The 115,343-nt window shown below is 71.0% G+C and carries 93 protein-coding genes, 3 rRNA genes, 2 pseudogenes and 1 riboswitch (1 of these 99 cut by a window edge); of the genes and pseudogenes, 67 read left to right on the plus strand and 31 right to left on the minus strand.

Going from position 1 to position 115,343, the window contains the following annotated elements:
* The 3 genes from coaBC to OG885_RS36930 all read left to right on the plus strand — a co-directional run.
* Positions 1 to 37 carry the final stretch of a bifunctional phosphopantothenoylcysteine decarboxylase/phosphopantothenate--cysteine ligase CoaBC gene (gene coaBC, locus OG885_RS36920; protein ID WP_405743046.1) on the plus strand. The gene continues 1,166 nt to the left of window position 1, outside the view, so only the last 37 of its 1,203 coding nucleotides appear in the window; its start codon lies beyond the left edge, outside the window; it ends in the stop codon at positions 35 to 37.
* A gap of 240 nt (positions 38 to 277) precedes the next feature.
* Positions 278 to 1,486, plus strand: coding sequence for a methionine adenosyltransferase (gene metK / locus OG885_RS36925; protein WP_405739268.1), 1,209 nt, complete (start codon positions 278 to 280; stop codon positions 1,484 to 1,486).
* Positions 1,487 to 1,563: 77 nt separating this feature from the next.
* The gene (locus OG885_RS36930) at positions 1,564 to 3,759 is read left to right on the plus strand and encodes a primosomal protein N' (protein WP_405739270.1); all 2,196 of its coding nucleotides are present in this window, start codon (positions 1,564 to 1,566) and stop codon (positions 3,757 to 3,759) included.
* Between the two features lie 240 nt (positions 3,760 to 3,999).
* Here OG885_RS36930 and OG885_RS36935 read toward each other — a convergent pair whose 3' ends face one another.
* The gene (locus OG885_RS36935) at positions 4,000 to 4,542 is read right to left on the minus strand and encodes a hypothetical protein (protein ID WP_405739273.1); all 543 of its coding nucleotides are present in this window, start codon (positions 4,540 to 4,542) and stop codon (positions 4,000 to 4,002) included.
* A 257-nt stretch (positions 4,543 to 4,799) separates the two neighbouring features.
* Between OG885_RS36935 and fmt the strand changes: the two genes are divergently transcribed.
* Both fmt and OG885_RS36945 read left to right on the plus strand, forming a co-directional pair.
* On the plus strand, positions 4,800 to 5,732 hold the full coding sequence (gene fmt, locus OG885_RS36940; protein ID WP_405739276.1) for a methionyl-tRNA formyltransferase: 933 nt from the start codon (positions 4,800 to 4,802) through the stop codon (positions 5,730 to 5,732).
* 127 nt (positions 5,733 to 5,859) lie between these two features.
* Complete coding sequence (locus OG885_RS36945) at positions 5,860 to 7,281, plus strand: RsmB/NOP family class I SAM-dependent RNA methyltransferase (RefSeq protein WP_405739279.1); 1,422 nt, start codon at positions 5,860 to 5,862, stop codon at positions 7,279 to 7,281.
* Positions 7,282 to 7,447: 166 nt separating this feature from the next.
* On the opposite strand, the gene OG885_RS36950 is transcribed toward OG885_RS36945, so the two are convergent.
* Positions 7,448 to 9,589, minus strand: a complete 2,142-nt coding sequence (locus OG885_RS36950) for an MMPL family transporter (RefSeq protein ID WP_405739282.1) — start codon at positions 9,587 to 9,589, stop codon at positions 7,448 to 7,450.
* Positions 9,590 to 9,723: 134 nt separating this feature from the next.
* On the opposite strand from OG885_RS36950, the gene rpe reads away from it, so the two are divergent.
* The 8 genes from rpe to OG885_RS36990 all read left to right on the plus strand — a co-directional run bounded on the left by rpe (position 9,724) and on the right by OG885_RS36990 (position 16,604).
* Positions 9,724 to 10,410, plus strand: coding sequence for a ribulose-phosphate 3-epimerase (gene rpe / locus OG885_RS36955; RefSeq protein WP_329341386.1), 687 nt, complete (start codon positions 9,724 to 9,726; stop codon positions 10,408 to 10,410).
* A 78-nt stretch (positions 10,411 to 10,488) separates the two neighbouring features.
* Positions 10,489 to 11,532, plus strand: coding sequence for a sugar-binding transcriptional regulator (locus tag OG885_RS36960; protein WP_399958345.1), 1,044 nt, complete (start codon positions 10,489 to 10,491; stop codon positions 11,530 to 11,532).
* Between the two features lie 40 nt (positions 11,533 to 11,572).
* On the plus strand, positions 11,573 to 11,944 hold the full coding sequence (locus OG885_RS36965; protein ID WP_405739287.1) for a ribonuclease domain-containing protein: 372 nt from the start codon (positions 11,573 to 11,575) through the stop codon (positions 11,942 to 11,944).
* On the plus strand, positions 11,941 to 12,231 hold the full coding sequence (locus tag OG885_RS36970) for a barstar family protein (RefSeq protein WP_405739290.1): 291 nt from the start codon (positions 11,941 to 11,943) through the stop codon (positions 12,229 to 12,231). Before OG885_RS36965 ends, OG885_RS36970 begins: the two co-directional genes overlap by 4 nt.
* Before the next feature lie 131 nt (positions 12,232 to 12,362).
* A complete protein-coding gene (locus tag OG885_RS36975; RefSeq protein WP_405743048.1) occupies positions 12,363 to 13,805 on the plus strand; it encodes a GuaB1 family IMP dehydrogenase-related protein in 1,443 nt (480 codons plus the stop codon).
* 85 nt (positions 13,806 to 13,890) lie between these two features.
* The gene (locus OG885_RS36980; protein WP_405739293.1) at positions 13,891 to 14,412 is read left to right on the plus strand and encodes a GNAT family N-acetyltransferase; all 522 of its coding nucleotides are present in this window, start codon (positions 13,891 to 13,893) and stop codon (positions 14,410 to 14,412) included.
* Positions 14,413 to 14,656: 244 nt separating this feature from the next.
* A complete protein-coding gene (locus OG885_RS36985) occupies positions 14,657 to 16,141 on the plus strand; it encodes an amino acid permease (protein WP_405739296.1) in 1,485 nt (494 codons plus the stop codon).
* A 10-nt stretch (positions 16,142 to 16,151) separates the two neighbouring features.
* Positions 16,152 to 16,604 carry an Lrp/AsnC family transcriptional regulator gene (locus OG885_RS36990; RefSeq protein WP_329341394.1) on the plus strand — a complete coding sequence of 151 codons (453 nt, stop codon included), beginning with the start codon at positions 16,152 to 16,154 and terminating at the stop codon, positions 16,602 to 16,604.
* A gap of 168 nt (positions 16,605 to 16,772) precedes the next feature.
* Here the strand turns inward: OG885_RS36990 and OG885_RS36995 are convergent, their stop codons facing one another.
* Positions 16,773 to 17,513: a GntR family transcriptional regulator gene (locus OG885_RS36995; protein ID WP_405739300.1), complete on the minus strand. Its 741-nt coding sequence runs from the start codon at positions 17,511 to 17,513 to the stop codon at positions 16,773 to 16,775.
* A gap of 190 nt (positions 17,514 to 17,703) precedes the next feature.
* Between OG885_RS36995 and OG885_RS37000 the strand changes: the two genes are divergently transcribed.
* The 8 genes and pseudogenes from OG885_RS37000 to OG885_RS37035 all read left to right on the plus strand — a co-directional run bounded on the left by OG885_RS37000 (position 17,704) and on the right by OG885_RS37035 (position 26,281).
* The gene (locus OG885_RS37000) at positions 17,704 to 18,849 is read left to right on the plus strand and encodes an ABC transporter substrate-binding protein (RefSeq protein WP_405739303.1); all 1,146 of its coding nucleotides are present in this window, start codon (positions 17,704 to 17,706) and stop codon (positions 18,847 to 18,849) included.
* Positions 18,846 to 19,730: an ABC transporter permease gene (locus OG885_RS37005; protein WP_405739306.1), complete on the plus strand. Its 885-nt coding sequence runs from the start codon at positions 18,846 to 18,848 to the stop codon at positions 19,728 to 19,730. Before OG885_RS37000 ends, OG885_RS37005 begins: the two co-directional genes overlap by 4 nt.
* Complete coding sequence (locus OG885_RS37010; protein WP_405739309.1) at positions 19,718 to 20,530, plus strand: ABC transporter permease; 813 nt, start codon at positions 19,718 to 19,720, stop codon at positions 20,528 to 20,530. The genes OG885_RS37005 and OG885_RS37010 overlap by 13 nt, the downstream gene beginning before the upstream one ends.
* 3 nt (positions 20,531 to 20,533) lie before the next feature.
* The gene (locus tag OG885_RS37015) at positions 20,534 to 21,631 is read left to right on the plus strand and encodes an ABC transporter ATP-binding protein (protein WP_405739312.1); all 1,098 of its coding nucleotides are present in this window, start codon (positions 20,534 to 20,536) and stop codon (positions 21,629 to 21,631) included.
* An 11-nt stretch (positions 21,632 to 21,642) separates the two neighbouring features.
* Positions 21,643 to 22,278 (plus strand): annotated as a pseudogene (locus OG885_RS37020) (HAD family hydrolase); the annotation flags it as partial.
* A 151-nt stretch (positions 22,279 to 22,429) separates the two neighbouring features.
* Positions 22,430 to 23,641, plus strand: a complete 1,212-nt coding sequence (locus OG885_RS37025) for an MFS transporter (RefSeq protein WP_405739315.1) — start codon at positions 22,430 to 22,432, stop codon at positions 23,639 to 23,641.
* A 118-nt stretch (positions 23,642 to 23,759) separates the two neighbouring features.
* Entirely contained in the window at positions 23,760 to 24,539 is a 780-nt protein-coding gene (locus tag OG885_RS37030) for a carbon-nitrogen hydrolase family protein (RefSeq protein WP_405739318.1), read from the plus strand.
* A gap of 44 nt (positions 24,540 to 24,583) precedes the next feature.
* Positions 24,584 to 26,281 (plus strand): flavin monoamine oxidase family protein, encoded by a 1,698-nt coding sequence (locus OG885_RS37035; RefSeq protein ID WP_405739321.1) that lies wholly within the window; start codon positions 24,584 to 24,586, stop codon positions 26,279 to 26,281.
* Between the two features lie 16 nt (positions 26,282 to 26,297).
* Here OG885_RS37035 and OG885_RS37040 read toward each other — a convergent pair whose 3' ends face one another.
* Positions 26,298 to 26,984: a DUF5995 family protein gene (locus OG885_RS37040; RefSeq protein ID WP_405739323.1), complete on the minus strand. Its 687-nt coding sequence runs from the start codon at positions 26,982 to 26,984 to the stop codon at positions 26,298 to 26,300.
* Between the two features lie 171 nt (positions 26,985 to 27,155).
* Between OG885_RS37040 and OG885_RS37045 the strand changes: the two genes are divergently transcribed.
* Positions 27,156 to 28,283, plus strand: coding sequence for a glycoside hydrolase family 6 protein (locus OG885_RS37045; RefSeq protein ID WP_405743050.1), 1,128 nt, complete (start codon positions 27,156 to 27,158; stop codon positions 28,281 to 28,283).
* Here OG885_RS37045 and OG885_RS37050 read toward each other — a convergent pair.
* Complete coding sequence (locus OG885_RS37050; RefSeq protein ID WP_405739326.1) at positions 28,262 to 29,698, minus strand: uracil-xanthine permease family protein; 1,437 nt, start codon at positions 29,696 to 29,698, stop codon at positions 28,262 to 28,264. The genes OG885_RS37045 and OG885_RS37050 overlap by 22 nt on opposite strands.
* Positions 29,699 to 29,988: 290 nt before the next feature.
* Between OG885_RS37050 and OG885_RS37055 the strand changes: the two are divergent.
* A pseudogene (locus tag OG885_RS37055) lies at positions 29,989 to 30,546 on the plus strand (alginate lyase family protein); the annotation flags it as partial.
* 82 nt (positions 30,547 to 30,628) lie between these two features.
* On the plus strand, positions 30,629 to 31,087 hold the full coding sequence (locus tag OG885_RS37060; RefSeq protein WP_405739329.1) for an acyl-CoA thioesterase: 459 nt from the start codon (positions 30,629 to 30,631) through the stop codon (positions 31,085 to 31,087).
* 51 nt (positions 31,088 to 31,138) lie between these two features.
* Here the strand turns inward: OG885_RS37060 and OG885_RS37065 are convergent, their stop codons facing one another.
* Positions 31,139 to 32,350 carry an MFS transporter gene (locus OG885_RS37065; RefSeq protein ID WP_405739332.1) on the minus strand — a complete coding sequence of 404 codons (1,212 nt, stop codon included), beginning with the start codon at positions 32,348 to 32,350 and terminating at the stop codon, positions 31,139 to 31,141.
* Positions 32,351 to 32,459: 109 nt separating this feature from the next.
* On the opposite strand from OG885_RS37065, the gene OG885_RS37070 reads away from it, so the two are divergent.
* The gene (locus tag OG885_RS37070) at positions 32,460 to 33,638 is read left to right on the plus strand and encodes an ROK family transcriptional regulator (RefSeq protein WP_405739335.1); all 1,179 of its coding nucleotides are present in this window, start codon (positions 32,460 to 32,462) and stop codon (positions 33,636 to 33,638) included.
* A 66-nt stretch (positions 33,639 to 33,704) separates the two neighbouring features.
* Here OG885_RS37070 and OG885_RS37075 read toward each other — a convergent pair whose 3' ends face one another.
* Entirely contained in the window at positions 33,705 to 34,457 is a 753-nt protein-coding gene (locus OG885_RS37075) for an SDR family oxidoreductase (RefSeq protein WP_405739338.1), read from the minus strand.
* Between the two features lie 286 nt (positions 34,458 to 34,743).
* Positions 34,744 to 34,874: riboswitch (FMN riboswitch) on the plus strand.
* A 146-nt stretch (positions 34,875 to 35,020) separates the two neighbouring features.
* Between OG885_RS37075 and OG885_RS37080 the strand changes: the two genes are divergently transcribed.
* From OG885_RS37080 to OG885_RS37120, 9 genes are all read left to right on the plus strand, one after another.
* Positions 35,021 to 35,626 (plus strand): riboflavin synthase, encoded by a 606-nt coding sequence (locus OG885_RS37080; protein ID WP_405739340.1) that lies wholly within the window; start codon positions 35,021 to 35,023, stop codon positions 35,624 to 35,626.
* Positions 35,623 to 36,264 carry a nicotinamide riboside transporter PnuC gene (locus OG885_RS37085; protein WP_405739342.1) on the plus strand — a complete coding sequence of 214 codons (642 nt, stop codon included), beginning with the start codon at positions 35,623 to 35,625 and terminating at the stop codon, positions 36,262 to 36,264. Before OG885_RS37080 ends, OG885_RS37085 begins: the two co-directional genes overlap by 4 nt.
* Complete coding sequence (locus OG885_RS37090) at positions 36,261 to 37,559, plus strand: bifunctional 3,4-dihydroxy-2-butanone-4-phosphate synthase/GTP cyclohydrolase II (protein ID WP_405739346.1); 1,299 nt, start codon at positions 36,261 to 36,263, stop codon at positions 37,557 to 37,559. Before OG885_RS37085 ends, OG885_RS37090 begins: the two co-directional genes overlap by 4 nt.
* A gap of 26 nt (positions 37,560 to 37,585) precedes the next feature.
* A complete protein-coding gene (ribH, locus tag OG885_RS37095) occupies positions 37,586 to 38,071 on the plus strand; it encodes a 6,7-dimethyl-8-ribityllumazine synthase (RefSeq protein ID WP_329341420.1) in 486 nt (161 codons plus the stop codon).
* 34 nt (positions 38,072 to 38,105) lie between these two features.
* Positions 38,106 to 38,378: a phosphoribosyl-ATP diphosphatase gene (locus OG885_RS37100; RefSeq protein ID WP_020117406.1), complete on the plus strand. Its 273-nt coding sequence runs from the start codon at positions 38,106 to 38,108 to the stop codon at positions 38,376 to 38,378.
* Positions 38,379 to 38,425: 47 nt separating this feature from the next.
* Positions 38,426 to 39,283: an ATP phosphoribosyltransferase gene (gene hisG / locus OG885_RS37105; RefSeq protein ID WP_194082281.1), complete on the plus strand. Its 858-nt coding sequence runs from the start codon at positions 38,426 to 38,428 to the stop codon at positions 39,281 to 39,283.
* Positions 39,284 to 39,296: 13 nt separating this feature from the next.
* Positions 39,297 to 39,740: a PH domain-containing protein gene (locus tag OG885_RS37110; protein WP_405739351.1), complete on the plus strand. Its 444-nt coding sequence runs from the start codon at positions 39,297 to 39,299 to the stop codon at positions 39,738 to 39,740.
* A gap of 180 nt (positions 39,741 to 39,920) precedes the next feature.
* Positions 39,921 to 41,246, plus strand: a complete 1,326-nt coding sequence (locus OG885_RS37115) for a hemolysin family protein (RefSeq protein ID WP_405739354.1) — start codon at positions 39,921 to 39,923, stop codon at positions 41,244 to 41,246.
* A complete protein-coding gene (locus tag OG885_RS37120) occupies positions 41,243 to 42,328 on the plus strand; it encodes a hemolysin family protein (protein WP_405739357.1) in 1,086 nt (361 codons plus the stop codon). Before OG885_RS37115 ends, OG885_RS37120 begins: the two co-directional genes overlap by 4 nt.
* Positions 42,329 to 42,341: 13 nt before the next feature.
* Here the strand turns inward: OG885_RS37120 and OG885_RS37125 are convergent, their stop codons facing one another.
* Positions 42,342 to 44,198: an AAA family ATPase gene (locus OG885_RS37125; protein WP_405739360.1), complete on the minus strand. Its 1,857-nt coding sequence runs from the start codon at positions 44,196 to 44,198 to the stop codon at positions 42,342 to 42,344.
* A gap of 432 nt (positions 44,199 to 44,630) precedes the next feature.
* Complete coding sequence (locus OG885_RS37130; RefSeq protein ID WP_405739363.1) at positions 44,631 to 45,251, minus strand: uridine kinase; 621 nt, start codon at positions 45,249 to 45,251, stop codon at positions 44,631 to 44,633.
* 211 nt (positions 45,252 to 45,462) lie between these two features.
* On the opposite strand from OG885_RS37130, the gene OG885_RS37135 reads away from it, so the two are divergent.
* The 3 genes from OG885_RS37135 to OG885_RS37145 all read left to right on the plus strand — a co-directional run bounded on the left by OG885_RS37135 (position 45,463) and on the right by OG885_RS37145 (position 47,777).
* On the plus strand, positions 45,463 to 46,827 hold the full coding sequence (locus OG885_RS37135) for a peptidase C39 family protein (RefSeq protein WP_405739366.1): 1,365 nt from the start codon (positions 45,463 to 45,465) through the stop codon (positions 46,825 to 46,827).
* An 84-nt stretch (positions 46,828 to 46,911) separates the two neighbouring features.
* Positions 46,912 to 47,052, plus strand: coding sequence for an SCO1431 family membrane protein (locus tag OG885_RS37140; RefSeq protein WP_405739369.1), 141 nt, complete (start codon positions 46,912 to 46,914; stop codon positions 47,050 to 47,052).
* 65 nt (positions 47,053 to 47,117) lie between these two features.
* Positions 47,118 to 47,777, plus strand: a complete 660-nt coding sequence (locus OG885_RS37145; protein WP_399958428.1) for a TetR/AcrR family transcriptional regulator — start codon at positions 47,118 to 47,120, stop codon at positions 47,775 to 47,777.
* A 60-nt stretch (positions 47,778 to 47,837) separates the two neighbouring features.
* On the opposite strand, the gene OG885_RS37150 is transcribed toward OG885_RS37145, so the two are convergent.
* A complete protein-coding gene (locus OG885_RS37150; protein ID WP_405739372.1) occupies positions 47,838 to 49,076 on the minus strand; it encodes a glycoside hydrolase family 18 protein in 1,239 nt (412 codons plus the stop codon).
* A gap of 338 nt (positions 49,077 to 49,414) precedes the next feature.
* Between OG885_RS37150 and OG885_RS37155 the strand changes: the two genes are divergently transcribed.
* The 3 genes from OG885_RS37155 (at position 49,415) to OG885_RS37165 (ending at position 53,140) form a co-directional block, all read left to right on the plus strand.
* Positions 49,415 to 50,587 (plus strand): acyl-CoA dehydrogenase family protein, encoded by a 1,173-nt coding sequence (locus OG885_RS37155; protein ID WP_405739375.1) that lies wholly within the window; start codon positions 49,415 to 49,417, stop codon positions 50,585 to 50,587.
* A gap of 340 nt (positions 50,588 to 50,927) precedes the next feature.
* A complete protein-coding gene (locus OG885_RS37160; RefSeq protein WP_405739378.1) occupies positions 50,928 to 52,037 on the plus strand; it encodes a hypothetical protein in 1,110 nt (369 codons plus the stop codon).
* 2 nt (positions 52,038 to 52,039) lie between these two features.
* Positions 52,040 to 53,140, plus strand: coding sequence for a phosphotransferase family protein (locus OG885_RS37165; RefSeq protein WP_405739381.1), 1,101 nt, complete (start codon positions 52,040 to 52,042; stop codon positions 53,138 to 53,140).
* 28 nt (positions 53,141 to 53,168) lie between these two features.
* On the opposite strand, the gene OG885_RS37170 is transcribed toward OG885_RS37165, so the two are convergent.
* Complete coding sequence (locus OG885_RS37170) at positions 53,169 to 53,603, minus strand: hypothetical protein (protein ID WP_405739384.1); 435 nt, start codon at positions 53,601 to 53,603, stop codon at positions 53,169 to 53,171.
* Positions 53,604 to 53,870: 267 nt separating this feature from the next.
* Between OG885_RS37170 and OG885_RS37175 the strand changes: the two genes are divergently transcribed.
* From OG885_RS37175 to fxsA, 4 genes are all read left to right on the plus strand, one after another.
* Positions 53,871 to 54,311, plus strand: a complete 441-nt coding sequence (locus OG885_RS37175) for an Lrp/AsnC family transcriptional regulator (RefSeq protein ID WP_030677853.1) — start codon at positions 53,871 to 53,873, stop codon at positions 54,309 to 54,311.
* Between the two features lie 404 nt (positions 54,312 to 54,715).
* The gene (locus tag OG885_RS37180; protein WP_405739387.1) at positions 54,716 to 56,314 is read left to right on the plus strand and encodes an amidohydrolase; all 1,599 of its coding nucleotides are present in this window, start codon (positions 54,716 to 54,718) and stop codon (positions 56,312 to 56,314) included.
* 537 nt (positions 56,315 to 56,851) lie between these two features.
* A complete protein-coding gene (locus OG885_RS37185) occupies positions 56,852 to 57,706 on the plus strand; it encodes a polyprenol monophosphomannose synthase (RefSeq protein WP_405739390.1) in 855 nt (284 codons plus the stop codon).
* 103 nt (positions 57,707 to 57,809) lie between these two features.
* Positions 57,810 to 58,364 (plus strand): FxsA family membrane protein, encoded by a 555-nt coding sequence (gene fxsA / locus OG885_RS37190; protein WP_399958444.1) that lies wholly within the window; start codon positions 57,810 to 57,812, stop codon positions 58,362 to 58,364.
* Positions 58,365 to 58,503: 139 nt separating this feature from the next.
* Here fxsA and OG885_RS37195 read toward each other — a convergent pair whose 3' ends face one another.
* The 4 genes from OG885_RS37195 to OG885_RS37210 form a co-directional block, all read right to left on the minus strand.
* Entirely contained in the window at positions 58,504 to 58,878 is a 375-nt protein-coding gene (locus OG885_RS37195; RefSeq protein ID WP_003977404.1) for an RNA polymerase-binding protein RbpA, read from the minus strand.
* Between the two features lie 255 nt (positions 58,879 to 59,133).
* Positions 59,134 to 60,468: an MFS transporter gene (locus OG885_RS37200; protein ID WP_405739393.1), complete on the minus strand. Its 1,335-nt coding sequence runs from the start codon at positions 60,466 to 60,468 to the stop codon at positions 59,134 to 59,136.
* Positions 60,469 to 60,522: 54 nt separating this feature from the next.
* Positions 60,523 to 61,290: a glycerophosphodiester phosphodiesterase gene (locus OG885_RS37205; protein WP_405739396.1), complete on the minus strand. Its 768-nt coding sequence runs from the start codon at positions 61,288 to 61,290 to the stop codon at positions 60,523 to 60,525.
* Positions 61,287 to 61,940, minus strand: coding sequence for a YitT family protein (locus OG885_RS37210; protein WP_405739398.1), 654 nt, complete (start codon positions 61,938 to 61,940; stop codon positions 61,287 to 61,289). The genes OG885_RS37205 and OG885_RS37210 overlap by 4 nt, the downstream gene beginning before the upstream one ends.
* Before the next feature lie 99 nt (positions 61,941 to 62,039).
* Between OG885_RS37210 and OG885_RS37215 the strand changes: the two genes are divergently transcribed.
* On the plus strand, positions 62,040 to 63,539 hold the full coding sequence (locus OG885_RS37215) for a PLP-dependent aminotransferase family protein (RefSeq protein ID WP_405739401.1): 1,500 nt from the start codon (positions 62,040 to 62,042) through the stop codon (positions 63,537 to 63,539).
* 82 nt (positions 63,540 to 63,621) lie between these two features.
* On the opposite strand, the gene OG885_RS37220 is transcribed toward OG885_RS37215, so the two are convergent.
* Both OG885_RS37220 and OG885_RS37225 read right to left on the minus strand, forming a co-directional pair.
* Positions 63,622 to 65,190 carry an ABC transporter ATP-binding protein gene (locus OG885_RS37220; protein WP_405739404.1) on the minus strand — a complete coding sequence of 523 codons (1,569 nt, stop codon included), beginning with the start codon at positions 65,188 to 65,190 and terminating at the stop codon, positions 63,622 to 63,624.
* Positions 65,191 to 65,233: 43 nt separating this feature from the next.
* Complete coding sequence (locus OG885_RS37225; RefSeq protein WP_059196315.1) at positions 65,234 to 65,428, minus strand: hypothetical protein; 195 nt, start codon at positions 65,426 to 65,428, stop codon at positions 65,234 to 65,236.
* Between the two features lie 260 nt (positions 65,429 to 65,688).
* Here OG885_RS37225 and OG885_RS37230 point away from each other — a divergent pair, with 260 nt between their 5' ends.
* The 5 genes from OG885_RS37230 (at position 65,689) to OG885_RS37250 (ending at position 71,240) form a co-directional block, all read left to right on the plus strand.
* Entirely contained in the window at positions 65,689 to 66,081 is a 393-nt protein-coding gene (locus OG885_RS37230; RefSeq protein WP_405739408.1) for an ankyrin repeat domain-containing protein, read from the plus strand.
* A gap of 301 nt (positions 66,082 to 66,382) precedes the next feature.
* Entirely contained in the window at positions 66,383 to 67,804 is a 1,422-nt protein-coding gene (locus tag OG885_RS37235) for a HEAT repeat domain-containing protein (protein ID WP_405739411.1), read from the plus strand.
* A 159-nt stretch (positions 67,805 to 67,963) separates the two neighbouring features.
* Entirely contained in the window at positions 67,964 to 69,091 is a 1,128-nt protein-coding gene (locus OG885_RS37240; protein ID WP_405739414.1) for a glycosyltransferase family 4 protein, read from the plus strand.
* A complete protein-coding gene (locus tag OG885_RS37245) occupies positions 69,088 to 70,407 on the plus strand; it encodes a glycosyltransferase (RefSeq protein WP_405739417.1) in 1,320 nt (439 codons plus the stop codon). The genes OG885_RS37240 and OG885_RS37245 overlap by 4 nt, the downstream gene beginning before the upstream one ends.
* Complete coding sequence (locus tag OG885_RS37250; protein ID WP_405739420.1) at positions 70,404 to 71,240, plus strand: SGNH/GDSL hydrolase family protein; 837 nt, start codon at positions 70,404 to 70,406, stop codon at positions 71,238 to 71,240. Before OG885_RS37245 ends, OG885_RS37250 begins: the two co-directional genes overlap by 4 nt.
* Before the next feature lie 60 nt (positions 71,241 to 71,300).
* Here OG885_RS37250 and OG885_RS37255 read toward each other — a convergent pair whose 3' ends face one another.
* Genes OG885_RS37255 through OG885_RS37275 form a run of 5 tightly spaced genes read right to left on the minus strand, consistent with a single transcriptional unit; the run spans position 71,301 to position 75,699 of the window.
* A complete protein-coding gene (locus tag OG885_RS37255; RefSeq protein ID WP_405739423.1) occupies positions 71,301 to 72,170 on the minus strand; it encodes a biotin-dependent carboxyltransferase family protein in 870 nt (289 codons plus the stop codon).
* A complete protein-coding gene (gene pxpB, locus OG885_RS37260) occupies positions 72,167 to 72,790 on the minus strand; it encodes a 5-oxoprolinase subunit PxpB (RefSeq protein ID WP_405739426.1) in 624 nt (207 codons plus the stop codon). The genes OG885_RS37255 and pxpB overlap by 4 nt, the downstream gene beginning before the upstream one ends.
* A complete protein-coding gene (locus tag OG885_RS37265; protein ID WP_405739429.1) occupies positions 72,787 to 73,545 on the minus strand; it encodes a LamB/YcsF family protein in 759 nt (252 codons plus the stop codon). The genes pxpB and OG885_RS37265 overlap by 4 nt, the downstream gene beginning before the upstream one ends.
* 40 nt (positions 73,546 to 73,585) lie before the next feature.
* The gene (locus OG885_RS37270; RefSeq protein ID WP_405739432.1) at positions 73,586 to 74,407 is read right to left on the minus strand and encodes a putative hydro-lyase; all 822 of its coding nucleotides are present in this window, start codon (positions 74,405 to 74,407) and stop codon (positions 73,586 to 73,588) included.
* Complete coding sequence (locus OG885_RS37275; protein WP_405739435.1) at positions 74,404 to 75,699, minus strand: MFS transporter; 1,296 nt, start codon at positions 75,697 to 75,699, stop codon at positions 74,404 to 74,406. The genes OG885_RS37270 and OG885_RS37275 overlap by 4 nt, the downstream gene beginning before the upstream one ends.
* Before the next feature lie 140 nt (positions 75,700 to 75,839).
* Here OG885_RS37275 and OG885_RS37280 point away from each other — a divergent pair, with 140 nt between their 5' ends.
* From OG885_RS37280 to OG885_RS37295, 4 genes are all read left to right on the plus strand, one after another.
* The gene (locus OG885_RS37280; RefSeq protein WP_405739438.1) at positions 75,840 to 76,535 is read left to right on the plus strand and encodes a GntR family transcriptional regulator; all 696 of its coding nucleotides are present in this window, start codon (positions 75,840 to 75,842) and stop codon (positions 76,533 to 76,535) included.
* Between the two features lie 82 nt (positions 76,536 to 76,617).
* Positions 76,618 to 78,144, plus strand: coding sequence for a hypothetical protein (locus OG885_RS37285; protein ID WP_399958489.1), 1,527 nt, complete (start codon positions 76,618 to 76,620; stop codon positions 78,142 to 78,144).
* A gap of 67 nt (positions 78,145 to 78,211) precedes the next feature.
* On the plus strand, positions 78,212 to 79,102 hold the full coding sequence (locus tag OG885_RS37290; RefSeq protein ID WP_405739441.1) for a hypothetical protein: 891 nt from the start codon (positions 78,212 to 78,214) through the stop codon (positions 79,100 to 79,102).
* 37 nt (positions 79,103 to 79,139) lie between these two features.
* Positions 79,140 to 83,762: a hypothetical protein gene (locus OG885_RS37295; protein ID WP_405739444.1), complete on the plus strand. Its 4,623-nt coding sequence runs from the start codon at positions 79,140 to 79,142 to the stop codon at positions 83,760 to 83,762.
* Between the two features lie 86 nt (positions 83,763 to 83,848).
* Here the strand turns inward: OG885_RS37295 and OG885_RS37300 are convergent, their stop codons facing one another.
* Positions 83,849 to 84,391, minus strand: coding sequence for a hypothetical protein (locus tag OG885_RS37300; RefSeq protein WP_405739447.1), 543 nt, complete (start codon positions 84,389 to 84,391; stop codon positions 83,849 to 83,851).
* A gap of 418 nt (positions 84,392 to 84,809) precedes the next feature.
* Between OG885_RS37300 and OG885_RS37305 the strand changes: the two genes are divergently transcribed.
* The 5 genes from OG885_RS37305 to OG885_RS37325 all read left to right on the plus strand — a co-directional run bounded on the left by OG885_RS37305 (position 84,810) and on the right by OG885_RS37325 (position 93,134).
* The gene (locus OG885_RS37305) at positions 84,810 to 87,917 is read left to right on the plus strand and encodes a nitrate- and nitrite sensing domain-containing protein (protein ID WP_405739450.1); all 3,108 of its coding nucleotides are present in this window, start codon (positions 84,810 to 84,812) and stop codon (positions 87,915 to 87,917) included.
* Positions 87,914 to 88,351 (plus strand): roadblock/LC7 domain-containing protein, encoded by a 438-nt coding sequence (locus OG885_RS37310; protein WP_399958502.1) that lies wholly within the window; start codon positions 87,914 to 87,916, stop codon positions 88,349 to 88,351. Before OG885_RS37305 ends, OG885_RS37310 begins: the two co-directional genes overlap by 4 nt.
* Before the next feature lie 9 nt (positions 88,352 to 88,360).
* On the plus strand, positions 88,361 to 88,756 hold the full coding sequence (locus OG885_RS37315) for a DUF742 domain-containing protein (protein WP_399958505.1): 396 nt from the start codon (positions 88,361 to 88,363) through the stop codon (positions 88,754 to 88,756).
* Positions 88,757 to 88,894: 138 nt separating this feature from the next.
* Positions 88,895 to 92,545, plus strand: a complete 3,651-nt coding sequence (locus OG885_RS37320) for a hydantoinase B/oxoprolinase family protein (protein ID WP_405739454.1) — start codon at positions 88,895 to 88,897, stop codon at positions 92,543 to 92,545.
* Entirely contained in the window at positions 92,526 to 93,134 is a 609-nt protein-coding gene (locus OG885_RS37325; protein WP_399958510.1) for a GTP-binding protein, read from the plus strand. Before OG885_RS37320 ends, OG885_RS37325 begins: the two co-directional genes overlap by 20 nt.
* Before the next feature lie 137 nt (positions 93,135 to 93,271).
* Here the strand turns inward: OG885_RS37325 and glpK are convergent, their stop codons facing one another.
* The 5 genes from glpK to OG885_RS37350 all read right to left on the minus strand — a co-directional run bounded on the left by glpK (position 93,272) and on the right by OG885_RS37350 (position 99,497).
* Positions 93,272 to 94,783 carry a glycerol kinase GlpK gene (gene glpK / locus OG885_RS37330; protein ID WP_405739457.1) on the minus strand — a complete coding sequence of 504 codons (1,512 nt, stop codon included), beginning with the start codon at positions 94,781 to 94,783 and terminating at the stop codon, positions 93,272 to 93,274.
* Positions 94,784 to 94,805: 22 nt separating this feature from the next.
* Positions 94,806 to 95,531, minus strand: a complete 726-nt coding sequence (locus tag OG885_RS37335; RefSeq protein WP_399958516.1) for an MIP/aquaporin family protein — start codon at positions 95,529 to 95,531, stop codon at positions 94,806 to 94,808.
* A gap of 603 nt (positions 95,532 to 96,134) precedes the next feature.
* Positions 96,135 to 97,760 carry an EAL domain-containing protein gene (locus OG885_RS37340; protein ID WP_405739460.1) on the minus strand — a complete coding sequence of 542 codons (1,626 nt, stop codon included), beginning with the start codon at positions 97,758 to 97,760 and terminating at the stop codon, positions 96,135 to 96,137.
* A 121-nt stretch (positions 97,761 to 97,881) separates the two neighbouring features.
* Entirely contained in the window at positions 97,882 to 99,072 is a 1,191-nt protein-coding gene (locus OG885_RS37345) for a lipid-transfer protein (protein ID WP_405743052.1), read from the minus strand.
* A complete protein-coding gene (locus tag OG885_RS37350; protein ID WP_405743054.1) occupies positions 99,069 to 99,497 on the minus strand; it encodes a Zn-ribbon domain-containing OB-fold protein in 429 nt (142 codons plus the stop codon). The genes OG885_RS37345 and OG885_RS37350 overlap by 4 nt, the downstream gene beginning before the upstream one ends.
* Before the next feature lie 98 nt (positions 99,498 to 99,595).
* Between OG885_RS37350 and OG885_RS37355 the strand changes: the two genes are divergently transcribed.
* Positions 99,596 to 100,405 carry a M15 family metallopeptidase gene (locus OG885_RS37355; protein WP_405739462.1) on the plus strand — a complete coding sequence of 270 codons (810 nt, stop codon included), beginning with the start codon at positions 99,596 to 99,598 and terminating at the stop codon, positions 100,403 to 100,405.
* Between the two features lie 47 nt (positions 100,406 to 100,452).
* Positions 100,453 to 100,989 (plus strand): NUDIX domain-containing protein, encoded by a 537-nt coding sequence (locus OG885_RS37360; protein ID WP_405739465.1) that lies wholly within the window; start codon positions 100,453 to 100,455, stop codon positions 100,987 to 100,989.
* 3 nt (positions 100,990 to 100,992) lie between these two features.
* Here OG885_RS37360 and OG885_RS37365 read toward each other — a convergent pair whose 3' ends face one another.
* Positions 100,993 to 103,359 carry a glycoside hydrolase family 31 protein gene (locus OG885_RS37365; RefSeq protein WP_405739468.1) on the minus strand — a complete coding sequence of 789 codons (2,367 nt, stop codon included), beginning with the start codon at positions 103,357 to 103,359 and terminating at the stop codon, positions 100,993 to 100,995.
* 213 nt (positions 103,360 to 103,572) lie between these two features.
* On the opposite strand from OG885_RS37365, the gene OG885_RS37370 reads away from it, so the two are divergent.
* Together OG885_RS37370 and OG885_RS37375 are read left to right on the plus strand one after the other, a co-directional pair.
* The gene (locus tag OG885_RS37370; protein ID WP_405739471.1) at positions 103,573 to 105,540 is read left to right on the plus strand and encodes an acetoacetate--CoA ligase; all 1,968 of its coding nucleotides are present in this window, start codon (positions 103,573 to 103,575) and stop codon (positions 105,538 to 105,540) included.
* Between the two features lie 113 nt (positions 105,541 to 105,653).
* Entirely contained in the window at positions 105,654 to 106,547 is an 894-nt protein-coding gene (locus tag OG885_RS37375; protein ID WP_405739474.1) for a hypothetical protein, read from the plus strand.
* Positions 106,548 to 106,618: 71 nt separating this feature from the next.
* Here OG885_RS37375 and ptsP read toward each other — a convergent pair whose 3' ends face one another.
* Both ptsP and OG885_RS37385 read right to left on the minus strand, forming a co-directional pair.
* On the minus strand, positions 106,619 to 108,289 hold the full coding sequence (ptsP, locus tag OG885_RS37380) for a phosphoenolpyruvate--protein phosphotransferase (RefSeq protein WP_405739477.1): 1,671 nt from the start codon (positions 108,287 to 108,289) through the stop codon (positions 106,619 to 106,621).
* A 79-nt stretch (positions 108,290 to 108,368) separates the two neighbouring features.
* Positions 108,369 to 108,818, minus strand: coding sequence for a PTS glucose transporter subunit IIA (locus OG885_RS37385; RefSeq protein WP_405739480.1), 450 nt, complete (start codon positions 108,816 to 108,818; stop codon positions 108,369 to 108,371).
* A 579-nt stretch (positions 108,819 to 109,397) separates the two neighbouring features.
* On the opposite strand from OG885_RS37385, the gene OG885_RS37390 reads away from it, so the two are divergent.
* The 4 genes from OG885_RS37390 to OG885_RS37405 all read left to right on the plus strand — a co-directional run bounded on the left by OG885_RS37390 (position 109,398) and on the right by OG885_RS37405 (position 115,288).
* A 16S ribosomal RNA gene (locus OG885_RS37390) occupies positions 109,398 to 110,923 on the plus strand.
* Positions 110,924 to 111,235: 312 nt separating this feature from the next.
* Positions 111,236 to 114,358 (plus strand): 23S ribosomal RNA (locus OG885_RS37395).
* A gap of 95 nt (positions 114,359 to 114,453) precedes the next feature.
* Positions 114,454 to 114,570: ribosomal RNA gene (gene rrf, locus OG885_RS37400) — 5S ribosomal RNA — on the plus strand.
* Together the 16S, 23S and 5S rRNA genes form the textbook arrangement of a ribosomal RNA operon.
* 109 nt (positions 114,571 to 114,679) lie before the next feature.
* The gene (locus tag OG885_RS37405; RefSeq protein ID WP_405739483.1) at positions 114,680 to 115,288 is read left to right on the plus strand and encodes a CDP-alcohol phosphatidyltransferase family protein; all 609 of its coding nucleotides are present in this window, start codon (positions 114,680 to 114,682) and stop codon (positions 115,286 to 115,288) included.
* Positions 115,289 to 115,343 lie beyond the last annotated feature (55 nt).

A 115,343-nucleotide genomic window follows, 5' to 3' on the forward strand; every position in this document is an offset into this window, starting at 1 on the left:
AATCGTGTGGGACCTGGTGGCCGGGCGCCTGCGCTGAATGTTTCATTCACTTCACAGAGCCCTCGAACCTCACTATTCGAGGCGTGGCGGCCCTGGCCAAGCTCGCTCCGGATTGGGCAGAATGCCCGTGCCGCAGGTCACAGCGCTCCCGACAATCGAGACGGGTGAGCCCGTGGCCGACCGCGACCGATAAACTGTTCTCGGACGATGCCGGGCGCAGCCCCCGAGCCCGTCCGCCCATGATCAGCCAGCAGCCGCTGCAACCTCAGGGAGCGTTGTGTCCCGTCGTCTCTTTACCTCGGAGTCCGTGACCGAGGGTCACCCCGACAAGATCGCTGACCAGATCAGCGACACCATTCTCGACGCGCTCCTGCGCGAGGACCCGACCTCTCGGGTCGCGGTCGAGACCCTGATCACGACCGGCCTGGTGCACGTGGCCGGTGAGGTCACCACCAAGGCGTACGCCCCGATCCCGCAGCTGGTGCGGGACAAGATCCTCGCGATCGGCTACGACTCCTCGAAGAAGGGCTTCGACGGCGCCTCCTGCGGCGTGTCCGTGTCGATCGGCTCGCAGTCCCCGGACATCGCACAGGGCGTGGACACGGCGTACGAGTCCCGCGTCGAGGGCGACGAGGACGAGCTCGACAAGCAGGGCGCCGGCGACCAGGGCCTGATGTTCGGCTACGCGACCGACGAGACGCCGACGCTGATGCCGCTGCCGATCTTCCTGGCGCACCGCCTGTCGAACCGTCTGTCCGAGGTCCGCAAGAACGGCACGATCCCCTACCTGCGCCCCGACGGCAAGACGCAGGTCACCATCGAGTACGACGGCGACAAGGCCGTCCGCCTCGACACCGTCGTGGTCTCCTCGCAGCACGCGTCGGACATCGACCTGGAATCCCTCCTCGCCCCCGACATCCGCGAGTTCGTGGTGGAGCCGGAGCTGAAGGCGCTCCTCGACGAGGGCATCAAGCTCGACACCGAGGGCTACCGGCTGCTGGTCAACCCGACCGGTCGCTTCGAGATCGGCGGCCCGATGGGCGACGCCGGCCTCACCGGCCGCAAGATCATCATCGACACCTACGGCGGCATGGCCCGCCACGGCGGCGGCGCCTTCTCGGGCAAGGACCCGTCCAAGGTCGACCGCTCCGCCGCGTACGCGATGCGCTGGGTCGCCAAGAACGTCGTCGCCGCGGGCCTTGCCTCGCGCTGCGAGGTGCAGGTCGCGTACGCGATCGGTAAGGCCGAGCCCGTCGGTCTGTTCGTCGAGACCTTCGGCACCGCCAAGATCGAGGCCGAGAAGATCGAGAAGGCCATCGACGAGGTCTTCGACCTCCGCCCGGCCGCGATCATCCGCGACCTGGACCTGCTCCGCCCGATCTACGCCCAGACGGCGGCGTACGGCCACTTCGGCCGTGAGCTGCCCGACTTCACGTGGGAGAAGACGGACCGCGTGGACGCGCTGCGGAAGGCTGCGGGGCTGTAAGACTCGGCTTTCCGGGGTTTTTCGAGGCCCGGCATCCCTGAGGGGTGCCGGGCCTCGGCATGTCCGGGCGCCGTCGGATGTCAGTCGGGTTTGGTAAGAATGCTTGCGTGAGCAGCGGAGATGAGCGGGATGGTGGGCGGGGTGAGGGGGCGCCGCCTGAGCAGCTTGCGTTGATTCGGGAGAGTGTGCGGAAGGCTGAGGTGCCGCGGGCGAAGCCGCGGACGTGGCGGGGGGCCGCGCTCGCGAAGGAGTTGCCTGTTGCTCGGGTGCTCGTGGACAAGGGGGTGCTGCATCTCGATCGGTACTTCGACTACGCCGTGCCCGAGGAGCTTGACGCCGACGCGCAGCCCGGGGTGCGGGTGCGGGTGCGGTTCGGGGCCGGACGGGGCAGGGTGCGGGACGGGCGGCGTGAGGGTGGGGGGCTGATCGACGGGTTTCTCATCGAGCGGGTCGCCGAGACCGACTACTCGGGGCCGTTGGCCGCGCTGGCGCAGGTCGTGTCGCCTGAGCCGGTGCTCGGGCCGGAGTTGCTGGGGCTGGCTCGGGCCGTCGCCGATCGGTATGCGGGAAGTCTCGCTGATGTGCTGCAGCTGGCTGTGCCGCCCCGGAATGCCCGGGCTGAGCAGCGGGCCTCTGCGGAGCCTCTTCCGCCGCCCGCGGTGCCTGAGGTGGGGTCCTGGGGACGGTACGAGCGGGGGAGTGGGTTTCTTGAGGCGCTCGCCTCGGGTGGGGCGCCTCGTGCGGTGTGGAATGCGTTGCCGGGGCCCGAGTGGAGTGAGGAGGTGGCTCGGGCCGTCGCCGCCACGCTGGCCTCCGGGCGCGGGGCGCTTGTCGTGGTGCCGGACGGGCGGGCCGTCGCGCGGGTTGATGCCGCGCTGACCTCGTTGCTGGGGGAGGGACGGCATGCCGTGCTCACCGCCGACGCCGGGCCCGAGAAGCGTTATCGGGAGTGGCTCGCGGTGCGGCGCGGGAGCGTGCGGGCCGTTGTGGGGACCCGGGCCGCCATGTTTGCGCCGGTGCGGGATCTGGGACTCGTCGCCATCTGGGACGACGGGGACGACAGCCACAGCGAACCGCACGCGCCGCAGCCTCATGCCCGTGAGGTGTTGCTGCTGCGCGCCGCGCTGGACAAGTGCGGGTTCCTGCTGGGGAGTTGGAGTTGCACCGTCGAGGCCGCGCAGCTGGTCGAGAGCGGATGGGCTCGGCCGCTCGTCGCCGTGCGGGAGCAGGTGCGGGGGGCCGCGCCGCTCGTACGGACCGTGGGGGACGGGGATCTGGCCCGCGACGAGGCCGCTCGGGCCGCTCGGCTGCCCACCCTCGCCTGGCAGGCCGTCCGGGAGGGGCTGAAGCAGGGGCCGGTGCTGGTGCAGGTGCCGCGGCGGGGGTACGTGCCGCGGATGGCCTGCGCCAACTGCCGGGCGCCCGCGCGGTGTCGGCACTGCTCGGGGCCGCTGGAGGCGCAGGAGGGCGTGGACGCCCTGCGGTGCGGGTGGTGTGGCCAGGAGGAAGGGGCCTGGCACTGTCCTGAGTGTGGCGGCTTTCGGCTGCGGGCCCAGGTGGTCGGGGCTCGGCGGACCGCGGAGGAACTGGGGCGGGCGTTTCCCGCTGTGCCGGTGCGGACGTCCGGGCGGGAGCATGTGCTGGACACGGTGCCGGGGGCGCCGGCGCTGGTGGTGAGTACGCCGGGGGCCGAGCCGGTGGCTGAGGGCGGGTATGCGGCGGCCCTGCTGCTGGACGGGTGGGCGATGCTCGGGCGGCCTGATCTGCGGGCCGGTGAGGACGCGTTGCGGAGGTGGATCGCCGCGGCTGCGCTGGTGCGGCCGCAGGGGGCTGGGGGGACCGTGGTGGTCGTCGCGGAGCCTACGTTGCGGCCTGTGCAGGCGTTGGTGCGGTGGGATCCCGTCGGGCATGCGGTGCGGGAGCTGGCTGAGCGGGCCGAGTTGGGGTTTCCGCCGGTGTCTCGGATGGCGGCGGTGTCGGGGGCGGCGGAGGCGGTCGCGGGGTTCCTCGGTGCCGTGGAACTGCCGGGGGAGGCGGAGGTGTTGGGGCCGGTGCCGTTGCCTGTGACCGGGGGGCGGGGGCCTCGGCGGGTGGGGGCGCCGCCGGTGGGGGAGCAGTGGGAGCGGGTGTTGATCCGGGTGCCGCGGGGGATGGGGGCGGCGTTGGCCGGCGCGTTGAAGGCTGCGCAGGCTGCTCGGATGGCTCGGGGCAGTGGGAGTGGTGGTGGGGAGTCGGTGATTCGGGTGCGGATCGATCCGCCTGATATTGGGTGATGGTTGGGTTTCGGGTGCGGGTGGTGTGTGGGCATCCGGCCTTCGGCCGGGTTTGCGGTTCCCAGCCGCACCGCCCGTGCGGGATTCGTTGTCGGGTGCGGGTGGCCCTTGTGGGGGCTGAGCATCGTCGGCGGCTGCGGCTGCGGCTGCGGCTGTGGGGAGCTGGGCTTTTGCGGGGCGGACCACATGCGTATGCCCTCCCGGAGTGGGCCGGGAGGGCAAGGGTGGGGTGGGGGAGTGTCAGCCGTTGCGGGGGCCGGGGAACGCAGTGGGCCTTGCGTCGTCGCGCAGGGCGGCGCTGCCTGCCGTCGGCTGGGTCGGCATGGAGCGGGCCGCGGGGACCGTCGGCATCGTGGGCATCCCGGTGTTGACGCCGACCGTGCGGGTGGCCGACACGTCGGTGGTGCGCTCGGCGTCGGCCGCCGCCTGGGTCGCGGCGCGACGCGCACCGTAACGGCGGTGCACCGCCTGCTTGGTGACGCCGAGCGCGGAACCCACCGCGTCCCACGAGAAGCCCAGCGAGCGGTCGAAGTCGACCGCGGCCGTGACCAGGGTCTCGACACTGTCCCGCAGCTCCTGCGCGAGCCGCACGGTCGGAGCGGGGGCGCGTCCGTAGACGACGAAGCCCGTGGAGGGGCCGGAGCGGCGCGGGCGGTAGACATTGCCCAACTGGGCGGTGAGCGTGCGCAACGCGTCCACCTGCCGGCGGACCCGCTCGATGTCCCGCACCAGCAAGTGCAGGCTGGCCCGAGCCTGGGCGTCGTGGGTTGCGTGGTCGGCCATGAACAAGCCTCTCGAACCGGCGTTGAAAAGGATCGGGCCGCGACTGCGGCCCGTTGTGGTCAACTCTTTCTTGACCAACGCGTTTGCGCTCCGCTGGTCACGCAGTGGGGGCGTGGTGGCATATGCGTGCGCCCTGGGGGGCGGGTTCGCGCCTCGGCCGTCGGCCTTCGGCGGGTTTCCGCTCCCGGTCATAGAATTGGGCGACCGTCCGCCGCACAAGACATCAGCCATTCCGCCCGAGAGGCCCTCACCCACCCATGAAGCTCGTCTTCGCCGGTACCCCCGAAGTCGCCGTTCCCGCACTGGACGCCCTCATCGCCTCCGGGCGGCACGAGGTGGCCGCTGTCGTCACGCGGCCCGACGCTCCGGCCGGGCGTGGACGCAGGCTGGTCGCGAGCCCGGTCGCGGAGCGGGCGGAAGAGGCGGGCATCGAGGTGCTGAAGCCCCTCAAGCCGCGGGACCCGGAGTTCCTGGAGCGGTTGCGGGAGATCGCCCCCGACTGCTGTCCCGTCGTCGCCTACGGCGCCCTGCTGCCCCGTGTCGCCCTCGACATCCCCGCCCAAGGCTGGGTCAACCTGCACTTCTCGCTGCTGCCCGCCTGGCGGGGGGCCGCGCCCGTGCAGCACTCCGTCATGGCGGGCGACGAGATCACCGGCGCCTCCACCTTCCTCATCGAGGAGGGGCTCGACTCGGGGCCGGTGTACGGGACCGTGACGGAGGAGGTCCGCGCCACCGACACCAGCGGCGACCTGCTCACCCGGCTCGCCTTCGCCGGCGCCGGGCTGCTCGCCGCGACCATGGACGGCATCGAGGACGGCACCCTGAAGGCCGTACCGCAGCCGAACGACGGCATCACGCTCGCCCCGAAGATCACCGTCGAGGACGCGCAGGTGGACTGGGCGACCCCGGCGCTGCGCGTCGACCGGGTCGTGCGCGGCTGCACCCCCGCTCCCGGCGCCTGGACCGTCTTCCGCGGCGAGCGGCTCAAGCTCATCCAGGTCACCCCCGCGCCCGAGCGGACCGACCTCGCGCCGGGGCAGCTGGCCGTCGGCAAGAACAGCGTCCATGTCGGCACCGGCTCCCACGCCGTGGAGCTGCTGTGGGTGCAGGCCCAGGGCAAGAAGCCGATGCGGGCCCCCGACTGGGCCCGCGGGGTGCGCATCGGTGAGGGAGAGGTCGTCGGCCGATAGCGCGCCGGCGGGGGAGGAGTCGTCGGCCGACAGCCCGCCGACGAGGGGGAGGCCGTCGGCCGGGTGCGCCGACGAGGGGGACGTAGGCTTGGTGCGTATCCCTCAAGACATCCGGAGCACCTTTTTCGTGAGCGACCAGCCCCGTCGGCCCGGCACGTCCGGCAAGCCCTACCGTCGGCCCAAGAAGGACCCCGTCCGCTTCCTCGCCTTCGAGGCCCTGCGGGCCGTGGACGAACGGGACGCCTACGCCAACCTCGTTCTCCCGCCGCTGCTGCGCAAGGCGCGGGAGAAGGGCGACTTCGACGGGCGTGACGCCGCGCTCGCGACCGAGCTCGTGTACGGGACGCTGCGGCGGCAGGGGACGTACGACGCCGTCATCTCCGCGTGTGTCGACCGGCCGCTGCGCGAGGTCGACCCGCCGGTGCTGGACGTGCTGAGCCTCGGGGTGCATCAGCTGCTCGGGACCCGGATTCCCACGCACGCCGCGGTGTCCGCGTCCGTCGAGCTGGCCCGGGTCGTGCTCGGCGACGGGCGGGCCAAGTTCGTCAACGCCGTGCTGCGCAAGGTCGCGCAGGACGATCTGGACGGGTGGATCGCCAAGGTCGCGCCGCCCTACGACGACGATCCCGAGGACCACCTGGCCGTGGTGCACTCGCATCCCCGGTGGGTCGTCTCCGCGCTGTGGGACTCCCTCGGGGGCGGGCGAGCCGGGATCGAGGCGCTGCTCGCCGCCGACAACGAGCGGCCCGAGGTGACGCTGGTCGCCCGGCCCGGGCGGGCGAGCGTCGATGAGCTGCTGCGGGAGGAGGCCGCCGTCGCCGGGCGCTGGTCGCCGTACGCCGTGCGGCTTACCGAGGGCGGTGAGCCCGGGGCCATCGAGGCCGTACGGGAAGGGCGGGCCGGTGTGCAGGACGAGGGCAGCCAGCTGGTCGCCCTGGCCCTTGCCAACGCGCCGCTCGACGGGCCCGACGAGAAGTGGCTCGACGGGTGTGCGGGGCCGGGAGGGAAGGCCGCGCTGCTCGGTGCGCTCGCCGCGGAGCGGGGTGCCATGCTGCTCGCTTCCGAGAAGCAGCCACATCGGGCGGGGCTCGTCGCCAAGGCGCTGGCCGGGAATCCCGGGCCGTATCAGGTGATCGCCGCGGACGGGACGCAGCCGCCGTGGCGAGCCGGGAGTTTTGACCGGGTGCTGGTGGATGTGCCCTGCACGGGGTTGGGGGCCTTGCGGCGGCGGCCCGAGGCTCGGTGGCGGCGTCGGCCTGAGGACCTGGAGGCGTTCGGGCCGTTGCAGCGCGGCCTCTTGCGGACCGCTCTGGATTCCGTGCGGGTGGGGGGTGTCGTCGGGTACGCCACGTGTTCGCCTCACCTTGCCGAGACTCGGGCTGTGGTGCAGGACGTGCTCAAGCAGGTGCCGGACGCGGAGTTGATCGACGCGCGGCCTCTGTTGCCTGGGGTGGCGGATCTTGGTGAGGGGCCTGATGTGCAGTTGTGGCCGCATGTGCATGGGACCGACGCGATGTATTTGGCGCTGATTCGGAGGACTGCGCCGTAGGGGTCGGGGGCGTCGGGTCAGTGCGGGTCCGATGTGGCTTGTCGCGCAGTTCCCCGCGCCCCTGGGGCCTGTCCGGCGGATCAGGTCGCAGGAAAGCCGCGGCGCCTCATCGCCGCAGGCCGACGTGCCAGACCCCGCGTCTGCGGCATGATGCGCCGGACAGGCCCTAAGGGCGTTGTTCCACCGCTGGCTCCTTGGCGACCGGCATCTCCGTACCGTCCTCCTTCGACAACCGGTGTGGCCACCACACCCTCGGACCCACGTCCAGGAACAAGGACGTGACCAGGACCGACCTGACCACGAACGTGTCCAGGATGATGCCCAGGGCCACCGCGAAGCCGATCTCCGCGAAGGCGACCATGGGGAGGGTGCCCAGGGCTGCGAAGGTGCCGGCCAGGACCAGGCCCGCCGATGTGATGACCGCGCCCGTCGCCGCCAGGCCCGTCACCACGCCGGGGCGGGTGCCCTGGCGGGCAGCCTCCTCGCGGATACGGGTCGTGAGGAAGATGTTGTAGTCGATGCCCAGGGCCACCAGGAAGACGAAGACGAAGAGCGGGAAGTCCGTCGACTCGCCCGCGTAGTCGAACACGTGCCTGAACGCGAGCGCGCTGAGGCCCAGGGCCGCCGCGAAGGACAGGATCACCGTGCCGACCAGCAGCAGCGGGGCGATCAGGGCCCGCAGCAGGGCGCACAGGATCAGCATGACCACGGCCAGGACGAGCGGGATGATCAGCTGGTTGTCATGGGCGGTGGCCTTGTCCATGTCGAGCAGCGCCGCCGTACCGCCGCCCACCTGGGCATCGGCGTCCGGGACCGCGTGGACGGCGTCACGGACGCGTTCGACCGTCTGTTTGGCGGCCTCGCTGTCGGAGGGGGCGGTCATCGTCGCCTCGAAGAGGACCTGGCCGTCGTGGGAGGGTTTGGTACCGGGTGGCAGGCCCAGCGAGTCGGGGACGACACCGCGCGTGCCGGCCACCGCCTCACCCACCTGTCGGGCCTGGGCCTGGTTGCTGACGATGACCAAGGGGTCGCCGCTGCCCGCCGGGAAGTACTTCTCGGACACCTCCTGGCCGACGATCGAGTCCGGCTTTCCGGTGAAGGCGTCCGCGTTGCTGATGCCCTCCGCGTGCAGTTGGATCAGGCCCAGGGAGCAGATCGCCAGGGCCAGCGCCGTGACGCCCCAGATCATGCGGGGGCGGCGGGCGATACGGCCGCCGGTGCGCGCCCAGATGCCGCGTTCCGTGGGGTCGGCCGTGCCGAAGTGCGGGATCGCCGGCCAGAAGAGCCAGCGGCCGCAGATCACCAGCAGGGCGGGGAACAGGGTCATCATCGCCAGCAGGGCCACCGCGACGCCGATCGCGGCCACCGGGCCCAGACCCCGCGTCGAGTTCATCTCGGCGGCGAGGAGCACCAGCATGCTCAGCACCACCGTGGCGCCCGAGGCGATCACCGCGGGGCCCGCCCGGTGCAGCGCCAGGGCCATGGCCTCGTGGCGGTCCTCGTGACGGCGTAGCTCTTCCCGGTAACGGGCCACCAGGAGCAGGGCGTAGTCCGTCCCCGCGCCGAAGACGAGGACCGTGAGGATGCCCGCGCTCTGGCCGTTGACCGTCAGGCCCGCGTGCTGGGCGAGGAGATAGACGAAGGCCTGCGCGGTGAACAGGGCCGCGATGACCGACAGGAGCGGGACCAGGAGGAGCGTCGGGCTGCGGTAGGTGATCAGCAGCATCACGATGACCACGCCCATCGCGGACAGCAGCAGCGTGGAGTCGATGCCCTCGAAGGCCTTGGAGAAGTCGGCGGACGTGCCGCCCGGGCCCGTGATGTGCACGGCGAGGCCGGCGGTGCTCTTGCCGGTGATGTCCCGGATGGAGTCGACGGCGGGGGAGATCTCCTCCCAGCCCTTCTCGTCCATCGTGATGGGGACGTAGATCTGGGCCGCGCGCGGGTCCGTCTCGCGGTCGTAGACCGGGCCGCGGGTCTCGGCGCCCCGGACGCCGTGGTCGCGCAGTTGCCTGATCTGCCGGGCGTCCTCGGCGATCCGCGCCTTGTCCTCGGCCGTGAGACCGCTGTCGCGCGCGTAGATGACGACGGCGGGGATCTGTTCGGGCCTGAAGCCCTCGGAGATCTGCAGGACTTGGGTGGACTCGGCGGAGCCGGGCAGCCAGGAGGCGGCGTCGTTGTCCTGGGCGTCGGTGAGTTTGGAGGCGAGGGGCGCCGTCAGGAAGAGCAGCACCAGCCACAGCACCAGCACGACCCACTTGGCCCGCCGTCCGCACACCAGATGCGCGATGCCTCGGTTCTCGGTCATGGCCACCCCCGCAGCCCTTCGCCCTCGCGGTCGGCGGCCCAATATGGCACGTACCGTCCCGGAGCAACATCCGATGAACGGCTTAGGTCTGGACCGGCGCGAACATTCGTGCCCGGACATGGGAGGCTTGGCCTATGGCCGTGCAGATCAACCCCAGCATCCTGTCCGCAGACTTCGCCCGCCTCGCGGACGAGGCTAAGGCGGTGGAGGGAGCCGACTGGCTCCACGTCGACGTCATGGACAACCATTTCGTCCCGAACCTCACGCTCGGAGTGCCGGTCGTAGAGTCGCTGGCCCGTGCGACGGACACTCCGCTGGACTGCCATCTGATGATCGAGGCCCCTGATCGGTGGGCGCCCCAGTACGTCGAAGCGGGGGCCGGATCCGTCACCTTCCACGTCGAGGCCGCCGCCGCCCCCGTCCGGCTCGCCCGGGAGATCCGTGCCAAGGGCGCCCGCGCCTCCATGGCGCTGAAGCCGGCGACGCCCATCGAGCCGTACGAGGATCTGCTCCCCGAGCTCGACATGCTGCTGATCATGACCGTGGAGCCGGGCTTCGGGGGACAGTCGTTCCTCGACATCATGCTCCCCAAGATCCGCCGCACCCGCGAGTTGATCAGCAAGCACGGCCTTGAACTGTGGCTCCAGGTGGACGGCGGGGTCGCGGCCTCCACCATCGAGCAGTGTGCCGACGCCGGGGCGGACGTGTTCGTCGCCGGGTCGGCCGTGTACAACGCGTCCGACCCGGCCGAGGCGGTACGTGCACTGCGCAACCAAGCGGAAGGGGCGACCGCCAAGGCGAGCTGGGCATGCGGCCACTGAGCCACAGGAACGTGAACGGCTCCCATCAGGGCTGATCAAGTCCGCCGGATCTGCAAGGATGAACGGCGAATCCAGAGTGTGAACAGCAGTGAGGAGATGGCCGTGTCGGGTATGTCGGCGGGCCGGTCAGCCATGCGGATGGGACCCGCTGAGCTGGTGCAGGCGGCGGCCATGGCCCGCCGCTTCTACCTCGAGGGCAAATCGAAGATCCAGATCGCCGAGGAGTTCGGCGTGAGCCGCTTCAAGGTGGCCAGGGTCCTGGAGACCGCTCTCGAACGGGATCTCGTACGCATCGAGATCCGCGTCCCGGCCGAGCTGGACGCGGAGCGCTCGGACGCGCTGCGTGCCCGGTACGGCCTCAGGCACGCAGTGGTGGTGGAGTCCCCGGCCGAGGCCGAGGAGTCGCCCGACCCCGAGAACCTCGGTGAGACGGCCGCGGACCTGCTCGGCGAGCTCGTCAACGAGGGCGATGTCCTGGGGCTCGCCTGGGGCCGGTCCACCATTCACATGGCGGCCGCCCTCGACCGGCTGCCGCCGTGCACGGTGGTGCAGCTGACGGGCGTGTACGACGCCGGGACCGCCGAGCGCGGCTCGGTGGAGGCGGTACGGCGTGCGGCCCAGGTGTCGGGCGGGGACGCACACCCCATCTACGCGCCGATGCTGCTGCCGGACGCGGCCACCGCGGCGGCGCTGCGCAACCAGACCGGGATCGCGCGGGCCTTCGAGTACTTCGACAAGGTCACCGTCGCCTGTGTGTCGATCGGCTCCTGGGAGCCGGGCATCTCCACGGTGCACGACATGCTCAGCGACGAGGAGCGGGCGCACTACGCCTCCCTCGGCGTGGCCGCCGAGATGTCCGCGCACCTCTTCGACGCCCAGGGGCGCCGGGTGGGCCGGGACCTGGGCGAGCGGTGCATCACGGTCAAGGCCGACCAGCTCCGCCGTATCCCCGAGGTCGTGGCGATCGCGGGCGGGGCCCGCAAGGCCATGGCGATCGACGCGGTGCTGCGGTCCGGGCTGGTCACCAGCCTTGTCACGGACACGTCCGCGGCCGATGTGCTGATGGCGGCGGGGCCGACGCCGAAGCCGGCGCTGAACAGGGCTGACCCGGACGGCCTCTGACGGAAGGTCGGGGGAGGGCGGCCGTGGCAGCGTGGGTGACATGCCGCTGCGGTTCGTCCTCTGCCTGCTCCTGCTCGTGCTCGGGTGCTCGTCGACCCGGCCCTCCGACGAGGCCGTTCCGTCGTGGGTCGGTGCCATGGCCACCGTCCAGGAGGCCCGGCTGCCCGCGCAGGCCCGCGAGACGCTCGAACTCATCGACGTCGGCGGGCCTTTTCCGTACGCCAGGGACGGCGCCGCCTTCGGGAACCGGGAACGGCTCCTCCCTGCCCACGAGCGCGGTTACTACCACGAATACACCGTCCCCACGCCGGGCTCACGCGATCGCGGAGCCCGGCGCCTTGTCACCGGGCGGAACGACGAGATCTACTACACCGATGATCACTACAACTCGTTCAGGGCGGTGCTGAGATGACGGAGGCCGTGGTCTCGCTGGACCTCGACGGCGTCACCGACAAGGCGGGCCTGATGGACCGCTGCGCCCGGGACCTGGGGCTGCCGGACTACTTCGGCCGCAACTGGGACGCGCTGGCCGACGTCCTGTCCGAACCGGGGCTGTGGCCCGAGAGCGCCACCGTGGTCGTCGTACGGAACTGGCAGCCGTACGCCGAGACGCGGCCGGGCGAGTGGGCGACCGCCTGTGACGTGTTCTCGCACGCCTCCGCCGTCACCGTGGCCCTGGCTCTCGGAGGATCCTCCTAGGCGCCTCTGACCAGCCTGGATGAATCGACCGTGCATGGCATTCCGGGCGTCATGGGAGAATGAGGTACGTGCTCTTTCCCCCTGGCTGACCTGTCCGGGGGCCACCTCTGATCGACTGGGATGTGCAGCACGTGCGTTTCCTCAACGACATCCAGCCCCCGTACGACCTGACCTACGACGACGTCTTCATGGTCCCGAGCCGGAGCGCCGTCGGTTCGCGGCAGGGCGTGGACCTCAGCTCCCCGGACGGCACGGGCACCACGATCCCGCTGGTCGTCGCCAACATGACCGCCATCGCCGGTCGCCGTATGGCCGAGACGATGGCCCGGCGCGGTGGCCTCGTGGTCATCCCGCAGGACATCCCGATCGAGGTCGTCACCGACGTCATCTCCTGGGTGAAGAGCCGCCACCACGTCCTCGACACCCCGATCGTGCTGGCCCCGCACCAGACCGTCGCCGACGCCCTCGCGCTGCTGCCCAAGCGGGCGCACAACGCCGGTGTCGTCGTCGACGAGGAGGGCCGTCCCGTCGGTGTCGTCACCGACCAGGACCTCACCGGCGTCGACCGGTTCACGCAGCTCGCCGAGGTCATGTCCCGTGACCTGCTGCTGCTCGACGCGGACATCGACCCCCGCGAGGCCTTCAACCGCCTCGACGGCGCCAACCGCCGCTACGCCCCCGCCGTCGACAAGGACGGCAAGCTGGCCGGCATCCTCACCCGCAAGGGCGCCCTGCGGGCCACCCTCTACACGCCGGCGGTCGACGCGAACGGCAGGCTGCGGATCGCCGCCGCCGTCGGCATCAACGGCGATGTGGCGGGCAAGGCCAAGCAGCTGCTCGACGCGGGTGTCGACACGCTCGTCATCGACACGGCCCACGGCCACCAGGAGTCGATGATCAACGCGATCAGGACCGTCCGGGCGCTCGACCCGCACGTCCCGATCGCGGCCGGCAACATCGTCGCCGCCGAGGGTGTGCGGGACCTCATCGAGGCGGGCGCGGACATCATCAAGGTCGGCGTCGGCCCCGGTGCCATGTGCACGACCCGGATGATGACCGGCGTCGGCCGGCCGCAGTTCTCGGCGGTGCTCGAATGTGCCGCCGAGGCGAAGAAGTTCGGCAAGCACGTCTGGGCGGACGGCGGTGTCCGGCACCCGCGTGACGTCGCCATGGCGCTGGCCGCGGGCGCGTCCAACGTGATGATCGGGTCCTGGTTCGCGGGGACGTACGAGTCGCCGGGCGACCTCCAGCAGGACGCCAACGGCCGTCTCTACAAGGAGTCGTTCGGCATGGCGTCGGCGCGCGCGGTGCGCAACCGTACGTCCGACGAGTCGTCCTACGACCGGGCCCGCAAGGCACTCTTCGAGGAGGGCATCTCCACCTCCCGTATGTTCCTCGACCCGACCCGTCCGGGCGTCGAGGACCTGGTCGACTCGATCATCGCGGGCGTCCGCTCCTCCTGCACCTACGCCGGTGCGGGCTCGCTCGAGGAGTTCGCCGAGAAGGCGGTCGTCGGCATCCAGAGCGCGGCCGGCTACGCGGAGGGCAAGCCGCTGCACGCCAGCTGGAGCTAACGCCGGTTGGAGCCAAGCCCGTTGCGAACGGCCCCCGTTGGAAATTCGGGGGCCGTTCGCATGCCCGGGCGGCTACGGTCCGGGCATGGAGATCGCAGAGATCGCACCTTGCCTGACCGAGGATCTCGGCGTCCTGGAGCACTTCATGCCGTCCTCCAGCGTCGATGGCAGCCATGCGGCCCGCCACGCGCGCCAGGAGGCGGGGGAGAGCACCTATCTGATCCCGTGGCTGGACGGCCGACCCGTCGGCCACGCCGAGGTCCGCTGGACCGGCTGCGCGGCGCCCGAGGTGCGGGCGGTCCACCCCGGCTGTCCCGAGATCAACGGCCTCCTCGTCTGGCCTGAGCGGCTGCGCTCGCGGGGCGTCGGCAGTGCGCTGGTGCGGGCCGCCGAGGAGCTGGCACGGGCGCGGGGCGTTGGGGTGATGGGGCTCGGGGTGGACGGAGGCAATCCGCGGGCGGCGGCGCTGTACGCACGGCTCGGGTACCGGCCGACCGTGGCCTACGTCGACCGCTGGGCGTACGTCGATCAGGCGGGCGTACGGCAGGAGCAGGCCGATGCGTGCACGTTCCTCGTCAAGGAGCTGTCCGGCGTTCAGGACACCTGACGGGGTCGCTTTTCGGCGTCCGGGATCGCTGAGCCGGGCCGCGCGCAACGAACGCCCGCCCCTCCGCGATGAACGCAACGATCTTGCGGAGTTGCGCAAGGTTGCCGCATGACGACCCCGACGTCTGGCTCATAGGGTCATGCGCTGTACGTGGCGTGGCGGGGACCCCGCTCGGTGGGTTCCTGCTCGCGCAGGTGTGCCGCCGGTCCCCTCGCGCCGATCGCAGCGACGAAGGAGTCAGCGCGTGCTCGACCAAGGCGCACCCCCGCAACACCGCACCGCACCGTCCCCGGGGCTGGGTGCGCGTCTGATGCGGCGCAAGCCCGTGGAACGCCTGGTCGCCGAGGGCGGCCAGGGCGAGGGCGGCAGTCTGCGCCGCACCCTCGGGCTGTGGCAGCTGACCATGATCAGCATCGGTGCCACCCTCGGTACCGGCATCTTCGTCGTCCTCGGCGAGGCCGTGCCGAAGGCCGGTCCCGCGGTCACCCTGTCCTTCGTCATCGCCGGACTGACGGCCCTCTTCTCGGCCCTGTCCTACGCCGAGCTCGCGGGCACCATCCCGGTCGCGGGCTCGTCGTACTCGTATGCGTACGCAACGCTGGGCGAGCTGGTCGCCTGGGTCTGCGGCTGGTGTCTGCTCCTGGAGTACGGCGTCTCGGTCGCCGCCGTCGCGGTCGGCTGGGGCGAGTACCTGAACGAGCTCCTGGACGGGACGATCGGCGTCACCATCCCCGACGCGCTGTCCGCCCCGCCCGGAGACGGCGGCATCTTCAACCTGCCCGCGCTGATCGTCGTCCTGCTGGCCATGGCGTTCCTGCTGGGCGGGGCGCGGGAGTCCGCACGCGCCAACACGATCATGGTGGCCGTGAAGATCGCCGCGCTCGTGCTGTTCTGCGCCATCGGCATCCAGGGCTTCCGCTCCGGCAACTACGCGCACTTCATGCCGCTCGGCATGGCCGGCGTCAGCGCTGCAGGGGCCACGCTCTTCTTCTCGTACATCGGCTTCGACGCCGCTTCCACCGCCGGTGAGGAGGCGAAGAACGCCCAGCGCGACCTGCCGCGCGCGATCATGCTGTCCCTGGTCATCGTCACCGCGCTGTACGTCCTCGTCGCGGCCGTCGCCGTCGGCGCCAAGCCCTGGCAGCGGTTCGGGGACTCCGAGGCCGCGCTCGCCCAGATCATGCGCGAGGTGACCGGGCAGACCTTCTGGGGGACCCTGCTGGCCGCCTGCGCGGTCATCGCCATCGCGAGCGTCGTCCTGACCGTGCTCTACGGCCAGACCCGCATCCTCTTCGCGATGTCCCGGGACGGGCTGGTGCCGAAGGTGTTCGGGCGGGTGCATCCGAAGACGGGTTCGCCGCGGGCCAACACGGTGATCGTGTCCCTGTTCTGCGGTGTCCTCGCCGCCGCGATCCCGCTGGGACAGCTCGCCGACGCCACCAGCATCGGCACGCTCTTCGCCTTCGGCCTGGTCAACATCGCCGTCGTGGTGCTGCGCCGGACGCGTCCGGAGATGCCGCGCACCTTCCGGGTGCCGCTGTCGCCGGTGCTGCCGGTGCTCGGCCTCGGGTTCTGCGTCTGGATGATGGGCAGCCTGTCCGCCGTCACCTGGGTGGTCTTCGGAGTCTGGATGGCGGCCGGGCTCGTGTTCTACTTCGTGTACGGCCATCGCCGCTCCCGTCTCGCGACGACCGCAACGACCGCAACACCCGCATCACCTGAGAGCTGATCCACCCACCGTGCTCAACGATCTCGACGAACGCATCGTCCACGCCCTCGCCGAGGACGCCCGCCGCTCCTACGCGGACATCGGGCAGATCGTCGGTCTGTCCGCGCCCGCCGTGAAACGACGGGTTGACCGGCTGCGGGCCACCGGCGCCATCACCGGGTTCACAGTGCGGGTCGACCCGTCGGCGCTCGGCTGGGAGACCGAGGGGTTCGTCGAGATCTACTGCCGGCACAACACCTCGCCGGAGATCATCCGGCGGGGTCTTGAGCGGTACCAGGAGGTCGTGGCGGCGTCCACGGTCACGGGGGACGCGGATGCGATCGTGCAGGTCTTCGCATCTGACATGCGGCACTTTGAACGGGTGCTGGAGCGGATCGCCGGGGAGCCGTTCGTGGAGCGGACCAAGTCGGTGCTGGTGCTGTCGCCGTTGCTGAGGCGGTTCTCGTCCGGGGCGCCGGGGTAGAGCTCGGCTGGTTGCGGTGCATTGCCGGGTGCGGGTGCGTCGTGGCCGTTCGCGCAGTTCCCCGCGCCCCTTGAGGTCGGACCAGGTCTGGTGCTTCAGGGGCGCGGGGAACTGCGCGACAAGCCACGACGCACCCGCACCCGGCAGCGCATCCGCACCACCCACCCCCTACTCCGCCGTCTTCCTCGCCAACGCGTTGTTGTCCATCGAGTTGTGGACGCTGAAACTCACCGCGTCCGAGCGGTAGCGGTCGTCCGACCACTCCACCGGGCGGCCCTCGCGGGTCGTCGTCACGCGGCGGACCCGGAGGAGGGGGCTGGTGCGGCGGACGGACAGAAGGTCCGCGTCCTGTGCGCCCGCCGCGACCGCGTCGATGACATGCTCGCCGTACGCGAAGACCAACCCCGTGTCGTCGTACAGGCGTTGGGTGACGGAGGGGCAGTCGGCCTCGATGGGCTCGACCGCGGGGGAGATCCAGTCGGCGTATACCGTCCGTTCCAGCAGGACCGGCTCGCCGTCCAGGCCGCGGACCCGCAGGACGTGCAACACCGGTGTCCCGGCGCGTAGTTGGAGGCGTACGGCGTCCTCGGCGGTAGCCGGCCGGTACTCCTGTGCGACGACCTGCCCCGTTGCCTCGCGGCCCATCGCCCGCGCCCACTGGGCGAAGCTGCGCAGTTCGGCGAAGCTCTGGCTGCGGCGGCTGGCCAGCACCACGCGGCGGGCGCCCTGGCGGGAGCCGATGAGGCCCTCGGCGGTCAACGCGGCGACGGCCTGGCGGACCGTGCCGCGAGAGACGCCGTAGTGGGCGGCGAGGTCCGTCTCGGCGGGCAGGCGGCTGCCGACCGTGTACTCCTCGCGGTCGATCGCCCGGCGCAGTTCGTCGGCGATCTCTTCGTGTCGCGCCGCCATGCTTCCCCTCTGAGTCGACTGCTGTGCACAGCGTGACCAGCCTAGTCGACATTCGGCGGCATCCGGAGGGGCCCTTGATTGGCCCGGAGTTCGGGGGCCAGCGTTTCTTCAGTGTTTACGGGCGTGACACCAGCGGCAGCCTTACTGGGGCCAACTTGTTCAGACAAGTTCTCAACGCCCTGGAGAAGCCGTGACCGTTTCCCTGCCGAGAACCGCCGCCCTCGGCGCCATAGCCGCGCTCACCCTGAGCGCCTGCGGCGCCGCCCCCGACACCGCGTCCACCACCGCCGACGGCAAGAACGCCGCCACCGCCACCTCCGCCGCCGACTTCGGCGGCCTCGACGCCCTGGTGACCGCGGCCAAGAAGGAGGGCACGCTCAACGCCATCGCGCTGCCCCGCGACTGGGCCAACTACGGTGCCCTCATCGACGGGTTCGAGAAGAAGTACGGCATCAAGATCTCCGTCGAGAACCCCGACGGCGCCAGCCAGGACGAGATCAACGCCGTGACGTCGAGGAAGGGCCAGGGCCGCGCGCCCGACGTGCTCGACCTCGGCAGCTCCTTCGCGATCAGCGCGGCCCAGCAGGGGCTGCTGGCCCCCTACAAGGTCCAGGGCTTCGCCGACATCCCCGAGGGGCAGAAGGACGCGCAGGCCCGCTGGTACAACGACTACGGCGGCTACATCTCCATCGGCTGCGACGCGAAGCGGGTCAAGAGCTGTCCCACCACCTTCGCCGACCTGCTCAAGCCGCAGTACAAGGGTCAGGTCGCCCTGAACGGCAACCCCACCAAGTCCGGTTCGGCGTTCGGCGGCGTCTGGGCGGCCGCGCTCGCCAACGGCGGGTCCTTCGACGACATCCAGCCCGGCCTCGACTTCTTCAAGAAGCTGAAGGGCAACGGCAATTACACGCCCGTCGAGTCCACCCCGGCCACCGTCGAGAAGGGCGAGACGCCGATCAGCATCGACTGGGACTACCTCAACGCCGGGTACGCCGAGGAGTTCAAGTCCAAGGGTGTCGACTGGAAGGTCGCCGTGCCGGGCGACGGGCAGTTCTCCCAGTACTACTCCCAGGCGATCAACAAGGACGCCCCGCATCCGGCGGCCGCCCGGCTGTGGCAGGAGTACCTGTACAGCGCCGAGGGCCAGAACCTGTGGCTCAAGGGATACGCCCGCCCGGCCCTGATGACCGCCATGGAGAAGGCCGGCACCCTCGACAAGACCGCGGCGGCCAAGCTCCCCGAGGTCTCCGGCACGCCCTCCTTCCCGACCGAGGCCCAGCAGGACAAGGCCAAGACGGTCCTCGGGCAGGGCTGGGCGAAGGCCGTCTCCGGATGACGGCCACGCTCCCGCGGGTCGACACGGCGCCCGCCGCCACGGTCGGGCGGCGGCGCCGGTCGCTCGGCTGGGTCGCCGTCGTCCCGCTGCTCGCCTTCACCGCCGTGGCCTTCGGGCTGCCCGCCTGGGCGGTCCTCGACGGCGCCTTCACGGTCAAGAGCAGCGGCGCCTACAGCACGGCCAACCTGACCGCCTCGCTGCAGGGCGCCTACCTCACCGCTCTCGTCGGCAGCGTCAAGCTGTCCGCCGTGTCCGCCGCCCTCGCGACGCTCCTCGGACTGCCGCTCGCCCAGGCCGTCGTCACCTCCCGGTACCGCGCGCTGCGCGAGGCCGTGCTCACCGCCTCCGGCGTCCTGGCCAACTTCGGCGGCGTCCCGCTCGCCTTCGCCTTCGTCGCCACCCTCGGCAACGCCGGCGTGCTGACCCGGCACCTGGGCCTCACCGACAAAGGCTGGGACCTCTACAGCTTCTGGGGACTCGTGGTCGTCTACCTGTACTTCCTGATCCCGCTGATGGTCCTCACCATCACGCCCGCCCTGGAGGGACTGCGCGTCCAGTGGCGTGAGGCCGCGCAGAACAACGGGGCGACCAGCGTGCAGTACTGGGTGCATGTCGCCCTGCCGGTGCTGCTGCCCACGCTGCTCGGCGGGTTCGTCCTGCTCTTCGGCAGCGCCTTCGCCGCCTATGCCACCGCCGCCGCGATCGTGGGCAGCTCCGTCCCGCTGATCACCTTGCAGATCGCCGACGCCCTCTCCGGCAACGTGCTGGTCGGCCAGGAGAACGTGGCCCTCGCCCTCAGCCTCGACATGGTGCTCGTCGCCGGCCTCGTCATGGCCGTCTATCTGCCCCTGCAGCGGAGGAGTGCGCGATGGCTCGCCTGAACCTGTGGCGGTGGGGCGTGTTCGGCCTCGCCGGGCTGTACTTCCTGGTGCCGCTGGCCGCTTCAGTGGTCTTCACGGTCGATGTGCCGGGCCAGGGCCTCACCTTCGATGCCTACACACAGATCGTCGCCACCGGCGGCTTCGGTTCCAGCCTGCTGCTCTCGCTGGAGTTGGCCCTCGCCACCATCGCCGTCGTCCTGCTGCTGATGGTGCCCGCGATGGTCGCGCTGCGGCTCGGCGCGCCGAAGCTGCGGCCGGTGGTGGAGGTGGTGTGCTCACTGCCGCTGGTCGTGCCGCCGATCGCGTTCGTCGCCGGCATCGTCACGGTCCTGAAGTGGGGGCCCGAACACCTCTCTCGCACCCCGCTGTTCCAGACCTTCGTGGCGATCCAGAACCCCGACTTCCCCGTCGTGCTCGTCCTGGCGTACGTCGTGATGGCGCTGCCCTTCGTCTACCGGGCCCTGGACGCCGGACTGCGCGCGATCGACGTGCCCACCCTCGTCGAGGCCGCGCGGAGCTGCGGCGCGAGCTGGCCGCAGGCCCTCGTCCAGGCGGTGCTGCCCAACCTGCGCGGGGCCCTGCTCAACGCCTCCTTCCTCACCCTGGCCCTGGTGCTCGGCGAGTTCACCGTCGCCCAGCTGCTGGGCTTCCAGCCCTTCGCCGTGTGGATCGTCAACGTCAGCGGCTCGCAGGCCCAGTTGTCCGTCGCCGTGTCCGTGATGAGCCTGCTCGTCACCTGGCTGCTGCTCCTCGTCCTGGCCGGCTTCGGCGGGCGCTCCCGTACCACCTCCCGGGGTTGAACCATGAAAACGACCGAGAACGCCGCCACCGTGAGCACCACCGACAAAGCCGCCACCGACAAGGCCGCCACCGTCGAATTCCGCGGACTCAGAAGGGAGTTCGGGCCCACGGTCGCCCTCGACGGCCTCGATCTCACCGTCCGCCCGGGTGAACTGATCGCGCTGCTCGGACCCTCCGGCTGCGGAAAGACCACCGCCCTCAGGATGCTCGCCGGTTTCGAACACCCCGACTCCGGCGCGGTGTTGGTGGACGGCGAGGATGTCACCCGGATCCCGGCCCACCGCCGTGACGCCGGGATGGTCTTCCAGTCGTACAGCCTCTTCCCGCACCTCGACGCGCTCGACAACGTGGCCTTCGGACTGCGGATGCGCGGGGTGCGTGCGGCGGAACGGCGGGCGCGTGCCGCCGAGTTGCTGGAGCTGGTCGGGCTCGCCGACAAGGGCGGACGCTATCCGCACCAGCTCTCCGGCGGCCAGCAGCAGCGCGTCGCGCTGGCCCGTGCCCTCGCCCTGCGGCCCCGGGTGCTGCTGCTGGACGAGCCGCTGTCCGCGCTGGACGCCAAGGTGCGGCTCACCCTCCGCGAGGAGATCCGGCGGCTCCAGCAGGAGCTCGGCATCACCACGCTGTTCGTCACCCACGACCAGGAGGAGGCCCTGTCCATGGCGGACCGGGTCGCCGTGATGCACGCAGGGAAGCTCGAACAGTGCGCGGCACCGGCCGAGTTGTACGGCCGCCCGGCCACCGCCTTCGTCGCCGAGTTCGTCGGCACGATGAGCCGGATCCCGGGGCGGGTGGCCGACGGTGTGGTCGACGTGCTCGGGCAGCGGCTCCCGGTCGACGGCCCCGTGCCGGAGACGGGCGACGTGGACGTGCTGGTGCGGCCCGAGGCGGTACGGGTGAGCGCCGACGCCGACGGGAAGGCGCGGGTGCTCGCCACGTCCTTCCTGGGCGCGGCAGTCCGGGTCACCGTCCGGCTCGCCGACGGCGGCGAGGTGAAGGCCGATCTGCCCGCCCACGAGGCCTCCGCCCTGACCTCGGGCGCCCCGGTGAGCGTCTCGCTGCCCGAGCGGCCGGTGCTGGTCGCGGAACGGACCGTATGAAAGAGAAGGACATGACCCGACTCCCGCTCCAGGCCGTCCTGTTCGACATGGACGGCACGCTCGTCGACACCGAGCGGCTGTGGTGGCAGGCGGTGGAGGGGGTCGCCGGGCGGGAGCTGACCGAGGCGGACCGGGCGGACGTCCTCGGCCGTCCCGTCGAGCACACCGCCGACTGGCTGGCCGCCGCCACCGGCGCCCCGGCAGCCGATCTCGCCGACACCCTCCACCGGGAGTTCGCCGACCGGGTCCGCGACGGCGTCGTGCCCCGCCCCGGCGCACTCGACCTGCTCGACGCGCTGGCCCGCGAGGGCGTTCCGACCGCGCTGGTGACGGCGTCGCCCCGGTCGGTCGCGGACACCGTGCTGAGCGCGCTGGGCACCGGCCGTTTCGCCGTCTCCGTCACCGCCGACGACACCGACCGCACCAAGCCGGAGCCGGACCCCTATCTCGCCGCGTGCCGGGCACTCGGCGTGGACCCCTCGGGGTGCGTCGCCGTCGAGGACACGGAGACCGGCGTGACCTCCGCCGAGGCGGCGGGCTGCACGGTGCTCGCGGTGCCCTCCCTCGCCCCCATCGAGGCCGCACCCGGCCGGACCGTCGTGGCCGGCCTGGCCGGGGTGACCCCCTCGGCACTGCGGGCGCTGCTCATCACGTAGGCGATATTCGCTGGGCAGCGAGCCCGCAGCTGTCTAGCATCGGTGTCATGACCTGGCGACATTGATCCAGCAGCCGTGCCTCCCGAGGGCCGCCTCGGACGCCGTACCGACGACGTCCGAACCGCCCTTCCGGGAAGGCCTCATGACACTCTCACCCGCACGTGTGCCCGCGACCGGCGTCCGCCGCCTGACGACCACGCTGTACGGCTACGCGTTCCTCGACGACTTCGTGCTGCTCTACCCGGTGTACGCGCTGCTGTTCGCGGACACCGGGCTGTCGCTCTGGCAGATCTCCTCGCTCTTCGCCCTGTGGTCGATCACGGCCGTCGTCCTGGAGGTGCCCTCGGGCGCCCTCGCCGACGCCGTGTCCCGACGGCTGCTGCTGTGGGTCGGCCCGCTGTTCAACGCGGTCGGCTTCGCGCTGTGGGTGATCATCCCGTCGTACGGCGCCTTCGCGCTCGGCTTCGTCCTGTGGGGCATCGGCGGAGCGCTCTGCTCCGGTTCACTGGAGGCGCTGGCGTACGACGAGCTGGACCGGCTCGGGGGCGTGGATCGCTACGCCCGGGTGATGGGGCGGGTCCGGGCGGCGCGGCTGGTCGCCACCATGGCCTCGATCGGGGCCGCCGGGCCGGTGTTCGCGCTGGGCGGCTACCCGGTCGTGGGTGCGGCCAGTGTCCTCGCCTGTGTGCTGGCCGCCGTGGTGGCGACCCGGCTCCCGGAGCACCGCGCGGGGCGAGAGGCAGACGGTGACGGCTGGTGGGTGACCCTGCGGACCGGGCTCGGCGAGGCGCGCGGGAACCGTTCCGTCCGCGGCGCTCTGCTGCTGATCCCGGCCGTCGCCGCGGTGTGGGGCGCGCTCGACGAGTACACCCCGCTGCTGGCCCGCGACACCGGCGTCGCCGAGGCGACCGTCCCCTATCTGATCCTCCTCGTCTGGACGCTCGTCACCGTGGCGAGCCTGCTGAGCGGCCCCGCCGAACGCCTCGGCACCACCGGCATGGCCTGGCTGCTGGCGGGCTCGGCCCTCGCCCTGGCCGTCGGCGCCGCCCTGCGCACCCCGGCCGGTATCGCCCTGGTGGGTCTGGCCTTCGGCGGCTTCCAGCTGGCGGAGGTGCTCGCCGACGTACGGCTCCAGCACCGCATCGACGACGCCCGCCGGGCCACGCTCACCTCGGTGGCGAGCCTCGGCACGGAGCTGGTCACGGTCCTCACCTTCGCCGCGTACGCCCTGCTCGGCGCGCGGGCCGGCCACAGCACCGTCTTCGTGATCCTGTCGGTGCCCTACCTGGTCACCGCCCTGGCGCTCGGCTGCCGACGCAACGAATCGCCGCCGGAGCCGTCCCGCGCGCAATGAACCGCCCGGCGGCGCGCAACGGCTCCTTCTTGTCGGGCCTGGTCAGGCGCCCGTACCGTCTAGATGGCCCGCCAGATGGCCCCCGCAACCACCCCTTCCGCCCCGGTGAGGATCACGCATGCGCACCGCCCTGCTCCAGAGCTCCGGCCGCCCCGGCTCGGTCGACGGGAACCTCAAGGTCCTCGACGAGGCCGCGGGCCGTGCCGCCGCCGCGGGCGCCGGACTGCTGAGCGCGCCGGAGATGTTCCTCACCGGGTACGCGATCGGCGACGACATCGCCCGCCTCGCCGAGCCGGCCGACGGGGAGGGCGCGGACGCGGTCGCGGAGATCGCCGTACGGCACGGGGTGGCCGTCGCGTACGGATACCCGGAGGCGTCCTCCGGGGCCGTGTTCAACTCCGCCCAGCTGATCTCGGCCACCGGCGACCGCCTCGCCAACTACCGCAAGACCCACCTCTTCGGCTGCTTCGAGCGCGACCACTTCACGCCGGGAGAGCAGCACGTCGTCCAGGCCGAGCTGAACGGTCTGACCGTCGGGCTCCTGATCTGCTACGACGTCGAGTTCCCGGAGAACGTCCGGGCGCACGCCCTGGCGGGGACGGACCTCCTCGTCGTCCCCACGGCCCAGATGCATCCGTTCCAGTTCGTCGCCGAGTCGATGATCCCGGTGCGGGCCTTCGAGAGCCAGATGTACGTCGCCTACGTCAACCGGGTCGGTCAGGAAGGGGAGTTCGAGTTCATCGGGCTCTCCGTCCTCGCCGGGCCCGACGGGGTCGCCCGCGCCCGCGCCGGACGCGATGAACAGCTGGTGTTCGCCGACGCCGACCCGACCTTCCTCGCCGCCTCCCGCGAGGCCAACCCGTATCTGCGGGACCGGCGTCCCGAGCTCTACGTCTGAACCTCCGCCGCTTTCCCGAAGTACTCGCAAGGAGTCCGTACCCCATGACGTCCACGGTGCCCAACGCCGTCCAGCACGCCGACGCGCAGCAGCCGCCGATCACCATGTTCGGCCCGGACTTCCCGTACGCGTACGACGACTTCCTCGCCCACCCGGCGGGCCTCGGCCAGATACCGGCGACCGAGCACGGCACCGAGGTCGCGGTCATCGGCGGCGGTCTGTCGGGCATCGTGGCCGCCTACGAGCTGATGAAGATGGGCCTGAAGCCGGTCGTCTACGAGGCCGATCAGATCGGCGGACGGCTGCGGACGGTCGGCTTCGAGGGCTGTGACAGCTCCCTGACGGCGGAGATGGGCGCGATGCGGTTCCCGCCGTCCTCCACCGCGCTCCAGCACTACATCGACCTGGTGGGTCTGGAGACCCGGGCGTTTCCCAACCCCCTTGCGGAGTGCACTCCTTCGACCGTCGTCGACCTCAAGGGCGAGTCGCACTACGCCGAGACCGTCGACGACCTGCCGCAGGTCTACCGCGATGTCGCCGCCGCCTGGAACAAGTGCCTCGAGGAGGGCGCCGACTTCTCCGACATGAACCGGGCCATGCGCGAGCGGGACGTCCCGCGCATCCGGGAGATCTGGGCGAAGCTCGTCGAGAAGCTCGACAACCAGACCTTCTACGGCTTCCTCTGCGACTCCGAGGCGTTCAGGTCCTTCCGGCACCGCGAGATCTTCGGCCAGGTCGGCTTCGGCACCGGCGGCTGGGACACCGACTTCCCCAACTCCATCCTGGAGATCCTGCGCGTCGTCTACACCGAGGCCGACGACCACCACCGCGGCATCGTCGGCGGCTCCCAGCAGCTGCCGCTGCGGCTGTGGGAGCGCGAGCCCGAGAAGATCCTCCACTGGCCCCACGGCACCTCGCTGGCGAGCCTGCACATGAACGGCGAGCCCCGGCCCGCCGTCACCCGGCTGCACCGCACCGCGGGCAACCAGATCACGGTCACCGACGCCAACGGCGACATCCGCACCTTCCAGGCGGCGATCTTCACCGCCCAGTCCTGGATGCTCCTGTCGAAGATCGCCTGCGACGACTCGCTCTTCCCGATCGACCACTGGACCGCCATCGAGCGCACCCACTACATGGAGTCCTCGAAGCTCTTCGTGCCCGTGGACCGGCCGTTCTGGCTGGACAAGGACGAGGAGACCGGGCGGGACGTCATGTCGATGACCCTCACCGACCGGATGACGCGCGGGACCTACCTCCTGGACGACGGACCCGACAAGCCGGCCGTCATCTGCCTCTCCTACACCTGGTGCGACGACAGCCTCAAGTGGCTGCCGCTGTCCGCGAACGAGCGGATGGAGGTCATGCTGAAGTCGCTCGGCGAGATCTATCCCAAGGTCGACATCCGGGGGCACATCATCGGCAACCCGGTGACCGTGTCCTGGGAGAACGAGCCTTACTTCATGGGCGCGTTCAAAGCCAACCTCCCCGGCCACTACCGCTACCAGCGGCGCCTGTTCACCCACTTCATGCAGGACCGGCTGCCGGCGGACAAGCGCGGCATCTTCCTCGCCGGCGACGACATCTCCTGGACGGCCGGCTGGGCCGAGGGCGCGATCCAGACCGCGCTGAACGCGGTCTGGGGCGTCATGCACCACTTCGGCGGCGCGACCGACGCGACCAACCCGGGACCGGGTGACGTGTACGACGAGATCGCACCGGTGGAACTGCCGGAGGACTGAGCCTGCGGGGCACTCCTCAACCGGGAAGCGGCGTCAGCAGCATCCGCCCCGCGAACCCCACCGCCGTGTCCAGCCGTTCCGTGAACTCGGCCGCCACGTCCGGCAGTCCGCGCAGCGCCCACAGGGCCCGGGCCGCGGTCCAGGTCGCGTCCCTGGCCCGCTCCAGGCTCCACGCGCCCAGCAGATGGGTGAGCGGGTCGGCGATCTGGAGCAGGTCGGGGCCCGGCATCAGATCTTCGCGGATGCGCTCCTCCAGCGAGACGAGGAGATCGCCCACGCGGTCGAACTCGTCCTCGACATCGACGGGTTCGCAGCCGAGCGTACGACAGGTGTCCACGACGGCGAGCGCCAGATCGTGTCCGATGTGCGCGTTGATGCCCGCGAGGGCGAACTGCAGCGGTCGTACGCCGGGATGGCGGCGGAACTGGAAGAGAGGCCGCCAGCAGGCGGGCGGACGCCGGTCGCGGGTCACCGCGTCGACCGCCCGCAGATAGCGCTCGGCGAACCGCACGTCCAGCGTGATCGCGGTGCGCGCGTCCGCGAACCGGCCGCCGTCGATACCCCGGTCGACCGCCTCGGTGACGGCGAGGTAGACGCGGTTGAACACCGCGAGCCCGTCCCGTTCCGGAAGGGCCTCGTCCAGGGCACGCATCCGGTCGACGACGGTGTCGACGGGGGTGGTGAAGTGTTCCAACTGCGCCATGCAGGCAGGGTCCCAGGCCTAGGCTGGCCGAAGTGGCGGCGGGCCCGACGCTTCCCCAGAACGGGGGAACGCACCCGCCGTGGGGGAGGGGATCAGCGGGTGTCGGGCTTACGTGCGCGTCGCCTGGCCGAGCGCAGGGCCGAGTGCCGGCGTGCCGCGCGCCGCAACGGCATGGTCGCGGTGGCGTCCGTCGTGGTCGCCGTCGGCACCGCGACCGGGATGGTGTCGGCGCTGGGCGAGGGACGCGGCGCCGACGAGGCCCGCCCCGAGGTGACGAAGTCGCCGACCCTGGACATCAGGCCGCCCGCACCCTCGCCGTCCCCGTCGATGGCCACCAGGTCGGCGTCCCCGTCGGCCACCCCGAAGAAGAAGGCGAGCCCGACGCCCTCGCCGACGAGGGCCGAGGCCGAGAAGCAGCAGCCGTCGTCCGCGTCCGTCCGCCTCTACCGCCACCCCGACTCCCAGGTGCTCGACTGGGTCAGGGAGAACGCCGGCGACCCGCGGCACGACGTCATCGAGTCCCGGATCGCCGACCAGCCCGCGGCCGTGTGGTTCGCCGACTACGCGCCGGACAGCGTCACCTCGCGGGTCGAGTCCGTCACCGCGGGCGCCGCCGCGCAGGGCCGGGTGCCGGTCGTCGTGGCGTACACCATCCCGGGCCGCGACTGCGGCGGGGCCTCCCAGGGCGGGGCGCCGGACCTCGACGCGTACGACGCCTGGATCGACCGGTTCGCCGCGGGGCTCGGTTCCGGCGAGGTCGTCGTGATCCTGGAGCCCGACTCGATCGCCCAGTCGGAGTGTCTGTCCGGTGGCCAACGGGCCGACCGTTTCGCCTCGTTGGCCCGCGCGGGCCGCGTGCTGAAGGCCGCGAACCCGAAGGCGCGGGTCTACTACGACGCCGGCCACTCCGGCTGGCACCCGGCGGCCAGGCAGGCGGAGCTGCTGCGGCAGGCGGGCGCAGGGTCGGCCGCGTCCTCCGACGGGGTCTTCAGCAACGTCTCCAACTTCCACCGCACCGCCGACGAGATCGCCTACGACCGCCGGGTGCTCGCCGCGCTGGGCGGCCCGGCGGGCCTCGGTGCCGTCATCGACACCAGCCGCAACGGCAACGGCGCCCCCGCCGACGGCGAGTGGTGCGACCCCGACGGCCGCAAGCTGGGCCGGGCGCCCACGCTGAACACGGGCGAGGCCCGGATCGACGGCTATCTGTGGGTGAAGCTGCCGGGCGAGTCGGACGGCTGCAAGGGGGCGCCGGGGACGTTCACCCCGTCGTACGCCTACGACTTGGCGTCGTCGTAAGGGCCGTCGCCGGAAGAGCGGTCGTTCGGTGAGCCGTCGCCGGGAGAGCCCTCGTAGGACGACGTGCCCTCGTCCAACAGCGGCTTCTGCTCCTTGAGATGGGCCGGCGCGAACGCCCGCAGCGCGTGGTAGCCGGTGATGACGACCACCGTGCCGAGCGCGATGCCGCTCAGCGAGAAGGTGTCGGTGAACTTCATCGTCACGTTGCCGACGCCGATGATGATGCCCGCCGCGGCCGGCACCAGGTTCAGCGGATTGCGCAGGTCCACCTTGGAGGTGATCCAGATCTGCGCGCCGAGCAGACCGATCATGCCGTAGAGGATGACGGTGATGCCGCCGAGGACACCGCCCGGGATCGCGGCGACGACCGCGCCGAACTTGGGGCAGAGGCCGAAGAGCAGGGCGAAGCCGGCGGCGGCCCAGTAGGCGGCGGTCGAGTAGACGCGGGTCGCGGCCATCACGCCGATGTTCTCGGAGTACGTGGTGTTGGGCGGGCCGCCCAGCGCGGTGGACAGCATCGAGCCGACGCCGTCCGCCGAGATCGCCGTGCCGAGCTTGTCGTCCAGCGGGTCGCCGGTCATCTCGCCGACCGCCTTGACGTGTCCGGCGTTCTCCGCGACCAGCGCGATGACGACGGGGAGGGCGACGAGGATCGCCGACCACTCGAAGGACGGGCCGTGGAAGTCCGGCAGGCCGATCCAGTCGGCGTTGCCGACGGCGGAGAGGTCCAGCCGCCAGTGGTCGGTGAGCTTGCCGCTCGCGTCCACCGAGTGGATACGGCCGAAGATCCGGTCGAAGGCCCAGGAGATGCCGTACCCGAAGATCAGCCCCAGGAAGATCGCGATCCGGGACCAGAAACCGCGCAGACAGACGACGGCCAGACCGGTGAACAGCATGACCAGCAGGGCCGTCCACTGGTCCTGCGGCCAGTAGGTGCTCGCGGTCACGGGAGCCAGGTTGAAGCCGATCAGCATGACCACCGCGCCGGTGACGATCGGTGGCATCGCGGCATGGATGATCCGCGCCCCGAAGCGCTGGACGGCGACCCCGACGAGGAACAGCGCGACGCCGACCACGAAGACCGCGCCGGTGACGGTGGCACTCGTACCGCCCTGGGCGCGGATCACGGCCGCGACGCCCACGAAGGACAGTGAGCAGCCGAGGTAGCTGGGCACCCGGCCACGCGTGGCGAGCAGGAAGATCACGGTCGCGACGCCGGACATCATGATGGCCAGGTTGGGGTCCAGGCCCATGAGGACGGGGGCCACGAAGGACGCCCCGAACATCGCGACCACGTGCTGGGCGCCGAGCCCGACCGTGCGGGGCCAGGACAGCCGTTCGTCGGGGCGTACCACCGCTCCGGGCGCGGGCGTCCGCCCGTCTCCGTGCAGCTTCCAGCGCACGCCGAGGTCCATGGTGAGGTTTCGCTTTCTCTGTACGTGAAGCTTGTCCGGACCATTGTCACGGGTACCTCGGGGTCCTACGCTCGCACGGTTCTATTCATGAGCTGCGTTCATATAGGGGTCTGCGCTCGGGCCGTCCGCGCACGCCGCCCCGAGCGTCCCGAGGAACACCGGGCTCGAACGGCGACCGGCTCCAGCGGGCGAAGCTCCGACTCGACCGAGATCTGGGGCTGCCCCTTCGGACAGCGGGACGGACAGCGCAACTGCGAGGTCGACACCGGCACCGAAGCCAGGACGGGCGGACGGACTTCCTCGACTGGCTGCTGACCAGCGACTTCGGCAAGCAGGAAGCCGCCGCGACCAACAACCACGGCACCTTCCACGACCTCCAGCCCGCCGCCCTGGCGTACGCGACCGGCGACAAGGACCTGGCCAGGCGCACCGTTCTGGCCGCCCGTGCCCGGCGCATCGACCCGCAGATCGCCGCCGACGGCGGCCAGCCGCAGGAGCTCGCCCGCACCCGCAGCTGGCACTACTCCACCTTCGACCTGGTCGCCTACACCCGCCTCGTGGCGATCGGCCGCCACGTCGGCGTCGACCTGTGGAGCTATGAAGGTCCCGACGGGCAGAGTCTGTTCAGGGCCGTCGACTTCCTGCTGCCCGCCGCCACCGGAGCCGCCGCGTGGCCGTATCCCGAGCTGGAGTTCCACCTCTACGTCGCCGTCGACGTCGTCCACGCGGCGGCCGACGCGGGGGACCGCCGAGCGCGGGACGCCGTGCGGTACCTGGACGCGCCGCCCAGGGGCGACCTCTGGGCGCTGCGGCCGGCGGCGGAGCGGCTCGACTCGATCGCGGGCTGACCCGGCCGCCCGAGGGTTCCTGAGCGCTCGCTTAGGATAGATCCGTGCCCTCGCTTTTCAGCCACGATCAGGAGCCCCACCCGTGACCGCCGACGCCCCGACCGCCCCCGCCCTGTCCCACGGCAGGCTGATCCCCGTCACCGTCCACTTCGACGACCTCGACGCGCTCGGGCTGCTGCACAACGCCCGCTACCCGCTCAAGGTCGAGCAGGCCTGGACCGAGCTGTGGCAGGGGTACGGCATCCATTTCGAGGGCGACTGGGCGGCGGCAGGCGACGCCTGCAACGCGGTCAGGGAACTGCGGATCTCGTACGAGGCGCCGGTCACCAAGACCGGCGTCTACGCCGTCCACCTCTGGCTGGAACGGCTCGGCACGACCGGCCTGACGTACGGCTTCCGCTTCTGCTCGCAGGACGGCGCCGAGACCTACGCGCAGGGCACGCGTGTCCTCGTCCGGCTGGACTCGGAGACGCTGCGCCCCGCGCCGTGGAGCGACCGGTTCAGGGCCGCGGGGCAGGAGCTCCTGCGCACGGAGGGCTGATCGCGTCAGGCCGGCTGTCGCAGACCGATACGGTCGGGCGGAGTCGGTGCCTCAGGCCTGCTGGTCGGGCACCGGCACCGTCGGTCGGCTGAGCTTCGGCCGGTCACGGTCGCCCGCCCGCAGGACGTTCGCGAAGGCCACGAGCCCGCTCGCCAGCACCGTCACCAGGATGAACGACACCAGCAGGCTGGTCGCCTGGGCGATGGTGCCGATCGCGCTCGGCGCGACCAGCCCCGAGGTGTAGGTGATCGTCGCGACACCGGCGATGGCCAGGCTCGGGTTCGAACCGCTGCGGCCCGCGGCGGCGAAGCACAGCGGTACGACCACGGCGATCCCCAGCCCCATCAGCGCGAACCCGGCCATCGCCATCGCCGGGGTGTTCGACAGGACGATCAGCAGTCCGCCGAGCACGGCGAGGACACCGCCCGCCCGGACCGTGCGCACCGAGCCGTACCGGTCCACGATCCGGTCACCGGCCAGTCGTGCGACCGCCATCGTCAGGGTGAAGCCGGTCGTGCACGCGGCCGCGAGGCCCGCCGAGGTCTCCAGCTGGTCCCGCAGATAGACCGCGGACCAGTCCAGGCTCGCGCCCTCCGCGAAGACCGCGCAGAACCCGACGGCGCCGATGAGCAGTGCCGACTTCGGCGGGAGCGCGAACCGGGGCGGCGGCTCCTCGTCCTCGGTGGGCTGGAGGTCGAGCACCCAGCGGCAGGCCAGCAGGCCGAGGCAGGTCAGGACGGCCGACGCCAGGACGTGATGCAGACGCGCGTCCGAGCCCAGGTGGGCGGCGAGCGTACCGGCCGCCGAGCCGATCACCGTGCCCACACTCCACATGCCGTGCAGGCTGGACATGATCGACCGGCCGATCCGGTTCTCGATCTCGACACCGAGGGCGTTCATGGCCACGTCCGCCATGCCCGCCGTGGCGCCGAAGACGAAGAGGGCGAGGCACAGGGCCGGGAGATTGGGGGAGAGGGACGGCAGAACCAGGGCCAGTGTCCACAGGGAGATCAGCCCGCGCAGGGCGTTACGGGCGCCGAAGCGATGGCTGATCCGGCCCGCCAGCGGCATGGCCACGGAGGCGCCGAGCGCCGGGAAGGCGAGCGCCAGGCCGAGCTGCCCCGCACTCACCGAGGCATGGTCCTGGATCCACGGCACACGCGTCGCGAAGGATCCGGTGACGGCGCCGTGCACGGCGAAGACGGCGGCCACGGCATAACGGGCGCGCTTCACCTGCCCCTGGTCATACAGCACGTCACTCATACTCTCCCGCCCCTTTGCGGCCTGTGGACCCCGTTGGCGTCGTAAACTATCAGGGACCCTGCCTGATAGATAGAGCAGTCCAAGCCGCCGATCTGGAAGGATCCCCGGCATGCCCGCATCCCCCAGCACCGCCCGGGCCATCAACGACCGGCTCGCCCTGCGTCTGCTCCAGCAGGAAGGCCCGTTGACGGCAGGGCAGTTGAAGCAGCTCACCGGTCTGTCCCGGCCGACGGTCGCCGACCTCGTCGAGCGCCTCGCCGCGGCCGGTCTGATCGAGGTGGCCGGGGAGTCGGGCGAGCAGCGACGCGGCCCGAACGCGAAGTTGTACGGCATCGTCGCCGACCGGGCCCACCTGGCCGCGCTGGACGTCCGCACTGAGGGCGTCACCGTCGTCGTGGCGGATCTGCTGGGCCGGGTGCTGGCCGAGTCCTCGGTCCCGATCGCCGGGGACATCGGCACCGGACCGGCGGTCGAACAGGCGGTGGCCCTGGTCGAGCGGGTCGCCAAGGAGGCGGGGGCCGACCGCCTGCACACCGTCGGCATCGGCGCCCCCGGCCTCATCGACCCCGCCACCGGCGAACTCCGCAACTCCACGGGCCTGCCCGAGTGGCACCGCCGTCTGGTCGCCGCCCTCCAGGAACGCCTCCCGGAGGCCCGCGTCCACGTCGAGAACGAGACCAACCTGGCGGCCCTGGCGGAACAACGGGACGGCGCGGCGCAGGACCGGGACACCTTCGTCCTCCTGTGGCTCGGCCACGGCACGGGCGCCGCCGTGGTCCTGGACGGCTCCCTGCGCCGCGGCGCGTCCGGCGGCACGGGCGAGATCGGCTTCCTGCCGGTACCGGGAACGGACGGCCTCCCGTCGGCGACGGGCTGCGAGGGCGGCTTCCACTCCCTGGCGGGCTCGGCGGCGATCGCGGAACTGGCGGAGGAGTACGGGGTGGTGGCGGAGGCGGCTGAACACGAGCCGGTGGCGGCGGGACTGGTGGGGACGGCAGTCGCAGAGGGCGCCGGCGACTTCCTGGACACCCTCGCCGACCGCCTCGCCGTAGGCGTCTCGTCGGTCGTCGCCGTGCTGGACCCGGGGTGTGTGGTCCTGGGCGGCGAGGTGGGAGAGGCGGGCGGGACGGAGCTCGCCGGCCGCGTACAGGAACGGGTCCGCCGCATGTCGCCCCTGCCGACGGAGGTGCGGTCCAGCACCCTGGGCGGCGCAGCAGTACTGCGGGGCGCCCTGCTGACGGCACGAGAACGAGCCCAAGAGGACCTGTTCAGCCCACGAGAGCGCTGAGGCTTTTGCTTTCAGGGGCGCGGCGAACTGCGTGACCAGCCCCCAACCGGGCCCGCACGCTGCGCGCTACCCAACCCGCCCTGCAAACCGCCGAGCCAGGTACTCCTCGAACGTCCCCTTCCCCACACCCCGCTCCACCGCCAGATGCCCACCCACCCGAAACTCCCGATACGCCTTCCCGCCCAACCGCACATTGACCACCCACCGCCGACGCCCCGTCGCCTTCAGATACGCCCGCGCAAACTCCTCGAACGTCCGCACCTCAGGCCCACCCATGTCAGCCACCCGCCCCGCGGGTGCCCCCGCCGCCAACTCGGCCAGCCGACCCGCGACTTCGGCCACCTCGATCGGCTGGTCCGACACCCCGGCCGGCAACAGCATCACCGGCACCCTGGACACCGCGTTGAAGAACCTCACCAGCAGATCGTGGAACTGCGTCGTGCGCAGCACGGTCCACGGCAGCCCGGACTCCTCGATCTGCTTCTCCACGGCGAGCTTGGCCCGGTAGTAGGGGAACGGCACCCGGTCGACGCCGACGATCGAGATGTAGACGAGATGACCGACCCCCGCCTTCCGCGCCGCCGCGATGAGGTGAGCCGCCGCCTTCTCGTCCCCGCCCGTCTGCGTGGACGCACAGTGCACGACCGTGTCCACGCCCGCGACGGCCCCGTCCAGCGCGGCCCCGCCCTCGCGCAGATCGACGGCGTACGGTTGTGCGTGCCGGCTGAGCACCCGCACCTCGTGTCCGTCCGCCCGCAGCCGCTCGGCGACGAGCCGGCCGAGGGTGCCGGTGCCGCCGGTCACCAGGATCGTGGTCATGCTGGTCAGCCCCTTTGTGCCTACGTCGGCGCTCCCGTGTGGAGCGCCCGCTGAGGAAGAGACGCGGGGACCCCCGGGAAATGTGACATCGCTGAGGACCCGGCGGCGGGCAAGGGCCGTCGTCACCGCCGCCGGGCCGGTCTGCGGTGATCCAAAAAGGACTAGACCAGAGAGTCTTACAGTTGGGCCGGGTTGAGAAGTCCAGTCACCCCACGTGTGAGCCACTCCACATGACTCACCCGGATGGACCACGATCAGCCGTGGCACACTGGCCATGTACCAGAAGCAGCGCACTCCGGGGTCGGTGAAAGTCCGAACCGGCGGTTACAGTCCGCGACCCGACCGCTTCCAGCGGCCGGTTGACCAGGTGAAATTCCTGGACCGACGGTTAAAGTCCGGATGGGAGGCAGTGCGCGGCGGGCGGGCATTCGTGCGCGCCGCCGTAAGTGTTCGTCCTCAGGGGCGACTCTGTCCGGCGTCGCCCCCGGTGTTCCTGCTCGTTCTTTCTGTCGTCATCGACAGCCCCGGAGTCCGTGCCCCTATGTGGCAGGAGGACCCGGGAAGTGTTCACCGGAATCGTCGAAGAGCTGGGCGAGGTCACGGCCGTCGAGGACCTCGGCGATGCCTGTCGCTTCCGTCTGCGCGGCCCCGTCGTCACCGAAGGCGCGAAGCACGGTGACTCGATCGCCGTCAACGGCGTCTGCCTCACCGTCGTGGAGCACGAGGGCGACGAGTTCACCGCCGACGTCATGGCGGAGACCCTCGTCCGCTCCAGCCTGCGCACCCTGACCGCCGGCTCCCGCGTCAACCTCGAACGCCCCACGGCCGTCGGCGCCCGCCTCGGCGGACACATCGTGCAGGGCCATGTGGACGGCACCGGCGAGGTGCTGGAGCGCAAGCCCTCCGAGAACTGGGAGATCGTGAAGGTCTCCCTCCCCGCGGACCTCTCGCGCTATGTCGTGGAGAAGGGCTCCATCACCGTCGACGGCATCAGCCTCACCGTCGTCGAGGCCGGGCCCGACTACTTCACGGTCAGCCTCATCCCCACCACCCTCGACCTGACCACGCTCGGCCACAAGCAGCCCGGCGACCCGGTCAACCTCGAGGTCGACGTCGTCGCCAAGTACGTCGAGCGGCTGCTCGCGAGCGCGCAGGGAGCGGGCAAGTGAACTCGCTGAACACCGAGGCCTTCACCCTCTTCGACCAGCACATCCTCTGGTCGGACATGATCGGCAACATCTTCGGCCTGATCGCCCTCGCCCTCGGCTGGCGTCGCTCCATCTGGAGCTGGCCCGTCCAGTTCGTCGCCGGCCTCATCCTCTTCGGCGCGTTCTACGGCCACCTCACCGGCAGCGCGGGCAAGCAGGCGATCGTCATGGTCGTCGCGGTGTACGGCTGGTGGCAGTGGAACCGCAGCAAGCGGCAGGGGTCCGACGGCCACATCGCCCCGCGGTTCGCCACCTGGCGCGAGCGCGGCGCGATGATCGCCGCCGCGGCCGTCGGCACGGTCGCCGTCGCCCTGCTCTTCAAGGCCTACCCGAGCCTGTCCTGGGACCCCTGGCCCGACGCCTACATCTTCGTCGGCACCGTCGTCGCCATGTACGCCCAGGCGCGCGGCATGGTCGAGTTCTGGATCGCCTGGCTCCTCGTCGACCTGGTCGGCGTCCCCCTCAACTTCGCCAACGGCTACGCCTTCTCCGGCTTCGTCTACGTCATCTACGGCGCGCTCGTCCTGTGGGGCATGCGCGACTGGTGGCTGCGCTCCCGCTCGGCCGCGCGGCCCGCTCTGGAAGGAGCGCCGGCATGAGTACGGCAACGATCCTCTACAGCACGGACGGCATCGAGGACTTCGCGCTCGACCCGGTCGAGCAGGCCGTCGCCGACATCGCGGCCGGCCGCCCGATCGTCGTCGTCGACGACGAGGACCGGGAGAACGAGGGCGACCTCGTCGTCGCCGCCGAGAAGGTCACCCCCGAGATCGTGGCCTTCATGATGAGCGAGTGCCGCGGCCTGATCTGCGCCCCCATGGAGGGCGAGGAGCTGGACCGCCTCAAGCTCCCGCAGATGGTCGACGACAACACCGAGCAGATGAAGACGGCGTTCACCGTCTCCGTCGACGCCTCCGGCGCCCACGGCGTGACCACCGGCATCTCCGCCTCCGACCGCGCCACCACACTCCAGCTGCTGGCGAGCGGCGACGCCGAGCCCACCGACTTCGTCCGCCCCGGCCATGTCTTCCCGCTGCGCGCCCAGCCCGGCGGCGTCCTCACCCGCAACGGCCACACCGAGGCCGCCGTCGACCTCGCCCGTCTCGCGGGCCTGCGCCCGGCCGGCGCGATCGTCGAGATCGCCGGCGAGGACGGCCGGATGCTGCGCCTGCCCGAGCTGATCCCCTTCGCGCGCAAGCACGGCCTGACGATCATCTCCATCGAGGACCTGATCGCCTACCGCCGCTCCGCCGAGCCCACCGTCCGCCGCGAGGCCGAGGTCCAGCTGCCCACCGCCCACGGCGAGTTCACGGCGTACGGCTACCGCTCCACGGTCGACGGCGTCGAGCACGTCGCCCTCGTCCACGGCGAGATCGGCGACGGCGCGGACGTCCTGGTCCGTGTCCACTCCGAATGCCTCACCGGCGACGTCTTCGGCTCCGCCCGCTGCGACTGCGGCCCCCAGCTCGACGCCTCCCTGGAGCGCATCCAGTCCGAGGGCAGGGGAGTGGTCGTCTACCTGCGCGGCCACGAGGGACGCGGCATCGGCCTGCTGTCCAAGCTGCGGGCGTACGAGCTCCAGGAACGCGGCCGCGACACCCTCGACGCCAACCTGGAACTCGGCCTGCCCGCCGACGCCCGGGACTACGGCGCCGGCGCCCAGATCCTCAAGGACCTCGGCGTGCGCAGCGTCCGTCTGCTGACCAACAACCCCGACAAGTCCGACGCCCTGCTGAGGCACGGCATCGACGTCAACAGCCGGGTGCCCATGCCCGTCCAGGCGGGCGAGCACAACCTCCGCTACCTGCGCACCAAGCGGGACCGGATGGGCCACGACCTGCCCTGGCTGGACACCGCCCCCGCGGCCCCCGTGTCGGCCTGCAACAACCAGTAGAACCACTTCCTAGGAGACCTGAGAACGTGAGCGGCAAGGGTGCACCGGAGCTGTCCGTACGCAACGTGGGTGACCTGCGGGTCGCCGTCATCGCGGCGCAGTGGCACGAAAAGGTGATGGACGGACTGGTCGACGGCGCCCTGCGCGCCCTGCACGACCTGGGCATCGACGAGCCGACCCTGCTCCGGGTCCCCGGCAGCTGGGAGCTCCCGGTCGTCGCCAAGGTGCTGGCCGGGCGGGGCTACGACGCCATCGTCGCCCTCGGTGTGGTCATCCGCGGCGGCACCCCCCACTTCGAGTACGTCTGCCAGGGCGTCACCCAGGGCCTCACCCAGGTCTCCGTCGACACCGGCGTGCCCGTCGGCAACGGCGTGCTGACCTGCGACACCGAGGAGCAGGCCCTGGACCGGGCCGGCCTGGAGGGCTCCAACGAGGACAAGGGGCACGAGGCGGTGACGGCGGCGGTGGCCACCGCGGCCACCCTCCGCTCAGTATCTGAACCGTGGCACTGAGCTGAGCGGGGTGTGGCATAGGCTGAGCGTCACCATGTCCAATAAGACGTTCGAGGAGCTCTTCACCGAGCTCCAGCACAAGGCCGCAAACGGCGACCCCGCCACCTCCCGCACCGCGGAACTGGTCGGCAAGGGCGTCCATGCCATCGGCAAGAAGGTCGTCGAGGAAGCCGCCGAAGTCTGGATGGCCGCCGAGTACGAGGGCAAGGAGGCCGCTGCCGAGGAGATCTCGCAGCTGCTGTACCACGTCCAGGTGATGATGGTCGCTCGCGGCATCTCGCTGGACGACGTGTACGCCCACCTGTGAACCAGCCAGTTCCCCCAACACCCCATCACGCGAAGGAAGCCGACCTCATGCTGCGCATCGCCGTCCCCAACAAGGGTTCCCTGTCAGGCCCTGCGGCGGAGATGCTGCATGAGGCCGGCTACCAGCAGCGCCGCGAGTCCAAGGAACTGCGGATCGTCGACCCGGAGAACGAGGTGGAGTTCTTCTACCTCCGCCCCCGCGACATCGCGATCTACGTCTCCTCCGGCCGCCTCGACATCGGCATCACCGGCCGCGACCTGCTCATCGACTCCGGCGCCAAGGCCGAGGAGATCCTCCCGCTCGGCTTCGCCCGCTCCACCTTCCGCTTCGCCGCCAAGCCCGGCACCGCGACCGGCGTCCAGGACCTCAAGGGCAAGACGGTCGCCACCTCCTACGAGGGCATCGTCGAGGGCCACCTCGCCGACAACGGCGTCGACGCCTCCGTCGTCCACCTCGACGGCGCCGTCGAGACCGCCATCGAACTCGGCGTCGCCGAGGTCATCGCGGACGTCGTCGAGACCGGCACCTCGCTGCGCAACGCGGGCCTGGAGGTCTTCGGTGAGCCGATCATGAAGTCCGAGGCCGTCGTGATCCGCCGCACGGACGCCGACACCTCCTCGGAGAACGAGCCCAAGGTCCAGCAGTTCCTGCGCCGCCTCCAGGGCGTCCTGGTCGCCCGGACCTACGTGATGATGGACTACGACTGCCGCGTCGAGCAGCTGGAGAAGGCCGTCGCCCTCACGCCCGGCCTGGAGTCCCCGACCGTCTCCCCGCTGCACAACGAGGGCTGGGTCGCCGTCCGCGCGATGGTCCCCGCCAAGGAAGCCCAGCGGATCATGGACGACCTGTACGACATCGGCGCCCGGGCCATCCTGACCACGGCCATCCACGCCTGCCGTCTCTGAGGACCCCGCAGCCATGTCCGACCTTCCCGCCCTCCCCGTGACCTTCCGCCCCGGCCGCACCCGGGCCGTCCTGCTCACCGCGGGCGTGGCGATCTTCGCCACCATCACGGCGATCGCGCTGCTCCTGGAGAAGCTCGGCCCCGGTGAGCGGCTCAGCTTCGTCTTCACCGCGGCCCTCATCTTCGGCGTACTGGCCATGCTGGCCCGTGTGAGGGTGGTCGCCGACGACACCGGCGTCACCGTGGTGAACATCGCCTCCAGGCGCCGACTGGAGTGGGCCGAGATCATCCAGGTGAACCTGCGGCCCGGCGACCCCTGGGTGTTCCTCAACCTCAGCGACGGCACCAGCCTGCCCGCCCTGGGCATCCAGCCCGGTATCGCCAAGCAGCAGGCCATCACCGACGCCCGTGCCCTGCGGGCGCTCGTAGAGGCCCGCGGCACAAGGGATCTGCCGTAGAAGGCCCTGTCTTGATTAATCTGTTGGCGGAGGCGTTTTCGTCGCGCCTCCGCCGCTGATGTCCCGACCGGCCCTCAGCGGCCCACTGCTACCCGAGGAGTGATTCCCTCCAGCGATGGACGGATCGTCCTGTAGTACCTGCGCCGCCCCCTCCCGACATACCGGTGAGGCGGCGGCATCATGACCACCCCCCTGCTGCTCCTGGCAGCCGCCTTCGTGCTGATTCTCGCCAACGGCTTCTTCGTCGCGGCCGAGTTCGGCCTGGTGACCGTCGAGCGGCCGGACGCAGAGAAGGCCGCCGCCGAGGGCGACAAACGCGCCCGTACGGTCGTCGAGTCGCTCAAGGAGCTCTCCTTCCAGCTCTCCGGCACCCAGCTCGGCATCACCATCACCTCCCTCGTCGTCGGCATGCTCGCCGAGCCGGCCCTCGCGGAGCTGCTGCACGGCCCGTTCACCGCGATCGGCATCCCCGAGGGTGCCGTCTCCGGTGTCGCGGTCGTCTTCGGCATGCTGCTGGCGTCCGCCGTGCAGATGGTGATCGGCGAACTGGTGCCCAAGAACTGGGCCGTGTCCAAGCCGCTCCAGGTCGCGCGCTTCGTCGCCGGCCCGCAACACGCGTTCGCGCGCCTGTTCCGCCCGGTCATCGCCGCGCTGAACGCCGTCGCCAACCGACTCGTCCGCGCCCTCGGCGTCGAGCCCACCGAAGAGCTGGCCTCCGCCCGCACCCCCGGTGAACTCGTCTCCCTGGCCCGGCACTCGGCGCAGGCCGGCACCCTGGAGCAGGACACCGCCGACCTGTTCGTGCGCACCCTGTCGCTCGCCGAACTCACCGCGCAGCACGTCATGACCCCGCGCGTGAAGGTCAGCTCGCTCCAGTCGTCGGCGACCGCCGAGGACGTCGTCAACCTGACCCGGGCGACCGGTCTGTCCCGCTTCCCCGTCTACCGGGAGAAGATCGACGAGATCGTCGGCATGGTCCACCTCAAGGACGCCCTGGCCGTCCCCTCCCACGACCGGCTGCGCACCCCGGTGGGCCGGATCGCCCGCCCCGCGCTGCTCGTGCCGGAGACCCTCCCGGTCCAGCCGCTCCTCGCGCAGCTGCGCAGCGAGCAGCCGATCGCCGTCGTCGTCGACGAGTACGGCGGTACGGCCGGCGTGGTCACCCTGGAGGACATCGTCGAGGAGATCGTCGGCGAGGTCCGTGACGAGCACGACGGCCAGGACGTGCCCGAACTCGCCGCCGCCCCGCCGGAGGACGGCCGTCCCGCCTGGGACGCCGACGGCAGCTGCCGTGTCGACATCCTCCAGCGCATAGGCCTCGACGTACCCGAGGGGCCCTACGAAACGGTCGCAGGCCTGGTCGCCGACCTGCTCGGCCGGATCCCCGCCGTCGGTGACAAGGCGGAACTGCCCGGCTGGCGGCTCTCGGTGCGCCGGGTCGGGCACTACCGCGCCGAGCGGGTCCGCCTCGTCCGGACGGGTGTCGTCGTGGAGGCTGCCCGATGAGCGTGCTCCAACTTCTCTTCGCCGGGCTGCTCGTGCTCGCCAACGGCTTCTTCGTCGGCGCCGAGTTCGCGCTGGTCTCCGTGCGCCGCAGCCAGATCGAGCCACTCGGCACGGCCCGCGCCCGTCAGGTCCTCTACGGCCTGGAGCGGCTGCCCCAGATGATGGCCGCCGCGCAGTTCGGCATCACCGTCTGCTCGCTGACGCTGGGCGCGGTGGCCGAACCGACCGTCGCGCATCTGCTGGAGCCCGTCTTCGAGTGGATCCATCTGCCGCACGGCATGATCCACCCGCTGGGCTATGTGATCGCGCTCGCCGCGGTGGTCTTCTTCCACCTCGTCATCGGCGAGATGGTCCCGAAGAACCTCGCGATGGCTGCCCCGGAGAAGGCCGCGCTGTGGCTGAGCCCCGGTCTGGTCGTCTTCGCCCGCTTCTGCAAGCCGATCACGATCGCCCTCGGTGCCTGTGCCCGGGCCATCCTGCGCCTCTTCGGCGTCGAGCCCAAGGACGAGGTCGAGGCGGTCTTCACCAGCGAACAGCTCAACCGCCTGGTGGAGGACTCCGGTCAGGCCGGTCTCCTCGACCCCGAGGAGCAGGAACGTCTGGAGGACGCGCTGGAGCTGGGCTCCCGCCCGGTCACGGACGTCCTGCTGGGGCGCGAGTCGCTGGTCACCGTCGGCCCATCGATCACCCCGGGCCAGGTGGTCGAACTGACCGCGCGCACCGGCTACTCCCGTTTCCCGGTGGTCGCCGACAACGGAGCCTTCATGGGCTATCTGCACGTCAAGGACGTACTGGACCTGGAGGAGTCCGAGCGGGCGGTGCCGCAGCACATCTGGCGCTCCATGACGACCCTGCGCTCCGAACTCCCCCTGGACGACGCCCTGACGGTGATGCGCCGTGCGGCGACCCACCTGGCCCAGGTCGCGGACGCGTCCGGCAAGGTGCTGGGGCTGGTCGCCCTGGAGGATGTACTCGAACTCCTGGTCGGCGAGGTGACGGACCCGGCGCATCGGAAGACGACGCAGGTGAAGGTGACGGAGCCCCGCGTGAGCGGGGAGCCGGAGGAGGCGCTGGCCAAGTAAGGCCGGGCGGGGGCTACAGGGCCGACGGGTCCTGGGGTCCCCGCCCCGACAGCACCTCGCCGTACGCCTGCATCAGATCCGGCAGCCGCAGGGTCGACAGGTCGTCCCGGGTCAGCATCCCCGGGTACGTCGACAGCCGTAGATCCCGGTACGCGCAGCTCTTCTCGTACAGCGTCCGCAGGAACCTTCCGTTGCCGAGCTCGTCGATCCAGCCCTGGTCCACCACGTGCCCGGCGATGGAGCGCAGTTCGTCCAGCGCCTCCTCGTCCCAGATGTCACCGTTGTCCGCGGCGAGGACCTCGCCGATCGAGGTCAGTTCCAGCGGCCGGTAGGACGGGAAGTCGACGCGGCTGGTGAAGCGCGACGACAGTCCTGGGTTGGCGGCGAGGAGGCGGTCCATGCCCTCGGGATAGCCGGCCAGGATCACCACCAGGTGGTCCCGGTTGTCCTCGGCCCGCTTCAGCAGCACCTGGAGGGCCTCGTCGCCGTACGCGTCGCCCTTGCCGTAGCCGGAGTTGGACAGGGAGTACGCCTCGTCGACGAAGAGGACCCCGCCGATCGCGGAATCGATGAGCTCGTTGGCCTTCACGGCGGTCTGCCCGAGGTACTCGCCGACGAGGTCGGCCCGTTGGGCCTCCACCAGATGGTCGCCGCCGAGCAGGCCGAGGGCGTAGAAGACGCGGCCCAGGATGCGGGCGACGGTGGTCTTGCCGGTGCCGGAGGGGCCGGAGAAGACGAAGTGCCGCTTGGGCGGCTGGACCGGCAGCCCCTGCCCGGCGCGCAGCCGGGCCATGTTCAACTGCGCGGAGAGCGCCTTGACCTGCCGCTTCACGGGCTCCAGGCCCACCATGCGCTCCAGTTCGGTGAGCGCCTCCTCGAGTAAGACGGGGTCGGTGGGCCCGGCGGGCAGCGCCGGGGAGGGGACCAGCCTCTCGCGCACCGCGGGATCGGTCACCGACGGCAGCGGTCCGGTCGGCAGGTCGGGCTCGGACAGCCTGAGGTCACGGCCCTCGGCGCCGAAGAGCGGATCCAGCCCGTCCGGCCCGTCCAGTACGTCCTGCGCGCCGGACAGCGTGATCGCCGCGAGGTCGGCCGCGTCGTCGTACCCGTCGGACTCGGTGATCGCCGCCAGTCGGGCCGAGGTGTCCATGAACGCCGGGTCGACCCGGTGCACGGCGCGGTAGAGGGGGAGCGCGGCGGCGGAGCGGCCGGTGCCCTCGTGGGCCCGGGCGAGCCAGTAGCGCAGTTCCTTGCGCTGCGGCTGCTCGCTGCGGCAGCGCATCAGCGCCGCCGACAGCAGTGGTTCGGCCTGGCCGTACATCTCCAGGCGTACCCGGGCCATGCCACCGAACAGCCCCGCCTCGATGCCGAGCAGCGGATCGTCGATCAACGGGTCGGTGTGCCGGACGAGTTGGTCCCAGTCCTTGACCAGGTAGGACCGGCAGGCGTGCAGGAAACGCACCTGCGGATCGGCGTCCACGGGCGGCAGACCCGCCAACGCCCGGTCCAGTTCCGGGACATGGCGTCCGTCCAGCCAGTGCGAGGCGTGCGCGAGCAGCAGGTCGCGCGGGCTCTCCAGTACCGGCTGCACCCACCAGCCCAGCCAGTACCAGGAGTTGAGGGTGCGGCGATGCCGGGCGCGCTGTTCCCCGAAGCGCTCCCGGTGCCGGAACATCCTCAGCAGCGCGGTCGTCGTGTCGACGCGCAGCGCGTGCAGCCCGAGCCAGCCGTCGGCCATCCCCGGGTCCATCCGCACCGCGGCGCGGAACTCCTCCTCCGCCTGCGGATAGGCGCCCATCGTGTAGGCATCCACACCTCGCAGCCAGGCGAGGTCGGCCGGGGCCTGCGGGCCCTGCGTGCCGAAGTCCATCACGTCCCCCACAAACCGTGCCCCCGCTGGTTGGCCACCGAGCCGTCGCCCGCCGACCGCCTTGATCGAACCGCCTTGCGGCGGACCGGAGTTGCGACGGTGCGCAGAGCTGCCGTCCGTAGGTCGCACCGAGGGCATCGTACCCGCGGGGGTGGGGCCCGCCGAAGGGTGCCGCACAGGACGTTTGACGAGGTGGGAGCAGATGGGGCGCATTCCCGATGGTGACCGAGGGTGAGCGAATCGCGCCTCGGAGCGCCCGAAAAGGGGGCCCAGGGCAGAACGAAGCCCCCGATCACGGGGGAACAACCGGGGGCTTCGCGACTGCGGGCGGCTACGAAAGGCCGCGCATTGAGAACGTAAGTCCTGTACGGCCCCTCGGTCAAGCCGAGTTGAAGCACTCCGGGAAGTTCGGCCGCAAGGGTCTTCACAAGTTCAGCACATTGCGGATGGTCCGTCACCCTGAGTGATTTCCCGGTCCGGTCCAGCGGTCCCGGCGGGCCCGGGAAGCACCTCGTACCCCTTCTCTCCCTGCCGCACCAGAAGATCGGCGAAGGGCCGGGAAGGGTCCTCCGCGAAGTGCGCGCGTTCCGCCCGGACCCACCCGGCCCAGAACTCCCGCTGCTCCGCCCCGTCCCGGGAGCGTCCCCGGTCCCAGGACTCCTCACGGGGCAACTCCATCCACAGCAGCTGCGCGAGGTGCGGCCGCAGGGCCCGGCGCCCCGCACCGACGCCCTCGACGAGGACCACAGGGGCCGGGGCCAGCTCCCGGACCGGTCCGAAGCGCCGCGCGTGCCAGTCATAGGGGGCGTAGCGCGCGCTCTCTCCTCGCCGCAAGGGCTCGATCACCTGCTCCAGCAACCGCCCGGTCCAGCCGAACAGCTCCTCATGGCTCGCGATGTCGTCGAGATGCAGCACCGGCGCACCACCGAGGGCGACCGCCAACTCCCCGGCGAACGTGGACTTCCCGGACCCGGCGTGCCCATCGACCCCGACCAGCCGGACCGGCCCGCAGGACGGGGCCAGCCGCCGGAGCCGGGAGACGAGCTGGTGCATGGCCGGTTCCTGGGGTGTCGAGGGATGTCGAGGGGTGGTGAGCGCTGTGCGACTTTAGCCTCCGCAGGTCATGCCAGTGGTCGAGGCCAATATTCGTGGGCGTGGCATGGGGCGAAGTGCTGGCAGGAGCCTGTTGGGTGTGGTCATAGTGGGCGCACAAACGTGCAGGGGATCTGCCCGAACTCGGACACACTTGGGGGTCGTTCCACCCATGAGCAGAGCCGAACAGCCGTCCCGGAGAACCGTTCTGGCCGCCGCGGTCGCCGCCGCGGTGGCGGGCAGTGCGGGCCCGGCCGTCGCCGCCGGCGCCACGACCGACGCCAGGGGGCCCGCCCAAGCGCCCGCCCGCCTGGTCGACAACCGTTTCTGGACGTCGTACGCCGACTGGCGTGGCGGCCTCGCGAAGGGCACGCGCGCCGTCGCGGGCGCCCGTCCGGGGCTGGTGATCGGCGCCGCGGCCGGCACCGTCGACTACACCGACCCGCACACCGGCACGACCGCCTCCTGGGAGTACGGGACCTGGACGTCCCCCGTCCACAAGCTGGCCGTCCCCTCCACGGAGGCCATCGCGTCCTGGAACGCGCACACGCCGGACGGCACCTGGCTCCAGGTGGAGCTGAAGGGCACGTACTCCGACGGCACGGCGACCCCCTGGTACGTGATGGGCCGTTGGGCGGCCGGTGACCAGGACATCCGGCGGACCTCGGTGGACGACCAGACCGACGACAAGAGCAGCATCTGGACGGACACCTTCTCGATCGACGACCCGGCGACCGGGTTGCGCCTCACCTCGTACCGGCTGCGGCTGACCCTCTACCGCAAGCCGGGGACGAAGAAGACCCCCACCGTGTGGCGGCTCGGCGCGATGGGGTCCGACATCCCCGACCGGTTCTCCGTGCCCGCCTCCACACCGGGGCTCGCCCAGGAGCTGAGCGTTCCGCGGTACTCGCAGGAGATCCACGCGGGTCAGTACCCCGAGTACGACAACGGCGGCGAGGCCTGGTGCAGCCCCACCTCCTCGCAGATGATCATCGAGTACTGGGGCGGCCGGCTCACTCCCGAGCAGCTGGCCTGGGTCGATCCGACGTACGCCGATCCGCAGGTGTGCCACGCGGCCCGGTACACGTTCGACTACCAGTACGCCGGCTGCGGCAACTGGCCGTTCAACGCCGCCTACGCGGCCACCTTCGACGGCCTCCAGGGCGTGGTCACCCGGCTCGGCTCGCTCACCGATCTGGAGACGCTGATCGCGGCGGGCATCCCGGCCATAACGTCCCAGTCCTTCCTCAAGGAGGAACTCACCGGCGCGGGATACGGCACCTCCGGGCACCTGATGACCGTCATCGGCTTCACCGCCGAGGGCGATGTGATCGCCAACGACCCGGCCTCGCCCAGCGACGAGGCGGTGCGGCGTGTCTACAAGCGGGCCGAGTGGGAGAAGATCTGGCTCCGCACCAAGCGGTACAACGCCAGCGGCAAGGTGGTCTCCGGCACAGGCGGCGTCTGCTACCTGTACTTCCCCGCGCGCCCGACCCCGCGGCAGTGCAAGGCGCTCGCGGCGGTGGGAGTGCGCTGAACCGATGCGGGGCCCCGGTGCGTGCCGGGGCCCTGTGACCAAGCTCTCGGCCGCAAAAGCCCCGGCCGGTGGCAAGGTGGACGAATGACCGCATCAGCAGCCACAGCCACCCGCACCCGCACCGGCGGCCCCCGGGACGACGGCCCGAAGGTCCTCGAACACATCGCGGGCTGGGCGCTCGTCCTGGTGATCGCGATGCTCGTGACCCAGCTCGGCCTTCTGTGACCTGACTCCCGCTTGACCTGACATACTGCGGGAGTCCCGCCACCAGCCCGAGACCAGGGTCGAAATTGAATATCAGTGATCAGCGTGCAGCCGCCCGGCCACGGGCGCGCGGCACCGAGCGCTCGGTCGCACGCCGCGCCGAACTCATCGCGATCGGGCGGCGGTTGTTCGCCGACACCTCGTACGACGCGCTCTCCATGGACGACATCGCCCGTCAGGCGCATGTCGCCAAGGGGCTGATCTACTACTACTTCCAGTCCAAGCGCGGCTACTACCTGGCGATCATCCAGGACTCCGTCGCCGACCTGGTCACCTTCGCGGCGAGCGGTCTCCAACTGCCCCAACTGGACCGGGTCCAGCGCACGATCGACAGCTATCTGCGCTACGCCGAGCACAACCAGGCCGCCTACCGCACGGTCGTCAGCGGCGGCGTCGGCTTCGACACCGAGGTGCACGCCATCCGGGACGGCGTGCGCGAGGCGATCGTCGCGACCATAGCCGAGGGGGCCTACGGCCGCACCGACATCGCCCCACTGGCCCGCATGGGCCTGCTGGCCTGGGTGTGCAGCGTCGAGGGCGCCACCCTCGACTGGATCGACCGCCCCGAACTGCCCCGCGACACCATGCGCGAGCTCCTCGTGAGGACGCTGGGCGGCGCCCTGCGCGCCATCGAGGAACTGGACCCGTCCTACCCGGCCCCGGAGCCGGCCCGCCGGGACGTCTGAGGCCCGACGCCACTCGGGGCGGAGGCCACGGCCCCCACCCCAAGTACGCTCACTCCACGGTCAGTTGATCGCCTTGATCAGCTCCCCGCCCGTGGTGTCACCGCTCAGCTCCCAGAAGAACGTGCCGCCGAGCCCCTGCTGGTTCTTGTACGCCATCTTCGTCCCGATGGTCGCGGGCGTGTCGTAACTCCACCAGTTGTTCCCGCACTTGGCGTACGCGGTGCCGGCCACGGTCCCGGTCGCCGGGCACTTCGACTTCAGCACCTTGTAGTCCTCGATGCCCTGCTCGTAGGTCCCCGCCGCCGGGCCGGTCGCCGTGCCGCCGGGCGCCGCCTGGGTGACGCCGGTCCAGCCGCGGCCGTAGAAGCCGATGCCGAGCAGCAGCTTCGAGGCCGGGACGCCGAGGCCCTTGAGCTTGGCGATGGTCGCCGAGGTGTAGTAGTTCGCCGTCGGGATGCCCGAGTAGGAGTTCAGCGGCGAGTGCGGTGCCGTCGGACCGGTCGAGGCCCAGGCGCCGAAGTAGTCGTACGTCATCGGGTTGTACCAGTCGACGTACTGGGCCGCGCCCGCGTAGTTCGCCGCGTCGATCTTGCCGCCCGAGGTGGCGTCGGCGGTGATGGCGGCGGTGACCAGGTTGGCGCCGCCGAACTTCGAACGCAGCGCCGCCATCAGGTTCTTGAACGCCTCACGCCCGCTGGTGTCACAGGTGTTGCCGCAGGCGTTCGGGTACTCCCAGTCGATGTCGATGCCGTCGAAGACATCGGCCCACTTCGAGTTCTCGACCAGGTCGTAGCAGGACTGGGCGAACGCGGCCGGGTTCTTCGCCGCCTCGCCGAAGCCGCTCGACCAGGTCCAGCCGCCGAAGGACCACAGGACCTTGAGGCCGGGGTGCTTCTTCTTCAGCTCCCGCAGCTGGTTGAAGTTGCCGCGCAGCGGCTGGTCCCAGGTGTCGGCGACCCCGTCCACCGACTCGGCGGCGGTGTAGGTCCGGTCGGTGGCGGCGTAGGCGTCGCCCATCGCGCACTTGCCGCCGGTGACGTTGCCGAAGGCGTAGTTGATGTGCGTGAGCCTGGCCGCGGAGCCGGAGGTCTCGATGTTCTTGACGTAGTACTTGCGGTCGTAGGTGCCCCATTCGGTGAAGTAGCCGACGACCTTCGAACCGGCTTTCACCGTGGGCTTCGCGGCGGGCTCGGCGGTCGCGGTACCCGCGCCGGCCAGCAGTCCGGCGCCCAGGACCGCGCAACAGGCGGCCGACACGAGCGCCCGGAATCGGGTGCGGGGACGGGGGGAGTCGTGCATCGGGTGTCTCCTCGTGGGGGAGAGGGGAGCGTGCGCCGATTGGCATGAACGCGGTAAGGCGTGTGGTCCGTCACGGTAGGAGGACTAGACCAGTACGTCAATGGTTCGGACCAATTTCGCGCTCTTCGAGCCTCACTCCAGGTTTCCTGAAGTAAGCGGTCGTTAACTGGTGACTCGGTGCCGCCGATCGGGCATACTCACAGCGCAGAGCCGCTGGTCAGCAGCTTCCGAGACCCGGGAGTGCGAGCATCGGCACAGCCCTCAGCAAGACCCGGCGGAGTCGCCCCCACCCAGGGCGCACATCCGTCGAAGTGCCCGACAGGGAGGAGAGCGTCGCCATGCCCGACCGCGCCCCGCAGCCGGTGGACCGTCAACTGCCCACGGACGAGGCCCGGGATCTGATCTCACTCGTCCGCGACATCGCGCAGCGAGAGATCGCCCCGAAGGCGGCCGAGGAGGAGGACGCCGGACGGTTCCCGCGCGAGATCTTCACCCTGCTCTCGGAGTCCGGCCTGCTCGGACTGCCCTACGACACCGAGTACGGCGGCGGCGACCAGCCGTACGAGGTCTACCTCCAGGTCCTCGAAGAGCTCGCCGCGGCCCGCCTCACCGTGGGCCTCGGGGTGAGCGTGCACACCCTCGCCTCCTACGCCCTCGCCGCCTACGGCAGCAAGGAGCAGCAGGTCGAACACCTGCCCGCGATGCTCGGCGGCGGCCTGCTCGGCGCGTACTGCCTCTCCGAACCGGCCTCCGGCTCGGACGCTGCGTCCCTGCGGACCCGGGCGGTCCGTGACGGAGACGACTGGGTCATCACCGGCACCAAGGCCTGGATCACCCACGGCGGCATCGCCGACTTCTACACCGTCATGGCGCGCACCGGCGAGGAGGGCGCCCGCGGGATCACGGCCTTCCTGGTGCCGGGCGACGCGGCGGGCCTCAGCGGGGCCGTGCCGGAGAAGAAGATGGGCATGAAGGGTTCGCCCACCGCCCAGGTCCACCTCGACGGCGTGCGCGTGGGCGACGACCGGCGGCTCGGCGACGAGGGGCAGGGTTTCGCCATCGCCCTGTCCGCGCTGGACTCCGGACGCCTCGGCATCGCGGCCTGCGCGATCGGCGTGGCCCAGGCGGCGCTGGACGCGGCCGTGGGGTACGCGACGGAGCGGCGGCAGTTCGGCAAGCCCATCGCCGACTTCCAGGGGCTGCGGTTCATGCTCGCCGACATGGCCACCCAGATCGAGGCGGGCCGCGCCCTGTATCTGTCGGCGGCGCGGCTGCGGGACGCGGGCCGGCCGTTCGCCAAGCAGGCCGCGATGGCCAAGCTGCTGTGCACCGACGCGGCGATGAAGGTCACCACGGACGCCGTCCAGGTCCTCGGGGGCTACGGCTACACCGCGGACTTCCCGGTGGAGCGCTATATGCGCGAGGCCAAGGTCCTCCAGATCGTCGAGGGCACCAACCAGATCCAGCGGATGGTCATCGCCCGTCACCTGGCGGGGCCGGAGACGCGCTGAACTGGCCCGGTCTGACCTGCGGCGCCGCGAGCCGGACCCACTCCGGGTCGTGGCGCCCGGGCAGGGTCCGGCCCCGGTCGGCCCACATCCGCAGCAGATCGCGGTAGATCGGCGGATCCTGCTGCTGCGGCGGCGGAACCGATTCTGCCGGGGGCGGCACGAACACTCGGCGCTGACGCCCGGTCGCTGAATATGTGGGGGTCATACCAGGGCAACGCGGTGACGGCCGGGCAGGTCACCCGACGACGGAATCGACAGTGAGTTCACGGCCGTCCCCGTGTCTGGCCTCCGACGCCTGTCTGACGTACCGTCAGCCCAGCCGTCCCCAGGGAGGTTGGCCGTGGCCGACGACCGCCCCGTACCGCTCGACGAGTACCCGGTGCACCAGGTCCCCCTCTCCATGAAGCATGTGGCGACCGGCGACCGGAACGCCTACGACCGCTGCATCTTCCACGTCCTCGACCACGAGGGCCGCGCCCTGCTGATCCTCGGGCTCGGCGTGTACCCGAACCTGGGCGTGATCGACGCGTACGCCACCCTGCGCACCGGCGGGGTCCTGCACGCGGTGCGCGCCTCGGACGCCCTCGGCGAGGACCGCATGCGGCTCGTCGTCGGTCCGCTCCGGATCGAGGTCGAGGACCCGCTGCGCCGACTGCGCCTGGTCTGCGACGACGACGCGCTGTCGTACGACCTCCTCTGGACCGCCGACTTCCCGGCCCTCTGGGAACCCCACCACGTCCAGCGCCGCGGCGACCGGCTCACCCTGGAGGGGCGGCGGTTCGTGCAGGCCGGGAGCGTGGCGGGGGTCGTCCGCGCGGCCGGCGAGGAGTTCCGGGTCACGCCGGGGGAGTGGACCGGCACGCGGGACCGCAGCTGGGGTGTGCGACCGATGCCCGGCGAGGAGGGCGGCCGACTCGCCGCGGAGCACCCCACCGAGGGCTTCCACTGGATCTGGTGCCCCGTCCGCTTCCCGGACCGGTTCCTGATGGTGATCGTCCAGGAGGACGCCGACGGCTACCGCACCCTCAACGACGCCACCCTCGTCCGCCCCGGCCATCGGGACCGCCAACTCGGCTGGCCCCAGCCGGAGATCACCTACCGCCCCGGCACCCGCCACCCCGAGCGAGCCCTCATCCACCTCGGCGACCCGCGGGGGCCCCAGGAGCTGGAGGTGGAGATCCTCACCTCCTCCCCGCTGGCCCTCGGCGCCGGCTACCCGCCCGCCGACGACTGGCAGCACGGCACCTGGCGCGGCCACGGCTGGACCGACCGCCGCACCTACGACCTGACCGAGCCGCACCCGCTCGCCGGGTACGGGGTCACCGACCACGCCGCCCGCTTCCGCCTCGACGGACAGACCGGCCACGGCATCTTCGAGCACGGCTCCTTCGGCCGGCACGACCCGAGCGGGTTCACCGGCTTCGACTCAGTGGCACCGCAGGGGAGTTGACGATGACGTCCCGGCAAGAGCCACGCCCTCGTACGACCACCCGCGACCCGGAGGACCTCGCCCGCCGCCTCACCACCTGGCTCGACACCCGGCTGCCCGGCGCGAAGGCCACCGGCATGACCGTGCCCGCCTCGAACGGCATGTCCAGCGAGACCCTTCTCTTCGACATCGAACACCCCGAACCACCGCTGCGCTCCTGCGCGTTGAGGCTGGCCGCGGACCCGGCGGCGTACACCGTCTTCCCGGTCTACGACATGGTCCGCCAGTACCGCACGATGCGCGCCGTCGGCGAACACTCCGACCTGCCCGTGCCCCGGGTGCTGTGGCTGGAGGAGGACCCGGGCCCGCTCGGCGCGCCCTTCTTCGTCATGGAGCGCGTGGAGGGCCGCGTGCCGCCGGACGTCATGCCGTACACCTACGAGGGCAACTGGCTGCACGCGGCGAGCGACGAGGAACGCGAGCGCCTGGAGGCGGACACCGTAGGGCTGTTGGCCCGACTGCACGACCAAGTGCCGGTGCGCGCGGCCGAGTTCCTGTCGCTCCCCGGCGAGGGTGACGCGCTTCGCCGCCATGTCATGGCCCAACGGGCCTACTACGACTGGGTGATCGACGGCACAGCCCGCTCACCTCTCATCGAGGCAGGATTCGACCGACTGGAGGAGATGTGGCCCGACGATCCGGGCCCGCCCGTCCTCAACTGGGGCGACGCGCGCATCGGGAACATCGTCTACGACGGCTTCGCACCCGCCGCCGTCCTCGACTGGGAGATGGCGGCCCTCGCTCCACGCGAGGTCGACCTCGGCTGGACCGTCTATCTGCACCGCTTCTTCCAGGACCTGACCGAAGCCTTCGGGCAGCGCGGACTGCCCGACTTCCTGCGCCGCGACCGCATCGAGGCGCGCTACGCCGAACTCACCGGCCACACCCCGCGCGACATGGACTTCTACACCCTCTACGCCGCTCTGCGGCAGGCCGTCGTCATGCTGCGGGTCGCCTATCGGCAGGTGCACTTCGGCGAGGCCGTCGTCCCGCCCGACCCGGACACACTGATCCTGCACCACGGCAGCCTGCGAGCCATGGTGCAGGGCAGCTACTGGGACTGAGCGACGAACAACCGGCCGGCGCGTGGGCTCAGGCGGCGTGGCGTCGCATCTCGGGGACCCTCATGGGGCGTGAGCCCGGCCCGCCGACGTGCGAGAAGGGCTGGGTCCGCCAGTCGAGACCCTGAGGGAGCGTCAACAGCAGGGCGGTGTCCTGCTCCTGGGGCTCGACGTCCTCGTCCGCGGGGCGCGCCTCGGCGGCGCGGCGGCCCGTACCGGCGCAGACCGTGAGACCGAAGGGGTTCCAGGGCGAGGCGCACAGCGCGTGCTCCGGCAGGACCTCCTCGTCCGCCAGCAGTGCGATGGGCTGCGCACAGTCCGGGCAGATCACCCGGAACATCTCGAAGGTGTCGTACGCTTCGAACTCGTCGTCGAGGGCGTCGGGTTCGACGCCCTCCGGCTCGGGCTCGGCGACCGCCTGGAGTCGCTTGGGTGCGGTACGACCAGGGCGCTGAAGACTCTGCATGGGTTCTCCCCCTCGGGCTGGGCCGTGAAGGCGCTGCGGCCTCGACCACAGCAAGCACTTCCCGCCCGGTCTCGGCGGTAATCACGAGAACATCACGGAGACCGTCCGGGGCCTGTGTCCTTCGTCACATGCCCCGCGCAGGTGCCCGGCGCGGTCGTTTTGTCCCTCAGTCGGCTCACAGGCTGCTCTCGGCCACATCACGAACCGGGTATGACCTGGGCTGCTCAGGTATCCGAGGAGATCACCCGCGCTGTAAGTTCTTGCGCCATGGAGGAGCTGGACCGTCAAATCGTGCAGCTGCTCGTCAAGGACGGGCGGATGAGCTACACAGACCTCGGCAAGGCCACGGGCCTGTCCACGTCGGCCGTGCACCAGCGGGTGCGCCGGCTGGAGCAGCGTGGCGTCATCCGTGGCTATGCCGCCGTCGTCGACCCGGAGGCCGTCGGGCTGCCCATGACCGCCTTCATCTCGGTGAAGCCGTTCGACCCCAGCGCACCGGACGACATCGCCGAGCGTCTCGCTGGGGTGCCGGAGATCGAGGCCTGCCACAGCGTCGCCGGCGACGAGAACTACATCCTCAAGGTGCGGGTGGCCACGCCGCACGAGCTGGAGGAGCTGCTGGCTCGGCTGCGGTCGCTGGCGGGGGTGTCGACGCGGACGACGGTGGTGTTGTCGACGCCTTATGAGGCTCGCCCACCGAGGATCTGAGGGGCCTTTCGTCGGCGGGTGCGGGTTCGTGGGGGCTGGTCGCGCCCACGCGGCGAAGCCGCAGACCGAAACAGCCCCGCGCCCCTTGGGGCCTGTCCGGCGGATCATGCCGCAGACGCGGGGTCTGGCACGTCGGCCTGCGGCGTTGTCGTCGGTTGCCGACTCCCCCACTCTCGGCTGCGCTCGAGCGGGAGGGGGGCCCATCGCGTCGCCGCCCTCCTCCGCCCTGCAGCTTGGGGGTACCTCCCACGCCCTTAAGGCAGTGGGGGGGAGCACCAGCCCCCGCTTACCCGCGTCGATGAGGCGCCGCGGCTTTCCTGCGACTTGATCCACCGGACAGGCCCCAGGGCACTGACGGCGCCCCCTGTGCTGAGCGGTCCGCGTGACGCGCGAGACTGGTCCCCATGACTGAGCGCAGCCCCGAGCCCCAGACCGTCCTGCTCCGCCGCGGAGAGGTCCACAGCCCCGCTGATCCCTTCGCCACCGCGATGGTCGTCGAGCGGGGCCAGGTCGCCTGGGTGGGCTCCGAGGGCGCGGCCGACGCCTTCGCGGACGGTGTCGACGAGGTCGTCGACCTGGACGGCGCCCTGGTCACCCCCGCGTTCACCGACGCCCACGTCCACACCACCGCCACGGGCCTCGCCCTGACCGGCCTCGACCTGTCCGACGCGCCCTCCCTGGAGGCGGCCCTCGCCCTCGTCCGGGACTTCGCCGCCTCCCGCCCGGACGACCGCGTGCTGCTCGGCCACGGCTGGGACGCCGCCCGCTGGCCCGGTGGCCGTCCGCCCACGCGCGCTGAGCTCGACGCGGCCACCGGCGGCCGCCCGCTCTACCTCTCCCGCATCGACGTCCACTCCGCGGTCGTGACGACGGCCCTGCTCGACATGACCTCCCTGGGGCACGTGGAGGGGCCGCTCACCGCCGACGCCCACCACGCCGTACGCGCCACCGCGCTCGGCGCCATCACCCCGGCCCAGCGCGTCGAGGCCCAGCGCACCGCCCTCGCCCACGCCGCCTCCCTCGGCATCGGCTCCGTGCACGAGTGCGCCGGGCCTGACATCTCCTCCGAGGACGACTTCACCGGGCTGCTGCGGCTGGCCACCGAACAGGCCGGGCCGCGGGTCGTGGGCTACTGGGCCGAACGGGACGTCGACAAGGTGCGGGAGCTGGGCGCTCTCGGCGCCGCCGGGGACCTGTTCGTCGACGGCGCCCTCGGCTCCCACACCGCCTGTCTGCACCGCCCGTACACCGACGCCGAGCACACCGGCACCGCCTACCTGGACGCGGCCGCCGTCGCAGCCCATGTCGTGGAGTGCACCGAGGCGGGCCTCCAGGCGGGCTTCCACGCCATCGGCGACGCCGCCGTGACCGCCGTGGTCGAGGGCGTCCGCGCCGCCGCGGAGAAGGTCGGCCTGGCCCGCGTCCGCGCCGCCCGCCATCGCGTCGAGCACGCCGAGATGCTCACGCCCGAGACGATCGCCGCCTTCGCCGAGCTGGGCCTCACCGCCTCCGTGCAGCCCGCGTTCGACGCGCTGTGGGGCGGCGAGGACGGCATGTACGCCCAGCGTCTGGGCGCGGAGCGGGCCCGCACCCTGAACCCCTTCGCGGCCCTCCTGCGCGCCGGCGTACCGCTCGCCTTCGGCTCCGACAGTCCGGTCACCCCGCTCGACCCGTGGGGCACGGTCCGCGCCGCCGCCTTCCACCGCACCCCCGAGCACCGGGTCTCGGTCCGTGCCGCGTTCACCGCGCACACGCGGGGCGGCTGGCGGGCGGTCGGCCGGGACGACGCGGGCGTCCTGGTACCCGGCGCGCCCGCCGATTACGCGGTCTGGCGTACCGACGAGCTGGTCGTCCAGGCCCCGGACGACCGGGTCGCCCGCTGGTCCACCGACCCCCGCTCCGGCACCCCGGGCCTGCCCGACCTCTCCCCGGGCGCCGACCTGCCGATCTGCCTGCGGACCGTGGTCGGCGGACGGACGGTGTTCGTGCGGCCGAGCGAGTGATCTCCGGGGGTGGCACAGCTCCGTTCGGCTGCCGTCGCCGCCTCTCGCGACCTGCGCATCCTCCGCACTGACCTGGGCATTGAGGAGAGAGTCGCAGGTCAAACGGCTGTTGACAGCCAACGGCAGGGGGCCGGTAGGTTCGGCCCAGTCCACCACCGGACGCCCTACCGGGGAACGTCCGTGAACTCGTCGCCGCGCCGCTGGGTCAGGGGACGGTGTGCCGCACCGGGGCACCGCCACTGGGAGCCAGGCTCAGCGCCCGCGCCGCTGCGAGGGAACGTTCCGGCCGGTCGGGGAGGTGTGACCCGGGTGGGGCCCGGTCGCTCAGTAGACAACGGCTTTCGGTCGATCCGCAGCCAGCGGGTCCCAGGTCGGCCCGAAGGGCGCCGGGCCCCCATCCGCCGTACGCACAGGCGTCGAAAAGCGGGTACTTACCCAGCTCTTGTTAAAACGACACCACCATACGAACCTCCTGTCACGTCGGTGCACGCGCCGCGCACTATGGTGGACGCCTGCGGACGGACTGAAGGGGCAGTAGTGAACGACGGCGACGGGACCCTGGCGGGGAGGCAGTTCGGCCCGCTCGGCACGGCCTTGGTGATCATCCCGACCTACAACGAGGCGGAGAACATCAAGAAGATCGTCGGCCGGGTCCGCGAGTCGGTCCCCGACGCGCATGTGCTCGTCGCCGACGACAACAGCCCCGACGGCACCGGCAAGCTGGCCGACGAACTCGCCGCCTCGGACGACCATGTGCAGGTCCTGCACCGCAAGGGCAAGGAAGGCCTCGGCGCCGCCTACCTCGCGGGCTTCCGCTGGGGCCTGGACAACGGCTACGGGGTCCTGGTCGAGATGGACGCAGACGGCTCGCACCAGCCCGAGGAGCTGCCGCGGCTGCTGACCGCCCTCAAGGGCGCCGACCTCGTCCTCGGCTCGCGCTGGGTGCCCGGCGGCCGGGTGGTGAACTGGCCCAAGTCACGCGAGTTCATCTCCCGCGGCGGCAGCCTCTACTCCCGCGTCCTGCTCGACGTCCCCATCCGGGACGTCACCGGCGGCTACCGGGCCTTCCGCCGCGAGACCCTGGAGGGCCTCGGCCTCGACGAGGTCGCCTCCCAGGGCTACTGCTTCCAGGTCGACCTGGCCCGCCGCGCGATCAAGGCCGGCTATCACGTGGTCGAGGTGCCCATCACCTTCGTCGAGCGCGAACTCGGCGACTCCAAGATGAGCCGCGACATCCTGGTGGAAGCCCTGTGGCGGGTCACCACCTGGGGCGTGGGGGAGCGGGTCGGCAAGGTGCTGGGCAGCGACAAGAAGCCGGACACGAAGCCGGACGCGAAGCCGGACACGAAGCCGGACACCAGGGCGGACACGAAGGCCGACGAGAAGGCCTGACCCAGGCCCGACCCAGGCCTGACCTCGGTCGTCGTACGGCCGCACCGGCCCCGTTGATCGCCCCCTTATCCCGTGTTGAGCCGGTCCCAGGCACACTGGACGCATGACGACTGGCGCTCCGACCCCCACGTACCCCGCCCGGCCCCGGCGCTCCCGGCTGCGCACCTTTCTGCCGCTGGGGATCGCGGCATGGCTGGTGCTGGAGATCTGGCTGCTGACCGTGGTCGCCGGCGCCGCGAGCGGGTTCACGGTGTTCCTGCTGCTGCTCGCCGGGTTCGTGCTCGGCGCGGTGGTCATCAAGCGGGCGGGCCGACGTGCCTTCCAGAACCTCAACCAGGCGCTCCAGCGCGGCACGGCCCCCTCCAGCGGCGGTGGCAACGGCCTGTTGATGCTGGGCGGCCTGCTGCTGATGATCCCGGGCCTGATCTCGGACGTGATCGGCCTGGCGCTGCTGATCCCGCCGGTCCAGAAGGCGCTGAGCCGCTACACGGAGCGCACGGTGGAACGTCGGCTGCGCGAGGCCGCCCCGGGCACCCTGGGTGACGCCTTCCAGCAGGCCCGGATGCGCCGCCCCGACGGCAAGGTGGTCCAGGGCGAGGTCATCCGTGACGAGCCGGGCCGGACCCCCGAGGAGCCGCGCCCACCGCTGACGGGCTGACGGCCGCCTGTGACGGGCTGACCGCTCGCCTTTGACGGGCTGGCGGCCCGCGAACATGACTTCGGGCGCCGTACGTGAAACTCACGTACGGCGCCCGAAGTCATGTCGTGCGCAGTGTTTTCCGCTCAGGCCCTGGGGACTATGCGGACTTGCGGCTGTCCCGGGGGTGAACGGCGATGTTCATCGCCCCCGAGCGGAGTACCGCCAGACGCTCCTCGAGGACCTCTTCGAGTTCCTCGCGGGTGCGTCGCTCCATCAGCATGTCCCAATGTGTACGCGCGGGCTTGGCCTTCTTCTCTTCAGGGCCATCGCCGTCAACGAGGAGTGCCTGGGCCCCGCAGACCTTGCACTCCCACTCCGGCGGGATCTCCGCCTCGACCGAGAAGGGCATCTCAAACCGGTGCCCCTTCTCGCATGCGTACTCCACGGCCTGGCGCGGGGCCAGGTCGATGCCGCGGTCCGTCTCGTAGCTGGTCACCACGAGGCGCGTGCCGCGAAGAGCTCGCTCACTCATGAATCGTGCCTCCCGGGCTTGTCGCCCACAGGACAGGTGTCGCTGTCGTCGTCATCCGGTCAACGTCCGGTCGGCGGTAAAGATTCCCGTTCTGGGTCATGCGTCGCCGTCGTAGCCGCCCCTTGTTCTACCCACCGGCGCCCGGTTTGTCACATCTGCTAGCAGATGTCACCCAGCGTTTCGGCATCTTTGACGCGCAGTAACGGTACGCCAGGCAGGCCAAACGCGTACACTACCGCCCTTTCGCGTCGAACGCTAAATCTTCTCCGGAACGGGATTGCCCGCGTCGCCGATCGCCTGCCGTACGGGTACCCGCGCGAGCAGGACGAACCCGATCGCGAAGAAGGCGACCAGAGAGATGATCGCGTCCCGATAGCTCCCGGTCAGCTGGTAGGTGATCCCGAACAGCAACGGGCCCAGCCAGCTCATGCCCCGGTCGCTCATCTCGTACGCCGAGAAGTATTCGGCCTCCTTGCCGGGCGGTACGAGATGGGAGAACAGGGAGCGGGACAGGGCCTGGCTGCCGCCGAGGACGAGGCCGATCCCGGCGGCCAGCACGAAGAACCACACGGGTGCCCCGGCGGGCAGGAAGTAGCCGGCCGCCAAGGTCACCGTCCACGCGACCAGCGAGCCGAGAATCGTCCGCTTGGCGCCGTACGTGCGGGCCAGTCGGCCCATCCCGAGCGCGCCCGCGACCGCGAGCACCTGGACCAGCAGCACCGCCCCGATGAGTGTCGACTGGCCGAGGCCCAGTTCCTCGGAGCCGTAGACCGACGCCTGGGAGATCACGGTCTGGATGCCGTCGTTGTAGACGAGGTACGCCAGCAGGAACGACAGGGTCAGCGGGTGGCGGCGCATGTCCCGGACGGTGGCCGCCAGCTGCCGGAAGCCCGGCGCCGTCGCCTCCCTTGCCGGTGCCCGGCGGTCGCGCAGCCGCCGTAGCGGTACCAGGGTGAACGCGCCCCACCACAGGCCGGCGGAGGCCAGACAGATCCGGACGGCCATGCCCTCGGAGAGGCCGAAGGATTCGTGGCCGGTGTAGAGGACCAGGTTCACGACCAGGACGAGGGAGCCCGCCGCGTAGCCGAAGGCCCAGCCGCGGGAGGAGACCGCGTCCCGCTCCTCGGGCGGGGCGATCTGCGGGAGATAGGAGTTGTAGAGCATCGCCCCGACGGCCGACGCCGCGTTCGCGACGATCAGCAGCACGCCGCCGAGCAGATAGCGGTCGCCGCCGAGGAAGAACATGGCCGTGGTGGCCGCGGCTCCCGTGTAGGCGGCGGCCGCCAGGAGGGGCTTCTTACGGCCCGTGCGGTCGGCCGCCGCGCCCACCAGGGGCATCACGAGGACGGCCGCGATCACCGACAGGGACACCGAGTACGCGAAGAAGGACCCAGCGCGCACCGGGATGCCCAGCGGATGGACATAGCCGTCCGCATCAGCGGCGTCCTCGGCCACCGACGTCAGATAAGGGCCGAGGAACACGGTGAGCACGCTCGTCGAGTAGACGGAGCACGCCCAGTCGTAGAAGTACCAGCCGCGCTGTTCGCGCCGCCGGTCGGCGGCCTCCGCCACCAGGGTGTCCGTGCCCATCCCGCCCCTCGCTGGTCCCGCGCGCGGGTGGCGGTTGCGGGGTCGGGAGGTCACTCAGACCCAGACGCCGCGGTCCTCCATGACCTTGCGCAACGTGTCGATGTGATCGGTCATGATGCCATCGACTCCCAGGTCCAGAAGACGGTGCATGCGATCGGGATCGTTGATGGTCCACACGTGCACATGCAGCCCGCGCGCGTGGGCGGCGCGGACGAAGCGGTGGTCGACGACCTGGATGCCCGACTGGGCCTCCGGCACCTGGGCGGCGACCGCGGAGCGGCGCAGCGCGGCCGGGACGCCCCAGGAGCGCAGCCGCAGATTGAGCACCCCCCGGGTGCCGTACGAGGTGGCCAGGCGTGGGCCCGCCAGCCGCTGCGCGCGCATGACCCGGGCCTCGGAGAACGAGCCGACGCAGACGCGGTCCCAGGTGTGGGTGCGCTCGACGAGGTCGAGGAAGGGGTGGAGCGCCGACTCCGCCTTCAGATCGACGTTCCAGCGTGCGTCCGGGAAGGCCTCCAGGAGCTCCTCGAACAGCGGCACCGGTTCCTGCCCCGCCACGCGCGCGCGGCTCACGTCCGCCCAGGGCAGATCCGCGATCCGCCCCGCCCCGTCCGTCACCCGGTCCAGGGTCGCGTCGTGGAAGGCGACGAGCTTCCCGTCCGCCGTGGCGTGGACGTCGGTCTCCAGATACCGGTAGCCCGTCTCCACCGCCCGCCGGAACTGCGACAGGGTGTTCTCCAGGCCGTCCGCGGCCCCGCCCCGGTGGGCGAAGGGGATCGGGCCGGGATGGTCGAGGTAGGGGTGACGTATCCGGGTGCTCACCGACGCAGTATCGCTCCCCGGGGTTGCCCGCCGGCAACGACCGTGCTGCCGCCCGATGCCGACGGGACGTCGAAGACCCGCAGGAAGAACTGGGCGAGGGGACCGATGGAGACCGCGTACAGCACCGTCCCCACGCCGATCGTGCCGCCGAGGAGGAAGCCGGTCACGACCACCGCGATCTCGACGGCCGTCCGCATCAGCCGGACCGAGCGTCCCGTGCGCCGGTGCAGACCGGTCATCAGGCCGTCCCGGGGGCCGGGTCCGAAGCGGGCGGCGATGTAGAGGCCGGTCGCCACACCGTTCAGGACGATGCCGGCGGCGAGGAGGGGGATCCGCACGGCCAGGGTGTGTGCCTCGGGGACCACCGCGAGCGTGCCGTCCATCACGACGCCGATCACGAACACGTTGGACACGGTGCCGAGGCCGGGGCGCTGACGCAGCGGGATCCACAGGAGCAGCACGGCCGCGCCCACGACGATCGACACGACCCCGATCGTCAGCCCGGTCAGCTCGGCGAGGCCCTGGTGCAGCACGTTCCAGGGCTCAAGTCCCAGACCCGCCTCGACGAGCAGCGCGGAACTCGCGCCATAGAGGGCGAGACCGACATACAGCTGGATCAGCCGACGCCCGAGTCGGCTCTGTGCGGACAAGTGGTGCCCCTTGTGGTCGTGGTGGCCTGCTCCATGACACCCTGGGGCTTGGGTGGAAGCCTCATCCATGGCCAATTCCGGGAAGGTGGACTGATTTCCATGGCGCAGTGGACCTCGGCGGTGGGACCGGCGCAGCTCGCTCGGCTGCTCAACTCCCAGCAGGACCGCCCCGCGGGCCCCGGCACCCGCCGCCCGCCCGCCTACCGCGCCCTGGCCGACGGCATCCGGCTGCTGGTCCTGGAGGGCCGCGTCCCGGTGGCCGCCCGCCTGCCCGCGGAACGCGAACTGGCCCTGGCCCTGTCCGTCAGCCGTACGACGGTGGCGGCGGCCTACGAGGCGCTGCGCACCGAGGGATTCCTGGAGTCACGGCGTGGCGCGGGAAGTTGGACGGCGGTACCGGCCGGCAACCCGCTGCCCGCGCGCGGCCTCGAACCCCTGCCGCCCGAGGCCCTGGGCTCGATGATCGACCTCGGCTGCGCGGCCCTGCCGGCGCCCGAGCCGTGGCTGACCCGAGCCGTTCAGGGCGCCCTGGAAGAGCTGCCGCCCTACGCCCACACCCACGGCGACTACCCCGCGGGGCTGCCCGCGCTGCGCTCGATGATCGCCGAGCGGTACACCGCGCGGGGCATCCCGACCATGCCCGAGCAGATCATGGTGACGACCGGCGCGATGGGGGCCATCGACGCCATCTGCCATCTCTTCGGGGGGCGCGGCGAACGCATCGCCGTCGAGTCGCCGTCGTACGCCAACATCCTCCAGCTGATGCGTGAGGCGGGCGCGCGGCTGGTGCCGGTCGCGATGGCCGACGGGCTCGCCGGATGGGACATGGACCGCTGGCGCCAGGTGCTGCGGGACGCGGCGCCCCGGATCGCCTATGTCGTCGCCGACTTCCACAACCCGACCGGCGCGCTCGCCGGCGACGACCAGCGGCGGCAACTCGTCGACGCGGCGCGCTCGGCGGGGACCGTGCTGGTCGCCGACGAGACGATGACGGAGCTCTGGCTGGAGGAAGGCGTCGAGATGCCGCGCCCAGTCTGCGGCTTCGACCCCGCGGGCTCCACCGTGATCACCGTCGGCTCGGCCAGCAAGGCGTTCTGGGCGGGGATGCGCATCGGATGGGTGCGGGCCGCGCCGGACGTGATCCGCAGCCTCGTCGCCGCGCGGGCCTACGCGGATCTGGGCACGCCGGTGCTGGAGCAGCTGGCGGTGAACTGGCTGTTCAGCACGGGCGGCTGGGAACAGGCGGTACAGGTGCGGCGCGAGCAGGCCCTGGAGAACCGGGATGCCTTGGTGGCGGCGGTGCGCAGGGAGCTGCCGACCTGGGAGTTCGACGTACCGCGCGGCGGACTGACGCTGTGGGTACGGGCGGGCGGCCTGTCCGGGTCCCGGCTGGCCGAGGCGGGGGAGCGCGTCGGGGTACGGGTACCGTCCGGGCCGCGCTTCGGGGTCGACGGGGCTTTCGAGGGCTATGTGCGGCTGCCGTTCACCGTGGGGGGCGCGGTCGCGGACGAGGCGGCGGCGCGATTGGCGGCGGCGGCACGGATCGTGGAGAGCGGGGGGACAGGGGGCGGGGAGGCACCGCGTACTTTCGTGGCCTAACAGAGCCTGGAGCTACCCAGGGGCGCGGGGAACTGCGCGAACAACCCCCACGCGCCCGCAGTCGCACGACCCACCCGACCGCCTACGGCGCCTCGGCGACAACAGCTTCCGCTTCCACCGGAATCTGCTCCGCCTCCACGGGAGTGGTCCGCGGCGGCAACAACGCCAACACCGCCTGCCGATCCGCGTCACTCGTCTCGTCGTCGTACGGATCCGGCGTCGACGGCACCTGAAGCCGATGGACCGGCCCCGTACCGAGGCGGGCGTAACCCCGGCCCGGTGGGACGTCGGTGACCGGGGTGGTGCGCGGGGGAGCGCCGAGGACCGCCTCCAACTGCGCCGGCGTCGCCGGGCCGAGGACGACCCGCGCGCGCGTGTGCTGGCGTACCGCGTCGCTCAGCGCGTCCGCGCTGTCGAACTGGTCGGCCACGACGACCGTGACGCTCGCCGCGCGGCCGTGCCGCAGCGGGACCTGGAGGAGGGACTGCGGGTCACGGTGGCCGTCGGCCGTGGCCAGGTGCGTGAACGCGCTGGGACGGTCCAGCAGGATCCACAGCGGGCGGCGGGTGTCGTCCGGCGGCGGATGGCCCGCCTGGCGGGCCCGGTTGAGGGCGATCAGGCGCCGCTCCGTCTCGGTGGCCGCCCACTCGAGGCTGGCCAGCGCTCCGGTCAGCCCGCACTCGACCGCCAGGACGCCGTCCCGGCCGGTGAGGCAGGCGTACTCGCCGGTGCCGCCGCCCTCGACGATGACGATGTCGCCGTGCGGCAGGGCCTGGAGGGCGATGGAGCGCAGCAGGGTCGAGGTGCCGCTGCCCGGCTGGCCCACGATCAGGAGGTGGGGCTCCGTGGAGCGGACGCCGGTGCGCCAGACGACGGGGGGCACGTCGCGCTGTTCCTCGCCGTGGGTGAGGGGGAGGGTGCGCTGGACCTCGGTGGGATCGGTGAAGCCGAGGACCGTCTCGCCGGGTGCCGTGACGAATCGCTGGGCGGCGATGTCGGTGGGCAGCGGCGGCAGGACGGTGACGGAGAGCTGGTTGCCCTCCTCGTCCCACGCGAAGCGGTACTCACGGCCGCGGCCCGACTTGGCGTGCAGCAACTGCTCGATACGCGCGCGTGAGTCGGCCTCGCCGTCCGTGAAGTAGGCGGGGTAGCGGATCACCAGCTGGGTGATCCGGCTCGTCTCGTCGAACTCGTACTCCGGGAAGGCCTTCTCCCACTCGCCGCCGTGGGCGTAGAGCGGGGCCGGGTCCTCGGCGGTCGAGAAGTACGGCACCAGGGCGTCGTAGAGGGACTTCAGCCGCTGGGTCTGCGACTCATCCGGGCCGTCCGGCGCGGGCGGGGTGCGGTCCCTGCCCTGCCATGCTGCCGCCGCCATCAGGGAGATGACGGCGAGCAGCGGACCGTACGGCACGAGTGCCACGACCAGGACCACCGACGCCACCAGGAACAGCAGCGGCCCGCGCTTGTCCTTGGGGGTGTCGGCCCACCTGCGCCGCCCGGCCGAGGCCAGCCGGCGCAGTCCGCGGGTGATCGTGATCAGCGGGTGGAGGACGTCGGTGGCGCTGTCGGCCGCCGTCCGGGCCAGCTCCCGGCTCCGGGCGATCTGCGCGCTGCCTGTGCTCAGGATGCGGGGGAGGGGGCGCCGGGCCACTGCAGTCTCCTGGTTGTGCGTACGGACGGGACGAGGGACGGGGTCAGAACTTGATGCCGCCCAGCAGGCTCGCCAGGCTCTCCCCGCCGGCTCTGATGCTCGGAGCGATGGCGGTGCTCGCGAGATAGAAGCCGAAGAGGGCGGCCACGAAGGCGTGCGACGCCTTGAGTCCGTCCTTGCGGAAGAAGAGGAAGACGATGATGCCGAGCAGGACCACGCCTGAGATGGACAGGATCATTTGAGGTCTCCTGGTTCGGGGGGACAGTCACCATGAGTACTTCCAGGCTCACAGGATGTATCCATACGATAAAAGGTGCAACTGGGTGAATTCCGGGATGTTTCACCCGTCTGACGGTGCCGACTTGGGCCGGATGGGCAGGGGACTTGCGTCCGACCGGGTCAGTGGTGATCTTTACCTCCGGCACATCGGGTCATGTGCCGCGCGAGCCAGTACCCTGGCGATTCACCTGAACGGTTGTATGAGAGGCGGTCCGGCCGATGACTGAAGCCCCCGACCCCGAGGTCGTGGAGCTGGCGACCAAGATCTTCGATCTGGCCCGCAGGGGACAGACCGAGGCCCTCGTGTCGTACGTCGACGCGGGTGTTCCGGCCAACCTCACCAACGACCGCGGTGACTCCCTCGTGATGCTCGCCGCCTACCACGGCCACGCCGAGGCGGTGCGCGCGCTGCTCAGCCGCGGGGCCGCGGCCGACGAAGTCAACGACCGAGGCCAGACCCCGCTCGCCGGGGCGGTCTTCAAGGGGGAGACGGACGTCATCAAGGCACTTCTCGAGGGTGGTGCCGACCCGGCCGCGGGGACCCCGTCGGCCGTCGACACCGCCCGGATGTTCGGCAAGACGGAACTGCTGGAGTTGTTCGGCGCACACTGATCCGAACGTTCTGACCAGCGAAGACACGGAAAACGGGGGAGGCGGTACAGGGCCGCCGAAATTTCGGTCGCGGCAGATGTAAGTGCCGAGTCATCATGACGTCGTGATTCACGGACGCGATGGCTGGGCAGGTGTTGCCGCACCGCGCGGGCCGTGACGCGGCCCGCATGGGCCACCGACGAGAGGCAGAGGAAAATGGTCTACAGCAAGCAGGAAACGGCGGGCGCCCCGACGTGTTGTCACGCGGCCAGGTGAAGCAAGAACCCCGGTTGCGTCGACGCTTGATGTGAGGCTGTTTCCCATGTTCGAACCGGTCATAGCGCCCAGCGGTACGCTGCTCGGCCTGCTCCAGCGGGGCCGCGGCGACGGCACACTGCACGCGCTCACCGCCCCGCGAGCCGAAGCGCTCGCGGCCCTGAACCACTGTGTGCTGCGGGACCCCCGCCACGACTGGCAGGTGGAGAACCGCTCCCTTTACTACGCCCGTCTCTACCTCGACCTGGGCGGCGAACTGGACCGCATCGAGGCCCACCTCTTCGACGTCGAGGACCACTTCGACGACGAGGAGTCACGGACGGGGCTCGCCCTGGCCGTCCTCGGGCACCTCGCCTCCTACGGCAGGCAGGACGCGCTCGAACTGCTGCGCAGGTACGCCGCCTCGGGCACCAACTGGGCCTGGGCCCTGGACGAGCTGGCCCTCAGGGACGACGACGCGGGGCTGCGCGCCCTGGCCGCGCCCGTGCTGGCCCGTTTCACCACTGACGCCGAGGGCGAGGCCGAGCTGGCCGCGACCGTGCGCGACGCCTTCGAACCCCGGCCCTGGCGGCTGTGGGCCGAGGATCCGCGCGAGGAGATCGCCTCGCGCGTGCGTGCCGCTCACGAGGCCGGCTGCTTCGACCGCTGGCAACGGCAGATGCGACCTACCGGGCCCCGCCCGGGGTGGAGCGTGCAGGCCGTCTTCGAGTGGGCCGAGCAGGGCGTCGAACGCGGCGCCGCGCTCCATGTCCCCGCCGCCCGCTGCCTCATGGCGGTCGCCGGACCCGAGGACCGGCCCGAGATCGTCGCCGCCGCGAAGGACGGCACCGAGGGGGCCCGCTGCACCGCGCTGCGCTACCTCGCCGACAGCAACGATCCCGACGCCCTCGATCTGATCGAGGTGGCCGTGGTCACCGGCACGACGCCGGTCGTCGAGGCCGCCGTCAACGCCTTCGAACGGATGCGCAGCATCGCCGCCGTGGACCGTGCCCGGGGCTGGGCCCACCGGCCCGATCCGCTGGGCGCCGCCGCCGGACGCATGCTCGCCTGCCGCGGCGGGGTCGAGGACAAGGACCTGGTCCTCGCCGCCCTGCGCGAGGCCGTACGGGGCGAGGGGCCGGACGCGCCGACCCTGTGGACCCTCGTCGACGGCACCGGACGGCTCGGCATCGCCTGCGCCGCCCCCGTACTGCGCCACATCTACCGTGAGACGGCCTCGTCCCATCTGCGCGGCCGGGCCGCCCGGGCCCTCGCCGCCACCGACCCCTCCTTCGCCACCGGCTTCGCCGTCGAGTGCCTCTGGGACTGCGAGGAGACCACCCGAGAGATCGCCGCCCGGCACGCCGAGACCGCCGACGCCCGCGTCGTCGAGCAGCTCCGCCGCCTCGCCGCCGACCCGGCCGAGGAGGCCGAGGTCCAGACCGCCGTACGCAGCCGGATCGGCCCCCCGGACGCCGCCGCCATGTGACCGGCACGCCCTCAGGGTGAACTCGGGACGACCCGCGGGTCAGGCGCGTATGGACACGGCCTGACCTGCGCGGGTGCGCGACGGAACGCTCACGGGACGTTCCTCGTCCGGAAAGATCCACGTTGACGCGTTCACGTCCGGTGCGGCGACAACACCGGTATGCGTGTCGTCATCGTGACCGAATCCTTTCCCCCCGACGTGAACGGCGTGGCCCACTGCGCGCTCCAGACCGCCCGGCACCTCGTGGATCGCGGTCATTCCCCGCTCGTCGTCGCGCCGGCCACCGCGGCCGGTACCGGGCCCGACGCATCCGCGCCGTGCCCCGTCGTCCGTGTCCCCTCCCTCCCCCTCCCGGGCTACCCCCAGGTCCGGGTCGCCCTCCCCAGCCGGCGCGTCGCTGCGGCCATCGCCGAGCACCGCGCCGACCTCGTCCATCTGGCCAGCCCCTTCGTCCTCGGCGTCCGCGGCATGGCGGCGGCCGCCCGGCTCGGCATCCCCGCCGTCGCCGTCTACCAGACCGACCTCGCGGGGTACGCCCGCACCTACGTCCACGCGGGCGAGGCGGCGGCGTGGCGCCGCATCCGCTCCGTCCACGCCGCCGCCGATCTCACCCTCGCCCCGTCCGGCGCCGCCCTGCACGACCTCGAGTCCCACGGAGTGCCCCGGGTACGGCTGTGGCCGCGCGGCGTGGACACCGCCCGCTTCCGCCCCTCACTGCGCGACGAGGCACTGCGCCGTGAACTCGCCCCGAACGGCGAGCTGATCGTCGGCTACGTCGGACGGCTCGCCCCCGAGAAGCAGGTGGAGCTGCTGGCGGGCGTGTGCGGCCTGGAGGGCGTCCGCGTGGTCGTGGTGGGCGACGGGCCCAGCCTGCCCTCGCTCACGGCGGCCCTGCCGGGCGCGGTGTTCCTGGGGCGTCGCACCGGCGACGAACTGGCGCGGATCTTCGCCTCCCTGGACGTGTTCGCGCACACCGGCCCCTTCGAGACCTTCTGCCAGACCGTGCAGGAGGCCATGGCCAGCGGGGTTCCCGTGGTCGCGCCCGCCGCGGGCGGTCCGCTGGACCTCGTCGCCCACGGCCGCACCGGCCTGCTGGTCCCGCCGCGCGACGCGGCCGCCGTACGGGACGCCGTCTGGGCCCTGGCCGCGGATCCCGGTCTACGGGCCGCGTACGGCGCCGCGGGGCGGGCGACGGTCGAGGGACGCACCTGGGCCGCCGTCGGCGATCAGCTGCTGGGGCACTACGCGGGCGTGCTGGCGACACGGCGGACGGCGGTGGCGGCGTGACCGGCTCATGGACCGACGCCGGGGGCGGTGTCCGGCCGCTGCGGATCGTCCGGCTCGCGAACTTCGTGGCGCCCGCCTCGGGCGGCCTGCGGACCGCGCTGCGGGAGCTCGGCAAGGGCTACAAGGCGGCCGGGCACGAGCCCGTGCTCGTCGTGCCGGGTGAGCGGGTCAGTGACGTCGCGACCGAGCAGGGGCGGGTGATCACCCTCCCCGGGCCGCTGCTGCCGGGCACCGGCGGCTATCGCGTGCTCGCCGACCGGCGGCGGGTGGCCCGGCTCCTGGAGGCGCTGGCCCCGGACCGCCTGGAGGTCTCCGACCGTACGACGCTGAGGTGGACCGGGAAGTGGGCACGGCGGGCGCGGGTGCCGGCCGTGATGGTGTCCCACGAGACCGCCGACGGTGTGCTCCGCACCTGGGGCGTCCCGGAGGGCGCGGCCCGGCGTACCGCGGACGCGCTGAACCTCCGTACGGCACACACCTACGCGCGCGTGGTGTGCACCACCGAGTTCGCCGAGCGGGAGTTCGTGCGGATCGGCGCGCGCAACGTCGTACGGGCGCCGCTCGGCGTCGACCTGGCCGAACGGCACCCCGCGCTGCGGGACGCGCGGCTGCGTGGCGTCTACGCGCGCGTGGACGAGACGCTGCTGGTGACGTGCACCCGGCTGTCGGTGGAGAAACGACCCGGCACCGCGCTGGACGCCTTGGAGGCGCTCGTACGGCGTGGTCGGCGGGCGGTGCTCGTGGTGGCGGGGGACGGACCGCTGCGGTCGCGGCTCGAACAGCGGGCGCGGGAGCGTGGGTTGCCGGTCGTGTTCCTCGGGCACGTCGCCGACCGCGGACTGCTCGGCGCGCTCCAGGCCTCCGCCGACGTGTGCCTGGCTCCCGGGCCCGCCGAGACCTTCGGGCTCGCCGCCCTGGAGGCGATGGCCTGCGGCACACCCGTCGTAGCGAGCGCCTCGTCCGCGCTGCCCGAGGTGATCGGGGCGGCGGGAGCGGTGGCGGCGGACCACGGAGGCGGCTTCGCGGACGCCGTGGAGACGCTGCTCGACCGGCCGGTGGCGGAGCGCCGAGAGGCCGCACGCGCGCGTGCGGAGTGCTTCGGGTGGGGGACGGCTGTCGAGGCGTTCCTCGCGGCGCATGACGCGGTGGTGGGGGTGCGGGGCGCCGGGACCGGTGTGGACGTTGCCTCGGTTCACGGGCGTTCGGTTCACGGGCGTTCGGCTCACGGCGGCTCGGTCGGTGGCGGCTCGGTGGCCGGCGGATCGGTCGGTGGCGGACCGGTCGGGGGCGGTTCGCTTCATGGAGGTCCGCGGTGAGCGCCCTGCGGTTCGTCGCCCTCGGTGACTCGCTGACGGAGGGGGTGGGCGACCCCGTCGGCGATGGCTGGCGGGGGTGGGCGGCCCTGCTCGTCGGCGGTCTGGGGCGGTCCGTGGAGTTCACCAACCTCGCCGTGAGCGGGGCGCAGACGCGGGATGTGCTGGAACGGCAGCTGCCCGCCGGGCTGGCCCTGCGTCCGGATGTCGTGTCCGTCGTCATCGGTGTCAACGACACCCTGCGCTGCACCTTCGACATCCATGCCGTGGCCGCCCGGCTCGACGCGGTGTACGCGGCCGTCACCGCACAGGGCGCGGTGCTGCTCACGGCCTGTCTGCCCGATCCCGGCGCGATGCTGGGGCTGCCGGGGGCGCTGGCGAGCCCGCTGGCCCGGCGGCAGCGCGCGGTCAACTCCGTGGTCCACGCGCTGTCCGAGCGGTACGGGGCGGTGCATCTGCATGCCGCCGAGGGGGCCTGGATCAGCGACCGCGCGATGTGGAGCGCGGACCGGCTCCACCCGGGTGAGCGGGGGCACCGGCAGCTCGCCGTACGGTTCCACGCGCTGCTGGCGGAGGCGGGGCTGGCGGCGGGGGCAGCGCCCTCGGCCGAGCCGGAGTTCCCCGTTCCCACCCGGTCGGCGAGCCTGTTGTGGCTGGCTACCGCGGGGACCGGGTGGGTGGCTCGGCGGTGTACGGATCTGTTGCCGCAGTTGCTTCGGCTTGCGGCCGATGAGATGCGGCATCGGGCTCGGGGGACGAGTGCGCGGCTGGATTTGGGTACGGCCGCTGCGGTTTCGGCTGCTTTGTCTGCTTTGTCTGTTTCGGAGGTGGCATAGCAGTTTTGGGTGCGGGTGCGTGGGGGCTGGTCGCGCAGTTCCCCGCGCCCCTGGGGTGTGTCAGTGTCTGCGCACTCCCAGAAAGCGAATCGGCGTTCCTGGTGCCGCCTGGGCTGCTGCCGCGAGGTCTTCTGTACGCACTACCGCGATCACGGGGTATCCCCCCGTCGTCGGATGGTCGGCCAGGAACACCACCGGCCGGCCGTCCGGCGGGACCTGCACCGCGCCCAGGACCATGCCCTCGCTGGGGAGTTCACCCGGCCGGGCCCGCTCCAGCGCGGGGCCCTCCGTGCGCAGGCCGATGCGGTTGCTCGCGGGGGACACCCGGTAGGCGCGGGACGTGAAGGCCCGTACCGCCTCGGGCGTGAACCAGTCGTCGCGCGGGCCGAGCGTCACCCGTAGGACGAGCTCCGCCGGGGGTGCCGGCTGGGGAGCCACGTCCACGCGCGCGGGGAGGGTGCTCGGGGTGCCCAGGGGCAGGACCGCCCCGTCCGTGAGCGGGGCCGGGCCCAGGCCGGAGAGGAGGTCCGTGGAGCGGCTGCCGAGCACCGGCTCGACGGCGATGCCCCCGGAGACGGCCACATAGCCTCGTACGCCGCCGCGGGCGGTTCCGACGTCCAGGAGCGCCCCGGCGGGCATGTGCACCGGCGCGCCCCAGGCGACCGGGCTGCCGTCCACCCTGACCGCGCAGGGGGCGCCCCCGACGGCCACGGTGACCGCGGAACGCGGCCGTACCGAGCAGCCGTTGAGCGTGGTCTCCAGGACGGCCGCCTCCGGTGGATTGCCGACCAGGCGGTTGACGAGGGTCGCCGTGGGCCCGTCAAGGGCTCCCGAGCGGGGTACGCCGAGGTGGGCGTGGCCGGGTCGCCCCAGGTCCTGCACGGTGGTCAGTGCTCCGGCGCGTACGACGCAGAGCGCGCGGTCCGTCACGCCTCCACCGCCCCTGCCGGCACGAACCTCACGCGCGTGCCCGGCGACAGCAGTGCGGCCGGTACGCGCGCGTGGTCCCAGAGAACGGCCTCCGTGGTGCCGATCAACTGCCAGCCGCCGGGGGAGGAGCGGGGGTACACGCCCGTGTAGGGCCCCGCCAGTGCCACCGCCCCGGTGGGGACGGCCGTGCGCGGGGTCGCCCGGCGCGGGACGTCGTACCGCTCCGGCAGACCGGTCAGATAGCCGAAGCCGGGGGCGAACCCGCAGAAGGCGACGGTGAATTCGGTGTTCGCGTGGATACGGGCCACCTCGTGCGGGGGGACGCCCCAGTGCGCGGCCACGTCGGCCAGGTCCGGACCGTCGTAGCGCACGGGGAGCTCGACGACGGCACGCGCGCGTGGGGGAGCGGGCGGTACGTCCGTGGCGGTGAGCTCGGCGGCCAGGCGGGCCGGGTCGGCGAGGCCGTCGAGGAGGACCGTGCGGGCGGCGGGGACGATCTCCCGGACGGACAGGGAGCCCTCCGCGCGGCGGCGCAGCAGCTCCGCGTGCAGGGCCCGGGCCTCCTCGCCCGAGGACACCTCCACGAGCAGTGCCGTGTCACCGACGGGCAGCGCCCTCATGCGAAGGCCTCCACGCGGATGCCCACCCCGGTCAGCCGTGCGCGCACCCGTCGGGCCAGTTCCACGGCTCCCGGTGTGTCCCCGTGCAGGCACAGCGAGCGCGCCCGGACCGCCACGCGCGAGCCGGAGTGCGAGGTGACCGCGCCGTCGCGGGCCAGGCCCAGCGAGCGCTCCACGACGGCCTCCGGGTCGGTCACCACGGCCCCCTCCTCGCCGCGCGGCACCAGCGCGCCCGCCGCGGTGTACGCGCGGTCCGCGAACGCCTCCGTGACCGTCGGCAGACCGGAGCCGCCTGCCAGCTCCAGCAGGCGGGAGCCGGGCAGGCCGAGCACGGGCAGGGCGGCGTCCGCGAGGCGGACCCCGTCGACGACAGCGCCGGCCTGCTCCTCGTCGTGCACGACGCGGTTGTAGAGCGCGCCGTGCGGTTTCACGTACGACACGCGCGTGCCGGCCGCTCGCGCGAAGACCTCCAGGGCGCCGATCTGGTAGGCCACCTCGGCCGCCAGCTCGGCGGGCGGCACGTCCATCGCGCGCCGCCCGAAGCCGGCCAGGTCCCGGTAGGAGACCTGGGCCCCGATCCGTACGCCGCGCTCGGCCGCCTGCTCGCACACCCGCCGCATGGTGGCCGCGTCCCCGGCGTGGAAGCCGCAGGCCACGTTGGCGCTGGTGACGACGGACAGCAGCTCCTCGTCGTCGGTCAGCCGCCAGCGGCCGAAGCCCTCGCCGAGATCGGCGTTGAGATCGATCGAGATCATGGAACTTCTCAATCTCCTTCCGTCCTTGGTCCGGTGGCGCTCACGCCACGCGGTACTGCTGGTCGCGGGCGTCGGTCAGGAACATCTGGCCCGGCGCGTGCGTGAGGGCGAACGGCGGGCGCGAGGCCATCACCGCGGCCTGCGGAGTCACTCCGCAGGCCCAGAACACGGGGATGTCGTCCGGTTCGACGTCCACCGGGTCCCCGAAGTCGGGGCGGGCGAGGTCGTCGATGCCGAGGGTCGACGGGTCACCGCAGTGCACGGGGCCGCCGTGGACGGCGGGGAGCAGACTGCTCTCCCGGATCGCCGCCGACAGATGCTGCGGCGGCACCGGCCGCATCGAGACCACCATCGGGCCGTGCAGCCGCCCCGCCGGCCGGCACTGCCAGGTCGTCTCGTACATCGGCACGTTGCGCCCCTGCTCCAGGTGTCGCAGGGGTACGCCCGCCTCGGCCAGCGCCCACTCGAAGGTGAAGCTGCACCCGATGAGGAACGACACCAGGTCGTCGCGCCAGTGCGCCCGCACGTCGGTCGGCTCGTCCACGAGTTCGCCGTCCTGCCACACCCGGTAACGCGGCAGGTCGGTACGGAGGTCGGCGCCGGGCGCCAGGACCGTCGTAGGAGATCCGGCGTCGGTGACGTCGAGCACCGGGCACGGCTTGGGGTTGCGCTGGCAGAACAGGAGCATGTCGTACGCCCAGTCCGCGGGCACCGAGATCAGGTTCGCCTGGGTGTGGCCCGCGGCGACCCCGGCGGTCGGGCCCGTGAGCCCTTCCCGGAAGCGGGTGCGGGCCTCCTGCGGGCTCCACGCGTGCGCGTGCTCGTCGGCAAGGGTCAGGGGGCGGTCTTCCGTACGGTTCACGCGAGTTCCTTCCCGCGGGTCTCCGGCAGTCCGAACAGCGCCAGCGCGGCGAGCGCGTAACCCAGTGCGCCGAAGACCAGCGCGCCGCCCACGCCCCAGCTGTCGGCCAGGAAGCCGACCGTGGTGGGGAAGACGGCACCCACGGCCCGTCCGGCGTTGTACGTGAAGCCCTGTCCGGTGCCGCGCACCGCCGTCGGGTACAGCTCGGCCAGGAAGGAGCCGAAGCCGCTGAAGATCGCCGACATGCAGAACCCGAGCGGGAAGCCGAGTACCAGGAGCAGGGTGTTGGCGCCGTCCGGGATGTTGGCGTACGCCAGGATGCAGACCGCCGAGAGCAGGGCGAAGAGCCAGATGTTGCGGCGGCGGCCCAGCCGGTCGGTGAGGTAGCCGCCGGTCAGATAGCCGAGGAAGGCGCCGGAGATCAGGAAGGTGAGATAGCCGCCCGTACCGACGACCGACAGCCCGCGGTCGCTCTTCAGATACGTCGGCACCCAGGTGGCGAGCGTGTAGTAGCCGCCCTGGACACCGGTCGACAGCAGCCCCGCGAAGATCGTCGTACGCAGCAGCCCCGGCTTGAAGATCGCCGTGAAGGACGTCGCGCCGCGGCTCTTCTCCCGTACCGCGATCGCCTCGGGCGCGTCCTGCACACGGCGGCGCAGCCAGACGACGAGCAGCGCGGGCAGCGCGCCCGTCCAGAACATCACGCGCCAGGCCAGGTCGTCGTCGAGGAACGAGAAGACCAGCGTGTAGACGACGGCGGCGAGCGCCCAGCCCACCGCCCACGAGCTCTGGACGGCGCCGAGGGTACGGCCCCGGTGCTTCGCGCTCGCGTACTCGGCGACCAGGATCGCGCCGACCGCCCACTCGCCGCCGAAGCCGAGCCCCTGGAGAGCGCGGAAGACCAGCAGGGACTCGAAGTTGGGCGCGAAACCGCAGGCCACGGTGAAGACCGCGTAGGTGATCACCGTGATCATCAGGGCCCGGACCCGCCCGGCCCGGTCGGCCAGCACTCCGGCCAGGGCCCCGCCGACCCCGGAGGCCAGCAGCGTGACGGTGGTGAAGAGGCCGGTCTGGCCGCTGTCCAGGCCGAAGTAGGCGGCCAGCGCGACCATGCTCAGCGGCAGCGTGAAGTAGTCGTAGGAGTCCAGGGCATAGCCGCCGAACGCGCCGGCGAAGGCACGCCGGCCGCGCGGACCGAGGGCGCGGAACCAGCCCAACGCCCCGTCATCGGCGGGGCGTTCGGTCGTCGTGGGGTGAGCGGTCAGGGCCTGCGGTGGAGGAGTCGTGCTCATGTGCACCTCGCAGTGGGAGGACGGAGGGTGCGGAACTGAGCCGTGCGGTGCGGTGTGATGGGGAAGAAGGTAGAGGATCGTTGAACGATCCTTCAATACCCCTGTTGTTTCGTTCTCAGGTCTGCGGTTGAATTCCGGGCATGGCAGAGCAGCTGAGCGGACTGGCCGACGACCGCGCCCTCCTGGGCCGTACCAGCACGGCGGAGCGGGTCTCGGACATCCTCAGGAGCCGTATCGCCGAGGGCTATTTCCCGCCCGGTACGCGGCTGTCGGAGGACAGCATCGGCGGCGCCCTCGGGGTGTCCCGCAACACACTGCGCGAGGCGTTCCGACTGCTCACCCATGAACGACTGCTCGTCCACGAGCTGAACCGGGGGGTGTTCGTCAGGGTCCTGACCGTCGAGGACGTCGAGGACATCTACCGCACCCGCCGGCTCGTGGAGTGCGCGGTGGTGCGGGGCCTCGGCGAGCCGCCGTACGCGCTGGAGGGGCCCGCCGAAGCGGTGGCCGAGGGGCTGCGGGCGGTGCGCGAAGGTGACTGGAAAGCGTTGGGTACGGCCAACATCCACTTCCACCGCGAACTGGTCGCCCTCGCCACCAGCGAGCGCACCGACGAACTCATGCGCAGCGTCTTCGCCGAACTGCGGCTCGCGTTCCACGTCGTGGACGACCCGCGGCGGCTGCACGAGCCCTACCTCGCGCGCAACCAGCAGATCCTCGGGGCGTTGGAGACGGGCGACAAGGACGAGGCGGAGAAACTGCTCGCGGTCTATCTGGAGGATTCGCTGGAGCGGGTGGTGGAGGTCTACCGGCGGCGGGTGGGGGAGGACGGCTAGCGTCCGGATCCTGTCGCCGGCGGGTGGGGTCTGTTCTGCGTCGTTTTAGTCGTTGTCAGACCGAGGACCTAGTCTGTGCACCGTGACTTCGCCTGCACCGACGGACCGTGTTCCGCCCCAGCTCAGCGCAGCGTCCCGCCCCGCTCCGGGGCCGGCCGCCGACGAGGGGCTGGCGCGGCGGCTGCGCGCGCTCGCGTGCACCGCGCCGCTGCACGACCTGGACGCCCGCAAGGCGAACCTCGCGGGCGAGTACTCGGTGTACGGCATGGCGGAGGTCGCCTTGGCCGCCATCGACCTGGTCACCCTGAACATGGACTTCGACACGGGCGCGGACCACGACCAGATCGTCGCCCGCCTCATCCCGCGCATCGCCGCCCAGGCACCCCAGCGGCCCGTCGCCGAGCACGAGCGCGTGGCCCGCTGGGTCCTCGAGAACCTGATCAACGTCGGCAGCGTCGACCGCGGCTTCCGCGCCGTGTACGGCACGTTCGCGCAGGACGGCACCTATGTGCGCCGCGACTACGACTTCAAGCTGATCGAGGAGGTCCCCGGGCCCGGCGGTTCGGTGTACCTCCGTACGACGGACGAGGCGGTCAACGTCCTGGTCGGCGCCCTCGACACCGACGTCACCAGCGCCCAGATCGCCGCCGAGGTCAAGCTGGAGGTGCTGATCAGCCGCGGCCGGCTCGCCGACGCCCAGCTCGCCGCCGAGCAGGCCCGGTACCGGACCGTGCAGTACTCGGAGACCCTGCGCCGGGCCCTGGACGCGACGCGGCGCAACGTCCGCGCGGTGGACTGGCTCAACGCCGTCCCCGACATGATCACCGAGGCGCTGGACCACGTCGCCGACCGATACCGCCACGAGAACGCGATCCTCACCAACATCCGCAAGGCACGCGACGAGTCCGAGGACCCGGAGCAGAAGCGGCGGGCCGCCGAACTGGTCGACATCGTCAAGGACTGCATCCGGCGCCACACCCAGCTCCAGTCCCGGCTCCTGGAGGCCGGACCGCTGTTCCGCGCGGAGCAGGACCGGCAGGCCTTCGCGACGCCGATGACGACCTCGGGCATAGACCTGTACGGGCACCTGGTCGCGCCCGTGCTGCCGCTGCCGCTGGAGCAGGCGGTCCGGGTCACCGACGCCTTCTTCGCGCGGGGGACCGGGCTGCGCACGCCGGTGTCGGTGCGGGTCGGCGACCTCGTCGACATACTGCTGACGCCGCCGGCGGAGCGGGAGCATCTGGGCGCGGAGATGCCCGAGCCGGACCTCATCGCCACGCCGGACGACAGCCGCTTCAGCGAGGAGCAGCTGGCCTCGGCGATGGAGCTGCTGGACCTGCCGGCCGACGCGCCCCGCCGGCTGTCCGGGCTCCTGACCGAGGCGCGGCGACAGGACCCCGATCTGCCGTATCTCGTCGCCCTGTTGGCCGTGCACGCGGCCAGTCCGGCGGTCGGCACCGCCTACCGGCAGGGCGAGGAGAAGCTGCTGTTCGCCGTGGACGACGGGACCGAGCTGGACGACCCCGAGTTCGGCGGGGCGGATCTCATCGTCGGGACGGCCCTGCTGGACGCGGTGGGCATGGCGGCGGACAGGACAGAAGCGGCATGAGTCGAGGAACCGTGGCGCACGAGCAGGGAACCGTGACGCAAGAAATCGTGGACCGAGGAGACCGACCGTGACAGAGCACGTCGAGTGGAGTGAGCCGGACGCCGGGCCCGTCCCCGTCTCCGCCGCCGTCACGCCCGCCGACGCCGCTGACGCGGCTCGGCTCGTCGCCTTCGGCCTTCAGCCCAAGCTCCAGCCGGCCCGCGACCAGGAGTACACCGACCTGCTGCGGCGCTACCGGGAGGACGGGGCGTTCGCGCGGCTCGCCGACGCCGTGGCCGCCGGGCTCGGGCTCGTCGTCCTGGAGGTGTCCCCGCGCGCGGGGATGGCGGTGACCGCCGCCGAGGACTCCGTGTTCGCCGTGCGGATGGGCGACTACGCGCGTCGGACCTCCGCCGACGGCAGCGACCGGTTCCTGCACGGCCTCGCCCATCTCGCCGTCGCCGCCATGGCCTACCCGCGCCCCGAGGACCTCGCCGACGACGGCTACATCGGACGCGTCAGCGTCAACGGCGTCGACGCGTTCGTCCGGCAGGCGTGCCGGCGCCTGGAGGAGCGCGCCGAGGAGGTGGGCGAGAACACCGACCCCGCCACCGAGGCACCCGGCCTGGAGTCGGCCTGGCGGATCTGGGCGAGACGCAGCGCCACCGGCGCCACCAAGGACGCCCGCCGCCTCGCCGGTTCGACCACCGGCATCGTCGGCAAGGCCGCCGCGTTCCTCACCGACTCCGGCTTCCTCCAGCGCACCGGCGACGACAACGGCGGTACGTACCGCACCACGGCCCGCTATCAGCTCCAGGTCCGTGACATGGCCGGCAGCTCTGCCATGGCCGAGCTGCTGGAGCTGGGCGTCGTCCCGGTCACCGACGGCACACCGACGCTGCTGCCCGCGGAGAACACCGAGGACCTGGAGCTGGTGGCCGACGCCGGCCTGCCGTTCCACACGCCTTCCCCGTCCTGAACTCCCCCCACCTGCCGAAGACTTACGAGAGTCCGCCATGTACGAGCTGTCCCGGGTCCGCCTCTACTCCATCGGTCCCGCCGGTGCGCGCTACGCCGACACCGTGCTTGACCTGCGGGGCGTGGGCGATGTCGTGCCCGACCCCGCGCCCGCCCAGGCGGAGTTCTTCGAGGAGGAGCCGGTCGGCCCGCCGCGCCGCCCGGCACCCGCAGGCGTGCTCTTCCTGGAGAACGGCGGCGGCAAGTCCGTACTGCTCAAGCTGATCTTCTCGGTGATGCTGCCCGGTCACCGCAACACCCTGGGCGGTGCCAGCTCCGGCGTGCTGCGCAAGTTCCTGCTCGCCGACGACTGCGGGCACGTCGCGCTGGAGTGGCAGCACACGCTGACCGGTGAGTGCGTGGTCGTCGGCAAGGCCAGCGAGTGGCGGGGGCGGCAGGTCTCCAACGACCCGCGGAAGTTCGCCGAGGCCTGGTACTCCTTCCGGCCCGGACCCGGGCTTTCCCTGGACAATCTGCCGGTCGCAGAGTCCACCGCCGTACGGCCGCCCGTCGAGGGCGCGTCCGGGGCACAGGGACGCCGGCGCACCATGAAGGGCTTCCGGGACGCCATCACCGAGGCGGGCAAGGCCTATCCGCACCTGGAGGTGCACTGGGAGGAGATCCACGACCGCTGGATCGAGCACCTCGGCGACCTCGGCCTCGACCCCGAACTCTTCCGCTACCAGCGGGAGATGAACGCCGACGAGGGTGAGGCCGCCGGTCTCTTCGCGGTCAAGAAGGACTCCGACTTCACCGACCTGCTGCTGCGGGCCGTGACAGACACCCGGGACACCGACGGACTCGCCGACCTGGTCAGCGGCTTCGGCAACAAGCTGGGCCGACGCGCCGAACTGATCGCCGAGCGGGACTTCACGGCCGGGTCGGTCGATCTGCTCGGACGGATCGTCGAGGCGGCCGAGGCCCGGGCCCGGGCGCGTGACATCCACGCCGGAGCCGAGCGCCGTACGCGCACACTGGCCCGGCGGCTCTCCGCGCGCGGCGCCCAGGAGCGGGTGCGGGCCGCCGACCTCGCCCAGCGGGTCACCGCGGCGGCCTACGCCGTCACGCATGCCGAGGGGGCGCGGGAGCGCAGCGCGCTGATCGCCGCCGAACTCGCCTACCGACACGCCTCCTTGGCCCTCGCCGGGGCCGAGAAGTCCGCCGCCGCACAGAAGCGCGAGCTCGCCGACGCCCGCACGCTGCACTCGGCGTGGCAGGCCGCCGAGGCCGTCCTGCGCCACCGCGCCGCCGCCGACCGCGTCGCGCGCGTGTCCGCCGCCATCCAGGAGGCCGAGCGGGACGCGGCCCCCGCGCTGGCCGCCCGCGCCAAGGCCGCCGTGGACCTCGTACGAGCCCTGCACGCGGCCGCCGAGAGCGCCGAGACCCTCGCCAACGAGGAGGAGGAGCGCTCCGCCGCCCTCCAGGAGGTCGGCGAGTCCGCTCACCGGGACGCCACCGCCGCCGCCACCGAGGCCCAGCGCGCCCGCAGCGAGGTCGGGCATCTGCGCCAGCGCCTCACCGAGGTCGAGCAGGAGACCGCCGAGGCGGTGCGGGCCGGCTGGCTCGACGACAGCGCACCCGACGCCGACCCCGCGCGCGCGGCCCTCGCGGCCAGCGACGCCGAGAAGACCGCCGTCGCCGCCTGGGACACCGCCCGGGAGACGGCCCGCCGGGCCACCGAGCACGCACGCGAGGCGGGCGCCGCCGAGTCGAGGGCCGAGCTGACGGCGGCCCGCGCGGCCGACGCCGCCACGGCGGCCGAGCGGTCCTACGACGCCGAGCGACGCCTTGCCGAGGCGCTGGCCGCGGAGCCCCGGCTGGCCGAGCTGCTGGGCCTGACGGGCGGCGAGACGCGCTCCGTCGTCCCGCAGCCCCGGCAGGACGGCGACGACGAGGACCGCACCGGCCTCACCCCCGAGGACCTCGACCGCTTCGCCGACGAGTTGCGTGAGCTGCTCGACGACTCCGTGTCCTCCGCGGAACGCCAGCTTTTCGAGCTGCGCACCGCCGCCGCCGACGACTCCCGGATCCTCGGCGCGCTCGGTGACGGCGGGCTGCTGCCGCCCGGCCCGGACGTGCTGGCCACCGTGGAGTTCCTGGGGGAGCACGGCATCCCGGCGCTGCCCGGCTGGCGCTACCTCGCCCAGGCCGTCGACCCCACCGACCACGCGCGCGTGCTGGCCGCCCGGCCCGAGCTGGTCGACGGCGTGATCATCACCGACCCGGACACCCACGCGCGTGCCCGCGAGGCCCTCGGCGAGGCGGCTCTCCTGCCGCGCTCAGCCGTCGCCGTCGGTACGGCGGCCGCCCTGCTCGCCCCGACCCCGGCCGCCGACCCGGCGGGCAGCGAGGCCGTCTTCCTCGTACCGCCGAACCCGGCCATGCACGACGAGCACGCCGCGGACGAGGAGCGGCAGGCGCTGCGCGCGCGGGCGACCGAGCGCGACGAGGAGATCCGCTCGCTCGCCGCCCGGCTCGGCAAGGACCGGGAACTCGCGGCGCGGCTCGCCTCCTGGCGCACCGGCTGCCCGGCCGGCCGCCTCGTCGAACTCGCGCGGACGGCGCACGAGGCACGCGCCTTCGCCGAGGAGTCCGAGGCCGAACTGGCCGAGGCGCGGACCGTGCGGGCCGAGGCCGACGAGGTCGCCGCCGAGGTCACGCAGGTGCGCGACGAGCGGCAGGAGGCCGCGCAGAGGGCGCGGCGGGCCGCCGACGCCCTCGCCGGGCTCGCCTTCCGGCTGCGGGAGCGGGCCGGCTGGCAGGTCAAACTCCGTGAACTGGCCGACGAGGCCACCGAGTCGGAGGCCCGCGCCCAGACCTGCCTGGAGCGGGCCCGCGCCGCCGACGAGGACCGGCGCGCCGCCCAGCGGGCCGCCGACGACGCCCGCCGCACCGCGCGTGCGCTGCGCTCCGAGCGCTCCGAGATCGCGGGCGCCCCCGACGACGTACCGGACAGCGACCCGGACGCGCCGAAGACGTCCCTGCCCGCGCTCCGCGAGGCCTACCGCGCCGCCTCCCAGCTCTACGAGAAGGTCGGCGTCGGCGCCGATCTGCGCGCAGAGCAGGCACGGGCGGAGAGCGACGAGAGCGCCGCCCTGGCCGAGCTGAACCGGCTGAGCAACAAGGTCCGCACACGCGCCGAGCAGCTGCTCCAGTCGCCCGACGGCTCCGACGGGCCGTCCCGGCAGGCCGCCGCGTCCCGCGCCGAGGAGCTCGTGCAGCTCCTGGAGACGCGGATGTCCAGCGCGAGCGAGCAGCTCGGCCGACTGCGCGGCGAGGCGGAGCGGCACGCGCCCGAGGACGGCGAGGCCCACACCGAGCTGGCGGAGGAGCTCCAGCCGCGCGACGCCGACCACGCGCAGGCGCTGCTGCGCACGGCCACCGCGGAACTAGCCTCCCGCACCGAGGCCTTGACGCAGGCCCGGGAGGCGCACGCCGAGCTTCTCGACGCCCATCGCGCCGCCGAGGACGCCGCCGGCGGCTTCGACGAGATCGCCGCGATGCTCCGCGACCTGCTGCGCGAACATGTCTCGGAGGAGGAGCAGGAGGAGGCCGAGGCCTACCCCGGCAGCACCGAGGAGGCCCGGCAGTCCGCCGCCGAGGCCCGACGGTCGCTGCGCGGCTGCGCCGCCGACCTGTCGGCCGCCGAGGGCGCCGTGCGCGAGGCGAGCGATGTCCTCGTCCGGCACGCCAACTCCACGCGCTACGAGCAGGTCCGTACCCCCGCCCGCCAGCAGATCCGCGAGCTGCCCGCCTCCGCGCTGCCGGAGCACGCGCAGAAGTGGGCCGATGCCTTCGCTCCCCGACTCCGTGTCCTCACCGACGAGTTGGCGCAGCTGGAGCGGAACCGTGACTCCATCGTCGACCGGCTCAGGGGGCTGGTCGAGTCGGCGCTCGCGACCCTGCGGTCCGCTCAGCGGCTGTCCCGGCTGCCCGAGGGCCTCGGCGAGTGGTCCGGGCAGGAGTTCCTGCGGATCCGCTTCGAGGAGCCCGACCAGGCGACGCTGACCGAGCGGCTCGGTGACGTCATCGACGAGGCGACGCGCGCGGCGGTGAAGAAGAACTCCGACCTGCGGCGCGACGGCATGTCCCTGCTGCTGCGGGGCGTCGGCGCGGCCCTTGAGCCCAAGGGTGTCGCCGTGGAGATCCTCAAGCCGGACGCGGTGCTGCGCGCCGAGCGGGTGCCGGTCGGGCAGATGGGCGACGTGTTCTCCGGTGGTCAGCTGCTCACCGCGGCCATCGCCCTGTACTGCACGATGGCGGCGCTGCGCTCCAACGACCGGGGCCGCGACAAGCACCGGCACGCGGGCACGCTGTTCCTCGACAACCCCATCGGGCGCGCCAACGCCACCTATCTGCTGGAGCTCCAGCGGGCCGTCTCCCGCGCCCTCGGTGTCCAACTCCTGTACACCACGGGCCTGTTCGACACGACGGCCCTCGCGGAGTTCCCGCTGGTCATCCGCTTGCGCAACGACGCCGACCTCCGGGCCGGGCTGAAGTACATCAGCGTGGAGGAACACCTCCGTCCGGGGCTTCCGCAGCAGGCGGAGGGCGAGGAGTCGGTGCACAGCGAGATCACGGCGACGCGCATGTTCAAGCGACCGGCGCCAAGCGCGTCGTAGCGGCACGGCGGGCGGTGTGAGAGCAGGCCAGCCGCCCCCACCTGGGCGCACGGCTGGGAGCGCTGCCTTGCCGCCCCGACCCGCGCTCAGGGGTGTGAGAGCTGCCCCGCCCCGCCCCGGCGGCGTATCCGCGCCTGTGCGCGCTCGGTCGCCCTGGCCTGTCGCCGCGTCTTGCGGCGCTCACGCCGCAGGGCACGCGCGGTGCTGCTGGGTTCCGACACCACGCCGTTGCGCTGGTTCCAGACCTGGCGGGTCACCCAGACGTCGAGGGCGCCCCACGTCGCCACGACGGTGCTCGCCACGCTGCTGAGGACCATCGGGAACGCCAGCCACGATCCGGCCAGCGTGCACAGGAACGCCACCATCGCCTGGACCAGGGTCACGGCGATGAGCAGCACCGCCCGCACCGCCGCCGTACGCACCGGGTCGGGCATCCGGCGCCGCGGCGCCTGCTCCTCGATCCACAACGGCCGGTAATACGACTCTTCCCGCTCCGCGGTGCGTTCCTCGCGTCCGCCCCCGCCGCCGGGAGCCGGAATGTCGCGATCCAGTGCCTCGGGGCTCCGCCGCGCCGTCAGGTGCGCCGCAGTGGCGTCCGTAGGCGCCTCGTGCCGCTCCGCCGTGCCCATCAAGGTGTCACTCCCCACCGCCAGCAGACCGCTCGCCCGTGCTCGAACACACGGCTCCCCAGTGGCTGCCCGGCTTGCGCTGTTTTACGCCGCCCGGTTGCGGGATGCGGCTCGTGTGGCCGATTCCGCCCCCATTTCCCGAAGAGAAGGACGAACAACACGCCCCGAAGATTCCCAGGAAACGAAAAATTCTGGCCAACTGCCCACCTGGGCCGGTCGGATCCGGACACGGCGTTGCCCCGCAAATGCGGGAGGCAATCTCCCGCAATGCCCGGACAACTCCCCATCTCGCGCCACCGGTGCGGAAGTTCGGCCTCCGGAAGGGTCTTCGAGTTAACTGTGCGTCGGTAGTAGGCTCGCGGCGTTTGTTGACGCACATGTGTACCCCCGGCCGGCGGGGGTCCAGCTGGGGGAGGCCATGCGCTTTCGCGGGAAGTCGATCCGCCGGAAGATCGTGGCGCTGCTTCTCGTGCCGCTGGTGTCCCTGGCCGCGGTCTGGGGCTTCGCCACGGTACTCACGGGGCGGGCGGTCACCCAGCTCTTCCAGGTGTCGACCGCCGTGGAGGAGATCGGGTACCCCACCGAGGACACCGTCCGCATCCTCCAGCAGGAACGGCGCCAGACACTCGTCTACCTCGCCGACCCGAGGGCCTCGGACGCGCTCTCCGCGCTCCGCACCACCCGCGGCGCCACCGACGAGGCCATCGCCAAGCTCCGTAAGAGCGCGCGGGACCCCGACGTCCGCGACGGACTGGACGCGGACGACGACGAACGTCTCACCGGCGTGCTGGACGCCTTCGACAGCGTCGACTCCCTGCGCCGCAGCGTCGAGGAGGGAACGGTCACCCGCTCCCAGGCCCTCGGCCGCTACAACCGCCTCGTGGACCCCTGCTACGCCCTGCTCGCCTCCCTCGACGGCATCGACAACGTGGAGATGGACAAGCAGGCCCGCGCCCTCGTCAACATCACCCGGGCCCGCGAACTCCTCTCCCGCGAGGACGCCCTCCTCGGCTCCTCCCTCGTGGTCGGCAAGCTCACCCGCGACGAGATCCAGGACGTCGCCGACCTGATCGCGCAGCGCAACCTGATGTACGACATCAGCCTGCCGGTGCTGCCCGCGAGCGAGCGCGAGCGGTACGACAGGTTCTGGAAGAACGCCTCCACCGCGTCCCTGCGCTCTGTCGAGCGGACCGTCATCACCTCCGAACCCGGCACCCCCCGCACCCTCACAGCCAAGGGCTGGGACGCGGCCGCGGGTGGTGTGCTCGAAGGGCTCGCGACCCTCAACGACCAGGCGGGCGACCGCTATCAGGACCGGGTCCAGCCGGTCGCGGTGAGCGTCATCGTCAAGGCGGCCGTGGTCGGCGTCCTCGGCCTGCTCGCCCTGCTCTTCTCGGTCTTCCTCTCGGTGCGCGTCGGCCGCGCCCTCATCCGCGACCTGCGCCAGCTGCGCCTGGAGGCCCACGAGGCGTCCGGAGTGCGGCTGCCCAGTGTCATGCGCCGCCTCTCGGCCGGCGAACAGGTCGACGTGGAGACCGAGGTCCCGCGCCTGGAGTACGACAGGAACGAGATCGGCGACGTCGGCCAGGCCCTCAACACCCTCCAGCGTGCGGCCGTCGAGGCCGCCGTCAAACAGGCCGAACTGCGCGCCGGTGTCGCCGAGGTCTTCGTGAACCTCGCCCGCCGCAGCCAGGTGCTCCTGCACAAGCAGCTCACGCTGCTCGACACCATGGAGCGCCGCACCGAGGACACCGATGAACTCGCGGACCTGTTCCGCCTCGACCACCTCACCACCCGTATGCGTCGGCACGCCGAGGGCCTGGTGATCCTCTCCGGCGCCGCCCCCTCCCGGCAGTGGCGCAAGCCCGTCCAGCTCATGGACGTCGTACGGGCCGCCGTCGCCGAGGTCGAGGACTACGAGCGCATCGAGGTCCGTCGCCTGCCCAGGGTCGCCGTCACCGGCCCGGCCGTCGCGGACCTCACGCACCTCGTCGCCGAACTCCTGGAGAACGCCACGGTGTTCTCCCCGCCGCACACCGCCGTCCAGGTCCTCGGCGAGCGCGTCGCCAACGGCTTCACCCTGGAGATCCACGACCGCGGTCTCGGTATGGCGGCGGACGCCCTGCTGGACGCCAACCTCCGGCTCGCAGAGACTCCGGAGTTCGAGCTGTCCGACACCGACCGGCTCGGCCTGTTCGTGGTCAGCCGGCTCGCCCAGCGGCAGAACGTCCGTGTCTCCCTGCAGCCTTCGCCGTACGGAGGCACGACAGCCGTCGTGTTCATCCCCAACACCCTGCTCACGGACGACGTCCCGGACACCAACGGCATCGGCTTCCGCCTCGACCGGCCCCGGCCCTCCAAGGAGGCCGAGCTGGAGGAGGCCCGCCGGGCGGAACTCGCCCACGTGCCCGCGCAGTTGCCCGGGCTTCCCGCGGCGCTTCTGGACGGCCCCGTGGAGCTGGAGGCCCCGGTCGACCTGGACGCCATCGACGACTTCCCGGGCGCCCTCGACGACGAGGACAGCGAACGCGGCGGCCTGTTCCGCCCCCGTCGCGGTCTCGTCCGCGCCGATGACACCTCGCCCTCGGCCGACGCGTCCCGCGAGAACTCCGGTACCGGCACCGCGGGGCGTGGCGCCGACGTCGTCGACGACCTGAACGCTCCGGTGCCGCTGCCCCAGCGCCGCACGCCCAAGCTGGTCAGCTCGCACGGCCGCCCGGTGACCGAGCAGCCCTCCCGACGCCAGGAGCCGGACGAGGAGCCCGTACGAGGATCGAACCGGTCCTTCTCGGCCACCCCGCCCCCGCTGCCCGCCCGCAGACGCGCCACGGGCCCGCAGCGCCGCACCACCGGCGTCGCCGACCACCCCGACGAACACCGCACCGAGACCCCGGCACCGCTGGGGCGCGCAGCCGACCCGTCGGCATCGGCCGGCCGCGGCTTCGAGACGCCGACCTCCACGGACGGCCTCGACGCGCCCACCTCCATGGACCGTCTCGACGTGCCGGCATCCATGGGCCGCTTTGACCCGCAGCGCGCCGACGCGCCCATATCCAGCCCCGACACGACGCCAGGCTCCCCGTCACTGCCCCGGCGCACCCGGCGCGCCGAGATCGCTGCCAGTGGCGGCTCGGGCGACGCCGCGCGCTCCAGCGGCGGCTCCGAGGCCGCCCACCCCACCGCGGACCCTGGAACCCCGCACCTGGACGGCACCGCCCCCGGGTCCGGGATCACCGGCGGCAGCGGCCCGCGGCCCCTCGGCAGCCTCGGGCCCCGGCAGGACGCGCCCGGCACGGCCCCGCTGCCCCGGAGGGTCCGGCAGGCCAACCTGGCGCCGCAGCTCAAGCAGAGCCCCGAGCGCCGTCCCGACCGGGAAGCCGGGTTCGAGGAGCGGGATGCCGACCAAGTACGCAACCGCATGGCGTCGCTCCAGCGCGGCTGGCAGCGCGGCCGTGAGGAGAACGCCGCGGGCGAGGACGCCCACAGCGGCACAGCACCACGAGGAACTAAGGGGGACGGTCGATGACCGCACCGAAGACGACCGGCCACACCGCGACGCCCAGGTCCGGCGAGCTCAACTGGCTCCTGGACGAACTGGTGGACCGCGTCGCCAGCATCCGCAAGGCCGTCGTGCTCTCCGGCGACGGACTGGCGACGGGGGCGTCCAAGGACCTGACCCGGGAGGACAGCGAACATCTGGCCGCCGTCGCCTCCGGGTTCCACAGCCTCGCCAAGGGCGTGGGCCGGCACTTCGAGGCGGGCAGCGTCCGGCAGACCGTCGTCGAACTCGACGACGCCTTCCTGTTCGTGACCGCCGCCGGCGACGGCAGCTGCCTCGCCGTCCTCTCCGACGCGGACTCCGATGTCGGCCTCGTCGCCTACGAGATGACGCTCCTGGTCAAGCGGGTCGGTGTACATCTGGCCTCCGCTCCACGCACCGATCTGCCCCAGGGCGGGTAGTGGGATGACATGAGCACTGACGGTCAGGGAAGAAGTCACTGGTTCGACGACGAGGCCGGACCGGTCGTCCGTCCCTACGCCATGACGCGCGGCCGCACCACCAGTGCGGCCCAGCACCGCCTGGACCTCATCGCGGTGGTCGTCACGGAGCCCCAGGCGGACGACGCGGAACGCGACCATTCGCTGTCCCCGGAGCACGTGGACATCGTCGACCTGTGCCGTGAGACCCCACAGTCGGTCGCCGAACTGTCCTCCGAACTCGACCTGCCCATCGGCGTGGTGCGGGTGCTCATCGGCGATCTCGTGGACAGCGAGTTCGTTCATGTGAACCGGCCGGTGCCGCCCGCCGAGCTGCCGGACGAGAGCATCCTGCGGGACGTGATCAACGGCCTCAGGGCGCTGTGAGACCGCGGCCTGCCCGCGCGGAGCGGGCGGGCGCCGGACCAGCCCTCCCGATAGGATTCGACTGATCGTCGACGACCTCCGCGGGCGGCCCGCCGGCCCGCGGACACGGTGCCGAACAGCACGATCGGGGAGACGGACGTGACGACAGGCTGGCAGTTCTGGGTGGACCGGGGTGGCACCTTCACCGACATCGTCGCGCGTCGCCCGGACGGCCGACTGCTCACGCACAAGCTGCTCTCCGACAACCCCGGCCGTTACGCCGACGCGGCCGTCACCGGCGTGACCGAGCTCCTGGACGGCTCCGCGGACCCCGTGGAAGCCGTCCGCATGGGCACCACCGTCGCCACCAACGCCCTGCTGGAACGCAAGGGCGAGCGCACCCTCCTCGTCGTCACCCGCGGCTTCCGCGACGCCCTGCGCATCGCCTACCAGAACCGGCCCCGCATCTTCGCCCGCCGCATCGAACTCCCCGAACTGCTCCACGAGCGGGTGATCGAGGTCGACGAACGCATTGCCGCCGACGGCACGGTCCTGCGCGCCCCCGACCTGGACGCCCTCTCCGGGCCCCTGAGGCAGGCCTACGACGACGGGATCCGCGCGGTCGCCGTCGTCTGCATGCACAGCCACCTCCACCCCGCCCACGAACAGGCCGTCGGCAGGCTCGCCGCCCGCATCGGCTTCCCGCAGATCTCGCTGTCCAGCGAGGTCAGCCCGCTGATGAAGCTCGTCCCGCGCGGGGACACCGCCGTCGTGGACGCCTACCTCTCGCCCGTGCTGCGCCGGTACGTCGAGCGGGTCGCCGGTGAACTCGACGGCGTACGGCTGATGTTCATGCAGTCCAACGGCGGTCTCACCGAGGCCGGTCAGTTCCGCGGCAAGGACGCGATCCTGTCCGGGCCGGCCGGCGGCATCGTCGGCATGGCCCGCATGTCGCAACTCGCCGGCTTCGACCGGGTCATCGGATTCGACATGGGCGGCACCTCCACCGACGTCTCGCACTTCGCCGGCGAGTACGAACGCGTCTTCACCACCCAGCTCGCCGGAGTCCGGCTGCGCGCGCCGATGCTCGACATCCACACCGTCGCCGCCGGCGGCGGTTCGGTCCTGCGATTCGACGGCTCCCGCTACCGCGTAGGGCCGGACTCGGCGGGCGCGGACCCGGGCCCCGCCTGCTACCGCGGCGGCGGCCCGCTGGCCGTCACCGACGCCAACGTCATGCTCGGCCGCATCCAACCCGACCATTTCCCCCAGATGTTCGGCCCCGACGGCGACCAGCCCCTCGACGCGGAGCTCGTCCGCGAGCGCTTCGCCGACCTCACCCGCGAGATCCACGAGCGGACCGGCGACGACCGCACTCCCGAGCAGGTCGCCGAGGGCTACCTCCAGATCGCCGTCGCCAATATCGCCAACGCCGTGAAGCGGATCTCCGTCCAGAAGGGCCACGACGTCACCCGCTACGCGCTGACGACCTTCGGGGGCGCCGGTGGCCAGCACGCGTGCATGGTCGCCGACTCGCTGGGCATCCGCACCGTCCTCGTACCCCCCATGGCCGGGGTGCTCTCCGCTCTGGGCATCGGCCTCGCCGACACCACCGCCATGCGCGAACAGTCCGTCGAGGCTCCCCTGGAGGCCGCCTCGATGCCGGGCGTCCGCAAGACCGCCGACGACCTGGAGAGCGCCGCCCGCGCCGAACTCCTCGCCGAGGACGTCCCCGAGGACCGCGTCCGGGTCACCCGGCGGGCCCAACTGCGCTACGACGGGACCGACACCACCCTCACCGTCGAACTGACCGAGCCCACCGCCATGCGCGACGCCTTCGAGACCCGTCATCGCGCCACGTACTCCTTCAGCCTCGACCGCCCGATCGTCGTCGAAGCCCTCTCCGTGGAAGCCACCGGCATCACACAACCCCCCGATCTCTCGGCCCTCGCCCCGTACGAAGGCCGGCCCGCCGCTCCCGAGACCGTCCGCCTCCACACGGGCGGCGCCTGGCGCGACGTACCCCTCCATCGCCGCGAGGAACTGCCTCCCGGCGAGACCGTCACCGGCCCGGCGATCATCACCGAGGCCAGTGCGACGACCGTCGTCGACGACGGCTGGCAGGCCGTGGCGCGACACGACGGGCATCTGGTCATGGAACGCGTGACGGTCACGCAGAGTTCCGATCTCGACACGGAAGTCGACCCGGTCCGGCTCGAGGTCTTCAACAATCTCTTCATGTCCATCGCCGAACAGATGGGCGCCCGCCTCGAGTCCACGGCCCAGTCCGTCAACATCAAGGAACGCCTCGACTTCTCCTGCGCGCTCTTCGACCCCGACGGAAACCTGGTGGCCAACGCCCCGCACATCCCCGTCCACCTGGGCTCGATGGGCACCAGCGTCAAGGAGGTCATCCGGCGCCGCGGCACCGGGATGCGGCCGGGGGACACCTACGCCGTCAACGACCCGTACCACGGCGGCACCCACCTGCCGGACGTCACGGTGATCACCCCGGTCTTCGACGCGCCAGGCTCCGAGGACACGGAGAGTAACGGGAGGACCGGGAGGATCCTCTTCTACGTCGCCTCCCGCGGCCACCACGCCGAGATCGGCGGCATCGCCCCCGGCTCCATGCCCGCCGACAGCCGCAGCATCGAGGAGGAGGGGATCCTCTTCGACAACTGGCTCCTTGCCGAGAACGGCCGCTTCCGCGAGGAGGAGACCTTCCGCCTGCTCACCGAGGCGCGCTACCCGTCCCGCAACCCGGCGACCAACCTCGCCGACCTGCGCGCCCAGATCGCCGCCAACCAGAAGGGCGTCGACGAAGTCGCCCGCATGATCGAGAACTTCGGGCTCGACGTCGTACAGGCCTATATGCGGCACGTCCAGGACAACGCAGAGGAAGCGGTGCGCAGAGTCGTCGACTCCCTCGACGACGGCGAGTACGCCTACGAGACCGACTCGGGCGCCGTGATCCGCGTACGCGTGCGCGTGGACCGCGACGACCGCTCCGCGACCGTCGACTTCACCGGTACGTCCGCGCAGCTGGACAGCAACTTCAACGCCCCCTTCGCGGTGGTCAACGCGGCCGTCCTGTACGTCTTCCGCACCCTGGTCGCCGACGACATCCCCCTCAACGACGGCTGTCTGCGCCCCCTGAGGATCATCGTGCCGCCCGGCTCGATGCTCGCGCCCGAGCCGCCCGCCGCCGTCGTCGCGGGCAACGTGGAGACCTCGCAGGCCATCACCGGCGCCCTCTACGCGGCGCTCGGCGTCCAGGCCGAGGGCTCCGGGACCATGAACAACGTGACGTTCGGCAACGCCCGCCACCAGTACTACGAGACGGTCGCGTCCGGTTCCGGGGCGGGCGACGGCTTCCCGGGCGCACCCGTCGTGCAGACCCACATGACCAACTCGCGGCTCACCGACCCCGAGGTCCTGGAGTGGCGGCTGCCTGTCCGGCTGGACGAGTTCGCGGTCCGGCAGGGCAGTGGCGGCGCCGGACGCTGGCGCGGTGGCGACGGCGCGGTGCGCCGCATCCGGTTCCTGGAACCCATGACCGTCTCCACGCTCTCCCAACACCGCAGGCTCCCGCCGTACGGCATGGCGGGCGGCGAACCCGGCGCGCTGGGCGCCAACCGCGTGGAGCGCGCCGACGGGACGGTCACCCCACTCCTCGGCAGCGACGCGGCCGACGTCCGTCCCGACGACGTACTTGTCATCGAAACCCCCGGCGGTGGAGGCTACGGCCCACCGCCGCCCCACCCCCATCCAGCAGGAGAAGAGATCAATGATCTTCGGGCGTTCTGAGCGCGGAAAGCCCCCGGTCGAGCCCGTCACGCTCAAGATCCTCGTGGCCGGCGGCTTCGGCGTGGGCAAGACCACGCTCGTGGGCGCGGTCAGCGAGATCCGGCCGCTGCGTACCGAGGAACTGCTCACCGAGGCAGGACGCCCGGTCGACGACACGAGCGGTGTGGAGGGCAAACGCACCACCACGGTGGCCATGGACTTCGGGCGCATCACGCTCCGCGAGGACCTGGTGCTGTACCTCTTCGGTACGCCCGGCCAGGAGCGGTTCTGGTTCATGTGGGACGAGCTCTCCGAGGGCGCCCTCGGGGCCGTTGTCCTCGCCGACACGCGACGCTTGGAGGACTGTTTCGCCGCGATCGACTACTTCGAGCGGCGCTCCATACCCTTCCTCGTCGGCGTCAACTGCTTCGAGGGATCGGCCCGTTACCCCGTCGAGGACGTCCGCCAGGCTCTCGACCTCGACCAGGACGTGCCGGTCGTGCTGTGTGACGCCAGGGACCGCGAGTCGGTCAAGGAGGTCCTGATCGGCGTGGTCCGGCACGCGATGGCGTACGTGGCGGAGCGCCGGCAGGCCGCCGTCACGAGCTGACAGCCGACAGCTGACACGGGAGCGGCCCGTACCCCCGCCGACCGGGGTACGGGCCGCGTTCACGACCACACGCGCTTGGCTGGTTCTACGACCGCACGCGCGCGTGGCTGGTGCTGCGTCCTCACGCGCGCGTGCGGCTAGTTCTCCCCGTCCTCCTCCCAGCCGAAGCTCTTCTCCACGGCCTTGCGCCAGTTGTGGTACTCCCGGTCACGCGCCGACGACTCCATCGACGGCGTCCACTCGACGTCCTTCTGCCAGTGCGACTTCAGCTCGTCCAGGTCGTTCCACACCCCCGTGGCGAGCCCGGCCGCGTAGGCGGCCCCCAGGCAGGTCGTCTCGGACACCTTCGGCCGTACCACCGGCACGTCGAGGACGTCCGCCTGGTGCTGCATGAGCAGGTTGTTCTTGGTCATGCCGCCGTCCACCTTGAGGGTGGTGATGTGCACGCCCGAGTCCTGGAACATGGCGTCCACGACCTCCCGCGTCTGCCAGCTCGTCGCCTCGAGCACCGCGCGCGCGAGATGCGCCTTGGTGACGTACCGGGTGAGCCCGGTGACGACACCGCGTGCGTCGGAGCGCCAGTAGGGCGCGAACAGACCGGAGAACGCGGGCACGATGTAGGCGCCGCCGTTGTCGTCGACGCTCGCCGCCAGCGGCTCGATCTCGTCGGCGGTGCGGATGATGCCGAGCTGGTCCCGGAACCACTGGACGAGCGCGCCCGTTATGGCAATCGACCCCTCCAGGCAGTAGACCGGAGCCTCACTCCCGATCTTGTAGCCCATCGTCGTCAGCAGCCCGCTCTTCGAGGGCACCGGCCGGTTGCCGGTGTTGAGCAGCAGGAAGGAGCCCGTCCCGTACGTGTTCTTGGCCGTGCCCACGTCGTAGCAGGCCTGCCCGAACACGGCCGCCTGCTGGTCGCCCAGTGCGGACGCCACCGGCACGCCCGCGAGTTGGCCGACCGCCGTGCCGTACACCTCGGCCGAGGACCTGATCTCCGGGAGGACGGCCTCGGGGATGTTCATCGCGGAGAGGATGGACTGGTCCCACTGGAGGGTCTCCAGGTTCATCAGCATGGTGCGGCCTGCGTTGGTCACGTCGGTGACGTGCCGGCCGCCGTCCGTGCCGCCGGTGAGGTTCCAGATGAGCCAGGAGTCGATGGTGCCGAAGGCGATCTCACCGTTCTCGGCCCGCGCGCGCAGCCCCGGCACGTTGTCGAGCAGCCAGGACGCCTTCGGCCCGGAGAAGTAGGTGGCCAACGGCAGGCCGGTCTGCTCACGGAAGCGGTCCTGTCCGTCGGAGCCGCCGAGTTGATGGGTCAGCGCCGCGGTGCGCGTGTCCTGCCACACGATCGCGTTGTGCACGGGCTTGCCCGTGGCGCGGTCCCACAGGACCGTCGTCTCGCGCTGGTTGGTGATGCCGAGCGCGCTCAGCTGGTCGGCGCGCAGCCCGGCCTTGGCGAGCGCCCCGGCCACCACTGCCTGCACCTTGGACCAGATCTCGGTGGCGTCGTGCTCCACCCAGCCGGGCTTGGGGAAGATCTGCCGGTGCTCGCGCTGGTCGACGGCGACGATGGCGCCGTCCTGGTTGAAGACGATGCAGCGGCTGGAGGTGGTGCCCTGGTCGATTGCGGCGACGAACTTGTCCGTCATGACGTCCCCTTCGTCGGATCCTTCAGAAGGCTGCGTTGAAGATGAGCCCGGACAGCGCTCCGCCGATCAGCGGTCCGACCACCGGGATCCACGCGTAACCCCAGTCCGAGGTGCCCTTGTTGGGGATCGGGAGCAAGGCGTGGGTGATACGTGGGCCCAGGTCGCGGGCCGGGTTGATGGCGTAACCCGTGGGCCCGCCGAGGGACAGGCCGATGCCGGTCACGAGGAACGCGACGATCAGGATCGCGGTGCCGGACTCGCCAAGACCCTTGGTCAGGCCGAACGCCAGGATGGGCAGCACCAGACCCATCGTCGCGATGATCTCGGTGACGAGGTTCGCCACGGGATTGCGGATCGCGGGCGCCGTGGAGAAGATCCCCAGCGTCGGCTGCGCCTTGTCCTCCTCGGCGTTGGCCTGGAACTGCGCGTAGTACACCAGCCAGCACAGCACCGCGCCGAGAACGGCACCGACCATCTGCCCGGCGATGTAGATCGGCACCTTGTCCCAGTCACCGGTGTCGACGGCGATGCCGATCGTCACCGCCGGATTGAGATGGCCCCCGGACAGCGGCGCGGCGGTGTAGGCCCCGGCCAGCACGCCGAAACCCCAGCCGAACGCGATGACCACCCACCCCGCGTCCTTGGCCTTCGAGTCGTTCAGTACGACGGCGGCGACCACTCCGGCGCCGAACAGGATCAGGATCGCGGTGCCGATGATCTCACCGACGAATATGTCTCCGTTGCTCATGGCGGCTCCTAGGCCCCGGCCCGGGGTGTTCGACCCCGGTCCTCCGTGCAGGGTGCGTTTCCCATGGCGACTTCAGCCGGGGACGAGGAGGTCCCGCGCCCCGCCCGGCATCCGTGACGAGCGTGCCGTCGCAGTCGAATCACCCGTGGGGGAGCGGGCTTTGGAGCAGCCGTGCCCGCATGGCGCAGTGCGTGGATACGCCGAGAATGTACGGCGATGTCGACTGACATCGGAAGTGTTCACCGGTGTCCAGGGGGCGTCAAGGACGCGGACGGCAACGGTTGAGGGCAGGCGACTGCCGCACAGGCGGACCGGGCGGCGGTGGCCGAGGGCGGGCGACTGCCGCTCATGCGGGTCGGATGGCGATGCAAGAGGGCGGACGACAGTGGCGCAGGCCCGCCGGGCGGCAACGGTCGACGGCAGGTGACCGTCGCACAGGTGGGCCGGATGGCGCGATGGCCGAGGGCAGGCTGCCGACGGGCAGCCGGGCGGACCCGTGGTGGTGAACACAACGGCCGACGCGCAGCCGGGCGGGGCCGCAGTCGTGAAGGTTACGGCCGACGCGCGGTCGGGCCGCCGACACGGCCCTCGCGTCGGCCGGGGTCACCCCGCCGGGGCGGCGGCAGCCTGCGTACCGCGCCGGACCTCGTGTCCGGGCAGCCCCGCACGCCCGAGGACCCAGCTCGCCCCGGGCAGCGACTTCGCCGCCTTCTTGAGCGGGGCGAGCCAGGCGGCCGCCTGCCGGTGGTCCAGGACGCTGCCCGGCGCGCACACCACTGTGGCCAGGGACAACGACACCGGCCGGCCACCCGCCGACCAGGGCGCGTCCAGCACCGACGCGGCCACCGGATCCAGGCCCTCCGGATCGGCCAGGACCAGGAAGTCGTCGCCCCCGATGTGGCCCACGCGCGTGCTGTCCGACGCGGAGCGCTGCAACGCCCGTCCCACCGACCGGATCAACTCGTCGCCCGCGGCGAACCCGGCCCCGTCATTGACCTGCTTGAAGTGGTCGACGTCCAGCCAACTCAACGCGAACGCCCGCCCGTCCGCGATCCGCCGGTCCACCTCGCCCGTGATCGCGTCCGAACCGGGCAGCCGCGTCAGCGGATTGAGCCCGGCCGCCTCCTCGACCCGGGACTCGGCCAGCGCTCGCACGAGGTCGGCGAGGCGTACGACGCCCACGCACCGGCCGTACCGGTCCACGACGGCCACGTCGTCCGACGTCCGGTCCCGTCCGCCGACGGCCACCACGTCGAGGACCTCCCACGCGGTGGCGTCGACGCCCACCGTGCGGGGCGGGTCACCGAGCTTGGCGGCGGGCCGGTCGGCGTACAGGGCGTGCCCGTAACGCCCCGACATCGACAGCAGGAAGCGGGAGCGGTGCACCGACCGGACCGGCACCCCGTGAGCGTCCACGAGCAGCACCCCGGACACCTCGGGCGATCCCGTCAGAAGCGCCCGCACGTGCCCAGCCGACACGGTGGTGGGCAGCAACGCGGCGGGCCGTACGAACTGCCGTACAGACGGGCCTGATCGCTGCGGTGAGGCGGTAGCGGGGGAACGGGGCGGAACGTATACATCCGCAGCGGGGAGCCGGGCCGGCGGCGCGAACAACTCGCCCTGCGCCAGCTGCGCACCGGCCGACACCGCCGCCGCGCACTGGAGCTCCGTCTCCACCCCCTCCACCGACAACAGCGCCCCGAGCTGCTCGCACAGCGTGCGCATCGCCCGTACCGCCGCGGGCCGCGAGAGCAGGGACGCGTCGAGTTTCACCAGGTCGGGCGCCATGTCGATGAGCAGCCGCAGGGGTACGTCACCGTCCCCGACCCCGTCCGCACTGATCCGGAAACCCTGGTTCCGCAGCGCCGCCACGGCCTCCAGCAACGCCTGCTGCGGCACGTGCGTGTACGGCGGCCCGATGTCGATCGTCACCTCCCACGGCAGCCTGCCCGCCTCACGCACCGCGGTGTGCAGCGGGGTGAGCCCGCCGAGGTCGGCGAGGGTCGCCGCGAACACGTTGACGTGCAGCGGCAGCAGCGTCTCCCTGCGCGCTGCCGCGCGGACCGCCGACACCGCCAGCCTGCCGTCGAGTTCCGGATCGCGACGGGCTTCGGCGAGGACGTCGCCGGTCTCCGGGCGGGCGAGTATCTCCAGCCCCGCGACCCCGCCGGTCACCAGGTTGACCACCGGTTGGAAGGCGAAGCGGAGAGTGTCCGTCCAGGAGTGCACGGGAGCATGATGGCGCTCCTCGCGCACGCCCGAGCGCAGTTCACACACCGTTCACGCAGGATTCCCGGGCGATCACGCAGCGTACGGGAAAGCCCTTGCGGTCCTGCTGCTCCACCCGGCCTCACCGCACGGCGACCACCGCCGATCCGTGCCCGAACAGCCCCTGGTTCGCCGTGATCCCCACCCGCGCGTCGGCCACCTGCCGGTCACCCGCGGTGCCCCTCAACTGCCAGGTGAGTTCGCACACTTGGGCGATCGCCTGCGCCGGTACGGCCTCCCCGAAGGACGCCAGCCCCCCGCTCGGGTTCACGGGTATGCGCCCGCCGAGGGCCGTCGCGCCCTCCCGCAGCAGCTTCGCCCCCTCACCCTCGCCGCAGAGCCCCAGATCCTCGTACCACTGCAACTCCAGGGCGGTGGACAGGTCGTAGACCTCGGCGAGGGACAGATCCTCCGGGCCGATGCCCGCCTCCTCGAAGGCGGCCGTGGCGATCGACGCGCGGAACGTCCGGTCGGGCGGCTCCACGGCCACCGCGGAGTCGGTGGCGATGTCCGGCAGGTCAAGCACCGTGTTGGGGTACCGCGGCGTCACCGTCGACACCGCGCGGAGACGCACCGGCGCCGCCACGCCGTGCCGACGCGCGAACTCCATGCCGGACAGCACCAGCGCCGCCCCGCCGTCCGAGGTCGCGCAGATGTCCAGCAGCCGCAGCGGATCGGCGACCACCGCGGAGGCGGCGACCTCCTCGCCGGTGACCCGCTTGCGGTAGCGCGCGTACGGATTCAGCGCGCCCATCGCCGAGTTCTTCACCTTGACCTGCGCGAAGTCCTCCAACGAATCCCCGTGGACCGCCATACGCCGACGCGCGTACAGACCGAAGTACGTCGGATTGGTCGCCCCGAGCACACGGAAGCGCAGCCAGTCGGGGTCGTCGGGACGGTCCCCGCCCGCGGGCCGGAAGAACCCCTTGGGCGCCGCGTCGGCACCCACCACGAGCACCACATCCGCCAGCCCCGAAAGGATCTGCGCCCGCGCGGCGTTGACCGCCTGCGCCCCCGACGCGCACGCCGCGTACACGCTGGTCACCCTGGCTCCCTGCCAGCCCAGCGCCCTGGCGAACGTCGCCCCCGCCACGTACCCCGGATATCCGCCACGCACCGTGTCCGCGCCGACGATCGAGTCGACCTCCCGCCACTCCACTCCGGCGTCGGCGAGCGCCGCGCGGGCCGCCACAACCCCGTACTCGACGAAGCCGCGCCCCCACTTGCCCCAGGGGTGCATGCCCGCCCCCAGCACCGCCACCTCACCGGTCATGCCCTCACCCCCTTCGCCGGCCGCCACTGCCAGGTCGTCCACACCGTCTCCACGTCCTCATGGAGCACGCCAGGCACGACCTCCACCTCCATGCCCACCGCCAGATCGGCGACGGTCAGTCCAGGCACCCCCTGCCCCAGAACCACGATCCGCTCTTCTGCCAGCTCCACAGCGATCAACGCGTACGGCTCCCACGGAAGTTCCGGATCGGTCACATAGGGTGACGGAGGTCGGTACCGGCCGTCCGTGTAGGACCACACACGCCCGTGCCGCGACAGGGGGACCTCGGCCAACTCGCCGCCGGAGCACCGCGGATTACGGCAGTGCACGTCCTCGCGGGGGAAGAAGACCGAGGTGCAGGCGGAGCAGCGGGTGCCCAGCAGGCGAAACGAATCTCCCTCGCCGCCGAACCATCCCTCGACCACAGGAGTGCGTGAACGCGACAAGATTCCTCCCCGACAGCCGATCTGACGGAACGTCAGAAGTGTGTCACGGGAGACCTGAGATGGGCAGAGGCAGAGGCATGACCCGACTCTCACGCGCACTGCGCGGACTGGGCACCGCACTCGCCGCCCTGCTGACCGTGACCGCCGTCTCCACGACCGCCCGGGCGACCCCGGAACCCAAGGCGCCCTCGGACTTCGTGGCACTGAGAACCGTGGACCCCACGATCATCCAGGAGATGCGCTACTTCACCGCGCACAACTTCGTCGGCGAGCACATCGACGGCTACCGGCAGCCCCTCTGCATCCTCACCCGCCCCGCCGCCGAAGCACTCCACAAGGCCCAGGCGAAACTGCTGAGGCAGGGCTACAGCCTCAAGGTGTACGACTGCTATCGCCCCCAGCGCGCGGTCGACCACTTCGTCCGCTGGGCCGAGGACCTCGACGACCAAGCCATGAAGGGCGAGTTCTACCCGAACGTCGACAAGACCCGGCTGTTCGCCGACGGGTACATCGCGGAGAAGTCCGGCCACAGCCGCGGCTCGACCATGGACCTCACCATCGTGCGGCTCCCCGCGCTGCCCACCAGGCCCTACCACCCCGGCGAGACCCTGGTGCCCTGCTACGCGCCCCAGGACCAGCGCTTCCCCGACAACTCCGTCGACATGGGCACCGGATTCGACTGCTTCGACACCCTCGCCCACACCCTCGACCCGCGCATCCAGGGCGCACAGCGCGCCAACCGGCTGCTGCTCAAGTCGACCCTGGAAGACCTCGGCTTCGTGAACCTGGCCGAGGAATGGTGGCACTACACGTACAAGCCCGAGCCCTACCCGGACACCTACTTCGACTTCCCGGTGGCCTGGAAGTCCCTTTCAGGCAAACGCTGAGCCGCCCCCGGAAGACGCTCCTCCGATGATCGGATACAGTCCGCCGCGTGTCCGAAACTCAACACCCCACCCCCAACTCCGCGCCCGACTCACACTGTTCGAGCTGCGGAGCGCCCTTCGGAGAGGGCGTCTCCGGCTGGCCCCGCACCTGTCCCGTGTGCGCCGCCGTCGCCTACCGCAACCCGCTCCCGGTCGCGGTGGCCCTCCAGCCCGTGTACGACACCAAGGGCGCAAGCCTCGTCGTCATCACCCGAACCGTCGCCCCCGCGCGCGGGGGCATCGCACTGCCCGGCGGCTACGTCGACGACCGCGAGGACTGGCGCCAGGCCGTCGTCCGCGAGCTCAAGGAGGAGACCGGCATCGACGCGGCGAGCCGCGACGTACGCCTCGTCGACGCCATGAGCTCGCCCGACGGCCACCTCCTGCTGTTCGGGTCCCTGCCCGAGCGCCCGGCCGAGAGCCTGCCCACGTCCGCCGCGACGGACGAGACAGAAGGCTGGCACCTCCTGCGCAGGCCGGAGGAGCTCGCCTTCCCGCTGCACACACGGGCCGTAAGGTCCTGGTTCGAGGGCCGCTACGTCTGAGCCTCAGCGCTCCTCGACACCCCGCACACGCACCGGGTGAGGCGGCGCGCTCACGCCGTCCTCACCCTCCCGCTCGACGACCACCCGCCGACCCTGCCACCGGGCGACGTACCGCTCGATCTCCGGCTCGTCCCACCCGTCACCCACGTCCGGCACCACCAGCCCACCACCGGTCCGTCCCCGTGCCGGCGCCCACACCTCCAGCTCAAGGCCGCCGTCCTCCCCCCGAACGGGCAGGACGGCACCCGCGCGCGCGAGCACCGGAATCCGCGACAAAGGGGCGTCCACCAGAATCTGCCCCGGCCCGTCGTACGCCCGACCCGTGGCCGTGTCGTACCAGCGGCCCCGCGGCAGCTGCACCGCCCGCCGGTCCGCACCCGGGTCGAGCACCGGCGCCACCAGCAGGCAGTCACCCAGCAAGAAGGCGTCCTCACAGTCGCGCAGCGCCCGGTCCTCCGGTATGCCCCACCACAACGGCCGTACATAGGGCGTCCCGGTGCGCCGCGCCAGATGCGCCAGCGTCATGAAGTACGGCAGCAGCCGCCGACGCTCCAGGAGCGCCACGCGCGCGTGCTCCAACACCTCGGGACCGAACTCCCACGGCTCCCTGCGGCCGGCCCGCAGACTCGCGTGCGTGCGGAACAGCGGCAGGTACGCGCCCAGTTGGAACCAGCGCAGATACAGCTCCGGTGACGGACTCCCGTCGAAGCCGCCCACGTCCGGACCCGAGTACGGCACCCCGCACAGCCCCAGACCCATGACCAGCGCCAGCGACGCCCGCAACCCGGGCCAGCCCGTGGCCACATCACCGGACCACGTGCCCCCGTAGCGCTGGAGGCCGGCCCACCCGGACCGCGAGAAGACGAACGGCCGCTCCCGCGGGGCCGACTCCCGCACGCCCTCGTACGCGGCCCGTGCCATGCACAGGCCGTAGACGTTGTGCGCCTCACGATGGTCGCCGCCGCGCCCCTCCAGCGCGTGCCGGGCCGAACGCGGCAACGTCGGCTCCCCGAACGCCGTGAACGAGGTGGGCTCGTTCATGTCGTGCCAGAACCCCGCGAAACCCTGCGCGAGCCGCTCTTTGTAGAGGCCACCCCACCACTCCCGCACGCGCGCGTGCGTGAAGTCCGGGAAGACCGACTCCCCGGCCCATGCCTCACCCCGCACCAGCTGCCCCGCCGCGTCCCGGACGAACGCGTCCACGACCGTGCCGGACTCGTACACGGCGTTGCCCGGCTCGGCCCGCACCGCCGGATCCACGATCGAGACCAGCCGCACCCCGTCCCGACGCAGATCCTCGGCGAGCTGCGGCAGCTTCGGGAAACGCTCCTGGTCGACCGTGAACACCTGATGCTCGTCGTAGTGGTCGATGTCTAGATGAACGGCGTCCAGTGGCAGGTCGCGTTCCTGATACCCCGCGACGATCCGCCGCACCTCCTGCTCACTCCCGAACCCCCACCGCGCGTGCTGGTGGCCCAGCGCCCAGGCCGGAGGCAGCGCCGGCGCACCCGTCAGGGAAGCCCAGGCGAGCAGCACGCGCGCGGGCGTACCGACCATCACCCAGCAACGCAGGGGACCGCCGCTCATCCGCAGTTCGCTGGCCCCGGGCCGGTCATGTCCCGAACCGGCCCCCTCCTCGCCCTCGCGCAACGTCACCGTGCCGTCCCACGAGGTGTCGTGGAACACCAGATGCGTCCCTGCGTCGGCCACCACCAGCTGCACCGGCATCGTGAGGTACAGCGGATCGTCGCCGGGACCGAAGGCCCGACCGGGGTCGGTGTTCCAGAGCCGGTACGTGCCACCGCGCAGCCGTGGCCCCGACGCCCGCCCGCCCAGACCGAAGAAACGCGCGTCCGCGGACACCTCCGACCGCTGCATCCAACGCCCCGCACCCCCACCGACCGGCTCCCACCAGCGCGGCGGCAGATCCCGCCGCAAGGTCACACCACCGGGCGTCTGCACCTCCACCGCCCCGTGACGGGAGACCACGACCGTCGCCCGCTCGGCGACCACGCGCCAGCCACCGTCCTTGTCGGGCTCCAGCACCGCCCGCGGATCCGGCTCCGGACACCGGCCCGCCAGCGCGTACGACGGCTCGGGACCGGCCCCGTCCCACCCCCAGAACACGGCCCCGTTCACGGCCACCGTGATCCGCAGCTCGGAACGACTGAACCGGACCACACCACCCCCCGGCCCCGGCTCCGCTTCCAGCACCGGACCCGGCACCCGCGCACGCTCCGCACCACGCGTCGGCAGCCCCGCGGCATCGGCACGCCGGGTACGCCAAGCCGCACGCACGGTACGCAACCTCTGGGCCGCCCCCGCCGAACCGACCGCCTTCATCGAACGCACCAGGTCACGACCGTTCATGCTGTTCACCCTGCCACTGAGCGCCCCACGCGCGCGTGTCGTTCAACTTCCGTTCACCCGTGCCGGGACCACATCTTCACGACACGGACTATGTGGGGCGCACCCTGGTGCAGAAGTCGATCACATGGCATCGTCCGTGTCATCCGCGTCACGCGCACACCCCCGCCCGTGCGCGGACGACGCACACGACGCGCACAGTCCGGGAGCCGCCCCATGTCGACCGTGAACCCTCAGCCGCTCTGGCAGCCCGATCCGGAACGTATCGCACGGGCACAGGTCACCAGGTTCCAGGCCTGGGCCGCCGAACACCACGGCGCCCCCTCCGAGGGCGGCTATCCCGCGCTGCACCGCTGGTCCGTCGACGAGCTGGACACCTTCTGGAAAGCCGTCACGGAATGGTTCGACGTACGGTTCTCCACCCCCTACGCGTGCGTACTCGGCGACCGCTCGATGCCCGGCGCCCAGTGGTTCCCCGGCGCGACCCTCAACTACGCCGAGCACGCCCTGCGTGCGGCCACCACCCGCGCGGACGAACCGGCGCTCCTGTATGTCGACGAAACCCACGAACCAGTCCCCGTCACCTGGTCCGCCCTACGCCGCCAGGTCGGCTCCCTCGCCGCCGAACTCCGCGCCCTCGGCGTACGCCCCGGCGACCGGGTCAGCGGCTACCTCCCCAACATCCCGCAGGCCGTCGTCGCCCTCCTCGCCACGGCGGCGGTGGGCGGCGTCTGGACGTCCTGCGCCCCCGACTTCGGCGCCCGTAGCGTCCTCGACCGCTTCCAGCAGGTCGAACCCGTCGTCCTGTTCACCGTCGACGGCTACCGCTACGGCGGCAAGGAACACGACCGACGCGACATCGTGGCCGAACTCCGCCGCGAACTGCCCACCCTGCGAGCCGTCGTCCACATCCCGCTCCTCGGCACCGAGGCCCCCGAAGGCGCCCTCGACTGGACCGCCCTGACCAGCGCCGACGTGGAACCCGTCTTCGAACCGGTGCCCTTCGACCACCCCTTGTGGGTGCTCTACTCCTCCGGCACGACCGGCCTGCCGAAGGCCATCGTCCAGTCCCAGGGCGGCATCCTCGTCGAACACCTGAAGCAGCTCGGCCTGCACTGCGACCTCGGGCCCGAGGACCGCTTCTTCTGGTACACCTCGACCGGCTGGATGATGTGGAACTTCCTCGTCTCCGGCCTGCTCACCGGAACGACGATCGTCCTCTACGACGGCAGCCCCGGCTACCCGGACACCGGCGCGCAATGGCGGATCGCCGAACGCACGGGCGCCACGCTCTACGGCACCTCGGCCGCGTACGTCATGGCCTGCCGCAAGGCAGGCGTCCACCCCGGCCGCGACTTCGACCTCTCCAAGGTGCAGTGCGTGGCCACCACCGGCTCGCCACTGCCTCCCGACGGATTCCGCTGGCTGCACGACGAGGTCCGCGACGACCTGTGGATCGCCTCCGTCAGCGGCGGCACCGACGTCTGCTCCTGCTTCGCCGGAGCCGTCCCCACCCTCCCCGTCCACATCGGCGAACTCCAGGCAGCAGGCCTCGGCACCGACCTCCAGTCCTGGGACCCCAGCGGCGCCCCCCTCACCGACGAGGTCGGCGAACTCGTGGTCACCAACCCCATGCCGTCCATGCCCATCCACTTCTGGAACGACCCCGACGGCAGCCGCTATCACGACAGCTACTTCGACACCTACCCCGGCGTGTGGCGCCACGGCGACTGGATCACCATCACCTCCCGCGGCTCCGTCGTCATCCACGGCCGCTCCGACTCGACGCTCAACCGCCAAGGCGTACGCATGGGATCGGCCGACATCTACGAAGCCGTCGAACGCCTCCCGGAGATCAAGGAATCCCTCGTCATCGGCATCGAACAGCCCGACGGCGGCTACTGGATGCCCCTGTTCGTCCACCTGACCCCCGGCACCGCCCTCGACGAGGCCCTGCTCGGCCGCATCAGACAGACCATCCGCGAACAGCTCTCACCACGCCACGTCCCCGACGAGATCATCGAAGTGCCCGGCATCCCGCACACCCTCACCGGCAAGCGCATCGAGGTCCCCGTCAAGCGCCTCCTCCAGGGCACCCCCCTCGACAAGGCCGTCAACCCGGGCTCCATCGACAACCTCGACCTGCTCCACTTCTATGAGGACCTGGCCCGCAAACGCGCCTGACCCGATGCCGCCGCCGTCACCGCATGCCGACGGCGGCATCCCCAGCCCACCCCCGTTGTCAGTGCCGCCGGTTACTGTGAGTGAGCATTGATCGACTGTGCACAGGGGGAAAAATGGCGCACACAGACCACCAGACCATGCGACGCGTCCTGCGCCGCGAAATCGCCGGCACCATCGGCCTGCTCACCGACGAACACGACTTCCGGGCCATGCGGCGCTACCGAAGCTTCACCTTCGACGACCACACCCGCTATCTCCAACAGGTGGAAGCGCTCCTCCGCACCCGCGCCTCCCAGGGCAGCCACACCACAGTCGCCCTCTTCGACCCCGAGGAGTACGCCGACTTCTGCGCGGACACGGGCCTCGACCCCGACATCGCGTCCAGCCGCACCCGCTTCACCGCCGAACTCGCCGCCACGGGCCCGACCGTCCCGTACGACGGCCGCCCCTTGACCGACCTCGTCCCGGACCTGATCGACGAGGCGGTCCGCCAGGCCACCTGGGAGTACGCGTCGACACTCCTGGCCCGCCTCGGCGCCTGCGCCTCCTGCGGCGAGGACATCGGCCGAGCAGCCTTCACCTGGGCCTCCGGCCTCCTCGCCCGGATCCTCGACACCGCCCCACGGGGCAACCACCATCTCGTCTGCAGTGTGTCGGGAGCGCCGGAAACACTCGTCTCCGTCCTCCACGCGGACATGGACGCCGACGGAGCCACCCGGCTGGACGAGGCCGAAGCCCTCGAATTCACCACCGTCCTGGCCCTCGGTCTCGCGACCCAGAGCCCCGGCGGCCTCGTCATGCGCACCAGCGCACCCGGCACCACCGACCGGGTCTACGGCTGGCGCCTGCGCGGCGAAGGCCTGGAGCCCCTCACCGCAGGCGAGGTGTTCGACGCCTACTGCACCGACATCGAATCCGGCGACCTCATCTCGCCGGAGTCCGACGTCGACTACTGCGTACCGCCCGACCTCGGACCGGCGGGCCCGAAGCCAGGACACCGTCACTGAACGGGAGAGGGGCGCCCCACCCGAAGGTGGAGCGCCCCTCCCAGATCAACGACGCGCGATCGGCCGCCTGACTACTCGCCGGACAGCACCGCCTGGGCGGCGTTGCGCGCCTCATCGGCACTGTCCGCCGCCCGCGCGGCAGCAGCGGCACGCTCGCACTGCGCCAGCGTGTACTTCGCCAGCGTCGCCCGTACATAAGGAATCGACGCCGCACCCATGGAAAGGGAGGTGACACCCAGACCGGTCAGCACACACGCGAGCAGCGGGTCGGACGCGGCCTCACCACACACACCACAGCTCTTGCCCTCGGCCTTCGCCGCCTCCGCGGACAGCGCCACGAGGTCGAGCAGTGCGGGCTGCCACGGATCCTGCAGCCGGGACACCGCACCTACCTGGCGGTCCGCGGCGAAGGTGTACTGCGCGAGGTCGTTGGTCCCCAGCGACAGGAACTCGACCTCCTGCAGAATCGAGCGCGCCCGCAGCGCGGCCGACGGGATCTCCACCATCGCGCCGAACTTCGCCCGCAGCCCGGCTTCACGACAGGCGTCGGCGAACGCCTTGGCATCCGTACGGTCCGCCACCATCGGGGCCATGACCTCAAGGTAGACAGGCAGCCCCTCAGCGGCCTTCGCCAAGGCCGTCAGCTGGGTGCGCAACACCTCGGGATGGTCGAGGAGCGAACGCAGACCACGCACACCCAGCGCCGGGTTCGGCTCGTCGCCTGGCGTCAGGAAGTCCAGCGGCTTGTCCGCGCCCGCGTCCAGCACACGGACGACGACACGACCCTCGGGGAAGGCCTCCAGCACCTGCCGGTAGGCCTCGACCTGCTTCTCCTCCGACGGGGCGTTCTTGCTGTCGTCCAGGAAAAGGAACTCGGTACGGAACAGCCCGACGCCCTCGGCACCGGCCTCGACGGCGGCCGGCACGTCCGCGGGACCACCGACGTTGGCCAGCAACGGCACCTTGTGACCGTCCGCCGTGACCCCGGGCCCGGTCGACGCCGCGAGAGCCGCCTTGCGCTCGGCGGCGGCGGCCTCCAACTGCGCCTTCTTCTCCTCGGTCGGCTCCACGAAGATGTCGCCGGTGCTGCCGTCGACAGCGATCACGGTGCCTTCGGCCAGCTCACCGGCGCCCGGCAGAGCGACAACAGCCGGGACACCGAGCGCCCGCGCCAGAATCGCGCTGTGACTGGTCGGCCCGCCCTCCTCGGTCACAAAGCCGAGAACGAGAGTCGGGTCCAGCAGCGCCGTGTCGGCGGGCGCGAGATCACGCGCCACCAGGACATAGGGCTCGTCACTGTCCGGGACACCCGGCATGGGCACCCCGAGCAGACGAGCGACGATACGATTCCGCACGTCGTCGAGGTCGGCGACCCGGCCGGCGAGGTACTCGCCGGCACCCGCAAGCAGCTCGCGGTACGCGGCGAAGGCGTCGTACACCGCACGCTCGGCCGTGCTGCCGACGGCGATACGCCGGTCGACGTCCGCCATCAGCTCCGGGTCCTGGGCCATCAGGGCCTGTGCCTCGAGCACGGCCTGAGCCTCACCACCGGCCAGATTGCCGCGCGCCATCAGGTCGGCGGCCACAGCTTCCACGGCCTTGCGGGCGCGCCCCTGTTCACGCTCCGCGTCCTCCGCCGGAATCTGCTTGGCCGGCGGCTCGAGGACCGCCGTTCCCATGTGCCGAACCTCGCCGATCGCCACACCGTGGCTCACGCCGACGCCTCGCAGCGTTGCTTCCATCTCACCCGTCTCCGATAGTGCGGCGGGTCCCGCCGCCGCGGTGGTTGCCACTACTTGCCGTCATACGACGGAGCTGACGTCACTTCCAGGCGAAGAGGCTGTCGCCGGCCTTCACGTCGCCGTCGTCCCGCAGCTCGGAGAGGGCCTCGGCCGTGGCTTCGAGCGCCACGATCGGGCAGACCGGCGACTTGCCGGCGGCCTCCACGGCAGCCGGGTTCCAGCGCACGATGCTCTGACCGCGCGTCACGGTGTCGCCCTTGTTCACGAGCAGCTCGAAGCCTTCGCCGTTGAGCTGCACGGTGTCGATACCAAGGTGGGTGAGCACGCCGTGTCCCTCGTCGTCGACGACGACGAAGGCGTGCGGGTGGAGCGAGACGATGACTCCGTCGACGGGGGCGACAGCCTCGGAAGGCTCACGCACGGGGTCGATCGCCGTGCCCGGGCCGACCATGGCCCCGGAGAAGACCGGATCGGGCACGGAAGCCAGTCCGATGGCGCGTCCTGCAAGAGGGGACGTCACGGTGGTCATGGGAAGCCTCCCAGGGGTGGAGATCTGTATGGGCCGTCACTGCCTGTACCGGACGGCGCACTGTTCAGCAGGGTATGTCATATGAAGTACGGGTTCCGTGTGGGAGCCCGGCACCCGCTGCACCGTCGGCGACTGGTGGTCTAGACCATAGCCCAAATCGATTTGCACGCGCTCCGAAGCCCCGTGTACAGTCGTACTCCTGCCCGGGGTTGAGCGACGTCACCAAGCGTCCTTGCCTGGCAGCAACCAACTTGTCAGATCCTATCTCTGGGTCTCCTTCTGCATGCCTGCGGGAGGGTGGTCAGAGGGCCGGAAAAACACTGATAGAGTTTGGAACACCGAAGGGAAGCCCGGAGGAAAGCCTGAGAGAGTCTCTCGGGTGAGTACAAAGGAAGCGTCCGTTCCTTGAGAACTCAACAGCGTGCCAAAAATCAACGCCAGATTAGTTGATACCCCGTCTCCAGCCATTGGGTTGGGACGAGGTTCCTTTGAAATAACACAGCGAGGACGCTGTGAACCACCGGATTATTCCTCCGGTGGTTCCGCTCTCGTGCGTGTCGACCGGATTACCGGTAAACATTCACGGAGAGTTTGATCCTGGCTCAGGACGAACGCTGGCGGCGTGCTTAACACATGCAAGTCGAACGATGAACCACTTCGGTGGGGATTAGTGGCGAACGGGTGAGTAACACGTGGGCAATCTGCCCTTCACTCTGGGACAAGCCCTGGAAACGGGGTCTAATACCGGATACCACTACCGCAGGCATCTGTGGTGGTTGAAAGCTCCGGCGGTGAAGGATGAGCCCGCGGCCTATCAGCTTGTTGGTGAGGTAATGGCTCACCAAGGCGACGACGGGTAGCCGGCCTGAGAGGGCGACCGGCCACACTGGGACTGAGACACGGCCCAGACTCCTACGGGAGGCAGCAGTGGGGAATATTGCACAATGGGCGAAAGCCTGATGCAGCGACGCCGCGTGAGGGATGACGGCCTTCGGGTTGTAAACCTCTTTCAGCAGGGAAGAAGCGAAAGTGACGGTACCTGCAGAAGAAGCGCCGGCTAACTACGTGCCAGCAGCCGCGGTAATACGTAGGGCGCAAGCGTTGTCCGGAATTATTGGGCGTAAAGAGCTCGTAGGCGGCTTGTCACGTCGGGTGTGAAAGCCCGGGGCTTAACCCCGGGTCTGCATTCGATACGGGCTAGCTAGAGTGTGGTAGGGGAGATCGGAATTCCTGGTGTAGCGGTGAAATGCGCAGATATCAGGAGGAACACCGGTGGCGAAGGCGGATCTCTGGGCCATTACTGACGCTGAGGAGCGAAAGCGTGGGGAGCGAACAGGATTAGATACCCTGGTAGTCCACGCCGTAAACGGTGGGAACTAGGTGTTGGCGACATTCCACGTCGTCGGTGCCGCAGCTAACGCATTAAGTTCCCCGCCTGGGGAGTACGGCCGCAAGGCTAAAACTCAAAGGAATTGACGGGGGCCCGCACAAGCAGCGGAGCATGTGGCTTAATTCGACGCAACGCGAAGAACCTTACCAAGGCTTGACATACACCGGAAAGCATTAGAGATAGTGCCCCCCTTGTGGTCGGTGTACAGGTGGTGCATGGCTGTCGTCAGCTCGTGTCGTGAGATGTTGGGTTAAGTCCCGCAACGAGCGCAACCCTTGTCCTGTGTTGCCAGCATGCCCTTCGGGGTGATGGGGACTCACAGGAGACCGCCGGGGTCAACTCGGAGGAAGGTGGGGACGACGTCAAGTCATCATGCCCCTTATGTCTTGGGCTGCACACGTGCTACAATGGCAGGTACAATGAGCTGCGAAACCGTGAGGTGGAGCGAATCTCAAAAAGCCTGTCTCAGTTCGGATTGGGGTCTGCAACTCGACCCCATGAAGTCGGAGTTGCTAGTAATCGCAGATCAGCATTGCTGCGGTGAATACGTTCCCGGGCCTTGTACACACCGCCCGTCACGTCACGAAAGTCGGTAACACCCGAAGCCGGTGGCCCAACCCCTTGTGGGAGGGAGCTGTCGAAGGTGGGACCAGCGATTGGGACGAAGTCGTAACAAGGTAGCCGTACCGGAAGGTGCGGCTGGATCACCTCCTTTCTAAGGAGCACTTCTAACCGGGCTCGCTCGGTCAGAGGCCAGTACATCGGCGAATGTTCGATGCTGGTTGCTCATGGGTGGAACGTTGATTATTCGGCCGGGTTCACGGGTCGGAGGCTGCGAGTACTGCTCTTAGGAGCGTGGAAAGCATGATCTCCGGACGGAACCGGGCCGGGCACGCTGTTGGGTGTCTGAAGTAACGGCCGCAAGGTTGTGCTTCGATGCCGGCCCCAGTGAACTTGTCCTGTAGAGGGCAGGGTGATGGGTGGCTGGTCGTTGTTTGAGAACTGCACAGTGGACGCGAGCATCTGTGGCCAAGTTTTTAAGGGCGCACGGTGGATGCCTTGGCACCAGGAACCGATGAAGGACGTGGGAGGCCACGATAGTCCCCGGGGAGTCGTCAACCAGGCTTTGATCCGGGGGTTTCCGAATGGGGAAACCCGGCAGTCGTCATGGGCTGTCACCCATACCTGAACACATAGGGTATGTGGAGGGAACGCGGGGAAGTGAAACATCTCAGTACCCGCAGGAAGAGAAAACAACCGTGATTCCGGGAGTAGTGGCGAGCGAAACCGGATGAGGCCAAACCGTATGCGTGTGAGACCCGGTAGGGGTTGCGCATGCGGGGTTGTGGGATCTCTCTTTCACAGTCTGCCGGCTGTGAGACGAGTCAGAAACCGTTGATGTAGGCGAAGGACATGCGAAAGGTCCGGCGTAGAGGGTAAGACCCCCGTAGTCGAAACATCAGCGGCTCGTTTGAGAGACACCCAAGTAGCACGGGGCCCGAGAAATCCCGTGTGAATCTGGCGGGACCACCCGCTAAGCCTAAATATTCCCTGGTGACCGATAGCGGATAGTACCGTGAGGGAATGGTGAAAAGTACCGCGGGAGCGGAGTGAAATAGTACCTGAAACCGTGTGCCTACAAGCCGTGGGAGCGTCGGACATCAAGCTTGCTTGGTGTCTCGTGACTGCGTGCCTTTTGAAGAATGAGCCTGCGAGTTTGCGGTGTGTTGCGAGGTTAACCCGTGTGGGGAAGCCGTAGCGAAAGCGAGTCCGAATAGGGCGCTGGAGTAGCACGCTCAAGACCCGAAGCGGAGTGATCTAGCCATGGGCAGGTTGAAGCGGAGGTAAGACTTCGTGGAGGACCGAACCCACCAGGGTTGAAAACCTGGGGGATGACCTGTGGTTAGGGGTGAAAGGCCAATCAAACTCCGTGATAGCTGGTTCTCCCCGAAATGCATTTAGGTGCAGCGTCGTGTGTTTCTTGCCGGAGGTAGAGCACTGGATAGGCGATGGGCCCTACCGGGTTACTGACCTTAGCCAAACTCCGAATGCCGGTAAGTGAGAGCGCGGCAGTGAGACTGTGGGGGATAAGCTCCATGGTCGAGAGGGAAACAGCCCAGAGCATCGACTAAGGCCCCTAAGCGTACGCTAAGTGGGAAAGGATGTGGAGTCGCACAGACAACCAGGAGGTTGGCTTAGAAGCAGCCACCCTTGAAAGAGTGCGTAATAGCTCACTGGTCTAGTGATTCCGCGCCGACAATGTAGCGGGGCTCAAGCGTACCGCCGAAGTCGTGTCATTGCAGCATATAGCCCTAACGGGTGTTGTGATGGGTAGGGGAGCGTCGTGTGCCGGGTGAAGCTGCGCCGGAAGGCAGTGGTGGACGGTTCACGAGTGAGAATGCAGGCATGAGTAGCGATTCACACGTGAGAAACGTGTGCGCCGATTGACTAAGGGTTCCTGGGTCAAGCTGATCTGCCCAGGGTAAGTCGGGACCTAAGGCGAGGCCGACAGGCGTAGTCGATGGATAACCGGTTGATATTCCGGTACCCGCTGTGAAGCGTCAAACATCGAACCAGGCGATGCTAAGGCCGTGAAGCCGCCCCGGAGCCTTCGGGCAAAGGGGAGTGGTGGAGCCGCCGGACCAGACTTGCAGTAGGTGAGTGATGGGGTGACGCAGGAAGGTAGTCCATCCCGGGCGGTGGTTGTCCCGGGGTAAGGGTGTAGGACGCAAGGTAGGCAAATCCGCCTTGCACATAGTCTGAGACCTGATGCCGAGCCGATTGTGGTGAAGTGGATGATCCTATGCTGTCGAGAAAAGCCTCTAGCGAGTTTCATGGCGGCCCGTACCCTAAACCGACTCAGGTGGTCAGGTAGAGAATACCGAGGCGTTCGGGTGAACTATGGTTAAGGAACTCGGCAAAATGCCCCCGTAACTTCGGGAGAAGGGGGCCATCACTGGTGATTGGATTTACTCCATGAGCTGGGGGTGGCCGCAGAGACCAGCGAGAAGCGACTGTTTACTAAAAACACAGGTCCGTGCGAAGCCGTAAGGCGATGTATACGGACTGACGCCTGCCCGGTGCTGGAACGTTAAGGGGACCGGTTAGTGCGCTTTCGGGCGTGCGAAGCTGAGAACTTAAGCGCCAGTAAACGGCGGTGGTAACTATAACCATCCTAAGGTAGCGAAATTCCTTGTCGGGTAAGTTCCGACCTGCACGAATGGCGTAACGACTTCTCGACTGTCTCAACCATAGGCCCGGTGAAATTGCACTACGAGTAAAGATGCTCGTTTCGCGCAGCAGGACGGAAAGACCCCGGGACCTTTACTACAGTTTGATATTGGTGTTCGGTTCGGCTTGTGTAGGATAGCTGGGAGACTTTGAAGCCCTTACGCCAGTATGGGTGGAGTCGTCGTTGAAATACCAGTCTGGTCGTGCTGGATGTCTAACCTGGGTCCGTGATCCGGATCAGGGACAGTGTCTGATGGGTAGTTTAACTGGGGCGGTTGCCTCCTAAAGAGTAACGGAGGCGCCCAAAGGTTCCCTCAGCCTGGTTGGCAATCAGGTGTTGAGTGTAAGTGCACAAGGGAGCTTGACTGTGAGACCGACGGGTCGAGCAGGGACGAAAGTCGGGACTAGTGATCCGGCGGTGGCTTGTGGAAGCGCCGTCGCTCAACGGATAAAAGGTACCCCGGGGATAACAGGCTGATCTTCCCCAAGAGTCCATATCGACGGGATGGTTTGGCACCTCGATGTCGGCTCGTCGCATCCTGGGGCTGGAGTCGGTCCCAAGGGTTGGGCTGTTCGCCCATTAAAGCGGTACGCGAGCTGGGTTTAGAACGTCGTGAGACAGTTCGGTCCCTATCCGCTGCGCGCGCAGGAATATTGAGAAGGGCTGTCCCTAGTACGAGAGGACCGGGACGGACGAACCTCTGGTGTGCCAGTTGTTCTGCCAAGGGCATGGCTGGTTGGCTACGTTCGGGAGGGATAACCGCTGAAAGCATCTAAGCGGGAAGCCTGCTTCGAGATGAGTATTCCCACCCACTTGATGGGGTAAGGCTCCCAGTAGACGACTGGGTTGATAGGCCGGATCTGGAAGCCCAGTAATGGGTGGAGGTGACCGGTACTAATAGGCCGAGGGCTTGTCCTCAGTTGCTCGCGTCCACTGTGTTAGTTCTGAAACCACGAACAGCCCCATGCCATGGTCACGGCATGGGGCGGCAATGTTTGACAGTTTCATAGTGTTTCGGTGGTCATAGCGTGAGGGAAACGCCCGGTTACATTCCGAACCCGGAAGCTAAGCCTTACAGCGCCGATGGTACTGCAGGGGGGACCCTGTGGGAGAGTAGGACGCCGCCGAACTCCTTTTATAGCTCCGGCTCTTGGGCATACTGCCCGAGAGCCGGAGCTTTTTTGCGTTGAGGTAAGGTCAGGGGGCAACGTTGGTACGTTTCCCACAGGAGGCCCCCGGGTGGAGGTCCAGGAGACTCGCGTCCAGACGGATCGAGTCCTCACCATCCCCAACATCCTCAGCATGGCGCGGCTCCTTGGTGTGCCCCTCTTCCTGTGGTTGATCCTCAGGCCCGAGTTCGGAGGCCCCCAGAGTGACGGTTGGGCGCTTCTGGTGTTGGCCTTCAGCGGAGTCAGTGACTATCTCGACGGCAAGCTCGCCCGGCGCTGGAACCAGGTCAGCAGCCTTGGCCGGCTCCTGGATCCCGCGGCAGACCGGCTCTACATTCTCTCGACTTTGGTCGGACTGACCTGGCGCGAGATTCTGCCCATCTGGTTGACCGCTGTACTGCTGGCGCGGGAGCTGGTCCTGCTGGTGATGGTGGGTATCCTCCGGCGCCACGGCTATCCGCCGCCGCAGGTGAACTTCCTCGGCAAGGCCGCCACGTTCAACCTGATGTATGCCTTCCCCTTGCTCCTGCTCAGTGACGGAACTGGCTGGCTCCCGTCACTCGCTGCTATTTTCGGATGGGCGTTCGCAGGATGGGGTACAACGCTGTACTGGTGGGCAGGAGTCCTCTACGTGGTACAAGTCCGCCGCCTGGTCCGTGCGGACGCCATGGCCGATTGAACTCGCTCATTGGCGCAGTCTTACTCGCGCGATGGCCCGTGGTGAAAAAGTGCGG

This window comes from Streptomyces sp. NBC_00028, assembly GCF_045041065.1.
Taxonomy (GTDB): Bacteria; Actinomycetota; Actinomycetes; order Streptomycetales; family Streptomycetaceae; genus Streptomyces.

Coding starts and splice junctions, on each gene's coding strand:
- OG885_RS37365 (WP_405739468.1), bottom strand. CDS start 103,359: ATGAACGGTCGTGACCTGGTGCGTTCGATGAAGGCGGTCGGTTCGGCG.
- OG885_RS36970 (WP_405739290.1), top strand. CDS start 11,941: ATGACGGAGGCCGTGGTCTCGCTGGACCTCGACGGCGTCACCGACAAG.
- OG885_RS37275 (WP_405739435.1), bottom strand. CDS start 75,699: ATGAGCACGACTCCTCCACCGCAGGCCCTGACCGCTCACCCCACGACG.
- OG885_RS37100 (WP_020117406.1), top strand. CDS start 38,106: ATGTCCAATAAGACGTTCGAGGAGCTCTTCACCGAGCTCCAGCACAAG.
- fxsA (WP_399958444.1), top strand. CDS start 57,810: ATGACGACTGGCGCTCCGACCCCCACGTACCCCGCCCGGCCCCGGCGC.
- fmt (WP_405739276.1), top strand. CDS start 4,800: ATGAAGCTCGTCTTCGCCGGTACCCCCGAAGTCGCCGTTCCCGCACTG.
- OG885_RS36995 (WP_405739300.1), bottom strand. CDS start 17,513: ATGGCGGCGCGACACGAAGAGATCGCCGACGAACTGCGCCGGGCGATC.
- OG885_RS37065 (WP_405739332.1), bottom strand. CDS start 32,350: ATGAGTGACGTGCTGTATGACCAGGGGCAGGTGAAGCGCGCCCGTTAT.
- OG885_RS36980 (WP_405739293.1), top strand. CDS start 13,891: ATGGAGATCGCAGAGATCGCACCTTGCCTGACCGAGGATCTCGGCGTC.
- OG885_RS37175 (WP_030677853.1), top strand. CDS start 53,871: ATGGAGGAGCTGGACCGTCAAATCGTGCAGCTGCTCGTCAAGGACGGG.
- OG885_RS37315 (WP_399958505.1), top strand. CDS start 88,361: ATGAGCACTGACGGTCAGGGAAGAAGTCACTGGTTCGACGACGAGGCC.
- OG885_RS37115 (WP_405739354.1), top strand. CDS start 39,921: ATGACCACCCCCCTGCTGCTCCTGGCAGCCGCCTTCGTGCTGATTCTC.
- OG885_RS37005 (WP_405739306.1), top strand. CDS start 18,846: ATGACGGCCACGCTCCCGCGGGTCGACACGGCGCCCGCCGCCACGGTC.
- OG885_RS37180 (WP_405739387.1), top strand. CDS start 54,716: ATGACTGAGCGCAGCCCCGAGCCCCAGACCGTCCTGCTCCGCCGCGGA.
- OG885_RS37295 (WP_405739444.1), top strand. CDS start 79,140: ATGTACGAGCTGTCCCGGGTCCGCCTCTACTCCATCGGTCCCGCCGGT.
- OG885_RS37385 (WP_405739480.1), bottom strand. CDS start 108,818: ATGACCACCGTGACGTCCCCTCTTGCAGGACGCGCCATCGGACTGGCT.
- OG885_RS37125 (WP_405739360.1), bottom strand. CDS start 44,198: ATGGACTTCGGCACGCAGGGCCCGCAGGCCCCGGCCGACCTCGCCTGG.
- OG885_RS37265 (WP_405739429.1), bottom strand. CDS start 73,545: ATGATCTCGATCGATCTCAACGCCGATCTCGGCGAGGGCTTCGGCCGC.
- OG885_RS37140 (WP_405739369.1), top strand. CDS start 46,912: ATGACCGCATCAGCAGCCACAGCCACCCGCACCCGCACCGGCGGCCCC.
- OG885_RS37135 (WP_405739366.1), top strand. CDS start 45,463: ATGAGCAGAGCCGAACAGCCGTCCCGGAGAACCGTTCTGGCCGCCGCG.
- OG885_RS37170 (WP_405739384.1), bottom strand. CDS start 53,603: ATGCAGAGTCTTCAGCGCCCTGGTCGTACCGCACCCAAGCGACTCCAG.
- OG885_RS37300 (WP_405739447.1), bottom strand. CDS start 84,391: ATGGGCACGGCGGAGCGGCACGAGGCGCCTACGGACGCCACTGCGGCG.
- OG885_RS37015 (WP_405739312.1), top strand. CDS start 20,534: ATGAAAACGACCGAGAACGCCGCCACCGTGAGCACCACCGACAAAGCC.
- OG885_RS36950 (WP_405739282.1), bottom strand. CDS start 9,589: ATGACCGAGAACCGAGGCATCGCGCATCTGGTGTGCGGACGGCGGGCC.
- OG885_RS37200 (WP_405739393.1), bottom strand. CDS start 60,468: ATGGGCACGGACACCCTGGTGGCGGAGGCCGCCGACCGGCGGCGCGAA.
- OG885_RS37355 (WP_405739462.1), top strand. CDS start 99,596: ATGACCCGACTCTCACGCGCACTGCGCGGACTGGGCACCGCACTCGCC.
- OG885_RS37280 (WP_405739438.1), top strand. CDS start 75,840: ATGGCAGAGCAGCTGAGCGGACTGGCCGACGACCGCGCCCTCCTGGGC.
- OG885_RS37335 (WP_399958516.1), bottom strand. CDS start 95,531: ATGAGCAACGGAGACATATTCGTCGGTGAGATCATCGGCACCGCGATC.
- OG885_RS37110 (WP_405739351.1), top strand. CDS start 39,297: ATGTCCGACCTTCCCGCCCTCCCCGTGACCTTCCGCCCCGGCCGCACC.
- OG885_RS37120 (WP_405739357.1), top strand. CDS start 41,243: ATGAGCGTGCTCCAACTTCTCTTCGCCGGGCTGCTCGTGCTCGCCAAC.
- OG885_RS37035 (WP_405739321.1), top strand. CDS start 24,584: ATGACGTCCACGGTGCCCAACGCCGTCCAGCACGCCGACGCGCAGCAG.
- OG885_RS37375 (WP_405739474.1), top strand. CDS start 105,654: ATGGCGCACACAGACCACCAGACCATGCGACGCGTCCTGCGCCGCGAA.
- OG885_RS37040 (WP_405739323.1), bottom strand. CDS start 26,984: ATGGCGCAGTTGGAACACTTCACCACCCCCGTCGACACCGTCGTCGAC.
- ptsP (WP_405739477.1), bottom strand. CDS start 108,289: ATGGAAGCAACGCTGCGAGGCGTCGGCGTGAGCCACGGTGTGGCGATC.
- OG885_RS37215 (WP_405739401.1), top strand. CDS start 62,040: ATGGCGCAGTGGACCTCGGCGGTGGGACCGGCGCAGCTCGCTCGGCTG.
- OG885_RS37305 (WP_405739450.1), top strand. CDS start 84,810: ATGCGCTTTCGCGGGAAGTCGATCCGCCGGAAGATCGTGGCGCTGCTT.
- OG885_RS37050 (WP_405739326.1), bottom strand. CDS start 29,698: ATGGACCTCGGCGTGCGCTGGAAGCTGCACGGAGACGGGCGGACGCCC.
- glpK (WP_405739457.1), bottom strand. CDS start 94,783: ATGACGGACAAGTTCGTCGCCGCAATCGACCAGGGCACCACCTCCAGC.
- OG885_RS37240 (WP_405739414.1), top strand. CDS start 67,964: ATGCGTGTCGTCATCGTGACCGAATCCTTTCCCCCCGACGTGAACGGC.
- OG885_RS37070 (WP_405739335.1), top strand. CDS start 32,460: ATGCCCGCATCCCCCAGCACCGCCCGGGCCATCAACGACCGGCTCGCC.
- OG885_RS37010 (WP_405739309.1), top strand. CDS start 19,718: ATGGCTCGCCTGAACCTGTGGCGGTGGGGCGTGTTCGGCCTCGCCGGG.
- OG885_RS37025 (WP_405739315.1), top strand. CDS start 22,430: ATGACACTCTCACCCGCACGTGTGCCCGCGACCGGCGTCCGCCGCCTG.
- hisG (WP_194082281.1), top strand. CDS start 38,426: ATGCTGCGCATCGCCGTCCCCAACAAGGGTTCCCTGTCAGGCCCTGCG.
- OG885_RS37130 (WP_405739363.1), bottom strand. CDS start 45,251: ATGCACCAGCTCGTCTCCCGGCTCCGGCGGCTGGCCCCGTCCTGCGGG.
- OG885_RS37310 (WP_399958502.1), top strand. CDS start 87,914: ATGACCGCACCGAAGACGACCGGCCACACCGCGACGCCCAGGTCCGGC.
- OG885_RS37165 (WP_405739381.1), top strand. CDS start 52,040: ATGACGTCCCGGCAAGAGCCACGCCCTCGTACGACCACCCGCGACCCG.
- rpe (WP_329341386.1), top strand. CDS start 9,724: ATGGCCGTGCAGATCAACCCCAGCATCCTGTCCGCAGACTTCGCCCGC.
- OG885_RS37230 (WP_405739408.1), top strand. CDS start 65,689: ATGACTGAAGCCCCCGACCCCGAGGTCGTGGAGCTGGCGACCAAGATC.
- OG885_RS37225 (WP_059196315.1), bottom strand. CDS start 65,428: ATGATCCTGTCCATCTCAGGCGTGGTCCTGCTCGGCATCATCGTCTTC.
- OG885_RS37090 (WP_405739346.1), top strand. CDS start 36,261: ATGAGTACGGCAACGATCCTCTACAGCACGGACGGCATCGAGGACTTC.
- OG885_RS37030 (WP_405739318.1), top strand. CDS start 23,760: ATGCGCACCGCCCTGCTCCAGAGCTCCGGCCGCCCCGGCTCGGTCGAC.
- OG885_RS36965 (WP_405739287.1), top strand. CDS start 11,573: ATGCCGCTGCGGTTCGTCCTCTGCCTGCTCCTGCTCGTGCTCGGGTGC.
- OG885_RS36930 (WP_405739270.1), top strand. CDS start 1,564: ATGTCAGTCGGGTTTGGTAAGAATGCTTGCGTGAGCAGCGGAGATGAG.
- OG885_RS37370 (WP_405739471.1), top strand. CDS start 103,573: ATGTCGACCGTGAACCCTCAGCCGCTCTGGCAGCCCGATCCGGAACGT.
- pxpB (WP_405739426.1), bottom strand. CDS start 72,790: ATGAGGGCGCTGCCCGTCGGTGACACGGCACTGCTCGTGGAGGTGTCC.
- OG885_RS37325 (WP_399958510.1), top strand. CDS start 92,526: ATGATCTTCGGGCGTTCTGAGCGCGGAAAGCCCCCGGTCGAGCCCGTC.
- OG885_RS37195 (WP_003977404.1), bottom strand. CDS start 58,878: ATGAGTGAGCGAGCTCTTCGCGGCACGCGCCTCGTGGTGACCAGCTAC.
- OG885_RS37075 (WP_405739338.1), bottom strand. CDS start 34,457: ATGACCACGATCCTGGTGACCGGCGGCACCGGCACCCTCGGCCGGCTC.
- OG885_RS37155 (WP_405739375.1), top strand. CDS start 49,415: ATGCCCGACCGCGCCCCGCAGCCGGTGGACCGTCAACTGCCCACGGAC.
- OG885_RS37045 (WP_405743050.1), top strand. CDS start 27,156: ATGGTCGCGGTGGCGTCCGTCGTGGTCGCCGTCGGCACCGCGACCGGG.
- OG885_RS37235 (WP_405739411.1), top strand. CDS start 66,383: ATGTTCGAACCGGTCATAGCGCCCAGCGGTACGCTGCTCGGCCTGCTC.
- OG885_RS37345 (WP_405743052.1), bottom strand. CDS start 99,072: ATGACCGGTGAGGTGGCGGTGCTGGGGGCGGGCATGCACCCCTGGGGC.
- OG885_RS37150 (WP_405739372.1), bottom strand. CDS start 49,076: ATGCACGACTCCCCCCGTCCCCGCACCCGATTCCGGGCGCTCGTGTCG.
- OG885_RS36935 (WP_405739273.1), bottom strand. CDS start 4,542: ATGGCCGACCACGCAACCCACGACGCCCAGGCTCGGGCCAGCCTGCAC.